The 115,343-nt window shown below is 59.8% G+C and carries 106 protein-coding genes and 1 tRNA gene (1 of these 107 running past the window's edge); 66 read left to right on the plus strand and 41 right to left on the minus strand.

The features are described from left to right. Window positions 1-78: 78 nt before the first annotated feature. The gene (gene arsB, locus ABRP66_RS01345; RefSeq protein ID WP_349838279.1) at window positions 79-999 is read left to right on the plus strand and encodes an ACR3 family arsenite efflux transporter; all 921 of its coding nucleotides are present in this window, start codon (window positions 79-81) and stop codon (window positions 997-999) included. Here the strand turns inward: arsB and ABRP66_RS01350 are convergent. After that, entirely contained in the window at window positions 996-1,763 is a 768-nt protein-coding gene (locus tag ABRP66_RS01350) for a hypothetical protein (RefSeq protein WP_349838218.1), read from the minus strand. The two genes, arsB and ABRP66_RS01350, sit on opposite strands and share 4 nt — an antisense overlap. Window positions 1,764-1,987: 224 nt before the next feature. On the opposite strand from ABRP66_RS01350, the gene ABRP66_RS01355 reads away from it, so the two are divergent. The 7 genes from ABRP66_RS01355 to ABRP66_RS01385 all read left to right on the plus strand — a co-directional run bounded on the left by ABRP66_RS01355 (window position 1,988) and on the right by ABRP66_RS01385 (window position 11,573). Next, the gene (locus tag ABRP66_RS01355; protein ID WP_349838219.1) at window positions 1,988-5,845 is read left to right on the plus strand and encodes a translation initiation factor IF-2 N-terminal domain-containing protein; all 3,858 of its coding nucleotides are present in this window, start codon (window positions 1,988-1,990) and stop codon (window positions 5,843-5,845) included. A gap of 224 nt (window positions 5,846-6,069) precedes the next feature. Continuing rightward, window positions 6,070-6,375, plus strand: coding sequence for a 50S ribosomal protein L21 (rplU, locus tag ABRP66_RS01360; protein WP_023023542.1), 306 nt, complete (start codon window positions 6,070-6,072; stop codon window positions 6,373-6,375). Window positions 6,376-6,418: 43 nt separating this feature from the next. Next, complete coding sequence (gene rpmA / locus ABRP66_RS01365; protein WP_005277951.1) at window positions 6,419-6,697, plus strand: 50S ribosomal protein L27; 279 nt, start codon at window positions 6,419-6,421, stop codon at window positions 6,695-6,697. Between the two features lie 172 nt (window positions 6,698-6,869). Beyond that, window positions 6,870-8,402, plus strand: coding sequence for a GTPase ObgE (gene obgE / locus ABRP66_RS01370; protein WP_023023539.1), 1,533 nt, complete (start codon window positions 6,870-6,872; stop codon window positions 8,400-8,402). Between the two features lie 140 nt (window positions 8,403-8,542). Then, complete coding sequence (gene proB / locus ABRP66_RS01375; protein ID WP_284770221.1) at window positions 8,543-9,775, plus strand: glutamate 5-kinase; 1,233 nt, start codon at window positions 8,543-8,545, stop codon at window positions 9,773-9,775. Between the two features lie 22 nt (window positions 9,776-9,797). After that, window positions 9,798-10,727 (plus strand): D-isomer specific 2-hydroxyacid dehydrogenase family protein, encoded by a 930-nt coding sequence (locus ABRP66_RS01380; RefSeq protein ID WP_284770222.1) that lies wholly within the window; start codon window positions 9,798-9,800, stop codon window positions 10,725-10,727. Between the two features lie 171 nt (window positions 10,728-10,898). Continuing rightward, window positions 10,899-11,573, plus strand: coding sequence for a metal-dependent transcriptional regulator (locus ABRP66_RS01385; RefSeq protein ID WP_349838220.1), 675 nt, complete (start codon window positions 10,899-10,901; stop codon window positions 11,571-11,573). A 48-nt stretch (window positions 11,574-11,621) separates the two neighbouring features. Here the strand turns inward: ABRP66_RS01385 and ABRP66_RS01390 are convergent, their stop codons facing one another. From ABRP66_RS01390 to ABRP66_RS01405, 4 genes are read right to left on the minus strand one after another with little or no spacing between them, the layout of a single operon-like run. Next, window positions 11,622-12,419, minus strand: a complete 798-nt coding sequence (locus ABRP66_RS01390) for a metal ABC transporter permease (RefSeq protein ID WP_349838222.1) — start codon at window positions 12,417-12,419, stop codon at window positions 11,622-11,624. After that, entirely contained in the window at window positions 12,407-13,231 is an 825-nt protein-coding gene (locus ABRP66_RS01395) for a metal ABC transporter permease (RefSeq protein ID WP_349838223.1), read from the minus strand. Before ABRP66_RS01395 ends, ABRP66_RS01390 begins: the two co-directional genes overlap by 13 nt. Further along, a complete protein-coding gene (locus ABRP66_RS01400) occupies window positions 13,228-13,926 on the minus strand; it encodes a metal ABC transporter ATP-binding protein (RefSeq protein ID WP_284853590.1) in 699 nt (232 codons plus the stop codon). Before ABRP66_RS01400 ends, ABRP66_RS01395 begins: the two co-directional genes overlap by 4 nt. After that, a complete protein-coding gene (locus tag ABRP66_RS01405; protein WP_284853589.1) occupies window positions 13,923-15,002 on the minus strand; it encodes a metal ABC transporter substrate-binding protein in 1,080 nt (359 codons plus the stop codon). Before ABRP66_RS01405 ends, ABRP66_RS01400 begins: the two co-directional genes overlap by 4 nt. Window positions 15,003-15,225: 223 nt before the next feature. On the opposite strand from ABRP66_RS01405, the gene ABRP66_RS01410 reads away from it, so the two are divergent. From ABRP66_RS01410 to ABRP66_RS01460, 11 genes are all read left to right on the plus strand, one after another. After that, window positions 15,226-16,494, plus strand: coding sequence for a glutamate-5-semialdehyde dehydrogenase (locus ABRP66_RS01410; protein WP_284853588.1), 1,269 nt, complete (start codon window positions 15,226-15,228; stop codon window positions 16,492-16,494). A 4-nt stretch (window positions 16,495-16,498) separates the two neighbouring features. Continuing rightward, window positions 16,499-17,425 (plus strand): cutinase family protein, encoded by a 927-nt coding sequence (locus ABRP66_RS01415; RefSeq protein WP_349838224.1) that lies wholly within the window; start codon window positions 16,499-16,501, stop codon window positions 17,423-17,425. A gap of 18 nt (window positions 17,426-17,443) precedes the next feature. Continuing rightward, entirely contained in the window at window positions 17,444-18,061 is a 618-nt protein-coding gene (gene nadD / locus ABRP66_RS01420; protein WP_284782299.1) for a nicotinate-nucleotide adenylyltransferase, read from the plus strand. A gap of 117 nt (window positions 18,062-18,178) precedes the next feature. After that, window positions 18,179-18,622, plus strand: coding sequence for a ribosome silencing factor (rsfS, locus tag ABRP66_RS01425; RefSeq protein ID WP_284770301.1), 444 nt, complete (start codon window positions 18,179-18,181; stop codon window positions 18,620-18,622). Window positions 18,623-18,629: 7 nt separating this feature from the next. Beyond that, window positions 18,630-19,328: a histidine phosphatase family protein gene (locus tag ABRP66_RS01430; protein ID WP_284782302.1), complete on the plus strand. Its 699-nt coding sequence runs from the start codon at window positions 18,630-18,632 to the stop codon at window positions 19,326-19,328. Continuing rightward, window positions 19,328-20,125, plus strand: a complete 798-nt coding sequence (locus tag ABRP66_RS01435) for a DegV family protein (protein ID WP_284782303.1) — start codon at window positions 19,328-19,330, stop codon at window positions 20,123-20,125. The genes ABRP66_RS01430 and ABRP66_RS01435 overlap by 1 nt, the downstream gene beginning before the upstream one ends. A gap of 158 nt (window positions 20,126-20,283) precedes the next feature. Next, window positions 20,284-20,961 carry a ComEA family DNA-binding protein gene (locus ABRP66_RS01440; protein WP_284770233.1) on the plus strand — a complete coding sequence of 226 codons (678 nt, stop codon included), beginning with the start codon at window positions 20,284-20,286 and terminating at the stop codon, window positions 20,959-20,961. A gap of 20 nt (window positions 20,962-20,981) precedes the next feature. Beyond that, window positions 20,982-22,385, plus strand: coding sequence for a ComEC/Rec2 family competence protein (locus tag ABRP66_RS01445; protein WP_349838225.1), 1,404 nt, complete (start codon window positions 20,982-20,984; stop codon window positions 22,383-22,385). 7 nt (window positions 22,386-22,392) lie between these two features. Then, a complete protein-coding gene (holA, locus tag ABRP66_RS01450) occupies window positions 22,393-23,361 on the plus strand; it encodes a DNA polymerase III subunit delta (RefSeq protein ID WP_284782308.1) in 969 nt (322 codons plus the stop codon). Between the two features lie 10 nt (window positions 23,362-23,371). Continuing rightward, window positions 23,372-23,761: an ankyrin repeat domain-containing protein gene (locus ABRP66_RS01455; RefSeq protein WP_284770236.1), complete on the plus strand. Its 390-nt coding sequence runs from the start codon at window positions 23,372-23,374 to the stop codon at window positions 23,759-23,761. Continuing rightward, window positions 23,758-24,405, plus strand: coding sequence for a LysE family translocator (locus ABRP66_RS01460; RefSeq protein WP_284770237.1), 648 nt, complete (start codon window positions 23,758-23,760; stop codon window positions 24,403-24,405). The genes ABRP66_RS01455 and ABRP66_RS01460 overlap by 4 nt, the downstream gene beginning before the upstream one ends. On the opposite strand, the gene ABRP66_RS01465 is transcribed toward ABRP66_RS01460, so the two are convergent. Then, a complete protein-coding gene (locus ABRP66_RS01465) occupies window positions 24,402-25,763 on the minus strand; it encodes a type II restriction enzyme (protein WP_284850058.1) in 1,362 nt (453 codons plus the stop codon). The two genes, ABRP66_RS01460 and ABRP66_RS01465, sit on opposite strands and share 4 nt — an antisense overlap. Continuing rightward, the gene (locus ABRP66_RS01470) at window positions 25,756-26,598 is read right to left on the minus strand and encodes a DNA adenine methylase (protein ID WP_284770239.1); all 843 of its coding nucleotides are present in this window, start codon (window positions 26,596-26,598) and stop codon (window positions 25,756-25,758) included. Before ABRP66_RS01470 ends, ABRP66_RS01465 begins: the two co-directional genes overlap by 8 nt. Before the next feature lie 341 nt (window positions 26,599-26,939). Between ABRP66_RS01470 and ABRP66_RS01475 the strand changes: the two genes are divergently transcribed. Then, window positions 26,940-27,518 (plus strand): TetR/AcrR family transcriptional regulator, encoded by a 579-nt coding sequence (locus tag ABRP66_RS01475; RefSeq protein ID WP_284770240.1) that lies wholly within the window; start codon window positions 26,940-26,942, stop codon window positions 27,516-27,518. 98 nt (window positions 27,519-27,616) lie between these two features. Here the strand turns inward: ABRP66_RS01475 and rpsT are convergent, their stop codons facing one another. Further along, window positions 27,617-27,880, minus strand: a complete 264-nt coding sequence (gene rpsT, locus ABRP66_RS01480; protein WP_023023493.1) for a 30S ribosomal protein S20 — start codon at window positions 27,878-27,880, stop codon at window positions 27,617-27,619. A 222-nt stretch (window positions 27,881-28,102) separates the two neighbouring features. Further along, window positions 28,103-28,639: a type II toxin-antitoxin system PemK/MazF family toxin gene (locus tag ABRP66_RS01485; RefSeq protein ID WP_284782310.1), complete on the minus strand. Its 537-nt coding sequence runs from the start codon at window positions 28,637-28,639 to the stop codon at window positions 28,103-28,105. An 18-nt stretch (window positions 28,640-28,657) separates the two neighbouring features. Here ABRP66_RS01485 and lepA point away from each other — a divergent pair, with 18 nt between their 5' ends. The 5 genes from lepA (at window position 28,658) to efeB (ending at window position 35,012) form a co-directional block, all read left to right on the plus strand. Continuing rightward, window positions 28,658-30,508 carry a translation elongation factor 4 gene (gene lepA, locus ABRP66_RS01490; protein ID WP_349838226.1) on the plus strand — a complete coding sequence of 617 codons (1,851 nt, stop codon included), beginning with the start codon at window positions 28,658-28,660 and terminating at the stop codon, window positions 30,506-30,508. Between the two features lie 250 nt (window positions 30,509-30,758). Continuing rightward, a complete protein-coding gene (locus ABRP66_RS01495) occupies window positions 30,759-31,496 on the plus strand; it encodes an alkaline phosphatase family protein (RefSeq protein ID WP_349838227.1) in 738 nt (245 codons plus the stop codon). Beyond that, on the plus strand, window positions 31,411-32,658 hold the full coding sequence (locus ABRP66_RS01500; RefSeq protein WP_349838228.1) for a phospholipase C: 1,248 nt from the start codon (window positions 31,411-31,413) through the stop codon (window positions 32,656-32,658). Before ABRP66_RS01495 ends, ABRP66_RS01500 begins: the two co-directional genes overlap by 86 nt. A 3-nt stretch (window positions 32,659-32,661) precedes the next feature. Then, window positions 32,662-33,783, plus strand: coding sequence for an EfeM/EfeO family lipoprotein (locus ABRP66_RS01505; protein ID WP_284770244.1), 1,122 nt, complete (start codon window positions 32,662-32,664; stop codon window positions 33,781-33,783). Further along, window positions 33,783-35,012, plus strand: coding sequence for an iron uptake transporter deferrochelatase/peroxidase subunit (efeB, locus tag ABRP66_RS01510; RefSeq protein ID WP_284770245.1), 1,230 nt, complete (start codon window positions 33,783-33,785; stop codon window positions 35,010-35,012). Before ABRP66_RS01505 ends, efeB begins: the two co-directional genes overlap by 1 nt. Before the next feature lie 286 nt (window positions 35,013-35,298). Here efeB and ABRP66_RS01515 read toward each other — a convergent pair whose 3' ends face one another. Next, window positions 35,299-36,288 carry an HNH endonuclease signature motif containing protein gene (locus tag ABRP66_RS01515; protein WP_410755785.1) on the minus strand — a complete coding sequence of 330 codons (990 nt, stop codon included), beginning with the start codon at window positions 36,286-36,288 and terminating at the stop codon, window positions 35,299-35,301. A 157-nt stretch (window positions 36,289-36,445) separates the two neighbouring features. Between ABRP66_RS01515 and ABRP66_RS01520 the strand changes: the two genes are divergently transcribed. Continuing rightward, window positions 36,446-37,822, plus strand: a complete 1,377-nt coding sequence (locus ABRP66_RS01520) for a M20 metallopeptidase family protein (protein WP_284782313.1) — start codon at window positions 36,446-36,448, stop codon at window positions 37,820-37,822. A gap of 127 nt (window positions 37,823-37,949) precedes the next feature. On the opposite strand, the gene ABRP66_RS01525 is transcribed toward ABRP66_RS01520, so the two are convergent. The 11 genes from ABRP66_RS01525 to ABRP66_RS01575 form a co-directional block, all read right to left on the minus strand. After that, on the minus strand, window positions 37,950-38,330 hold the full coding sequence (locus ABRP66_RS01525; protein WP_284782315.1) for a hypothetical protein: 381 nt from the start codon (window positions 38,328-38,330) through the stop codon (window positions 37,950-37,952). Then, window positions 38,330-40,132, minus strand: coding sequence for a BCCT family transporter (locus ABRP66_RS01530; protein WP_349838280.1), 1,803 nt, complete (start codon window positions 40,130-40,132; stop codon window positions 38,330-38,332). Before ABRP66_RS01530 ends, ABRP66_RS01525 begins: the two co-directional genes overlap by 1 nt. A gap of 145 nt (window positions 40,133-40,277) precedes the next feature. Then, on the minus strand, window positions 40,278-41,969 hold the full coding sequence (locus ABRP66_RS01535) for an FUSC family protein (RefSeq protein WP_284782317.1): 1,692 nt from the start codon (window positions 41,967-41,969) through the stop codon (window positions 40,278-40,280). Between the two features lie 60 nt (window positions 41,970-42,029). Next, window positions 42,030-43,478 carry an ATP-binding cassette domain-containing protein gene (locus ABRP66_RS01540; protein ID WP_349838229.1) on the minus strand — a complete coding sequence of 483 codons (1,449 nt, stop codon included), beginning with the start codon at window positions 43,476-43,478 and terminating at the stop codon, window positions 42,030-42,032. Further along, window positions 43,475-44,296 carry an ABC transporter permease gene (locus ABRP66_RS01545; RefSeq protein WP_349838230.1) on the minus strand — a complete coding sequence of 274 codons (822 nt, stop codon included), beginning with the start codon at window positions 44,294-44,296 and terminating at the stop codon, window positions 43,475-43,477. The genes ABRP66_RS01540 and ABRP66_RS01545 overlap by 4 nt, the downstream gene beginning before the upstream one ends. Continuing rightward, window positions 44,293-45,258, minus strand: a complete 966-nt coding sequence (locus ABRP66_RS01550) for an ABC transporter permease (protein WP_349838231.1) — start codon at window positions 45,256-45,258, stop codon at window positions 44,293-44,295. Before ABRP66_RS01550 ends, ABRP66_RS01545 begins: the two co-directional genes overlap by 4 nt. Continuing rightward, window positions 45,255-46,775, minus strand: a complete 1,521-nt coding sequence (locus ABRP66_RS01555) for an ABC transporter substrate-binding protein (protein WP_349838232.1) — start codon at window positions 46,773-46,775, stop codon at window positions 45,255-45,257. Before ABRP66_RS01555 ends, ABRP66_RS01550 begins: the two co-directional genes overlap by 4 nt. 188 nt (window positions 46,776-46,963) lie before the next feature. Further along, complete coding sequence (locus ABRP66_RS01560) at window positions 46,964-47,983, minus strand: LLM class flavin-dependent oxidoreductase (RefSeq protein WP_284784790.1); 1,020 nt, start codon at window positions 47,981-47,983, stop codon at window positions 46,964-46,966. Between the two features lie 187 nt (window positions 47,984-48,170). Then, window positions 48,171-49,598, minus strand: coding sequence for a branched-chain amino acid transport system II carrier protein (brnQ, locus tag ABRP66_RS01565; RefSeq protein ID WP_284770255.1), 1,428 nt, complete (start codon window positions 49,596-49,598; stop codon window positions 48,171-48,173). 213 nt (window positions 49,599-49,811) lie between these two features. After that, entirely contained in the window at window positions 49,812-50,942 is a 1,131-nt protein-coding gene (locus tag ABRP66_RS01570; protein WP_284770256.1) for a MalY/PatB family protein, read from the minus strand. A gap of 42 nt (window positions 50,943-50,984) precedes the next feature. After that, a complete protein-coding gene (locus ABRP66_RS01575) occupies window positions 50,985-52,871 on the minus strand; it encodes an ABC transporter ATP-binding protein (RefSeq protein ID WP_284782327.1) in 1,887 nt (628 codons plus the stop codon). Between the two features lie 168 nt (window positions 52,872-53,039). Between ABRP66_RS01575 and ABRP66_RS01580 the strand changes: the two genes are divergently transcribed. Further along, on the plus strand, window positions 53,040-53,588 hold the full coding sequence (locus tag ABRP66_RS01580) for a hypothetical protein (RefSeq protein WP_284782328.1): 549 nt from the start codon (window positions 53,040-53,042) through the stop codon (window positions 53,586-53,588). Continuing rightward, on the plus strand, window positions 53,585-54,127 hold the full coding sequence (gene idi, locus ABRP66_RS01585) for an isopentenyl-diphosphate Delta-isomerase (RefSeq protein ID WP_284782329.1): 543 nt from the start codon (window positions 53,585-53,587) through the stop codon (window positions 54,125-54,127). Before ABRP66_RS01580 ends, idi begins: the two co-directional genes overlap by 4 nt. A 12-nt stretch (window positions 54,128-54,139) precedes the next feature. Here the strand turns inward: idi and ABRP66_RS01590 are convergent, their stop codons facing one another. Then, window positions 54,140-55,402 carry a carboxylesterase family protein gene (locus ABRP66_RS01590; protein ID WP_349838233.1) on the minus strand — a complete coding sequence of 421 codons (1,263 nt, stop codon included), beginning with the start codon at window positions 55,400-55,402 and terminating at the stop codon, window positions 54,140-54,142. 56 nt (window positions 55,403-55,458) lie between these two features. Between ABRP66_RS01590 and ABRP66_RS01595 the strand changes: the two genes are divergently transcribed. From ABRP66_RS01595 to ABRP66_RS01610, 4 genes are all read left to right on the plus strand, one after another. Further along, a complete protein-coding gene (locus tag ABRP66_RS01595) occupies window positions 55,459-55,644 on the plus strand; it encodes a hypothetical protein (protein ID WP_284782333.1) in 186 nt (61 codons plus the stop codon). After that, a complete protein-coding gene (locus ABRP66_RS01600; protein WP_284782336.1) occupies window positions 55,637-55,912 on the plus strand; it encodes a hypothetical protein in 276 nt (91 codons plus the stop codon). The genes ABRP66_RS01595 and ABRP66_RS01600 overlap by 8 nt, the downstream gene beginning before the upstream one ends. 151 nt (window positions 55,913-56,063) lie before the next feature. Further along, the gene (locus ABRP66_RS01605) at window positions 56,064-57,896 is read left to right on the plus strand and encodes an AMP-dependent synthetase/ligase (RefSeq protein ID WP_284782337.1); all 1,833 of its coding nucleotides are present in this window, start codon (window positions 56,064-56,066) and stop codon (window positions 57,894-57,896) included. Between the two features lie 224 nt (window positions 57,897-58,120). Beyond that, on the plus strand, window positions 58,121-58,801 hold the full coding sequence (locus ABRP66_RS01610) for a hypothetical protein (protein WP_005284226.1): 681 nt from the start codon (window positions 58,121-58,123) through the stop codon (window positions 58,799-58,801). 131 nt (window positions 58,802-58,932) lie between these two features. Here ABRP66_RS01610 and ABRP66_RS01615 read toward each other — a convergent pair whose 3' ends face one another. The 4 genes from ABRP66_RS01615 to ABRP66_RS01630 form a co-directional block, all read right to left on the minus strand. Next, window positions 58,933-59,898, minus strand: a complete 966-nt coding sequence (locus ABRP66_RS01615) for a hypothetical protein (protein WP_284782339.1) — start codon at window positions 59,896-59,898, stop codon at window positions 58,933-58,935. A 165-nt stretch (window positions 59,899-60,063) separates the two neighbouring features. Beyond that, window positions 60,064-61,218 (minus strand): ATP-binding protein, encoded by a 1,155-nt coding sequence (locus ABRP66_RS01620; protein WP_284782340.1) that lies wholly within the window; start codon window positions 61,216-61,218, stop codon window positions 60,064-60,066. A gap of 110 nt (window positions 61,219-61,328) precedes the next feature. Continuing rightward, the gene (locus tag ABRP66_RS01625; protein ID WP_284851397.1) at window positions 61,329-62,387 is read right to left on the minus strand and encodes a CNNM domain-containing protein; all 1,059 of its coding nucleotides are present in this window, start codon (window positions 62,385-62,387) and stop codon (window positions 61,329-61,331) included. Next, a complete protein-coding gene (locus ABRP66_RS01630; protein WP_284782343.1) occupies window positions 62,387-63,775 on the minus strand; it encodes a hemolysin family protein in 1,389 nt (462 codons plus the stop codon). The genes ABRP66_RS01625 and ABRP66_RS01630 overlap by 1 nt, the downstream gene beginning before the upstream one ends. 149 nt (window positions 63,776-63,924) lie before the next feature. On the opposite strand from ABRP66_RS01630, the gene hemW reads away from it, so the two are divergent. The 12 genes from hemW to ABRP66_RS01690 all read left to right on the plus strand — a co-directional run bounded on the left by hemW (window position 63,925) and on the right by ABRP66_RS01690 (window position 75,339). Continuing rightward, a complete protein-coding gene (gene hemW, locus ABRP66_RS01635; protein WP_284851399.1) occupies window positions 63,925-65,064 on the plus strand; it encodes a radical SAM family heme chaperone HemW in 1,140 nt (379 codons plus the stop codon). A 164-nt stretch (window positions 65,065-65,228) separates the two neighbouring features. Continuing rightward, the gene (gene hrcA / locus ABRP66_RS01640; protein WP_284850048.1) at window positions 65,229-66,269 is read left to right on the plus strand and encodes a heat-inducible transcriptional repressor HrcA; all 1,041 of its coding nucleotides are present in this window, start codon (window positions 65,229-65,231) and stop codon (window positions 66,267-66,269) included. Window positions 66,270-66,350: 81 nt separating this feature from the next. Beyond that, window positions 66,351-67,511, plus strand: coding sequence for a molecular chaperone DnaJ (gene dnaJ / locus ABRP66_RS01645; protein WP_023023431.1), 1,161 nt, complete (start codon window positions 66,351-66,353; stop codon window positions 67,509-67,511). Beyond that, a complete protein-coding gene (locus ABRP66_RS01650) occupies window positions 67,511-68,254 on the plus strand; it encodes a 16S rRNA (uracil(1498)-N(3))-methyltransferase (protein ID WP_284819278.1) in 744 nt (247 codons plus the stop codon). The genes dnaJ and ABRP66_RS01650 overlap by 1 nt, the downstream gene beginning before the upstream one ends. A gap of 10 nt (window positions 68,255-68,264) precedes the next feature. Further along, window positions 68,265-69,242: a PhoH family protein gene (locus ABRP66_RS01655; RefSeq protein ID WP_284770271.1), complete on the plus strand. Its 978-nt coding sequence runs from the start codon at window positions 68,265-68,267 to the stop codon at window positions 69,240-69,242. Beyond that, the gene (gene ybeY, locus ABRP66_RS01660) at window positions 69,243-69,863 is read left to right on the plus strand and encodes an rRNA maturation RNase YbeY (RefSeq protein WP_284796387.1); all 621 of its coding nucleotides are present in this window, start codon (window positions 69,243-69,245) and stop codon (window positions 69,861-69,863) included. Between the two features lie 51 nt (window positions 69,864-69,914). Continuing rightward, window positions 69,915-70,763 carry a pyridoxal kinase PdxY gene (pdxY, locus tag ABRP66_RS01665; protein WP_284850047.1) on the plus strand — a complete coding sequence of 283 codons (849 nt, stop codon included), beginning with the start codon at window positions 69,915-69,917 and terminating at the stop codon, window positions 70,761-70,763. Window positions 70,764-70,888: 125 nt separating this feature from the next. Next, entirely contained in the window at window positions 70,889-71,908 is a 1,020-nt protein-coding gene (locus ABRP66_RS01670; protein WP_005284191.1) for a formamidase, read from the plus strand. A 599-nt stretch (window positions 71,909-72,507) separates the two neighbouring features. After that, window positions 72,508-72,750, plus strand: coding sequence for a hypothetical protein (locus ABRP66_RS01675; RefSeq protein WP_284770275.1), 243 nt, complete (start codon window positions 72,508-72,510; stop codon window positions 72,748-72,750). Window positions 72,751-72,815: 65 nt separating this feature from the next. Next, window positions 72,816-73,853: a GTPase Era gene (gene era / locus ABRP66_RS01680; RefSeq protein ID WP_284850045.1), complete on the plus strand. Its 1,038-nt coding sequence runs from the start codon at window positions 72,816-72,818 to the stop codon at window positions 73,851-73,853. 6 nt (window positions 73,854-73,859) lie between these two features. Beyond that, window positions 73,860-74,576: a DNA repair protein RecO gene (gene recO, locus ABRP66_RS01685; RefSeq protein ID WP_284770277.1), complete on the plus strand. Its 717-nt coding sequence runs from the start codon at window positions 73,860-73,862 to the stop codon at window positions 74,574-74,576. Window positions 74,577-74,586: 10 nt separating this feature from the next. Next, the gene (locus tag ABRP66_RS01690) at window positions 74,587-75,339 is read left to right on the plus strand and encodes an isoprenyl transferase (RefSeq protein WP_284782357.1); all 753 of its coding nucleotides are present in this window, start codon (window positions 74,587-74,589) and stop codon (window positions 75,337-75,339) included. A 44-nt stretch (window positions 75,340-75,383) separates the two neighbouring features. On the opposite strand, the gene ABRP66_RS01695 is transcribed toward ABRP66_RS01690, so the two are convergent. Together ABRP66_RS01695 and ABRP66_RS01700 are read right to left on the minus strand one after the other, a co-directional pair. Next, entirely contained in the window at window positions 75,384-75,803 is a 420-nt protein-coding gene (locus ABRP66_RS01695) for a Fur family transcriptional regulator (RefSeq protein WP_034658244.1), read from the minus strand. 68 nt (window positions 75,804-75,871) lie between these two features. Beyond that, window positions 75,872-76,162, minus strand: a complete 291-nt coding sequence (locus ABRP66_RS01700; protein WP_005278104.1) for an ArsR/SmtB family transcription factor — start codon at window positions 76,160-76,162, stop codon at window positions 75,872-75,874. A 188-nt stretch (window positions 76,163-76,350) separates the two neighbouring features. Between ABRP66_RS01700 and ABRP66_RS01705 the strand changes: the two genes are divergently transcribed. From ABRP66_RS01705 to ABRP66_RS01715, 3 genes are read left to right on the plus strand one after another with little or no spacing between them, the layout of a single operon-like run. Continuing rightward, entirely contained in the window at window positions 76,351-77,730 is a 1,380-nt protein-coding gene (locus ABRP66_RS01705) for a glycine--tRNA ligase (RefSeq protein WP_284796377.1), read from the plus strand. A gap of 4 nt (window positions 77,731-77,734) precedes the next feature. Next, on the plus strand, window positions 77,735-78,244 hold the full coding sequence (locus ABRP66_RS01710) for a hypothetical protein (RefSeq protein ID WP_284770280.1): 510 nt from the start codon (window positions 77,735-77,737) through the stop codon (window positions 78,242-78,244). Next, entirely contained in the window at window positions 78,244-78,780 is a 537-nt protein-coding gene (locus ABRP66_RS01715; protein ID WP_349838235.1) for a hypothetical protein, read from the plus strand. The genes ABRP66_RS01710 and ABRP66_RS01715 overlap by 1 nt, the downstream gene beginning before the upstream one ends. Window positions 78,781-78,843: 63 nt before the next feature. Here the strand turns inward: ABRP66_RS01715 and ABRP66_RS01720 are convergent, their stop codons facing one another. Continuing rightward, window positions 78,844-80,862, minus strand: coding sequence for a TPM domain-containing protein (locus ABRP66_RS01720; protein WP_349838236.1), 2,019 nt, complete (start codon window positions 80,860-80,862; stop codon window positions 78,844-78,846). A gap of 71 nt (window positions 80,863-80,933) precedes the next feature. Here ABRP66_RS01720 and ABRP66_RS01725 point away from each other — a divergent pair, with 71 nt between their 5' ends. Together ABRP66_RS01725 and ABRP66_RS01730 are read left to right on the plus strand one after the other, a co-directional pair. Further along, window positions 80,934-81,521 (plus strand): YdcF family protein, encoded by a 588-nt coding sequence (locus ABRP66_RS01725; protein ID WP_296087311.1) that lies wholly within the window; start codon window positions 80,934-80,936, stop codon window positions 81,519-81,521. 11 nt (window positions 81,522-81,532) lie between these two features. Further along, entirely contained in the window at window positions 81,533-82,825 is a 1,293-nt protein-coding gene (locus ABRP66_RS01730) for a deoxyguanosinetriphosphate triphosphohydrolase (protein ID WP_284852241.1), read from the plus strand. A gap of 190 nt (window positions 82,826-83,015) precedes the next feature. On the opposite strand, the gene ABRP66_RS01735 is transcribed toward ABRP66_RS01730, so the two are convergent. Together ABRP66_RS01735 and ABRP66_RS01740 are read right to left on the minus strand one after the other, a co-directional pair. Continuing rightward, window positions 83,016-83,249 carry a hypothetical protein gene (locus ABRP66_RS01735; RefSeq protein ID WP_284782361.1) on the minus strand — a complete coding sequence of 78 codons (234 nt, stop codon included), beginning with the start codon at window positions 83,247-83,249 and terminating at the stop codon, window positions 83,016-83,018. A 2-nt stretch (window positions 83,250-83,251) separates the two neighbouring features. Then, window positions 83,252-83,674 carry a guanyl-specific ribonuclease gene (locus ABRP66_RS01740; RefSeq protein WP_284770286.1) on the minus strand — a complete coding sequence of 141 codons (423 nt, stop codon included), beginning with the start codon at window positions 83,672-83,674 and terminating at the stop codon, window positions 83,252-83,254. A 225-nt stretch (window positions 83,675-83,899) separates the two neighbouring features. On the opposite strand from ABRP66_RS01740, the gene dnaG reads away from it, so the two are divergent. Beyond that, window positions 83,900-85,819: a DNA primase gene (dnaG, locus tag ABRP66_RS01745; RefSeq protein ID WP_284796375.1), complete on the plus strand. Its 1,920-nt coding sequence runs from the start codon at window positions 83,900-83,902 to the stop codon at window positions 85,817-85,819. 65 nt (window positions 85,820-85,884) lie between these two features. Here the strand turns inward: dnaG and ABRP66_RS01750 are convergent, their stop codons facing one another. Further along, window positions 85,885-86,166, minus strand: a complete 282-nt coding sequence (locus ABRP66_RS01750) for a hypothetical protein (RefSeq protein WP_023023385.1) — start codon at window positions 86,164-86,166, stop codon at window positions 85,885-85,887. Between the two features lie 138 nt (window positions 86,167-86,304). Between ABRP66_RS01750 and ABRP66_RS01755 the strand changes: the two genes are divergently transcribed. Continuing rightward, entirely contained in the window at window positions 86,305-86,448 is a 144-nt protein-coding gene (locus tag ABRP66_RS01755; RefSeq protein WP_284796373.1) for a hypothetical protein, read from the plus strand. A 125-nt stretch (window positions 86,449-86,573) separates the two neighbouring features. Further along, window positions 86,574-87,860, plus strand: a complete 1,287-nt coding sequence (locus ABRP66_RS01760; protein WP_284784837.1) for an acid phosphatase — start codon at window positions 86,574-86,576, stop codon at window positions 87,858-87,860. A 45-nt stretch (window positions 87,861-87,905) separates the two neighbouring features. Here ABRP66_RS01760 and ABRP66_RS01765 read toward each other — a convergent pair whose 3' ends face one another. Beyond that, a complete protein-coding gene (locus tag ABRP66_RS01765; RefSeq protein ID WP_296087323.1) occupies window positions 87,906-89,123 on the minus strand; it encodes an acetyl-CoA C-acetyltransferase in 1,218 nt (405 codons plus the stop codon). Window positions 89,124-89,132: 9 nt separating this feature from the next. Next, window positions 89,133-89,906, minus strand: coding sequence for an IclR family transcriptional regulator domain-containing protein (locus ABRP66_RS01770; RefSeq protein ID WP_349838237.1), 774 nt, complete (start codon window positions 89,904-89,906; stop codon window positions 89,133-89,135). A 115-nt stretch (window positions 89,907-90,021) separates the two neighbouring features. Here ABRP66_RS01770 and ABRP66_RS01775 point away from each other — a divergent pair, with 115 nt between their 5' ends. Next, window positions 90,022-90,765 carry a CoA transferase subunit A gene (locus tag ABRP66_RS01775; RefSeq protein WP_284770292.1) on the plus strand — a complete coding sequence of 248 codons (744 nt, stop codon included), beginning with the start codon at window positions 90,022-90,024 and terminating at the stop codon, window positions 90,763-90,765. After that, window positions 90,765-91,406: a 3-oxoacid CoA-transferase subunit B gene (locus ABRP66_RS01780; protein WP_005278126.1), complete on the plus strand. Its 642-nt coding sequence runs from the start codon at window positions 90,765-90,767 to the stop codon at window positions 91,404-91,406. Before ABRP66_RS01775 ends, ABRP66_RS01780 begins: the two co-directional genes overlap by 1 nt. A 73-nt stretch (window positions 91,407-91,479) precedes the next feature. On the opposite strand, the gene ABRP66_RS01785 is transcribed toward ABRP66_RS01780, so the two are convergent. Next, a complete protein-coding gene (locus ABRP66_RS01785) occupies window positions 91,480-92,826 on the minus strand; it encodes an MFS transporter (protein WP_349838238.1) in 1,347 nt (448 codons plus the stop codon). 425 nt (window positions 92,827-93,251) lie between these two features. Between ABRP66_RS01785 and ABRP66_RS01790 the strand changes: the two genes are divergently transcribed. The 4 genes from ABRP66_RS01790 to ABRP66_RS01805 all read left to right on the plus strand — a co-directional run bounded on the left by ABRP66_RS01790 (window position 93,252) and on the right by ABRP66_RS01805 (window position 97,825). Next, window positions 93,252-94,808: a hydroxymethylglutaryl-CoA lyase-like TIM-barrel protein gene (locus ABRP66_RS01790; protein WP_284796367.1), complete on the plus strand. Its 1,557-nt coding sequence runs from the start codon at window positions 93,252-93,254 to the stop codon at window positions 94,806-94,808. A 2-nt stretch (window positions 94,809-94,810) separates the two neighbouring features. Further along, window positions 94,811-95,362 (plus strand): acetyl-CoA carboxylase biotin carboxyl carrier protein, encoded by a 552-nt coding sequence (gene accB, locus ABRP66_RS01795; RefSeq protein ID WP_349838239.1) that lies wholly within the window; start codon window positions 94,811-94,813, stop codon window positions 95,360-95,362. A gap of 17 nt (window positions 95,363-95,379) precedes the next feature. Then, window positions 95,380-96,756, plus strand: coding sequence for an acetyl-CoA carboxylase biotin carboxylase subunit (accC, locus tag ABRP66_RS01800; RefSeq protein WP_349838240.1), 1,377 nt, complete (start codon window positions 95,380-95,382; stop codon window positions 96,754-96,756). Window positions 96,757-96,901: 145 nt separating this feature from the next. Beyond that, window positions 96,902-97,825 carry a DMT family transporter gene (locus ABRP66_RS01805; RefSeq protein ID WP_284850034.1) on the plus strand — a complete coding sequence of 308 codons (924 nt, stop codon included), beginning with the start codon at window positions 96,902-96,904 and terminating at the stop codon, window positions 97,823-97,825. Between the two features lie 75 nt (window positions 97,826-97,900). Here the strand turns inward: ABRP66_RS01805 and ABRP66_RS01810 are convergent, their stop codons facing one another. Beyond that, entirely contained in the window at window positions 97,901-98,953 is a 1,053-nt protein-coding gene (locus ABRP66_RS01810; protein ID WP_284851403.1) for a PDR/VanB family oxidoreductase, read from the minus strand. A 404-nt stretch (window positions 98,954-99,357) separates the two neighbouring features. On the opposite strand from ABRP66_RS01810, the gene ABRP66_RS01815 reads away from it, so the two are divergent. The 5 genes from ABRP66_RS01815 to ABRP66_RS01835 all read left to right on the plus strand — a co-directional run bounded on the left by ABRP66_RS01815 (window position 99,358) and on the right by ABRP66_RS01835 (window position 105,481). Beyond that, on the plus strand, window positions 99,358-100,716 hold the full coding sequence (locus ABRP66_RS01815) for an oxygenase MpaB family protein (protein WP_349838242.1): 1,359 nt from the start codon (window positions 99,358-99,360) through the stop codon (window positions 100,714-100,716). A 57-nt stretch (window positions 100,717-100,773) separates the two neighbouring features. Further along, a complete protein-coding gene (locus ABRP66_RS01820) occupies window positions 100,774-102,150 on the plus strand; it encodes an oxygenase MpaB family protein (RefSeq protein ID WP_296087340.1) in 1,377 nt (458 codons plus the stop codon). Window positions 102,151-102,185: 35 nt separating this feature from the next. After that, a complete protein-coding gene (locus tag ABRP66_RS01825; protein WP_349838243.1) occupies window positions 102,186-103,391 on the plus strand; it encodes an oxygenase MpaB family protein in 1,206 nt (401 codons plus the stop codon). A gap of 124 nt (window positions 103,392-103,515) precedes the next feature. Then, a complete protein-coding gene (locus ABRP66_RS01830; RefSeq protein WP_284850029.1) occupies window positions 103,516-104,889 on the plus strand; it encodes an NAD-dependent succinate-semialdehyde dehydrogenase in 1,374 nt (457 codons plus the stop codon). 265 nt (window positions 104,890-105,154) lie between these two features. Beyond that, window positions 105,155-105,481, plus strand: a complete 327-nt coding sequence (locus ABRP66_RS01835) for a hypothetical protein (protein ID WP_284850028.1) — start codon at window positions 105,155-105,157, stop codon at window positions 105,479-105,481. Window positions 105,482-105,844: 363 nt separating this feature from the next. Here the strand turns inward: ABRP66_RS01835 and ABRP66_RS01840 are convergent. Further along, a tRNA-Asn gene (locus ABRP66_RS01840) sits at window positions 105,845-105,917 on the minus strand. Between the two features lie 248 nt (window positions 105,918-106,165). On the opposite strand from ABRP66_RS01840, the gene ABRP66_RS01845 reads away from it, so the two are divergent. The 3 genes from ABRP66_RS01845 to ABRP66_RS01855 all read left to right on the plus strand — a co-directional run bounded on the left by ABRP66_RS01845 (window position 106,166) and on the right by ABRP66_RS01855 (window position 108,490). Beyond that, window positions 106,166-106,882: a 6-carboxyhexanoate--CoA ligase gene (locus ABRP66_RS01845; protein WP_284850104.1), complete on the plus strand. Its 717-nt coding sequence runs from the start codon at window positions 106,166-106,168 to the stop codon at window positions 106,880-106,882. Between the two features lie 92 nt (window positions 106,883-106,974). Further along, a complete protein-coding gene (locus ABRP66_RS01850; RefSeq protein WP_284852229.1) occupies window positions 106,975-108,048 on the plus strand; it encodes an aminotransferase class I/II-fold pyridoxal phosphate-dependent enzyme in 1,074 nt (357 codons plus the stop codon). Between the two features lie 61 nt (window positions 108,049-108,109). Then, on the plus strand, window positions 108,110-108,490 hold the full coding sequence (locus ABRP66_RS01855; protein WP_284852228.1) for a hypothetical protein: 381 nt from the start codon (window positions 108,110-108,112) through the stop codon (window positions 108,488-108,490). A 336-nt stretch (window positions 108,491-108,826) separates the two neighbouring features. On the opposite strand, the gene ABRP66_RS01860 is transcribed toward ABRP66_RS01855, so the two are convergent. The 4 genes in view from ABRP66_RS01860 to ABRP66_RS01875 are tightly spaced (each overlapping or abutting the next) and all read right to left on the minus strand, a layout consistent with a single transcriptional unit that may run on beyond the window. Next, window positions 108,827-109,960, minus strand: a complete 1,134-nt coding sequence (locus ABRP66_RS01860) for a DUF3322 domain-containing protein (RefSeq protein ID WP_349838245.1) — start codon at window positions 109,958-109,960, stop codon at window positions 108,827-108,829. Further along, entirely contained in the window at window positions 109,947-113,318 is a 3,372-nt protein-coding gene (locus tag ABRP66_RS01865; protein ID WP_349838246.1) for an ATP-binding protein, read from the minus strand. The genes ABRP66_RS01860 and ABRP66_RS01865 overlap by 14 nt, the downstream gene beginning before the upstream one ends. Continuing rightward, window positions 113,311-113,961, minus strand: coding sequence for a DUF4194 domain-containing protein (locus ABRP66_RS01870; protein WP_023017165.1), 651 nt, complete (start codon window positions 113,959-113,961; stop codon window positions 113,311-113,313). The genes ABRP66_RS01865 and ABRP66_RS01870 overlap by 8 nt, the downstream gene beginning before the upstream one ends. Further along, on the minus strand, window positions 113,961-115,343 hold the 3' portion of the coding sequence (locus ABRP66_RS01875; RefSeq protein WP_284852225.1) for a DUF3375 domain-containing protein. 87 nt of this gene lie beyond the right edge of the window; 1,383 of the gene's 1,470 nt are visible here — the last part of the coding sequence; the start codon falls outside the window, past its right edge; it ends in the stop codon at window positions 113,961-113,963. The genes ABRP66_RS01870 and ABRP66_RS01875 overlap by 1 nt, the downstream gene beginning before the upstream one ends.

Consider the following 115,343-nt stretch of genomic DNA (forward strand, 5'->3'; position numbering starts at 1 on the left):
AGCACGTGCTGGCCCCTGACACCATCACACTGCATGCTCTATCGAAAGGTAGAAACACCACTCAAACGGACTTGACCTATTTCCCTTCCAATCGCTTTAGGGCTGCTGGTGATGATGTATCCACCACTTGCTAAAGTGCGCTATGAAAAGACCCGGGAGATTGCCACTGACAGACGGCTGATGACCGTGTCAATCGTTTTGAATTGGCTTGTAGGGCCAGCATTCATGTTCGCACTGGCCTGGCTATTCTTGGCGGATCAACCCGAGTTGCGCACGGGTCTTATTATTGTCGGTCTTGCCCGTTGCATCGCCATGGTCTTGGTGTGGTCAGACCTATCCTGCGGTGACCGAGAAGCCACGGCAGTATTAGTAGCAATCAACTCCGTTTTCCAAGTTGCGATGTTCGGAGTCCTGGGGTGGTTCTACCTGCAGATACTGCCGGGATGGCTGGGCCTTGATACCACCTCTGTCGAATTTTCTTTCTGGTCCATTGTTACTTCGGTGCTCGTATTCTTAGGAATTCCGCTTTTGCTCGGGGTTATCTCCCGAGTATGGGCCGAGAAAACTAAGGGCCGTGAGTGGTTTGAAAACCGTTACCTTCCCGCTGTGTCTCCTTTAGCAATGATCGGTTTGCTGTACACAATCGTCTTACTGTTCTCCCTGCAGGGAGAACAGCTCGTGGAGCAGCCGATAGCGGTGGTTAGGGTAGCGGTGCCTCTGATGCTGTACTTTGTCGGGATGTTCTTTCTGGCTTTGGGCGTAGCTAAAGCTGCCGGAATGAATTATGCACAGTCTGCCTCAGTGGCCTTTACCGCAGCGGGAAATAATTTTGAGTTAGCCATCGCGGTGTCCATCGGTACCTTTGGTGCCACCTCTGCTCAAGCGTTAGCCGGTACCATTGGGCCTCTTGTTGAAATTCCGGTTTTGGTTGGCTTGGTATACGTAATGCTCTGGATTGGTCCCAAGTTATTTCCAGGAGACCCGAGTCTGCCGAATTAGCGTCTGCCAAGTTGATACAGGCACCGCACTCCAGTAGGGGTGAGGGTGATGCGCCAGCTTTCTATTTTCGAGCGCAGGCCAATATTTTCTACCTTCACTAGCCCATGCTTTTTTAGTTCCTGGAGCGCATCGGACAGGGGATCTAGCTCCACCTGCATCAGGCGGGACAAAGCCTTAGTGGTGGTCGTATTGCCCTGGACGGCCCCGGCGGTGACGAGGGCGGTGAGGATATCGAGGTGGGCATCGGCAAGCTGCATGGCACTATCCGTGACCCCTTCTAAGGGATCTTCAGCCACGATGCGCTGCATGCGGCGGCGGCCAATGCGGAAGGACTGGGAAAACATGGCCCACAAGCCCAGCGGGAGTGCGAACGCCGACACCGCGCCGGTTAAGATACCTTCCACGGGTGGGGCCAGGGAAATGTCCGGCAACCAGCCAGCCGCGGATAGCGGGGCCATGGCCAGCGGTAGGGCAAGTGGAATTACTGGCGCCCAATAAGCAATGGCAGGGTAATCGCCCTCGAGGTAGACATCCTGACTAGCTCCAATAGAGCGGGGATAATGGCGGATGAGGTGGACCAATCCAATGACCGCAAAGACCGCAAAAACGCCTGCGCCCATCAGCATGTAGCTGGCCCCCGTTTGGGCAAAACCGAGGGCAAAGCCGGCCGGAACGCCGAATAAGCACGCCTCTTTCGGCGTAATCTCATTGCGCTGCCGGTACTGCGATAATGTCCGGGCGGGACGTGGTGCCAGTTCTGCCATAATTTCAAACGTATCATCGCCCACAGCCTGCTCGCTCCGCCAGGATTCTGTGACACAATGGAACTCACGCGCAGCGCGCGCATAATTTCATAACCCCACAAGCTTTAACGCAGTGCGTTTATCGTGGCTATTCGTGCGGCAGCGGCACAGTTCCTCTAGGGGCTGTGCCTGCGCCCGAGTAGCTGGCGCACCATACAATCGAAGTACAGGAGTAAGCCCAACTAATGGCGGCACAGAACTCTCAAGAAACAACTGAAAACCTACAGGCAGCTGCGGCTTTGGCCCAGCGAATAGATCCGAGCGAGCTCAAAGATAAAACCCGCGTGTATGCCTTGGCCAAAAAGCTCGGCCTATCATCACGCCAGCTGGTGGCTCAGCTGAAGGACATGGGCCTGAATAAGACCGCGCAGAGCTCCATTACCTGCGCGGAAGCCGGCGACCTCTTTGCGGCTTTGGCGCGCCACGCCGGCGCTGCGGAGGCGGGACAGTCGGCAGCCGCGGACGAGAACCCAGAGGACGCAAAGCCCGAGGTCAAGGCCAAAACCACCAAGCGGGCTCGGCGCGCCCGCAAGGCCACGAAGAAGTCCGCACCCGCGGCAAAGAAGGAACCGGCGCGGGCCGATGCCGCGGTGGGAGATAGCGCTCCGGCTGAAAGCACTGCTGCCGATGGGGAAGGAGAAAAGAACCTGCGCTACCGCGTGCGCAAGAACGTGGACAATGAAATCTCCCAGATTGAGGAAAAGGTCGATGCTTCGCTGGTAAAGAGCGCACTGCCGGATGTAAAGCAGGCGCCGGATCGTCTGCCGGATCCTGAGCCGTCGAACGCGCCCGCGCGCGCTGAAGATGATGCCGATGCTAATGCCACCGACGCTGCCGCTGCCGGAGCTGGCGAAGCGACTGGGACCGTGGATCCGGCCAAGCTGCATGAGGTGCTGGCAGAGGCCGGCGAGGACTTCGACGATGATTACTATGCCCCGCGCATAGTCCCGCGCGCGGAGACGGACGACGATTCCGCTGCGTATGACTTCGCGCCGCTGTTTATGCCGCCGCAGCAGCAGGACGCCGCCGAGCTTGGTGAGGATGAGGCCGCGGACATGGCGGCGATCGCTGAAGCCGCTGATGCGGCGGAACCTGGCGACGACGCAGAGCCGGACGAGGCCGAGGTAGACAATAAGGCGTCGCGCGGGGGTTCTGACAAGCGTCGCCGCGGCCGCCGTGGTACCTCCCGTGGGCGCGGCGTGCACGAGAACGCCAAGAAGGATGTGGCGGATAAGGAGCCGGAGCTTATCGATGAGCCCAAGGCCATCCGTGGCTCCACCCGCATCGAGGCACAGAAGCGCCGCCGCGCAGAATTGCGCGAAAAGGGCCGCGAGCGCCAGCACATCGTGTCCCAGGCGGAATTTTTGGCGCGGCGCGAGGCCGTGAAACGCACCATGGTGGTGCGCGATAAGCAGCGCGAGGACGGCGCGGGCATCGTCACGCAGGTGGGCGTGCTTGAAGATGACCTCTTGGTCGAGCACTTCGTTACCACCGAGGCCCAAGCCTCCCTCATTGGCAATATTTACTTAGGCCGCGTGCAAAACGTCTTGCCATCCATGGAGGCGGCATTCGTGGACATCGGCCAGGGCCGCAATGGTGTGCTTTATGCTGGCGAGATTGACTGGCGCAAGACCAAATTGCACGGGCGGTCCCGCAAGGTTGAAAATACCCTGAAATCCGGCGATCAAATCTTGGTGCAGGTGGCAAAGGACCCGATTGGCCACAAGGGTGCGCGCCTGACCACCCGGATTTCCTTGGCCGGGCGCTACCTCGTCTACGTACCAGGCGGCCGCAGTGCTGGAATTTCGCGCAAGCTGCCGGCACCGGAGCGCAAGCGCTTAAAGGACATCTTGGGCCGCGTGGTGCCAGGCGATGGCGGAGCCATCATCCGTACCGCTGCCGAAAACGTTCCCGAGGAGGCCATTGCAGCAGATGTGCAGCGCCTGCATAACCGGTGGGAAGATATTTCCACCCAAGCTAAGAAGGAAAAATCCTCCAAGGGTGCTAAGCCGGTCACGCTCTATGAAGAGCCGAATATGCTCATCAAGGTCGTCCGGGATCTCTTCAACGAAGACTTCCATCGCCTGATCGTGGACGGGAAGCGTTCCTTTAATACGGTCAATGCCTACGTGGAATCCATGGCCCCGGACCTTGCAGACCGCGTGGTGCGCTATAAGCCCAAGGACCACGGCGGCCAGGATGCCTTTGCCGCCTACCGCATTGATGAGCAGCTGCATAAGGCGCTCTCGCGCAAGGTATGGCTGCCATCTGGCGGCACCTTGGTCATCGATCGTACCGAGGCCATGACCGTCATCGATGTCAACACCGGCAAGTTCACCGGCTCCGGCGGCAACCTGGAAGAGACCGTGACCCGCAATAACCTGGAGGCGGCCGAAGAAATCGTGCGCCAGATGCGCCTGCGCGATCTGGGCGGCATGATCGTGGTGGACTTTATTGACATGGTCTTGCCGGAAAACCAGGACCTGGTTTTGCGCCGCCTGAAGGAGGCCCTGGGTCGCGACCGCACGCGCCACCAGGTATCCGAGGTTACCTCCCTGGGCTTGGTGCAAATGACGCGCAAGCGCTTGGGCACCGGCCTGGTAGAGACCTTTTCTACCGAGTGTGAGCACTGCCATGGCCGCGGCATCATCATCCACGAGTACCCGGTCGATGAAGCTGAAGACAACCACTCCGGCCAGCATTCGCACGGTTCCTCCAAGTCGCACAAGAAGCCAGACCACGATCCCCAGCAGCACCCGGCTGCCGTGGCCATGCACGAGCATGACGATGAAGACGAGCGCGCGGAGAAGAAGGGCCAGAAGCACCACAAGGGGCATAAGGCCGCTAACCAGCCGCAGAAGTACCAAAAGACCAACGCTCCCCTCTACAGCAGCGAGGACGAGCAGTCACCGTCGCTGGAGGAGCTCGTGGCCAATGTCGTCGTAGACGATGAGACCGCCGACTCCACACAGAAGGCCCCACAGAAGCGAGCCGACAACGCCCGCGGACACCGTGACGAGCGCAGCCGTGGCCGCAGCGAAGACAAGCAGAAGAAGCGCCGCCGAGTGCAGAAGAAGTCTGAGGTCTCTGAAATCGAGGCCATCGCCTATGCTGCGGCAGAAAACGCTGCCGAAAGCGATGAGGTACAGGAATTTAATTCCTATGTGTCCGATGGCCAAGAATCACCGGCGAAGGAGAAGAAGCGCACCCAGCGGGGCAAGAAGCCGCGCCGGGCAACGAGGACCTCGCCCGCTTCCCGCCGCGTGCAGGAGCAGCAGAAACAGCGCCAGCAGGCGGCTGAAGAGAAGAAGGCGGTAGCTACCGATGCCCCGGAGAAGACCTACGAGGAGGCAGTAGCCGAGTTTGAGGCTTCTCCGCGCCGGAAGCGGCGCACGCGCGGAAATTCGCGTTCCGATAATCGCCCGCGCCCAGAGGCTTTTGCCCAGCTACAAAAAGAGGAATCCACGGGTTCCGCCGAGAAGTCACGCGGTGACGGTGCGGCACAGCAGGACGCCGAGCAGCAAAAGCCTCGCAGCAAGTCACGCGGGCGTGGTCGGCGTCGCAGCGTTCGCACCCAGCCAAATTCCCGCCGGGCAAATGTGCGGGCCTCGCACCGGGCAAACGCGCAGGATGTAAAGCAGGACGACAAGCGCGGGGACACCTCGCGAACTGCGGAGCAGCGTCACGAGAATATCAGTGGCGGGAAGAATAAATCCTCGGTACAGGGAGGCCGTCGCGGCAAGCGCCGGGTGGTGCGTACGAACCCGAGGGATAAGGCCACCTCGCACAATGCGGGTGGCCCAACGGCTACACCTGTTCAAGGGGAGAAGGATTCCCAGAAGGCTAGTGCTCCGCAGACTGAAACCAAGGTCATTCGCCGCGGGAAGAAGCGCGCGGTGAAAAAGACCGGGGCGCCGGCAGCGGCCGCGCGGCAGGAACGTACTGGGGAAAAGGCGTCCACTAACGCGCCGGAGACCCCGCAGACTGGTGCTAAGGACGCGGGCCGGCGGCGGCGCCGCGTAGCACGGCGAGCTACTTCCTAGGGCATCGCCACGCGGGTGCGAAGTGCGTGGTTTGTATTTTGTACCCGCGGCGGGGTAGTCTTTGACAGTCGCTGTTTAGAACTCTCGGCGCTGGATCAGCCCACAATTGCCGCCCGGTGATTGCGGACATGTTCGCGCGGGGTCTGAACGCAATATGTAAGTGTCCATTCGGATAACGGCCTGGATGCCGTGTCCGAGCGAGTTTAGATAAGGGGTAACCCTCTATGTACGCGATCGTCAAGACCGGCGGCAAGCAGTACAAGGTTGCTGAAGGTGACCTCGTCAAGGTCGAGAAGATCGAGGGTGAGCCAGGCTCTGCCGTGGCTCTCACCCCGGTTCTGCTCGTCGATGGCGCCGCTGTGAAGTCCAAGGCTTCCGACTTGGAGAAGGTTTCCGTTGCTGCGGAAATCGTTGAACAGGGTAAAGGTCCAAAGATTGATATCTTGAAGTACAAGAACAAGACTGGTTACAAGAGGCGTTTGGGTCACCGCCAGCCTCAGACCACCTTGAAGATCACCGGTATCAAGTAAGCCTTAACCGGGCTGCAAATCATCCCCGAAGGAGGGAAACGACATGGCACACAAGAAGGGTGCTTCCAGCTCCAGCAACGGTCGCGATTCCGAGTCCAAGCGCCTCGGCGTCAAGCGCTTCGGTGGTCAGCAGGTTAACGCCGGCGAGATCATCGTGCGTCAGCGCGGCACCAAGTTCCACCCAGGTGAGAACGTTGGTCGCGGCGGCGATGACACCTTGTTCGCACTTGCTGCTGGCTCCGTGAAGTTCGGCATCAAGCGCGGCCGTCGGATGGTCAACATCATCCCGGCTGAAGAGGTTGCTGCAGAAGCTACTGCTTAAGCACGACCGCAGCAGTCAATCCTCGGGCAGCTTTCACTACGGGTGAGGGCAGCTCGAGGATTTTCTCGTTTTACCTCCCACTGTGCTGGCAGGGCATGGGTTGGAGTCCGAGCTTGGCTACGCATTACACTGGCTAAGACAATAGATTTAAATAAGAAGGGTGTGGCACATCATGGCACGATTTATTGACCGCGTCGTCTTGCACTTACAGGCTGGCGACGGTGGGCATGGCTGTGTGTCTGTCCACCGCGAGAAATTCAAGCCATTGGGCGGACCGGATGGCGGCAATGGCGGCCACGGTGGCGACATTGTTTTGGAGGTCTCAGAGCAGATCCATACCTTGATGGACTTCCACTACCGCCCGCATATTAAGGCCGAGCGCGGTGGTAACGGTGCCGGCGATATGCGCAATGGCGCGCGCGGTGAGGACCTGATTCTGGAGGTTCCCGCAGGTACGGTTGTGCGCACGGAAAAGGGTGAGACCTTGGCGGATCTTACTGTGCCGGGCACGCGTTTCGTCGCGGCCGAGGGCGGTTTTGGCGGCTTGGGCAACGCGGCGTTGGCGTCTAAGAACCGCAAGGCACCGGGCTTTGCGCTGCAGGGCGAGCCGGGCCAAGCTCATGATTTGGTGCTCGAGCTGAAATCCATGGCGGATGTGGGGCTTGTGGGATTTCCTTCGGCGGGCAAGTCCTCGTTGATCTCTGTGCTGTCTGCAGCCAAGCCGAAGATTGGTGACTACCCGTTTACCACCCTGCAGCCCAACTTGGGTGTGGTGGATATGGGCGATAGCTCCTTTACCATTGCAGATGTCCCTGGTCTTATCCCTGGCGCCGCCGATGGCAAAGGCTTGGGGCTAGACTTCTTGCGCCACATCGAGCGCACGGCCGTGCTGGCCCACGTCGTTGATACCGCATCCATCGAGCCGGGCCGCGACCCGGAATCCGATATTGAGGCGCTGGAAAATGAGCTGGCCAAATACCAGGAAGCGCTAGAAAGCGATACCGGCTTGGGTGACCTGCGCGAGCGCCCGCGCGTTATCATTTTGAATAAGGCCGATGTGCCGGAAGCAGAAGAGCTTGCGGAGTTCGTCAAGGATGACCTGAAGGAAAAGTTTGGCTGGCCGGTGTTTATCATTTCTGCGGCAGCGCGTAAGGGTTTGGACCCGCTGAAATTCAAGCTCATGGAAATGGTCACCGAGCACCACAAGGCACAGCCTAAGCCGAAGCGGGATCCTTCCCATACCGTTATTCACCCCAAGGCCCAAGCGCATAAGAAAAACACCGGCAGCTTCGCAGACTTTAGCGTGCGACCGGATCCAGAAGTGCAGGGCGGATTCATCGTGGAAGGCGAAAAGATCGAGCGCTGGATCACCCAGACCGACTTTGAAAACGATGAGGCCGTGGGCTACTTGGCGGACCGCCTGGCCAAGGCCGGTGTGGAAGACGAGCTGCACAAGCAGGGCGCGGTGGAAGGCTGTCCCGTTACCATCGGCGGCATTACCTTCGAATGGGAGCCGATGACCGGCGGCGATCCCACTATGGCCAGCCGCGGCGAGGATGCCCGCCTCAAAGGCACTAATCGCGTGTCGGCTGCGGAGCGCAAGCGTGCTTCCCAAGCCCGGCGTGGCTTGGTTGATGAGCTCGACTACGGAGACGAGGAAGAGATCACCCGTGAAGGCGCTAACCGTGACCGGTGGCAGGGTTAGTCGTTAACTTCCAGTGAAGGGAAGTGGGGGCAATTCCACCGGATGATTGCCCCCAGTTCAGACGCATTATGCTGCGCACATGGGGGAAATGTGCCCCAATGAAGGGGGCGGGCGGCATAAGCTTTGTACACTATTGAGTTATGTCTGCTGATCAACAGAAAGAGCCCATTCTTCCGCTCCCCGTAGAGCCGTTTGATGGCCCTACCGCTGATACTCCGTTCCCCGAAGCCCTTGATGAAAACCCGATAGCCTCCGGGTTTGAATCCGAATTGCGCAACTCTATCGCTGAGGCCAAGCGCGTCGTTGTAAAGATTGGTTCCTCGTCGCTGACGGATGAGAATTTCCGCGTGGCGCAGGAAAAGATCGATCACATCGTTGATGCTGTCCACGCACGCATGGGACGCTCCGATGTCATCATCGTTTCCTCCGGTGCGGTTGCTGCCGGTATGGGCCCGCTCGGCCTGCACCAGCGCCCCACCGACCTCGCTACGAAGCAGGCCTCGGCGTCTGTGGGCCAGGTTCACCTAGCCTATGAGTGGGGCCGTTCCTTTGCGCGCTACCAGCGCACCATCGGTCAGGTGCTGCTTACGGCGTCCGATGCCGGGCACCGCGACCGCGCCCGCAACGCGCAGCGCACCATTGATCGCCTGCGCCAGCTGCGCACCATTCCCATCGTGAACGAAAACGACGCCGTTGCTACCTCGGAGATGCACTTTGGCGATAACGACCGCCTATCGGCCTTGGTCGCAAATTTGGTGGGCGCAGACGCGCTCTTCCTGTTCTCTGACGTTGATGGCCTCTATGACAAGAACCCGGCCGAGCCGGATGCGAAGTTCATCGACGAGGTGCGCACCGGTAAGGATCTTAAGGGCGTTGTTGCAGGCGATGGCGGCAAGGTTGGCACCGGCGGTATGGCCACGAAGGTCTCGGCCGCCCGCCTGGCCACCCGCGGCGGCATTCCAGTGCTGTTGACCTCCACCGATAATATTGGCCCCGCGCTTTCCGATGCCTCCGTGGGCACCGTCTTCCACACCCGCGAGGAACGCCAGCTTTCGGCCTGGAAGTTCTGGGCACTCTACTGCGCCGATACCGGCGGAGCCGTGCGCCTGGATGAGGGTGCGAAGGAAGCCGTGACCAAGGGCGGTACCTCCTTGCTTGCCGTGGGTATTACCGATGTCCGCGGTGAATTCAACAAGGGCGAGATCATCGATATCTTGGGCCCGAAGGGCGAGGTTATCGGCCGCGGTGAGGTCCGCTTCGATTCCGAGGAATTGAACGCGATCAAGGGCATGCAGATGAGCGAGCTGCCAGAAGATAAGCGCCGCTCCGTCGTGCACGCGGATTACCTTTCCAACTTCGCCTCGCGCATCTAGCCGCGTGCCGTACGCTGGTCCCATGAAGTATTTTATGGGACCAGAAACCTGGCAGCCGATGGTCGATGACTTAAGCGCTGCCGGCCACGAACGCGTAGAAAACCTCGAAGACGCAGAGGTCTATGTCAATAACACACCCAGCCCGCGCCGCATCCCAGAGATGCCGGACAATATTCGCTGGGTGCAGCATTGTTTTACCGGTGTAAACCAACTCATTGATGCTGGATTGATTACCTCTGAGGGATTGCCGTGGTGCAATTCCGCCGGTGCCTTTGCCAAGCCGGTGGCTGAATGCGCCTTGGGCCTCCTGCTCTCCCAGGCCCACCAGCACAAGGCCTTTACACAGGCCGGCACCTGGTCGGTGGCTAAGGAACTGGATGAGGCGCAGGAGTGGATCTATGACCAGCAGGGGCCGAAGAAGGTAGCGATTTTGGGTGCTGGGGGCATCGGCAAGCAACTCATTGCCCTGCTCAAGCCCTTCAGGGTCCACATCACCGCCGTGAATCGCTCTGGGCGCCCCGTGGAGGGCGCCGATGAGGTGGTGGCCATGGCTGATGCCGCGCACGTGTGGGGCGAGGCCGATGTTATTTTCTGCATCCTGCCCGCCACGCAGGAAACGGAGGGGCTAATCGATGCCGCGAAGTTCCGCGCCATGAAACCGTCCGCGCTGTTTATCAACGTCGGGCGCGGCAGCACCGTGGTTACCGATGATCTGGTGGATGCCCTGCGCGAGGGCGAAATTGCAGGCGCTGGCTTGGAAGTCGTGGACCCAGAGCCGCTTCCTGATGGCCACCCGCTGCTCTCCCTGCCCAATTGCACCATGACCCCGCACATCGGGGCGACAAAGCACGTGGCGCAGTACCACATGGGCGATATTTTCAATGCGAATGCCGCCGCGTGGGAGAAGGGAGAGTCCATGCCCACCCAGGTAGATCCGGAGGCGGGATACTAGAAAAATCAAAAGCCACGGACAGCGAAGGCTGAGTGCGTCGTGTGTGTACCGAAGAAAGGACGTACCGCCCACTGTCCGTGGCAAGTGAAATTAAAAGTTCAACGTGTTGAACTACTATTAATTTAACACTTATCCCAGGACGACACAAGCACGATTACTAAGATGGTGGACATGCACCTAGAAGAACTCCCTACCCGTAGCCAGGACTACCTCAAGGTTCTGTGGGACTTATCGGAGCATTCCGGGGGTGCCCCAGTGGCGCTGAAGGATGTGGCGGGCCGCCTGGAACAAAAGGTGCCCACTGCCTCCGAGGCGATTAGAAAGCTCGCCGCCCAAGGTCTGGTGGAGCATGAGCGCTATCAGGGCGTCTCATTGAGCCCTGCGGGCCGCGAGCTGGCGATGCAGATGGTGCGCCGCCACCGGCTTTTAGAAACCTTCTTGGTAGAGACCCTGGATTATTCCTGGGACGAGGTGCACGAGGACGCTGACCGCCTCGAGCACGCCTGCTCCGATCGTTTTATTGGCCGCATCGATGCGCTGCTGGGGTCCCCTGACCGCGATCCACACGGCGATCCCATTCCCGATGTCGGCGGTGGCATCGAGGATCTCGGCACGCTCACGCTCGCCAGCGCCCCGCTCGATGCGCCCGTGACCGTGGAGCGCGTCTGCGATGAGGATCCAGGCCTGTTGCGCTACCTCGACCGCTTTGGTGTGGAGCTGGGCAATAAGCTGTGCGTCAGCGATAGCGTGGCTGGCCTGTTGACGGTGCAGACCGAAGGCGGCGAGATGTCGCTGGCGGAGGTGGCCGCCCGCGAGATCACAGTCCGCCTTGCTTCGAACAATTAACGCGCGGCGCAGAATGGCGCCGCGCGCTAGGAAACCGCCTTATAGGCGCTAGGAAACCGCCTTATAGGCCGCCATGCTGGTGAGGTAAAAGACGCCCGCCACAATGGCGATGGTGCCGCCGGCCGAAAGGCTTAAGTGAGCGGCGAGAAAAAGCCCGGCGACCGCGGTGGTGATGCCAATGATGCCAGCCCCGATAAGCAGCACCTCCGGCCGCGATACCCACGGGCGCAGGCCCGCGGCTGGGGCCACGAGCAAAGCGATGGACAAGATGGTGCCGACGGCGGGGATGACGACGGCCATCGTCAAGCAGATAAGGCCGAACGTCAGGGCATCGTAAAGCCCGCTATGTGGGGACGTGGTGGGGTCGAAATACGCCTGGAAGAGGCGGCGCCGGCAGGCCAATACCGCCAATAAACTGACAACGACTAAGCCGGCCGCGACGGCGACATCGCGGTGGTTAACCGTAGTAAGCGAGCCCACCAGGAAGCTATCGACGTGCAGCGGCAACGGCTGAAACCAACGTAGCAGCAAAATGCCCAGCGCAAAGCCCAGAGTGAGCGTGGTGCCCGCCGCAGCGGTAGAGGATACGCCATGCACCCTGCCCAGGTAATGCATGAAAATCGCCAGCGGAATGCAGACCGCCACGGAGCCGAGCATGAGCCCATCGCTCAAGTTGGCGCCCAGCGCATTGGCTACGACGACGCCGATAACCGCGCCGGGAAAAGTGCCGTGAGAAAGGCTCTCTGCAAAAAAGACGCGGTTGCCCAGCACCATGAGCGTGCCCACCAGCCCGGAAAGGCAGCCCACCGCGATGGCTTCGAGGAATGGCAATGTTAAGACCCCCATATGCGCCTGCCTAAAAGTGCGAGCGGAACGGTTAGGGACAGCGACAGCGCGACGATGGCCTGCGGGGAAATCTGGTGGGAGGTTACCGAAAGCATGAGCCACAGGCCCACGCATACGGCTAGCACCGCGCCGACCAATGCCCACAGGAGCATCTGCACCGGGGTGCTGGCTAAGACGCGCCCGACCAGGCCTGGTACCACGACGAAACCCAAGACGAGCAACACGCCAATGGCGGAGCTCGCGGCGACGACGATTAGGCCCACCGCTACGTTGGCAGTGACATCGATTAGCCCCACGCGGATGCCGGTGGCGCGCGCGGATTGGCGGTCAAAGGCGACGGCTACTTGCGAGCGCCAGGTGGCCAGGATGAGCAGGGCGGCAACCACGCACAAGATGATCGAGGGGATCATGCGGTCAGTGGTGATATCGAGCAAGCGGCCAAACATAAGGGCCTCTAGCTGGCCGGAACGATCCCCTACGGCGAGGCTGATGACCACGCCGATGCCATACATCAAGGTCAGCACCACGGCGGTGCCGGATTCATGATCGTGGCCATCGCTGCCGGAATTAAGGCGCGCCAAAATGAGCACTGCGACGCCAGCAGCTATGGCGGCGCCGGGCAAGATGCCGGGAAAGCCCGCCACGGCCAGGCCAATGACGATGCCCGGGAATACCGAGTGGACCAGCGCCTCAACGCTAAATTCCATGCGGCGCAGGTTGACCACCACGCTGATCACCGCGCCGGTCAGGGCTACGCACAGCAAAAACAGGGCCGCGCGCTGCATAAAGGGAGCAGTAAGCAGAAGCGTCACATGTCCCCCTGAAATACCGACGTGGCCTCCAGGTAGCGCTCGACTGCATCCTCGGTATCAAGGACCTCGCTGTGACCGTCCACGATGAGCATTCCGGCATCGCAGGCGCGCTGCGCCAAAATGGGATCGTGGGTGGAAATGAGCAGGGCAACCCCGCTTTCCTTAAGCTTGGCGATGATCCCTAAAAGCACCTGCCTGCTATCTTGATCCAGGCCATTGAAGGGCTCGTCCATGAGTACGAGGTCTGGGTGTGCGGCGAGCGCGCGGGCGATAAATATGCGTTGGCGCTGCCCGCCCGAGAGCTTGTCCCAGCGCGTCTTCGCCTTTTCCGCCATGCCGACGAGCTCTAGCGCTTGGGTGATCTGCGGGCGCAGGCGGCGCATGCTGCCCATACGCTCCCACCACGAGGCCTTGTTGAGTAAGCCCATTTCCACGACCCGGCAGGCGGTGACGGGGAAGGTGGGATCGCAGGTGTGGTGCTGGGGAACATATCCCAGCGTCGCCGTGCGCTCGTGCTCGCCGCGCAGGGTGGCAAGGCCAGCGATGGCCTTTAAGAGCGTGGACTTACCAGCACCATTAGCCCCCAGCAGCGCGATGGCCTCACCTTCGTGGATGGACAAGGAGACATCGTCCACGATAGTGGTGGTGCCATAGCCGCAGGAGGCGTGGGAAAGCTTTAAAAGCGGTACACTCATTGCGCGTTATCCAGGCCTTCTGGCAGATCGGCCACTTCACCGTCCCAGGCATCTACCAGGGTGGTGACGTTGTGGATGATGGAGCCGATGTAGGTTGCACCGTCGCTATTTGGCACGCCCAAGGAATCGCCGTACAGGGCGTCTTCATCCGTAATGGCCTTGACCCCAGCGGCGCGGGCGATGGCCTCGATGGACTTAGAGTTATTGGAGTTTTCCGCGAAAATAGCCTTGGCGCCGGAATCGCGGACCTCCTTGGCTGCGTCCTCGATGTGCGAGGAAGTAGCGTCCTGCTGGTTATTGAAGTCCGTGAGCGCGGATCCGATGAATTCCACGTCATAGTCGTTGGAGAAGTAGCCGAAGGCATCGTGCGATGAAAAGAGCACGCGTTCCTGCTCAGGGACGGTCTCCAGGGACTCGGTGACCCATTTATCCAGCTCGTCGAGCTGCTTGGTGTACTTTTCGCCGACTTCCTTTACGGATGGCTCCTTATCGGCCAAGGCATCCACGATGTTTTCTACCTGGATCTTGGCGTTCTTGGGGGAGGTCCATACGTGCGGGTCGTGGGTGAATTCTGGTTCCTCGCCGTCCTCACCGGGGAAAGGCCACTCGCGCAGGTCTACCTTGTGCTTGGAATTGTCATCGCCTGCGGTGACAATGGTCTCGCCGTCAAAACCGGAGGACTCCACGGCGTTATCGAGGAAGTGCTCGAGATCGACGCCGTTTTTAAAGAGGAAGTCCGCATCCGCCATGGCACTCATCTGCTGCGGGGTCATCTCGTGCTCGTGCGCGCTGGCATTCGGCGCCAACAGGCAGGTGAGATCGAGGGTGGTATCGCCATCGCCCTCGGTGGTTTCCTTGCCGCTGGAATCCACCTTGTGCAGCGTCATGCCACCCTGGGCAATCTGGGTAAGGTAATCGCAGATCTGCGTGGTGGTGGCAACGGCCTTGATGGTCTGATCGTCGCCCGAACCGGAGCCCGCGTCGGAACCGTTGCCGCCGTCATTCGTGCTGCAGGCGGTGAGAGCGAGCCCGCTCAGAGTCAGCATCAGGCCCAGCTTGGCCACGTTCTTTTTCATAAATGCTCCTTTTTGCAGTGAAACCTATCAAGCAAAGAATAAACATACCCAAGTACCATTTTCAAGGTAATAAACATTAGGGTTTGAATTTGTGAGCTTTACTGCAGTTTCGGGCGAGGGAGGGGGAGGAGATTTCACTGCGTAGCCCGCACAATTGAGGAAAAGTGTGAGGTAAAAGACGGGCGGCTGAAAAACTCGGGCAGGTACGTTACTCTGGTATGACATGAGCAACACTGAACGCGAAGAAGTTCTGTCCAAAGCCCGTGCTGCTAAGGACGTTGCGCCCGTCGTGGCGCAGCTGTCCACGCCGCGCAAGAATGAAATCTTGCAGCGCGCAGCCGAAAATCTTATTGCCCACACCGATGACATCCTTGCTGCCAACCAGCAAGATATTGAGGCAGGCCGCGAGCGCGGCATGTCCGATTCCCTCATTGACCGCCTGACCCTGGACGCTGCCCGCGTCGGGGGCATTGCAGATGGCCTGCGTCAGGTCGCTGGCCTGCAAGACCCAGTAGGCGAGATCCTGCAGGGCCGCACCATGGATAACGGCATCCAGATGAAGCAGGTGCGCGTCCCGCTCGGCGTGATGGGCATGGTCTACGAGGCTCGCCCGAACGTCACCGTGGATGCTTTCGGCCTCGCCCTGAAGTCCGGTAATGTGCCGCTGCTGCGCGGTTCCAAGTCCGCGCGCAACTCCAATACCAAGCTGGTGGAGCTTCTGCAGGACACCCTTGCAGAGTTTGATTTGCCACGCGAGGTAGTCCAGCTACTGCCGTGTGAGACCCACGACTCCGTCCAAGACTTGATTACCGCCCGCGGCCTGGTGGATTTGGTTATCCCCCGCGGCGGCGCCAAGCTCATCGAGGCCGTGGTTACCGGCGCTACTGTTCCGGCCATCGAGACCGGTACCGGCAACTGCCACTTCTACATCGATGCCTCGGCCGATATGGACAAGGCCATCGACATGGTCATCAACGGCAAGACCCGCCGCACCTCGGTCTGCAACTCCACCGAGTGCGTGCTTATTGATGCCGCGCTTGATGATGCCACCAAGCTGCGCATCGTCCGCGCCCTCCAAGATGCAGACGTCACCGTCCATGGTGACGTAGACGAGCTCGAGGGCTTCGGTGCCACGGACGTTGTCCAGGCCACCGAAGAGGACTGGCGCGAAGAGTCGCTGTCCATGGATATCTGCGCCAAGGTGGTGGATGGCGTCGACGCTGCCATCGCGCACATCGCGGAATTTACCACCGGCCACACCGAGGGCATCGCGGCCCAGGATGCGGACGTCTTGGTTAAGTTCGGCAACGAGGTCGATGCCGCGGCCGTCATGCTCAACGCCTCCACTGCCTTTACCGATGGCGAGGTCTATGGCATGGGTGCAGAAATCGGTATTTCCACCCAGAAGCTGCACGCTCGTGGCCCAATGGCCCTGCCGGAGCTGACCTCTTCCAAGTGGGTCCTCCAAGGCACCGGTCACGTGCGCCCATAAGAATATGCGACTTTTCTCTTGCTCTCGCGCCGCCGCTGGTGTCGTCACCATTGCCGCCACGGCGGCGCTTGGCGCGTCTATGCTCGCCCCTATCGCGGCGGCGGGTCAGCCCCACCCACAGGCCGAAACCTGTCCCGATTACGTTTTCCTTGCCGCGCGCGGCTCGGACCAAAACGAGGAACACGGTGAGTACTTCGGCCCGCAGCGCTACTCGGAACAGGGCGCGGAATCCAATGGTTATGAAGGTCCCAACCTCGCAGCGCTCTTCCACCTGGTAGAACAACGTCACCCCGGCACCATGGATAATGCCTACGTGCTGGCGTTGGATGCAGATGCATATCCAGCCTCGATGAACCTGCCGCCGCTGGCCCAAGAAGGCGAAAACCTGGGCCCGCTGCAGCTGATGCGCCGCCTGGGCGGAGTGCTGCTGGAACACCCCTTACACGAGCTGATTTATCAGGTCACCGTTGGCTTTGTGCAGAGCCTGCGCAGCGGCATGAACAACGCGCCGCGCGTGGTGGAGCAGTACGAAGAGGAAACGGGATGCAGCCCGCGCTATATCACCGCTGGGTATTCGCAAGGAGCCATTATCGCCACAAGCGCGGAACGCTACCTCGCGTCCAAGGACAAGCTCGCCGGGGCGATCTACCTGGGCAATCCCTTGCGGCGTCCCGGCGGCATGGCCGGCCCGATTCCGCGATATCTCATTCCTCACAGTGCCGCACTGCCGGCCGATCGCCGTATCGACTACTGCCTTGCCGGCGACTTCGTTTGTGATCTCAATCTGCGCAATGCCAAAGACGCCCTGGCCACCAAGGCCGCCCACCACGCCTCGTACTTCGGCGATAGCGAGGGCGATGCGGCAGTGGAACAGGACAAGGCCCGCGTGGCCGATACCGTGGCTGGCTGGCTTAACTCCCCAGCAGGGTAGCGGCTATACTCTCCAGCCATGACCAATTCCCAGCGCATTGGGATCATGGGCGGCACCTTTGATCCAATCCACAATGGCCACTTGGTCGCCGCCAGCGAGGCGGCGCACCGCTTTGCCCTCGATACCGTAGTCTTTGTACCCACCGGCCAACCGTGGCAGAAGGCCTCCCGCGAGGTCACCGCCGCGGAGCACCGGTATTTGATGACCATGGTGGCAACGGCCTCCAACCCGCGTTTTACCGTCTCCCGCGTGGATATTGACCGCAAGGGCCCTACCTATACCATCGATACCCTGCGCGATCTGCGTGACCTTTTTCCGGGTGCCGAATTTTACTTCATCACCGGTGCGGATTCCCTGCAGTCCATCATGAGCTGGCATAACTGGGAAGAGATGTTGGAAATGGCGCACTTCGTGGGCGTTACGCGCCCGGGCTACGAGCTGAGTACGGACATGCTGCCGGCCGGCTCGCGGGAAGATATCAACCTCATCGATATCCCCGCCATGGCCATTTCTTCCACGGATTGCCGCGAGCGGGCCGCGCAAAACCGGCCGGTGTGGTACCTGGTTCCGGATGGAGTGGTGCAATACATCACCAAAAATAATCTCTACTCGGCGCAGCCGGATAAACCTTTATAGTTCAAGTTTGGGCACAATTGTGCCGAACGTGCAAGAATAGACAGCTAAAAGACACTTCCTCACCAGACGCGAAAAGGGAATTTTTATACATTGTCTATTTCTGATCTCGCCCGCCGCATGGCGGCAACCGCGGCACATGCCGCACAGGACAAGTTAGCTAGCAATATCGCAGCAATCGATGTCTCCGATGTCCTCGCCATCACCGAGGTTTTTGTGCTGGCTTCTGCCGATAATGAGCGCCAGGTCGGCTCCATCGTGGATGAGGTGGAGGACCAAATGACGGCCGAGGGCTTCGAGCCACAGCGCCGCGAGGGCAACCGCGAAAACCGCTGGGTGCTGTTGGACTATGGCAATATCGTCATCCACGTGCAGCGCACCGATCAGCGCGAGCACTACGGGCTTGACCGCCTCTACCACGATTGCCCATTGGTGGACATTGAGGGCATTGAGTCACCCGAGCGCCCCGGCGATTGGACTAATGGCGTTAACCCGCGCACCGTGGATTCCATTGATGAGCTGCCATTGGCGCAAAAGGCCCCTGGCGAGGACGAGGAGCTTTAACCCCACCATGAGCCGCCGCCTGATTCTGATCCGCCACGGACAAACCACCTACAATGCCTCCGGCCGCATGCAGGGCCACTTGGACACTGAGCTTTCCGATGTCGGATATGAACAGGCCCGCGCCGCCGCGCGCCTGCTCCGGGATCAGGACGTGGTAAAAATCGTCGCCTCCGATTTGCAGCGCGCTCGGGAAACCGCGCGGGTAGTGGCAGAATCACTCGGCTTGGACTTTTCTACGGACCCTCGCCTGCGCGAGACCAACCTGGGGCAGTGGCAGGGCAAAAGCTCTGCCGAGGTGGATGCGGAATTTCCCGGCGCCCGCGCCATCTGGCGCCATGACCCTACCTGGGCCCCGCCGGAGGGCGAGTCCCGCGTGGACGTGGCGCGGCGGGCTCGTCCGGTCATCGACGAGCTCATGCAAGAATTTTCTGGCTGGGGTGACGGTGCTGTGCTCATTGTCGCCCACGGTGGCGCAATTTCCGCGCTCACCTGCCACCTGTTGGGCTTGGATCACGGCCAGTACGGCATTTTATCCGGCCTGAAAAATACCCACTGGTCGCAGCTGACCGCCCGCCCGGATTTCAACCCGGAAACCCCCGTAACCTCCCTGGAATTCACGCCAGAGACGGTGGCGAGCGCACAGTGGTACTTCGACGGCTGGAATATGGGTGGCGAGGTCACCGGTGATGGAGGGGCAGATACCTAGTGACCGTTCGCGTCATTACTGACTCCGCGGCCAGCCTGCCCCCAGAGATCGCTGAAGAACTCGATATCACCGTCATTGACCTGCACGTGATGGATAGCGAGGATAAGGGCGGAAAGCTTCGCACCACTTCGGGCCTGTCTTCCCTCGAATTGGCCGCCGCCTACGGCCGGGAAATGGAAAAGGCGCAGGATGATGGCGTGATCGCCATCCACCTGTCCAAGGAGCTTTCGTCCACGTGGTCGGCGGCGGTGGCCGCGGCAGGGGTTTTCCCCGATACAGTGCGCGTTATCGATTCCGGCTCGGCCGGCATGGTCATGGGCGCGGCGGCGATGGCGGCTGCCACTAAGGCGGCACACGGCGCGGCGCTGGAAGAATGCCACGCGGCGGCGCTAGACAGCATCGAGCGGGCGGCTACCTGGGTGTACCTGCATTCCACCGAGGATATGCGCCGCTCGGGCCGCATGTCTGCCGCCACCGCCATGTTGTCCACCGCGCTTCTAGCCACCAAGCCGATTATGTCCATCGTGGACGGCAAGCTGGAACTGGTGGGAAAAACCCGCACGCAAACCAAGGCCTTTACCAAGGTGGTAGAGATCATCGCCGCCCGCGCCGCCGGCGAGCCCGCCTTCATCGCCATTCAGCACAACCAGGCCGGCGAAGCGGCGGACAAGCTGCAGGGCCTCTTGCGCGATACTCTGCCAGAAGGCACGTCCTTTATCACCACGCCCTTAACCGAGGTGCTCGCCGTGCACGCTGGGCTCTCCGCCATTGGGGTATCTGCGGTATTTAGCTCCTAGGCCCTCGCACGCACGGGCGAAGCCCTACGGCCTGTGCGCCCCTGATTGTGGATAACTATCCCGCCAGGACCCGTTTGGTTGCCTCCTACAACGACTTATCCACAGCGCCTCTGCCCACGTTCTCGCACCGCACGCGGCGGCTTCCTAGCCTGTGGGCTATGGCGGCACCCAAGATCAGCGAACGACTCCGCGAATATACTCAACCCACCGGCGAGGAAGAACTCCTCCAGGTCGATTACCCGCGCCCGCGAGTGCGCATCAGCCGCTGGCAAGCCTGCGCGGTAGCCATCATCGTGGTGGTGGGCGTCATTATCTGGCTGGGCCTGAGCTCCCGCAATTCGGATGAGTCCGGCATGCCCGAACCCGCGGCGATGGGCAGTACCACCGCCGAGCCCAGCGCGGAGGCTAGCGAAATCGTCGTATCCGTCGTCGGCGAGGTTGCAGCACCTGGCCTGAAGACCCTCGAGCCCGGTGCCCGCGTCGCTGATGCCCTCGCGGCCGCCACGCCTTTGCCGGAGGCGGAGACCATGACGCTTAACCAAGCGCAGCGGCTTGCCGATGGCCAGCAGCTCCACATCCTGCCCCAAGGTGCTCCGCCCGACCCCGCGCTTGCCGATGCCCCCATCGCAGCACCCGCCGGCGGCGATAAAGTCAGCCTTAATTCCGCGACCGCCGCCGATCTCATGGATCTCAACGGAGTAGGGGAGGTCACCGCGGAAGCCATCGTCTCCTTCCGTGAAGAGCGCGGGGGATTTAAGGACGTCGAGGAACTCCTCGAGGTCAGCGGGATTGGTCCCGCCAAGTTTGCCAAGCTCAAAGATAACGTGCAGCTGTAGGCAGAAGAGGCCACGCCGCGATGAAAGAACTCCGTCTGCTGCCCGGCGCCCTGACCGCATGGGTGGCGGTCATCGCGGTGCTGGTTTTCGGGCAGGGGTGGGCCGTGGCGTGCATCGGCAGTGTCGTAGGAATATGCCTGCTCGCCCGGCACTGGGGCCAAGCCATCTTTTGCGGCGTGCTCGCCAGCGCCGCCGCCTTCGTAGCAGGCGTGCGACAGGCGCGTGCGGCCGCCTTTGACTTTGGCCGCGAGATTACCGGCCGCGTGGTCACCGCGCCGACCCAAACGAGCACCGGCGGCTGGCTCATCCGGCTCGATGTCCCGGGCTACCCCGCGCAGCTTCCGGTCTTTAGCCCCGAGCCACTGAGCGTCCCTGCCGGAACGCAAGTCACGGCAGCGGTACAGCTTTCCGAGTCCGACCAACCCGGAGTCGGGAACGTGATAGCCAACGCCTCCCACTTGAGCATCGCCGCGCCACCTTCGGGCCTAGCCGGCTGGGCCGCACGGGTGGCCGATAACTTCCGCGCGGTCGTACTAGAGGCGGTAGGCCCGAGCAGCCAGGGGCTCATCCCAGGCATGGTGCTTGGCGATACCTCCCTGCAAAGTCACGCCGAGCGCGAACTCTACATCGATACCGGGCTATCGCACCTCAGCGCTGTATCCGGTGCCAATGTGGCCATCGTCTGTTCCTTCGCCGCCATCGTTTGCGCCGCGTGCGCCGCCGGACCGCGCACCAGGGTGGTGGTGTCCTTGGCCGCGCTAGCCACCTATGTCGTCTTGGTGGGACTTGAACCGTCGGTGCAGCGCGCGGCTGTCGCCGGGGTAGTAGGCCTGCTCGCGGTGCTGCACTCTTCCACCATGGAACCCATCCACGCGCTCAGCCTCGGCATCCTCACCCTCCTTTTCGTGGATTCGGACCTCGCGGTGCATTTTGGCTTCGCGCTATCGTGCGCGGCGACCTTCGGCATCGTCATGCTAAGCCCGCTTATCTATTCGCAGCTCGCGGTCACCGGCTGGCCCGCCATCTTCCTGCGCGCTATTGCCGTGGCGATTGCCGCCGATATCCTCACCCTGCCGCTTATCGCCCTCATGTCCGGTGAGGTATCCGTCGTCTCGGTCCTCGCCAATGTTTTGGTAGCACCCGCCACCGCACCCATTACCGTGGTAGGGCTGCTCGCGGCCATCGCCGCGCAGCTAGGCCCCTTGAGCATCGTCGCCGCGGGATTATTAAAACTCATCGAACCCGCAGCGTGGTGGATCAATACCATCGCCCACGGCGTGGCTAGCCTGCCCGTGGTCACCATCACCGCCCACCCGCTATTTACGCTCCTCGCGTACGGATGGGTCATCGCAGGGCTGCTGTATTACCGGCCATGGCTGACCTTGGCGGGGGTTATCGCTTGTCTGGGTCTGTTTGCCGCCTAGCGCTAAAATGATGGACATGCCTCCCGTACACCTCATTCTCGGCGACGATGAATTCCTCACCGAACGCGCCCGCCACACCATTCACAAGGCCGCGGCCGAAGGCGAGGCCAATCGTCCCGAATTGATGACGCTCAAGGCCTCCGAGGTTTCCGAGGGCGAAATCCTGGAGGCCACCAGCCCGTCGCTGTTTGGCGATAACCGCGTCATCGTTATCACGGACTGCGAACGCGCCGGGAAAGAGGTAGTCGATATCATCCTGCGCGCCTGCGTTAATCCTGCGCCGGGCATGACCATGGTGGTGGTCTATTCCGTGGCCGCGAAAACGCTGAAGAAAAAGAAGAAGGCGCCCGAGCTAGTGGCGAAGCTGCGCAAGATTGCGGAGGTGCACGAGGTCTTTTCGCTCTATCCCAATGAGCTGGGGCAGTGGGCCACCCGCGAGTTTGCCTCCCACGGCGTTCGCCCCACCCCGGACGTCGTGCACGCGGTACTCGACGGCGTCGGCTCCGACCTCCGCGAGCTTGCCTCCGCCATCTCCCAGCTCGTGGCCGATACCGGTGGCAACGTGACGCAGGAAGCGGTACGCAATTATTACGTCGGCGTGGCCGAGGTTGCCAACTGGGACATTGCCGATGCCGCCGTCGCCGGCCGCGTCGAGGCCGCCGTCTCCACCTGCAGGCGCGCCCTCCAGCTCGGCGCCAGCCCCGTTGCCATCGCTGCGGCCTTGGCCAATAAGGTCGGCGCCATCGCGCGCCTGTATTCCGCCCGCGGGGACCAGTACACACTTGCCAGCCAAACTGGGCTTGCCCCGTATGTGGTGAAAATGACCCAACCGGTAGCTAGGCGCTGGACCGCCGATGACATCACCGCCGCCGTCATCCTCGTCTCCGAACTGGACGCCGCCGTTAAAGGCCAAGGTGGTGAGCCCGAATTCGCCGTTGAGGCGGCCGTAAAACGAGTCGCGGAATTGGCACGTTAAGCTAGAGCCCATGTCTGAGGAACAAGTGCAAGAATTCGCCGGTCGGCTCTTTGACATGGCGCGGGAGGGAAACCCCGATCTCCTGAACTATATTGACCAGGGCGTCAATATCAATCTGGTCAACCAAGACGGCCAGTCTTTTCTCATGCTTGCCGCCTACCACGGCCACGCGGATCTCGTTACCGCGCTGGCGGGCGCCGGTGCCGACGTGAACTTGCTCAATGATCGCGGCCAATCGCCCCTGGCAGGTGCGATCTTCAAAAAAGAAGACGCGGTTATCGATGCCCTCCTAAACGCCGGCGCCTCCGCTACCGCCGGCCAGCCAACCGCCATTGATTCGGCCCGCATGTTTGGCCGCGAGGATCTGCTCGGTCGCCTGGAAGGCGAGTCCGCGCAGTGAGCTGGACTTCCTTTTTCACCATTCTCCTGATGAACCTGGTGGGCGTGGCCTCGCCAGGCCCAGATATCATCCTGGTCACCCGCTATGCCACCAAGTCGCGCCGCCACGCCATCGCTGCGGCCGCGGGCATTCAAATCGGCGTGTTGTTCTGGTGCGGTGCCACGGTCTTTGGCGCGGCCGCCCTTCTGACCGCCTTCCCCGGAATCTTAGGGGCGGTCCAGGCAATCGGCGGTAGCTTCCTCGTTTTCATGGGATGGCGGGCGCTGCGCAGCGGCCTCGAACAGCGCACCAACCCGCCCGTTGATTTGGAGGACGCCGAGGCCAAACTGGGCCGGCTGCGCCATTCCTTCAAGATGGGGCTGGCAACGAACCTGTCCAATCCGAAGATCGTGTTGTTCCTCGCCGCCATGATCGCCCCGCAGCTGCCGGCATCCCCACCGTTGTGGTTGGCCATCGCCTTAACCCTGGCGCTGGCGCTATCGGCCTTCGCCTTCTTCCTCGTGGTGGCCACGGTGATTTCCACGAATGCGGTGCGCCGCAAGCTCATCGCTGCCGGTCCGTGGATCGATATCGGATCGGGCCTGTTCTTCATCATCGCCGGCGTCGCGCTCGTGGTCGCTGGTGTACAACAGCTCGTGGCTTAAAGCCCCGGCAAAGTCTCAGGTTCGCCCTCTGCCACCACATCCAGCGCCCACTGGATCCACCGCGCCACCGTCGAGGCCCTCCGCCTCGCCGTGCCAGCGCCCAGGCCGAGTCCTTCTATCGACGCCGCAATCTCGTGCGTCTCGGCCACCTTCCCGCGCCGCAGGCTCATCTCCAGCGCCTGCCGGAAAACCCGCCGTGCCGCCAACGCGCGCAGCAGGGCAGCGTTGCGCCCATCGCGTCGGGGCTGTGTGATGGCCTTTTCGCCGCGAGGGGTGAGCTGATAGTGGCCATCGGCAAGCGCCAGCAGCCCGAGATAGCAGGCCGCATTGGCGTAATAGTCTGCCTGGCGCAGATGGAAGTCGTACTGCTCCGCAATTTCCTCCTTGCTCATCGGCTGCTGCGCAATGAGCTCCACCAGGTTGACCACGCGCTCGAAGCTATTGGCCTGCGGGAAGGGAATCCCCGCCGGCTCCGGCTCAGCCTCGACGGAGCCAATAATGCCCAGCGCATCATCCACACTGAGGTGCGAAGCGCTAAGCGCGTAGCGGGCGTGGTCTACCAGCGCGATGCTGCGGAAATCCGCGGGAGCACTGAAATCGTACCGATACAGGTGGAAAATCCCATTCGAGTAGACCAAAAACACGGGCACCACTGCCTTAGATAGCCACTGCTGGAAGCGTCGGTACGGAAAATACAATTGCCGGATATTGAAATCTTCGGAGATGTGATTTTTCGCCTCCACCAGCACCAAATGCTCGAGCGATTCGAAGCCGCCGTCGATTTCCATCTGCGCGCGGTCGACCTTGACTTCCAGCCCCAGATCCGGCACTGGAATCGTCATTTCCAGCGACGACATGCGCCCGGCGACGGTGGCCTGCAATGGTTCGCATCCCAAGAAGTGCTCAAGCATGCCGCTTGCCGATGCCACATTTAACGCCATCGATTCCGAGTTCACGCTCTCGATGTCAAGGGTGTCAAGGCCGGCTGGCATGTCCAACGTGCGCACAGAACTCGGCCCGGCGTGGGTCGGTTCCGGGAACCGTTCGTACAGGTCCAACGGCCCGACGAAGTATTCGCTGCGGCTAACCGGGAGAATACCCAAACCCAGTTCTTTGAAAATCCACGGGCGCGAGGTAGAAAAATCGTGCTTGGCCATCAGCCGCGGTTCCCGGCCGGAAAGCTCTTTTAGCTCTTTGGCCGTGAGGTAGAAGTATCCGTTTTCTTCCAGCTCCTCGCCACGCCCTGCGGCCATGATGCGCAGCCATCCCCAATCATCGAGGCCAAGCTTTTCGCCCTCTGGGACTCCGAAAAGCGCGCGAAGCTCCCGCTGCTCCTGGGTGCTCGGTGCTTTACTCATGGCCCACCTCGTAATTGCGCACGAGCACTTCATCTACCTTGCCGCGGCGTGATCCCACGGAATTGATGGCGCGGGTGGCCGCAACGGTGTCGATGGAATAATCTGCGTAGAGGTCGCGGATGAACTCCGTGGCGGAATTGGACAGGAGGAATTTCACGCCGCGGGCATTGAGGTCATCGCACACCGCCTTCAAGCGCTCTTGCTCCGCGCGGTCAAAACCGCCCTTTTGATAACCGGTAAAGGAGCTGGTGACGTTGACCGGGTCATAAGGCGGATCGAAATAGACAAAGTCACCTTCACCGGCATCTGCTACCGCCGCAGCGAAATCGCCCTGCGTGAAGGTGATGTCATTGTCCCAAAAATACTGGTGGACCCCGCGCAGCGTATCCGCATCACAGATGGTGGGGTTCTTATAACGGCCAAAAGGCGCATTGAATTGCCCCGCGGAATTTACCCGGTACAGGCCGTTATAGCAGGTCTTATTCAGATACAGCGTCCGCGCGGCGCGCTCTGTAGCAGATAGCGCCGCGAACCGTTCTGCATCGCGGTCTACCGCGCGCAGCTGATAGAAAAAATCCGCGTCGTTCGGGTAGGTCGATACCAGGCTAATGAGTTCTTCGACGCCTTCGCGCACTACCTCATATAAATTGATGAGCTCCGAGTTGAGGTCATTGACCCGCGCTGCGGCCGGAGTGAGCGAAAATAAAACCGCGCCACCGCCGATGAAGGGTTCATAATAACGCCGCGGTGTCCCAGCGGGCAGGGCGGCGTGAATATGCGGCAAGAGCTGGCGTTTCCCGCCGGCCCATTTCACCAGAGGCTTGACGTTGTTCATTGGTCACCTATCTTAGCCGCCCCCGCAGACACGAACACCATCACCCTTTCGAACATACAAGCCCATAAACTAAGTGTTGCAGCGCAAAATATCACGGTGATCAAGCACCTGCTCCAGCGCCTGCTTTAGTGCTTGATTCGGCGTCTGGTTCGCCGTCGTGGGTTGGGAACGCCGCGTTGACATGCTGTAACTTCGGCGATTTAAGGAGGTTAGGGAAGCCTACCAAGGGTCGGTTTTCTTGGTGGGCAGAAAGACTATAAAGTGAAGAAAAATACCATATTTATGGGGTTGAATTGTTGGGTTTCCACGGGTTGAATATCGTGAGGAAGAGGGGAGAGAGTATGCCGCGCATTTCAGAGATCCGCGTCGCAGCGCTGCGGCTTGTCATTGACCACGGGTATGACGGGTTCACCATGGAAGAGCTTGCGCACGACGTCGGGATATCTCGGCGCACCCTCTTTAACTACGTCAAGGACAAGGAGTCAGCGGTACTCGGCCCGGAAGTTTCGGAAAAGTTCGACCAACAATTGCAAAACTTCGCCGCTGGCCTGCCCACCGGCAGCTTGCGGGAGGATTCTGCAATCATGGCAAACGCGGAATTCGAGCACGCTGTGGGCAACGATCATTTCCCAGAAATCTCCCAATTGACCGCCCGAGCACTCTCCCAGGATGGGAAATTATTGTCCATGTACTGGCGCCGAAACGAGCGCGTCATGATGCACATCCGCCGAGCATTGCAAGCCCGCGAGGGGTGGAAGGCCTCGGATTCTCGGCTCATCCCGGCGGTCAATATCATCCACACGCAGTTTCAAACCGCCATCCAGACTTTTGTGGAAACCCATGGCCGGACATCATTGTCGGTGGCCTATGCAGATGCAGGCAAGATCTTCGAGGCCTACTTTGCCGATGATCTAGCCTAGGCTCATCACGAGCAATGAAAACGGCGCAATAAAAATCCCCCGAACAAGCCGCTGCACGCAGGCAGCGCTTTGTTCGGGGGAGACAAGAAGGCTAGTTACTAGTCCATCTTGTTGAAGGCGGTAGCCAAACCGGACTTCTTGTTAGCAGCAGCATTGCGGTGGAAGACGCCCTTGGAAACGGACTTATCCAGCGCACGGGAAGCAACGCGCAGCTGCTTTTCAGCTGCAGCCTTGTCACCAGTCTCTACGGCTGCGTGGAACTTGCGGATCTCGGTGCGAACCGCGGAACGCACGCTCTTGTTGCGCTGACGAGACTTCTCGTTGGTCAGAACGCGCTTCTGCTTGGACTTGATATTAGCCATGAAAAATACCTCTTGATAATCGAAGATGATTGATTCAGAAACAAACCCGCCGGACGTGTCCCGCGATCCCCGCCAAGGGCGGGAAACCGCTCGGCGTTGGTATTCGAAGAGCGAACCCAAGGTCCTGCCCGCCCCGACCAACGCGCCCGGAAAGTAAGTAACTTGCAAATAATAGCAGCGCAACCGCGCACGAGCCAAGTCTGCGGGCGCCGCGCCGCAGAACTACGCCCAGTGATAGCGCGAGCGCAAGCGGTTGGCAATCCTTTCGAACCTGCGTTCTGGAAAAAGGATGCCCTGCCGGCGCACCTGCTCCTCGGAAACCTCCAATAAACGGTCCAAGCGCACCCAACAATTGCGCCCGGAGGCGTCCCATTCGCCGCAGCCGATTTCCAGCCAGGCATCGTCAAGCGCATGCTCTGGGTTGGCGGAAATGAGCAGGCCGGTCACGGTGGTGCGGGTGCGCCCGACCACCAAGATAGCGCGCTCGCGGGGAGGGGACTGCTTGCCTTCCGAAGGCGTCCACACCCACACGACCTCGCCAGAATCGGCCTGGCCGTCCATATCGGGGGAGAAGAAGATGGAACGGGGGTGCGCCGCAGTGGCCTCGACCTGGATGGAGGCGGCCTTGCGCGGCTCGTGGCTTTGGGCGGATCTGTCCAGCCCTAACTGGGAGTTGATGCGGTTGAGGCCGGAGTCCACGGGCTCGCGCTCGCTGATTCCGAGCGCCTCGCGCAGACGGGTGAGCATGCCGGAATTCATGTCGACTATTGTAGACGTATGTCTGAAAACTTTGCGGCCACGACGTTTACGGATCCCTCCCGGATCCGTAACTTCTGCATTATTGCTCACATCGACCACGGAAAGTCGACGCTGGCAGACCGCATCCTGCAGCTATCTAAGGTGGTTGCGGAGCGCGATATGCGTGACCAGTTCCTCGATAATATGGATATCGAGCGCGAACGCGGCATTACGATTAAGGCGCAGAACGTGCGCCTGCCGTGGGCGCCGCAATCGGGGGCATCGACAGGCGAGCAGATCGTCATGCAGATGATCGATACTCCCGGCCACGTGGACTTTACCTACGAGGTCTCCCGCGCGCTCGAGGCGTGTGAGGGAGCCATCCTGCTTGTCGATGCCGCCCAGGGCATCGAAGCCCAAACCCTCGCCAACCTGTACCTGGCGATGGAAAATGACCTGGAAATCATCCCAGTGCTCAATAAGATCGACCTGCCCGCGGCGGATCCGGATAAGTACGCGCTGGAAATCGCGAATATCATCGGCTGCGAGCCCGAGGAAGTGTTGAAGGTATCGGGCAAGACCGGCGAAGGCGTGGTTGAGCTGCTCGATAAGGTCTGCGAGCTGGTTCCGCCGCCTTCCTCGGAGCACGCGCCCGATGCGCCCGCGCGCGCGATGATTTTTGACTCCGTCTATGACACCTACCGCGGCGTGGTGACCTATATCCGCATGGTGGACGGCAAGCTCACCCCGCGCCAGAAGGTGACGATGATGTCCACCAACGCCAACCACGAGCTGCTGGAAATCGGCATCGTCTCGCCCACGATGCAAAAGTGCGAGGGATTGGGCCCCGGCGAGGTGGGTTACCTGATTACCGGCGTGAAGGACGTGCGCGAGACCAAGGTGGGCGATACCGTCACCTGGTCCCACGGCGGCGCCGAGACCCCGCTGAAAGGCTACAAGGATCCTGACCCGATGGTTTATTCCGGGCTTTTCCCCATCTCCCAGGCCGATTTCCCCGACCTGCGCGATGCGCTGGAAAAACTGCAGCTTAACGATGCCTCCTTGACCTTCGAGCCCGAGACCTCCGTCGCCCTTGGCTTTGGCTTCCGCTGCGGCTTCTTGGGCCTGCTGCACATGGAAATCACCCGCGACCGCCTGGAGCGCGAGTTCGGCCTCGACCTGATTTCTACCGCCCCGTCCGTGACCTACCGCGTGGTGGCAGAAGACGGCGAGGAAAGCTGGGTTCACAACCCTTCAGATTGGCCGGAAGGCAAGCTCAACGAGGTCTACGAGCCCATTGTCTCCATGACCGTCATCGTGCCCGAGCAGTTCGTCGGCCCGACCATGGAGCTCTGCCAAACCAAGCGTGGCCAGATGTGCGGGATGGATTACCTGTCCGAAGACCGCGTGGAGCTGCGCTACACCATGCCCTTGGGCGAAATCATCTTTGATTTCTTCGACATGTTGAAATCCCGCACCAAGGGCTACGCCTCGCTCAACTATGAGGAGGCCGGCGAGCAACAATCTGACCTCGTCAAGGTGGATATCCTCCTCAACGGCGACCCAGTCGATGCCTTCTCCGCCATCATCCACCGCGATTCCGCCCAGTGGTATGGCAATAAGATGACTAAGAAGCTCAAGGAGCTCATCCCGCGCCAGCAATTCGAGGTCCCAGTCCAGGCGGCCATTGGTACCAAAGTCATCGCCCGCGAAAACATCCGCGCCATGCGCAAGGACGTGCTGGCCAAGTGCTACGGCGGCGATATCTCGCGTAAGCGCAAGCTGCTGGAAAAGCAGAAGGCGGGTAAAAAGCGCATGAAGACCTTGGGCTCCGTGTCGGTGCCGCAGGAGGCCTTCGTGGCGGCGCTGTCGACGGACGCGGACGACTAAGCACTGGAAAGCGCAGCGTAATAGTACTTTAACTTTCAGTTAACAATCTCCGCGGTGGCTGCCGCCTAAAAGCGAGGCTGAGCAGCACCCATAGGGCATTCCTGAGACTGGGAATGCCCTTTTTGAGTGTTTGCGGTTTATGGTTTCACGGCGTTTAATTTCGATTCGAAAGCGACCGGTGACTCTTCGGCGAGCCACAGCCACTTTCTCCCTCTTTGTTTCACTCGTTTAACTTAAGGCGGAAAATAAGATGAAGCTTCGCTCTCGCGCTGTGGCAGTGTGCGCCGCAGCCGCTGCTACGACCTCCTTGGTCCCCGGTATCGCACAGGCAGAAACCAAGACCCCCATCGATCACGTCGTGGTCATTTACTCCGAAAACATTTCCTTCGACCACTACTTCGGCACCTACCCGAATGCACTCAATGACGAGACCGAAAAGCTGCAGGGAAGCGAGAAACCTGCCCCTAAGTTCACCGCCAAGGCCGACACCCCTAAAGCGGATAATCTCGAAAACAGCGGCAAGCTGAAGGACAATCCGAATTCCATCGATCCTTTTCGCATCTCGCCTGAACACTCCGTGACCACGGACCAGAACCACCACTACGCCGATGAGCAGGAAGCCTACAACGGCGGCAAGATGGACAAGTTCCCGGAGACTGTGTCCACGGACATCGATAAGAGCAATGAGGGTGCCTACGCCACCCCGGGCATGACCATGGGATACTACGACGGCAATACCGTGACCGGTATGTGGAACTACGCGCAGAACTTCGCGCTGAATGACAACAGCTTCTCCACCATCTTCGGTCCCTCCACCCCGGGCGCGCTGAACCTGATTTCCGGCACCGTTGCGGATGCCACCATGCACGACCCAGCCACGGGCGACCAGCAGAAAATCGAGGATGGCAAGAACCACGCCCTGGCCGGCGTATCCGAGGACGGGGTCTACCGCCACCGTGGTGGGCGACCCAGACCCGCTTTTCGATGACTGCTCCAATAAGTCCTCCGCCGGTACCAACCAGGTCACCGCTATGCACTCCAAGAACATTGGTGACCAGCTCAACGATAAGGACGTCACTTGGGGCTGGTTCCAAGGCGGATTCCGCCCCACCGATGAGGCAACGAAGGACTCCCGCGCCCGCTGCGGTTCTTCGCACACCACACTGACCGGCCAGAACCAGACGGACTACAACCCGCACCACGAGCCGTTCCAGTACTACGCCTCTACCGCCAACCCACACCACCTGGCCCCGTCCAGCGATGACATGATTGGCAAGACCGACCAGGCAAACCACCAGTACGACCTCGCGGACTTCGATACCGCCATCGAGCAGGGCAATCTGCCTTCCGTCTCCTTCCTCAAGGCCGCCAACTACCAGGATGGCCACGCTGGCTACTCCAATCCGCTGGATGAGCAAGCGTTTATCACCCACTACATCAACGAGCTGCAAAACTCCCCGGAGTGGGATTCCACCGCAGTCGTCATCGCCTACGACGATTCCGATGGCTGGTACGACCACAAGGCACCGGAAATCCTCAACGGCTCCACTGATCCGCACCAGGACAAGGAAATCTGCACCGCCGCTGCCGCGAAGGTAGGCATCAAGGGTGATAAAAACGGCCAGTGCGGCCCCGGTACTCGCCAGCCGCTGTTGGTGGTATCTCCCTATGCCAAGACCAACCACATCGATTCCACCTATACCGAGCAGACCTCGGTGACCAAGTTCATCCAGGACAACTGGGGCCTCGGCCGCTTGGGCGGCGATTCCTTCGATGACCGCGCGGGTGAGCTCACCGGCATGTTCGACTTCGCGGTTGCGGAGAAGGCCCCGAAGCTCTTCCTCAATGAAACCGATGGCACTGTGGCGCAGGATTATGACTCCGTAGAGCGCGTGGATGACACCTCGCGCGCTGGCACCAACCTGAAGCCGGTTGTCGATGGCATGAATGACACCAAGGTCACCGAGCAGGGCGTTCCTGCCGTGACCACGCTGGATAAGGCCCAGCAGCCGGATACTAACCACGCCGCTTCCGGTTCCTCCAAGGTAGGCATCATCGGCATCCTCGCCGCACTGGGCGTAGCCGCCGGCATCATCGGCTGGCTCATGAGTGGTCACCCCGGCCTGGATTTGAAGAACCTGCCTTTCTAATTTATGAAGATTTCCCGTTTCGCCACCGCATTCGCGCTCGCCGTTGGGCTCTCCATCCCGCAAACGGGTACCCAGGCCACGCTCAGTGGGCAGGGCAGCGAGCAGCCCACACGCGAGCTCGCCGTGCGCGATGTGTATTCCTGCCCGGCGCCTGAGGATGTGCAGGGTGAGGCGAAATGGAAGATTAATAACACCACCGGGCTTGCCCTCACGGTCTACGTTTCCGATGACAAGGGCAATGCCTACCAGGTTCTCGAGCGCATCGGCACCCCTGCCGTTCGCGAGTGGAACCCGCAGCTGGAGGACGGAACCTACCACCTGACCTGCGTCTTCCACAACGATTCCGCCGTGGAGTCCGACGTTTTCACGGTGACGGGGTCCACCGTTACGAATGCGCCCAAGATGGTCCCCATTACGGATCACGAGGTCGCCGCGGTGTCCATCAAGCAGGCTGAAAACCAGAAAAAGCGCGTGCCTGAGTTGCAAAAGCGCGCGCATGCGCTTGCCGATGCCACTTCTTCCTCCCGCCCCGCCGCCCAAGCCGCCTACCTGGACTACCTGGAGTATTATCGCTCCTTCGACGATTCCAGCGCGGAGTGGCCCGGCCCGGATTTGGAGGGCTACGAAGACATCGAGCGCATCCTGTGGTCCAATCGCCCGCCGAGCGATGCTACCCAGCCCGCCGCCGCGCTTGCCGATGCCACCGACCAGACCGCCCACGCCCTCGACACCTCCCATTTTGCCATTCCCGCCCCGGATTATGGGCTGCGCGCGCATGAGGTGATGGAGGAGTTCGAGCGTTTTGACCTGCGCGGCGAGCGCGATTTCGGCGCCCACGCCCTGCCTACCGCCCTGCGCGGAATCATTACATCGACGCGGCAAACGCTGGATCCCGTGCGCGCTTTGGTCGAGGATCGCGGTTTAGACACCGCTCCCATCTACGACCAGCTCGCGGATTTGGACTCCCTTGCTGAGGAATTCGACGATAAATACGGTGGTGCTTCTAGCGTGGCTTTCGCCAACTGGACACAGGAGGACCGATTGCGCTTACAGGCGGGCGTCGCCAAGGCGAATGAGCTGCTCGCCCCAGTTGCCACCATGACCGTTATCCGGAGGATGAACTAGTGCCGTGCCCGTTTAACTTTTCCCGCCGCTCTTTTCTGTCTGGCCTCGCCGCCTCCGCGGCCGCAGGCGCAGCTGCCCCGGGAGCAGAAGCGCAGTCCACGTCGCTTCCGCTCGAAACCACCGATTCCGTGGATCAGCCGGGCGCGCTGGATTTTCACGGCGAACACCAGCAAGGCATCATAAATCCCCCACAGAAATACTCGGAAATAGTGGCGTTGGACGTGCAGGTCAAGACAAAGGCCCGTTTGGACAAGCTCCTGCGCACGCTAAGTGAAAGGGCACGCATCTTAACCGCTGGTGGCACTCCCGCGCCCGATGGCATTGCTTACCCGGCAATGGATTCGGGCGAGCTGGGCCCTGAGCTTCCGGCCGATCACTTATCTATCACCCTCGCTGTGGGCGATTCGCTTTTCGATGCCCGCTTCGGCCTCGCCGCCTACAAGCCCGCCCACCTGCGCGCGATGGAAGCGTTTGCTGATGACACCCTGCAAGAAGAAAAATGTCACGGTGACCTTGCTTTACAGATTTGCGCCGATGAACGCGATACTGTTCTCCACGCGCTGCGCGATATTTTGCGCCATACCCGCGGCGATGTGGCAGTGCGCTGGCGGCAGAACGGTTATATGAATTCCCCGCGGCCGTCGGGTACGCAGCGCAATCATTTGGGGTTTAAGGATGGCATCGTCAATCCCGGCCCTGATGACTACGATTCGCTCGTGTGGGCCGGTTCGGATGAGCCCGATTGGGCTGCGGGCGGTAGCTATATGGCGGTGCGGCTTATTGCCATGTACACCGAGTTTTGGGATCGCATTTCCATCGCCGAGCAGGAGCAAATCTTTGGCCGCGACCGCGTAACCGGCGGCCCACTATCGGGCGGCGACGAGCACGCCGAACCAGATTACCTCGATGATGCCACCGGCGATGTGATTCCCACCGATGCCCACATCCGTCTGGCCAATCCTCGCACCCCAGACACCGCTGACCAGTTGATGCTGCGCCGCGCTTATAACTATGACAATGGCGTGCGCGATAATGGCACCCTCGACGTGGGCCTGGTGTTTATCTCCTTCCAGCAGGACTTGAAGCGACAGTTCATCACGGTGCAAAAACGCCTCGAAGGCGAACCGCTGGCGGACTATATCCGCCCCTACGGCGGCGGCTATTTCTACGCACTTCCCGGCGTTGCCGATGATTCCGATTATTTCGGCCGCAGCCTCCTCGAAGCCTAAAATCCCGCTGCCCAGCTAATCTCTGGCCAACCACGCATTTGCTTCCACCACAGTGCAAAGGGCGTGGCATTGCCTCGATCTTGCGAGAAGGCACACCAAAACGCACCGCCAGCACACAGGGCCCACGACACGCCGAAACGTACCCTGCTCGCGGCGCCCCAGACCACACCGCAGGTTCACAGGTCTTACGGCGCGCCAAACTGGCAACCGCTGGACCAGTGATTGCTAAAAGTGGTGGCAAGTTGAAGAGCGACAGCAGGCGGAGCGCCGCTTTCCAGGGGAGCACCTAGCTGGGCGGCGAGGCCCAAGGCGGGAGCCATTCGATGCGGCCGCGATGGCGATGCAGGCGGCCGCGCACCGGCGGGGCGTGCGGGTCATCGTCGTTGACTCCGTTGTGATAGGGGCAAGCAATGGTCAGGTTGTCCATATTCGTCTCGCCGCCGTGCTTCCACGCCTGGAGATGGTGGACCTGGCATTTATCGGCCGGATAATTGCATTCTGCCCACGGGCAGGAGGGGTTTTCGGCGGCGGCCATCAGCCGCTGCTTTTCGGAAGCGAACCTGGAAGTCCTATAGAGGTTGACTGGGCCCTCGAAGGGATGGATGAGGGTGACAAGGCCGACCTCGGCAAGCTTTTTCTCCACCAACTTGGCCCCGGAAATTTCGGCACCGTTGGTCATCTGCAGCGTGACCTCTTCGCCGCCGCCGCTTAAGATTTGATCCAGTTCATCGAGGTGGATGACGATATTGGTGCTAGCCACCGGGCGGGTGGCACCACCGCGGAAGAAGATGCGGTCGACAGCCTCGAGTGGGGAGTCCTCCCCAATGGTGGAGTGCAGGTCAGCGATGAAATCGGAATCGCCGGTAATCGACAGCGTGGAGGGCCCGTCCTTTCGCCGGGTCATGCGCACCCCACGCTGGGGCTGGCGGGGAGGATACATCTCCTTGAGCCGAGTGCGCGCCAGCTTGTCGATGTCCCCCGAAGTCCCACACAACTCCGCCCGCAGCGCCCAAGCATCCCGCTTAGTCTTGGTGCGGGAGACGTATTTTTCAATCAGCTTGAGTGTGGTTAAGCAGTGCTTGGTCGCCCGGCACGTGCGCTGGCGGCGGGTGAAGGAGGTGGGGCCGAAGTAGGCATCGGCAAGCAGCAGCAATTCGCGCGATTCCTGCCGGGAAATACCGAGCCGCCGCAGATCCGCCTCGGCAAGGCCGAATACCTCGCCGAGAAGCTCCATCGGCGAGGTTAATTGGCGGGCGTAGTCCTGCAAGCGGGTCATGCCTGCGAGGCTAAGCCACCGTACACCCGCGCGAAAGCCCGCTCCGTCCCGCCTGTGGATAACTCGCCCCACGCGTCACACCTGGCGTCTCGCCGTCCATTCACCCTGTGGATAACCTGCGGTATTGTCGAATATGACAGCGAGTAAAGGAGCCCATATGACTGATCCCACGAAAATTATCCGCCCCAACCACCCCGGCCGTAAGTCCGTCCCGCGCCAAGCGCAGGAGCTGCCGCCGCTGCCGGTAACTAGGGCGCGCATCGGCAAGCAGCCGGCGACGGAGATTTTTCAGGACATGGGCGAAAACATGGTGAAGGACCTGCAGGAAATCCGGCGTGATTTGCACCGCCACCCGGAAATCGGGCTGCATCTGCCGCGCACCCAGCAAAAGGTTCTTGAAGCGCTCGAGGGACTGCCACTCGAGATCCATGTGGGGCAGGATCTTAGCTCTGTGGTGGCGGTGCTGCGCGGCGGCAAGCGCGGCGAGCGGCCGGTATCGGTGCTGCTACGCGCGGATATGGACGCGCTGGAGGTGCATGAGCAGACCGGCAGCCCCTTTGCGTCGATCAACGAATACATGCACGCCTGCGGCCATGACCTGCATACCGCGGGGCTGATTGGGACTGCACGCATGCTGTGCGAGCACCGCGAGGAGCTGCATGGCGATGTCACCTTTATGTTCCAGCCCGGCGAGGAAGGCCCGGGCGGTGCGCAACCGATGATCGAGGAGGGTGTGCTCGATGCCGCTGGCCGACGCCCAATCGCCGCCTACGGCCTGCACGTCGGCCCGCAAGACCGAGGCACGTTCCACTATGTTCCAGGTCCAATGATGGCAAGCTCGTCCAACCTGACCATTACGGTGCTGGGCAAGGGCGGGCACGGGTCCCGCCCGCACGATGCCATTGACCCCGTCGCGGCGCTGGCGGAAATCCAGATGGCGCTGCAGACCGCGCTGACGCGTCGCTTCGACGCGCTGGAGCCCATCGTTATCACCGTGACTAACCTGTGGGCAGGCAATGGTGCGTATAACGCGATTCCAGATCGCGCGGCGCTGGGGGCGACGGTGCGCGTGCTTCGCGATGAAAAGATCGACGCCGTCCGCCAAATGATCACCGAGGTCTCCAGCTCGGTGGCCGCCTCGCACCGTTGCACCGCGCAGGTGGATTTCGAGGTGTTGTATCCCACGACGAAGACGAACCCGCGGGAGAATCAATTCGCCGCCACGCTGTGGGGACAGATGTTTGGCGCAGAAAACATGCAGCCCTTCGAAGCCCCGATGATGGCCTCCGAGGACTTCGGCTATGTTCTTTCCCAAGTGCCGGGCACGTTTATGTGGATGGGTACGGCCAACCCCTCGACGCCTGAGAACCAGCGCGAGTGGAACCACTCGCCGATGATGCGTTTTGATGACTCCGTGCTCGGCATGCAGGCGGCAGCGCTCGCCGCCGTGGCTTTCGAGCGACTGGCCACCGAAAACGAGCACCCTTCCGCGCAGACCAAGGCCATGCGCGAGGCCGCCGGCGTGCAGAAATAATGATGTGTGCGAGCGCCTGGGTGGTGGCAGGCACAAGCCAGTTGACGGCCCGAGGGCTGAGCAGCGTTTCTTTCGCCCCGCCGACGTGAATACGCGCATTTCACATCGCGATTGCGGTGCTCGGAGGTTAAGGCCGTCGGATAATGGCAGAGGCCAAGCCGATGAGCGCGATGACGCCGACAATGATGGAGGCCACCGGCCAGTATTGCGGGAAGTACTTGAGCGTATAGCCAAAGACCTGACCGTCATCGAAGTGCCGCGCCAAGGCGAAGGGCATCCACCACAGCTTACTTACTGCGAGCACCGCGCCCAATACACCGGCGATGACCCGCCCGCGCCCGCGTAGAAATAAACTGGCGGCCACGAGTACGATGCCGGCGATGGTGAGCGCGAAGAGCAGGGGAGTGTTCGTGCTCAGCGGCGAGCCGCGCAATAAGAATTCGTGGTCAATCTCGTGCTGCTCGATAAGGGTGTAGCCATCGAGGACAACTTCGCTGGGAAGACCCATTACTTCACCTCATCCTCTGGGGCGTAGCCATCGGACCATTCGCCGGTTTCGAAGTCATAATCGACGTTTTCGCCTTCTTCATCCGTGCGCTGGTACCACTCTGTATAACGGTCCGCGGTGGAATCGAAGTCATGGCCGGCCCCGCGGCCGTCTTCGGCATGCTGGACGGAGAACTCGAATTCATCGCCATGCTCTGCGATGCCCCGCATGACCGCATTATCCATCGCCGAACGGGCATAGGTGCGGCGGATGAACATCGGATCAGAGCGCAAATCCTTGATGAACGCCACCATCATGGTCAGCAGCACGAGGCAGAAGGGCAGGGCGGCCAGAATGGTGAGGTTTTGCAAGCCGGTGAGCACGTCCTCGCCGCCGGTTAGCAGCATGACGATGGCGATGCCCATCATGCACAGGCCCCAAAAGATGACGATGAGCTTATTCGGGGTTGGGTCGCCCTTGGAGGACATGGTGCCCATGACCACGGAGGCAGAGTCAGCCGAGGTGACAAAGAAGACCGCGAGGATGACCAAAAGGATAAACGGGGTGATGGTGCCAAGGGGAAGATCCTGGAACATCGAAAAGAGCACCTGTTCATTGGAGGATTCCCCGTCGAAGCCCTCTACGCTGTCTTGGTTGAAGGAAATGGCGGTGCCACCAAAGATGGTAAAGGCCAACGCCAAAATGGCGGTGGGCGCGAAGATAGTCACGGCGGCGAATTCGCGAATGGTGCGGCCGCGGGAGATGCGGGCGACGAACATGCCCACAAACGGCGTCCATGCAATCCACCAGGCCCAGTAGAACGCCGTCCAGTAGGACTGGAATTCAATTGTCTCATCGCCCCACGACAGCCCCTTGGCCATCATGGGCAGGAATTGATCGATATAGACCACGATGCCCGAAGGAATCAGGTTCAGCAGCAATAGGGTGGGTCCGACCAAGAATACGAAGGCAATAAGCCCCAAGGTCAAGGTGATATTGAAATTGGACAGGTAGCGCACGCCGCGCGCGACGCCAGAGACCGCGGAGATGATAAACGCGCAGCCTAAGACGGCGATGACGATGATGAGCGCGGAATTGGTCATGGGTCCTGCGCCGCGAATGATGCTGACGCCTTGGCCGATTTGAATAGCAGAAAGCCCCAGGGTAGCGGCGGTGCCGAAGAGGGTGGCGATAAGCGCCATGACATCGATAAGCTTGCCCAGCGGGCCGTCCGTGGCGCGGGAGCCGAAGAGCGGCTGGAAGATGGAAGAGATGAGGGGAACGCGGCCGCGCCGGTAGGACGAATAGGCAATCGCCGCGCCAACCAAAGCATAGGCCGCCCACGGGGAAATGCCCCAGTGGAAGTGCGACTGGGCCATGGCTTGGTGCAATGCCTCGACGGAGTTACCGTTATCCACGGTGTGCGGAGGAGGGCTGAGGTAGTGCGATAGCGGCTCGGAGGGGCCGTAGAAGAAGATGCCGACGCCGATGCCGGCGCCAAACATCATCGCTACCCAGCTGAAGTAGCTGAATTCGGGCGTTTCCGTATCCGTGCCGAGCTTAATGCGGCCGAGGCGGGAGAACCCGATATAGGCCATGGTCACGGTGGCCAGCAGCATCGTGATGTTCAGCAGCCATCCGGTATTGGTGATGGCCCAGTTAAAGGCGGTGGAGGAGGCGGCGGCCAGGTTATCGGGCATGGTAATGCCCCAAATGATGAAGGCCACGATGAGGACAGCGGCGATGGAAAATAACGATTTATCCAGTCCGAAGCGATTGCGTTGGTCCTCAACGCTGATGCCGGGCACCAGCCCGGGGTGCATATTGTGCGGGTAGAGCCCGACGGCGCTGCCCTTATCGTGTGGTTCGAGAGAGCGCTTATAGGCGCGGGAGGAAGAAGTCACGGTGTCCTTAGCTCGGCGAGGGGTAGTGGTCTCAATTGTTCAGCACCGCGACGTAATTCACAAGCTAGCGCTGTTGGGCATGCGCGGCGTGAATCTGCTTGACGATGCCATCTAGTTCCTCCCTGCTCGCCATCCTGAACGGGTGCGTGGAGCAATAGTCGAGCAAGAAATAGCCCGCGTGCTGGATAGCGATGTGCCGCTGCCACAATTCGCGGGCGGTGGCGGGGCTATCGGCGGCGAGGGATTGCATGGCGCGGCGCTCGGATAGCAGCTCGTATTGCAGATCGCGGCGGCTGGCAAGGACCTCTTCGGGAGTATTGATAAACAGCAGCCCGAGCAGGGTGGACATGGATTCCATGGCGCGGGTTTGCAGGCGGTGCTGGTTGCGGATGGGCGCGGAGCGCTGCCAGAACCACAGCACGATGGTGGCCACGATGATGGAGATGAGGACCTCGCTGATGCGCGCCTGGATGGTGGGCCAGAGGGGGCGCTGCGCGGAATTGCCCATCAGCAGCGCGAGCGGGGTGGAAAAGATGACGCAGATGGCATAGTTCTTGGCTACAAAAATCTCTGCGCAGAATTGGCAGGCGGCGAGGGCGAAGAGCAAGCTCCACCCGGACACTCCGAAGTAATGGAAGACCGAAAACAGCATGACGCCGACGATGGATCCGAGCATGCGGTGGATGCCGCGGACGGTGCCGGCGACGTGGTCCGGTCCCCACTGCAGCATGAGGAAGGCGGAGACCACGCCCCAGTCCGGGCGGTCAAAACCTAAGGACAAGCTGACCACCGTGGTAATAGCGGCGGACAACACGATCTTCTGCGTGGTCACCATGGCATGCGAGTCCCGCACCGCGGCGCGGTAGATGCGGTAGCGGCCGGTGGGGCGGGTGTGCGGGATGGCGGTGCGGTGCGGATCCACATCGGTGGCGTGATCGGTCAGCAGATCCGAAGAAGATCCCAAATCCAGCGCGCGGTTATGCGCGACGATGCGCCCTTGGGCCTGCAAGGTGCGATCCACTAAGCCTGCGGCGGCGGTATTGATGATGCGGCCGCCGCGGATGATGCCGGCATCGGCAAGCGCTTGCCACGCCGTCGACAGCGCCGTTTGGGCCTGGTGGTGGCGGGCGAGGGAATCATCCTCGCCGGAGACAAACGCAGCGGTGGCCTTTTCCAAGGCGGCGACGGCGCGGCGTTCGGGGCCGTGCACATCAATGAGCGCGGGCGCCATGCCCAAAAGCAGGCTGGCCAGCACACCGGTCAGGGACCACAGGAACAGCTGGCTAACGCTCGTATCCGTCCGCGCCAACATCACCGAACCGCCGCCGACCAAGACGAGGAAGAAGGCGCCCGGCGGCGGCAGGCGCAGCGCGTTCTGGGTAAAGCCGCAAAGCGCGGCGAGCAGGAGGGAATAAAGACCGGCGAGCAGCAGCCACCAGTGCCCGTGCCCGGGGACGAAAATGAGGTGGCCGACCAGCACACCCACGGTCGCCACGGTGGTCAGGGCCAAGCCTGCGGTGAGGATGACGCGGGGCCGGGTGCGAAAGGGGTGTCCCTCGCCGAAAATCACGGCGAAGGCACCGGTGGCCAGCAGCAGGATGGCGTAGTCGTGGCCGGTGAGCATGGCGAAGGCGCCGGGAATCAGCAGCGCCAAGGCCGCGCGCAGGGCACCGGGCCAGCGCACGGAGGCGGTATTAAAGGCGGTCAGCAGTTGGGTGGTGCTGGGGCGTTGCGGGATAGGGTGGTCGGTGCTCACGAGCCTGCGGGACTCCTTTCGCTAGAAATGTTTACCGCAACCACCCTACGCCGCGCGAGTCTATTGCCCTGCGGCGGCGATGAGTCGGCGGGTGTAGTCGCTCTTGGGCTTCGACCACACGCGCTCGGTGGGGCCGTGTTCTACCAGTTCGCCGCGGTTGAGCACGGCGACCCTATCGCAGAGCCCGCGCACCACGGAGAGATCGTGGGTGACAAATAGCAGGGTCAGCCCGCGGTCCTCGATGAGGCGGGCGAGCAATTCCAGCACCTGGGCTTGCACGGACATGTCGAGGGCGGAGACGGCTTCATCGGCAAGCAGGATATCCGGTTCGCCGCACAGCGCGCGGGCGATGGAGATGCGTTGGCGCTGCCCGCCGGAAAACTCGTGGGGATAGCGGTCGAGCGCCTCGCCGGAAATGCCTACCTCTTCCAGCGCGGCGGCGGCGCGCTCGCGCTGCTCGGCCTTGGACAGGCGCCCGGGAATGGCTTCGGCGATGGATTTCCAGATCTTCAGCCGCGGGTTCAGAGAACCTTGCGGGTCTTGGAAGACCATCTGCACGCGCCCATCCACGGTGCTGGTTCCAGAGGTCGGGGCATCCAGCTCCGCCACAATCTTCAGCAGGCTGGTCTTGCCGGAACCGGAGCCGCCGACGATACCGAGCCGCTCGCCGCGGCGCACGCGGAGATCGATCCCCGCCAGTGCGGCTTGGGAGCCATGCTGCTTGCTGATGCCCTCCAGCACCACCACATCCTTCCCCTCACCCGCCGGGGTGAGGGCGAAGTCCGCCGGCTGCGAGGCCGAGACCAGCTCTTGGGTATAGGCGTGGCGCGGCTGAGTGAGCACCCGCTCGGTGCGGCCTTCTTCCACGATTTCGCCATCGCGCATGACCAGCACCCGCGGGCACATGCGCTGGATGACGTTGAGGTCGTGGGTGATAAAAAGCAGGGCGGTGCCGCGTTGCTCGGTCACGCGCTCGATGACGCGGAGGACCCCGTCCTGCGTGGTGGCATCGAGGGCGGTGGTGGGCTCGTCGCAGATGAGCACGTCGGGGCTTCCCGCCATGGCCATGGCGAGGAGCACGCGCTGGCGCTGCCCGCCGGATAGCTGGTGGGGAAAGCGGGAGGCGAGAGCGGCGTCGAGGTCGACCTCTTCTAGGGCCGCGGCGATATCGCGCGCACCGGCATGGGTGAGCTGGGCGCTAATGCGCATTAGGGGATCCAGCGCGCTCATGGGTTCTTGGAAGACCATGGCCATGGTCTTGCCGCGCAGCGGGCGGATGGCGGAATCCCGCGCGCCGATGATCTGATGATCGGCCACGGTGACCTCGCCGGTGGCGGAAATCCCCGTGGGCAGCAGGCCCATGATGGACAGCGCGGTCAGTGATTTACCGGAGCCGGATTCGCCTATGATGCCGAGCTTTTCGCCCGCCTCGAGCTCGAAGCTAATAGGGCCGACGAGGGAGGATTCGGAGGCGCTGAGGCTGAGATCGCGCACGCTTAAAAGGCTCATCGCGTGGCTCCTTTCATGCGGGGGTCGAGGGCGTCACGGAGGGCATCGCCAAGCAGGTTAAAGCCCAAGACCGTGGCGGCGATGGCAAGGCCTGGCCAGAGGGCCTGGAGGGGATCTGTGCTCAGCAGCGATTGGGAATCCTGCAGCATGCGGCCCCACGAGGCGGCCGGGGGAGGGGTGCCCAAACCGAGGTAGGACAGGCCCGCCTCCGCGAGGATGGCGAGGGCAAAATACACCGACGCCTGGACGATGATAAGGCCCGCGATATTCGGGAGGACATGGCGCACCGCCACCTTCCATCCCGGCACGGCGGAGATGCGGGCGGAGGCGATATAGTCCTGCGTGACCACCTGCAGCGTGCCTGAACGCGCCACGCGGGCAAAGGACGGGATGCCGGAAATACCGATGGCGATCATGGCCGTGAGCGTAGATGGGCCCCAGACCGCGCCGGCGATAATGGCGAGCAAGAGCGCGGGGAAGGCGATGATGACGTCGGCGCCGCGCATGACCACCGCTTCTACCCAGGTGCCGCGGCGCATGCCCGCGAGAATCCCCAGCGGGATGCCGATAAGCCCTGCGATGCCGACGGCGATAAGGCCCACGAAGACCGTGATTTTCGCGCCCGCCATGATGCGCGAGGCGGTATCGCGCCCGAAGCGATCCGTGCCCAGGATGTGATCCGCGGTGGGGCCAGACAGCCGGCTACCCGGCTGCGCGAGGGTGGGATCGTACGGCGTCCACACCAGCGATACGAGGGCGATTACGACGACCGTGCCGACGAGCACGGCGCCTAGCCAACCAGAAAAACGCATTTTCATCGCGCGTCACCTGCCTTGATTCGGGGGTCGATGAGGCGGTAGGCGACATCGGTAAGCATGTTTACTGCCAGCGCGAAGGTGACCAGCAGCATGACGAGGGTCTGCACCGTGGTCAGATCGCGCACGGAGACCGCATCAAGCAGCATGGAACCCACGCCGGGAATGACGAAGACGGATTCAATGACCACGGCGCCTACCACCATCGAGGTCAATTGCAGGCCAGAGACCGTCAGCACCGGCAGCGCGGCATTGCGCAGCCCGTGGCGGTGCAGGGCCTCCCGCGGGGAATCGCCCAGGGCGCGCGCGGTACGGATATAGTCCTGGTCCATAACGTCGAGCACCGAGGAGCGCATATAGCGCGTGAGCATTGCACCCTGGACCAGGGCCAAGGCGATGACCGGCAGGATGAGGTGGCGCAGGAAATCGCCCACGCCGCGATTCGGCGGAACCCAACCATTGGCCGGCAGCCAGCCCAGGTGGACTGCAAAGATGGCCACCAAGATGATGCCGACCAAGAAGCTTGGCACGGCGATGCCCAACTGCGTTCCCGCGGAAACCAGGCCGGCAACCCGCGAATTGCGGTTATGCGCCAGCCACATGCCGATGGGAATCGCGCAGGCCAGCGCCAAGGCCATGGCCAGGACGATGAGGATGAGCGTGACCTGCAGGCGGTCCACAACCAGCGGGGTGATGTCCTGTTGCGAGGACAGTGACTTGCCAAAATCGCCGGTGGCAAGGCCCTTTACCCACTCGCCGTACTGCGTGAACAGCGGACGATCGAGGCCGAGTTCCGCGCTGAGCTCGGCGATGGCGTCATCAGTGGCATTGACCCCCAACGCGACGCGCGCCGGGTTGCCGGGCACGGCGCGCATGAGCGCGAAGATGATGAGGGAGGCGAGAAAAAGCGTGAGCACGAAGCGCAGCAGCGGCCGGATTATGGCCTGTGCCCGAGAACTACTCATTGGTCCTCCTTTTTGTCGGTGAGATCGCGCAATACGATCGCGTCGGTGACTTGATCGGTGTGCAAGCCGCTGATGCCGTGGCGCGTTAGAACGACATTCGGCATATTCATTACGGTCAGCGCGCCGGCATCGGCCATGATCTGGTCCACGACCTGCGTCATGCGGTGGGGATAGTCTTCAGGCGCTGCGGTATCGGCCTTTTCGAGCAGCTCGCGCGTGCGGGCGGAATCGTAATTCAGGTAGTAATCCGGGTTGCCAAAAAGCGCCGGGATATCGCGGGCCTCCACGTGGGAGATAATCGACATCTGGTAGTCCTTGGCACCGTGGACCTGGCCCAGCCACACGGCGGGGAACTCGGCGGTTTCGAGGGTGACATCGAAGCCGACATCGGAAAGCTGCGAATACAGCAGCTCGGAGATGGCCTGGGCATAGTAGAGCGTGGGCACGGTGATGGTAAGTGGGGTGCCTTCGGCGCCGGCATCGGCAAGCAGCGAGCGGGCCTTATCCGGGTTGAAGTCGTAATAGTTCTTGCCCTCGAACCAAGGATCGGTAGGCGGCATGGGCGCGCCGCCGGTATCGGTGGCCATGCCGGACCACACGATGTCATTGGCGGCCTTGCGGTCGACGGCGTAGGCCACGGCCTGCCGCACGCGCGGATCGTCGAAGGGGGCGCGGTCATTATTCATCGATAGCAGGACCTCACCATTGGTGGTGCCTACGTTGGTATCGATGGAATCATCCAGGGAATCGAGGATTTCGGGATTACCCACGCCCCAGACGACGTCCACTCCGCCCGAACGCAGCGCGGTGACCGAGGAAATGGCATCGGGGAAGTAGCGCACCGTGACATCGTGCTCAGACGGTGTGCCCCAGTAATCATCGCGCTTGTGCAAGGAGACGAATTCTGAGGGGGAAAATCCCGCCACCTCGTAGGGGCCGGTGCCGATAGGCTTCGCTGCAAGGTCATCCATGCCCTTAGGTGACATCATCGCGCCGATGGTGGTGCCCATGGACCACAGCCAGCGGTTAGAGGGCTTTTCCAGGCGCACCTTGAGGGTGTGGTCATCTACCGCGGTGGCGCTATCGACGGGATCCATGGCGGAGGAAATGCCGTTGGCCCAGTCATTTTTTACGTAATTAATGGAAAAGGCGGCGGTCTGCGCGGTGAAGGGATCGCCGTTGGAAAAAGTTACGTCATCGCGCAGGTGGAAAGTATAGGTCTTCGAATCTTCACTGATGTCCCAGTCCTTGGCTAAGCCTGGGGTGATGGAGCCATCTTCATCGATGCGTACCAAGGTCTCATAGACGTTATCCATCAACACCGAGGGCGCGGCGGCCCCACTGGTAGTGGTGAAGTCGAGCGAGGTGGCTCCCGAACTAGACGCCACCGTTAGGGCGGCGTCATTTCCGGAGGTATCTACCACCGCCGTATGGCCCGCTGAACAAGCTGTTACTGTACCCAGCGCTGTCGCCATCGCGAGACAGCCCAGCGCTGAGCGCGCACGCAAAATTTTCATAGATGAAGAATAACTTGTGTGTTACTCAACACATAAACGCCCTAAAACCATTCGGGGGGAGGCATATATTGCCATTAATTAGGGCCATCTCAGCGGGTTGTTTTGCGGCGGGTTCGGTAGCGCTGCGCGGCCAGCGTTGAGGTCGAGGGCGGCCCAACGCGGCGCTGTGTAGCGCAGCGAGGCGGGGTTTAGCGCGGGGTGCCCGCTACGTTGGCTGGATCGAGCTGCCAGCCCTCAGCAAGCACGTGCATGTTCTTGATGACGTTTTCGTGCGAGCTGGACTGCAGGGAAATCATCAGCTCATCGGCCTTGGCGTGCTCTTGGAACTTCTCCAAGTATTCGGTGACTTCCTTGGTGGTACCGACCGCGGAGTAGCGCAGCATGTCCAGGATTTGCTGGCCTTGGTAGGACTCGATGATTTGCTCTACCTGCTGGTCGGTCAAGTACTTGCCGCGGCCGGCGAAAGACTTCACGCGGTTGAAGCACACGCGCTCGTACTCGGCTTCTGCCTCTTGCATAGTATCGGCGGCAGTGACGTTTACTCCGGCGATGACGTAGGGCTCGCTAAACCGCTCGGAAGGCTGGAAGTTTTCCCGGTAGTAGGTGGTTGCTTCCTCGAGGTGCTGCGGGGCGAAGTGGGAGGCAAAGGCATAGGGCAGGCCGAGTTTTGCCGCGAGCGAAGCGCCGAACATGGACGAGCCTAGAATATAGATAGGAACGTTCGTATTAGCACCGGGAATCGCGCTGACCCCGGGGATATAGGCCTTGCCCTCGAGGTACGCATTGAGCTCTTTGACGTCTTCTGGGAAGCGCTCGGCGGATTGCCCATCGCGGCGCAGCGCACGGCCCAAGGTATTCATGTCCGTGCCGGGGGCACGGCCGACGCCTAGGTCAATGCGGTCCGGGTACATCTCTTCCAGGGTGCCGAACTGTTCGGCGATGACGTACGGCGAGTGGTTGGGCAGCATCACGCCGCCAGAGCCCAACCGGATGCGTTCCGTCTTAGCGCCGATGTGTGCGATGAGGACGGCAGGCGCGGAGGACATAATGGACTTCATATTGTGGTGCTCGGTGTACCACATGCGGGAATACCCCAGTTTTTCGGCTTCTTGGGCTAATTCCACCGACCGGTTAATGGATTGGGCAGGGGTTTCACCGTCATAGATGGTGCAAAAGTCCAATACGGAAAGTGGCGCGTGATCAGTCATGGGAAAATAATCCTTTTTCTCGCGGGGATAGTACCTATAGTGCAACGGTACGCGGGGCGGGGCTATTCCGTCCTTTTTCACGCGACCATGCGCATCCCGGCGACCCAAGCTGAGTTGAACCGCAGACAGAAACCCGCCGCGGAACCCGAGGAATGCGGGCCCGCGGCGGGGAGTGGAAGGAGAGAGCTTAGCTCTTTGGCGATGCCGCTGCATCGAGCGGCGAGTCAACGACGGCATCGCCGTCAGCATCGGCCGCCGCGGTCACGGAGTTGGAGTGCTTCTCGCCAGCCTTGGTGGAGATATCCACAATCAGGCCAATGATTGCCGCGATGACGGTAGGTGCAATCCAGCCGAGATCCACCGCTTGGCCCGGCGCCAGCGACAAGATGGGATCCAGGGCGGCGGTGCCCCAACCCTGCGCGGAAATGACGGTCAGGGCGGACCAGATGACCGATACCCACAGGGCAAGGCGGTAGGTCCAGTAGAACACGACGGACCTCTTTACCGCCGGCTGGATAAGCGTGAGCAGGATAAGGGAGATAGCCGGTGGGTACAGGAAGGTGATAAACGGCACCGCGATGGACAGCACAGTGTCGAGGCCTTGGAAGGCGAAGAGGATGGACATCGCGGTAAAGATGCAGGCCCACAAGTGGTAATTCGTCTTCGGCACCAGCATCTCGAAGAACGCGGAGGTGGCGGTGATAAGGCCCACCGCGGTGGTCAGGCAGGCGAGGACGACGATGGCGGAGAAGAGGGCCTGGCCGAAGGTGCCCATGGTGAGATTGGCGGCCTCGGCAAGCAGCGGCGCACCGGATTCATAAGACTGGCCATCGGGCAAGGTCTGGCCCACCCAGGCAAGGCCCAGGTAGATGGCGGCAAGCAGGATACCGGCGACCAGCGCTGCGGTAATGGTGCCCTTCACCAGGGATTTTTGGGTTTTAAAGCCCTTAGAGCGCAGGGAACCCACGATGACGATGGAAAAGGCCAAGCCAGCGATGGCGTCCATGGTGTTATAGCCCTCGAAAAGGCCGGTGACCATGGGGGAAGAGACGTAATCTTCGGTGGGCATCTGGGGATCGCGCGGGTGATTCAGCGCCGCCAAAGTAATGAGGACGACCAGCAGCGCAACCAGGGCCGGGGTGAGGAATTTGCCCAGGGTATCGATGATGGAATTGGGTTTCCACGCCAGGCCCAGCGCGATAAGGAAGAAGACGGTATTGAATGCACCGCTGGCCATGGTGCCTTCCCAGCCCAACAGGGGAGTAATCGCCGTTTCCATGGATACCGCGCCGGTACGCGGGAGCGCGTAGAAAGCACCGATAGAAAGATAGGACAGGGCGGAAAAGACGACGCCGAAGATCGCGCCGCCATTTGCGCCTAAGTCACGGACGGAACGGCCGGAAATCGCGACCGCGATAATGGCCAGGACGGGCAAGAGCACGCCGGCGGCGAGGAAGCCCAGCACGGCGGGCCAGAAGTTGGTGCCGGCGGAAACGCCCACCATCGGTGGGAAAATGAGGTTGCCGGCGCCGAAGAACATCGAAAAGAGCATGAGCGAGGCAATGACAACGGTGGCCTTGCTCTTGGGGGTGCCTGAGGCAGTGGTGGTAGCCATCCTGGCTCCTTAACATTGCGTACTAAAACCATCAGCCGCGCCGAGAGCCGAGGTGGCGAGGGCGCGACCAGGAATGTGAATTCTGTAGCCCTATAGGGGCTATTCATGTAATGAGATATTACTGCCCACCTGTTGAGAAATCAAAGCATGGTGAAAATACAATAAATGCCCCATCGCGTGTGCGATGGGGCGAGGAGAAAGGGTGGCTGGGAACTAGTCGAGCTCGGCGAAGGCCTTTTCCATGCGGTCGAGTGCCTCGCTCAAGATTTCGCGGGAAGTGGCGAAGTTCAACCGCGCATGACCTGGGCCACCGGTGCCGAAGGTATCGCCCTCGTTGAGGGCCACGCGGGCGTTTTCGCGCAGCCACTTGGCAGGTTGCGGATTGCCGGCGATGGCGGTATCGGAAAAGTCCAGCCACAACAGGTAAGTGGCTTGGGGCTGCGTAGTCTTCAGTCCAGGGATGCGCTGTGGCAATTCTTCTACCAGCCAGTCGCGGGTCTCGCGCAGGTACTCGATTTCCTCGTCCAAGAAGCCCCCGCCGTGGCGGTAGGCGGCCTCGGCGGCAAGCACGCCCAAGGTGCCGGTGCCGTCTTTGGCCACGCCGGTAAGCCCGTTCCACTTCTGGGCATCGGCGGCATTGGAAAAGATAATCTGCGCGCACTTGAGGCCCGCGGTATTAAAGGCCTTGGAGGTGGCGGTGACCGTAATGGTGCGCTGCGCTGCTTCCTCGCTTAGCGATGCCACCGGAATATGCTTTCCTTCATAAACCAGCGGGGCATGGATCTCATCGGCCAAGATGCGGCCATCGTATTTCTCCGCCAACTCCACCAACCCGCGGAGGTAGTCCTCCGACAAGACGTGGCCGTGCGGGTTATAGGGGTTGGCCAAGAGAATTGAACCGGCGCCGTCTTTGAAGGCTTGCTCGATTTCATCTAGCTCGAGGCTGGTTTCGATCTTCTCGCGCCCCGCCGTGCGGGGGAGTTCGAGCAGCGGTGGGTAGGAAGGTACGGGCACGATGACGGGGGAATCATCGCGGGTAAAGTACTGCACGCCGAGCAAGAGGCCGCGGACGACATCGCCTATCCAGAAGATGTGATCGGCATTGGGGCGCCAGTCGTAGCGCTCCGCATAGAAATCGGCGACTGCCTCGCGCAGCCCCGAGGCCTTGGGGGAGGGGGTATAGCCGAAGGTTTCATTATCCACCATCTCCTGCAGCGCCTTTTTGACGGCGGGGGCGGTGGGGAAATCGGACTCCGCGATCCACAGCGGGAGGATGTCCTCATCAAAGACTGTCCACTTGCGGGTACCGCGGGCTTGCAACTCTTCTAGGCTAGGAAACTGCATGCACACAAGCTTAACGCTTTAAGCGCAGCAGTCCCAGTGGATTTATTCACTTTCTTCGCCGTGCTGGCTGTGGGAGTTGGTGCCGGTGACAAAGCCGTACTTTTTCAGCCGACGGCGGTCCGCGGCGGAGCTGGATTGGGTGAGTTTGAGCAGCTCGGCATAAATGCCGCCGGATTGCGCGAGTTCGGCAGGCGAGCCCATTTCATCGATCCGCCCTGCCTCGAGGGTGATGATGGTATCGACATCCGCGATGGTGGATAGGCGGTGCGCGATAATCAGCGTGGTCCGGTCTTTCATCAGCTCATCCAGGCCGGCTTGGACGGCGCGTTCGGCCTTGGTATCAAGCGCGGAGGTGGCCTCATCGAGCACTAAGATAGGGGCATCTTTCAGCATGGCGCGCGCAACGGAAACGCGCTGTTTCTGCCCGCCGGAAAGTTTTAGCCCGCGCTCACCGATTACCGTGTCATAACCATCCGGGAAGGCCTCAATGAAGTCATGGGCATTGGCGCGCTTGGCGACGTCTACGATTTCTTCCTCCGTGGCCCCAGGCTTGCCATAGGCAATATTGTCGCGGATGGTGCCCGAAAAGAGGTAAGACTCTTGGAAAACCACGCCAACAGAGGCGCGCAAGCGAGACGCAGTGAGGTCATCGACGCGGTGGCCTAGTACATCGAGGTGGCCGGCCGAGGGGTGATAAAGGCCCAGCAGCAGGTTGACCAGGGTGGATTTACCGCCGCCCGATTCGCCCACGAGCGCGACCTTCTGGCCCTCGTGGGCGGTAAAGGAGATGTTGATGACGACGGGCTTTCCTTCTTCATAAGCAAAGGAGACGTCATCAAAGGCAAAGACCGGCGCGCCGGGGGTTGGCTCTAATGGGGTGATGGGGGTGAGGTTGAGCTCGGGGGTGCCGGAATCCGTGATGGCGGCGACCAGCTCGCGTGGGGCGGTGGGCTCCAAGTCTTCTTCCATGACCTTGAAATAGTCGCGTGAGCCGGCGATAGCGCGCTGGGCCGTATCGATCATCCAGCTCATCATGAATACGGGCTGTTTGGCCATGGTGACCATTTGCAAGAGCATGACCATATCGCCGATGGAAAAGTGGCCTTCGAGGGTGCGCCAGAAAATGACCGCATAGATGCCCAAAAAGATTATGGCCATGGCGATGCCGCGGAAGGTATCCATCATGTGCCACCAGCGGGACTGCGGCCGCGTGGTGTCAACAACGGTGCCATAGCGCTGGGCAAAATGGTCCAGCTCGCGGGATTCGGCGACGAAGGATTTGGTGACCTTGACCTGGCCTATGACCTCAGCAAAGCGGCCATTGGCCTGGTCGATGTTTTCGTTTTTAATGGCCTCAAATTTTTGCCAGCGCTTCGAAGTTAGCGCGGTTAGCCACATATAAATGGGGAAAAGCAGCGCCAATAGAATGGTCAGGGGCCAGTAATACCAAGCGGTAATGGCTAATACCGCGATGGTCTGGATGATCATCGTGAAAAAGTTATTGGCAAAGGACTGGATAAACTGCGTGATATTCGCGATAGAGCGATCCAGCCGGGCAATGATTGTGCCGGTGACCTGATTATCGTAATAACCCTGCGGCAGCGCCAAGAGCTTGGCAAAGTAGCGATTGGATAAAATTTGTCGCAAGCGCGAGACCATGACATCGCCGATATAGCTGCCGACATTCCGAAATAAAGCATTGGCGGCATCGGCCAGGAAAAGGGCGAGGGCTAGGAAAAGGACGGCCCGCAGGGCATCGCCAAGCGGCTCGTTTGTTTGTAGCGCCTCAACGATAATGTCGGTGGCTTCCCTGGTAAGGAAGGGTGAAATCAACGCAAGGACGGCAGTGACCGTCGCTGCGAGCAACACGCCGAGATAATAGGGCCACAGGGCAGAAGCGCTGCGGGTAATGCGTACGAGGGATTTCATGAAGGGATGCTCAATTCAAAGACGCGTGGAGGGAGAGTACCTAAAAGAGACATTCCAGTATGCCACACGCCACGGCGCGCAGCCCAGATGCATACCTTGGGCCGGCTTTCGGCTAAAGTATCTGTGCAGAAATAAACTTAATCTTCGCGTGCAAAGGATCCATCCACGGTGAAAATTTCTCACACTTTAGGCGCAGGCGTGGTCAGCCTTCTCGCCGTGACCCTGGCCGGATGCAGCATTCTCCAGCCGGAAGAGACCGGGTTGGGGGACAATATCACCGTCTCCAGCTCGGAAGAAGCGCCTTATCAAGCGGAAGACACCGACGATAAGGAAGTTACTTCCAACCTGGCGAGCCCGGTGAAAGATGCCGGCCTCGGCGTCAGCTGGGAGCTGCAGGGGGTTTATACGGATAGTAATTCCGGCGGTTCCGTGGTGACCATTTTGCTCAAGAACGAAAACGAAATGGCCCTGCCCGCCGATGCTTTCGACGACCCCGTCCTCGAGCGCGCCGACGGAAATGGCGGCTGGTCTAAGGTAAAAGCCCTGCCGTATGACGAGAACTCCGCGCCTGGCGTGGAACCCCCGGGCCTCGATCACCCGCTGGGCGCGGGTGCCGCGGTTAACCTGCAATATCGTTACGATGTCGCACCGGGCAATCTCTGGAATGCCCGCCTACACATTGGAAACGTCACCTGGGTGGGGGATCTGAACCTATGACGGAACGGGTAGTCCTGGCGGGTGCTGATGGAAAAGCCATTGGTACTGCCCTCAAATCCGAGGTGCATACCACCGACACTGCCTTGCACTTTGCCTTTTCCGCGTGGGTTACCTGCCAAGGAAAAGTACTCATCACCCGTCGGGCGCTGAGCAAACAAACCTGGCCCGGCGTGTGGACCAATTCCTTCTGCGGGCATCCTGGTCCGGGGGAGTCGACTGCCGATGCCGTCATTCGCCGCGCCGAATTCGAGTTAGGGATTCCGGCAGACGCGCTGTCCAACCTGCGCGAGGTGTTGCCCACCTTTTCCTACCGCGCGGTAGACTCCTCCGGCCTTGTGGAAAATGAAATCTGCCCCGTCTACTGCATAGAGCTCGATTCCCAGGCGCAGTGGCAGCCGAACCCGGACGAGGTCGACTCCTGGGAATGGGTCGAGCCAACCCGCCTCATCGCCGCAGCCGATGCCGTGTCGGCGGTATTTAGCCCGTGGATGTGCGAGGAACTGGCGGAAGCTGAGTTGCGCACGGCGCTTCAGGCGTAGGCACAGCAGCAGTTAGTCTTCCTCATAAAACGCCGCGGCCACGTAATCCAGGGTGGCATAGGCAATGCGCCGATCCCCGGTATCCAAATCAAATTCGAGCACGCGGTGGTCGCTGCCATAGCGGGGGAAACCCGCCTCCCCTGTGGTGGCGAAGTGGCAGAGCCACTCATTTAGCTCGCAGTCGGTGCCGAAGAGCGGGTAGAGCTCATCGCAGTGCAGCGCCGGCTTAAGCTTCCTCGTAAACTCCATCATCCAGGTAGGCCCCGGAGCGCCGGAGGCTACCTGCGCCGTCCAGCGGCGAACGAGGGAATCGCCTATCATCCGGCCCATGAGGCGGTCCGGGTCCACGTACTGCGCGAGCTGGCGCCATTGCGTGTAGCGCCCGTGTGGGAAGCCGAAGCGCTGGGAAAGGTAGTTACAAATAAACTTGCCCAGGGCCATATTATCGATGCGCTTGCCGGCTGGAAGATCGTAAAACTCATCCCGGGTGGAGCTCACCACGATGGGGATATCCGCCAATTCAGATGCCTGCATTGGTGCCGGGCCGAGGGCCAAGTCATAGCGGTGCTTCTTGCGGAACTTTTTATAGCCCTTTTCTAGTGCCTCGGGCGACAGCGATTCCAGGGCATTGGGCTCGATGGGTACCGACAGGCACCTGTGCAATCCCGCCACGCGGTGCTCAAAGGTATCGCGGGGATAGGCAGGCGATAGGGCGAGGACGCGCCGAAAAGCACCGCGGTAGTGATCGCGCCGGGCAAGCCACAGGCTAATCGCCGCACCGGCGGATTGGCCTACCAGGGTGATATTCGTTTTATCCCCGCCAAAGGATTCGATATTGTCCTGTAACCACTCCAAAGCCAGCATGCAGTCATCGATGCCGCGGTAGCGGTCCGCTTCATCGTCAGCAAAGCGAGCAAAACCGGCCAGGCCCACGCGGTAGCCCACCCGGACTTGGATGATGCCCTTGCGGGCCGTCACCGTGCCTGGCACCCGCTCGTCCTCATGCGAGCCGCCTTCAAAGCTTCCCCCGTGGATATAGACCACCACGGGGCAATCCGCAGCGTTGTCGGGGGCGGTGATGCTGAGTGCTACCTCATCCGGTTGCGGTGTGCGTGCATCCTGGTCGAGGGGTTTTTCCAGCGGCCGCGCTGGGGCAAAGCGGCTAGGTATTTCGCAAAAGCGCAGCGAATGAAAATAGGAGAGGCCATCGCGGCTAAAGCCGGTGATACGTCCAGATGGGGTGGCAATGGTGACGGGTATCTGTGCGCTCGACATACCTGCCAGATTACCGTGGGGCAGTAATATAAGAACCCATGGAGTGGTTGACTGACGTGAGCAGCGCATTTTCGCAGTTCTTGGTGCAGGCGGCCGTGTGGGTACAGATGATCATCGTGGTAATCATCGTGGTTCCCATCATGATTGGGCTGGCCTGGTGCCTGATGTGGGCCGTAGACCGCAGCGCCGGCCTAATTTCCCAGTTTCGCAATCGCGGCACTACAGTAAAAGACCATGGCTGATCAACATTCGGAGGGCACGGGCGATAACGCAGCGAGCGGCGACGTACCCGGCGCCAGCTCGGATAGGATCCAGCCGGTAGATCCCCGCGAAGGCCTGTGGGATCCAGAGCGCAAAAAAGATGAGCGCGCCGCAACTACGCCGGTTGTCGGCACCTCCCAGCCCGTTCGCCGCAAACGCTCTCTGCCTAAATCCCGGGTCTCGCTCACGCTGTGGTCCATGATTGCGTTGGTTCTCATCGTTGCGCTAATCGGTAGCCTGTGGCCCTAGGGCAAATTGGTGGATTACTCCAATAAATGGACCGCTCTGATGCTATAAGCCCTGAATAATTACCACTTCGATCGTGGGTGAAACGCGTTGATTCGCCATCCGGTTGGTACAGTAGGCACAGATTATTATTAGCTGTGCGAAAGGACATCGCGTGACCCTGCAACAAGTGCACACTCCGGCGGAATTTACCATTGAGCCGGGGGAAACCTGCCTCACCGCCCTGATGGATACCGCGAAGAAGCGCCCGCACGGCGTGATGTTTACGCGCCCAGCTAATTACGAGTGGGTTAATGTCACCGGAAAAGAATTTATTGATGAGGTCTTTGAAGTAGCTCAAGGCTTAATCGCGCTAGGCGTGAAGCAGGGCGATCGCATTGCCCTCATTTCTGCTACCCGTTACGAATGGTCCCTGCTGGACTACGCCATTTGGGCAGCCGGCGCGGCATCGGTTCCGGTCTATCCTTCCTCCTCTGCCTCCCAGGTGCGTTGGATTATCGAGGATTCCGGGGCGGTACTTGCGATTACCGAAACCCGCGAGCACTCCGAATTGGTAGAAAACCTGGTCCTACAAGACGACGGGGAACCAAACCTAAAAGGCTCGCCGTCGCGGCTGCGGCGCGTATTGGAGATTAACTCCTCCGCCATCGATACCTTGAAATTCGAAGGCCGCAGCGTTGGCACCGACGAGGTGTCTGCTCGCATTGCCGCCACCAATACCGATGATCTTGCCTCCTTGGTTTATACCTCCGGCACCACCGGTCGGCCGAAGGGTTGCATCCTGACGCACCGGAATTGGCTCTCGGAAGCTAGGGCGCTGACCACCAATCCCATCGGCGTATTCGCCGTGCCGGGTAGCCATACCCTGACATTTTTGCCCTTGGCCCACGTTTTTTCCCGTGCCGTATCGATTGCCGTGGCTATTCGCGGTGCTTCGCAGAATCACTGGTCCGATTTTTCCACCATCTCCATCGAGTTTGCCCGCTCTCGCCCCAACGTGATTTTGGGCGTGCCGCGCGTATTTGAAAAGGTCCGCAACTCTGCGGCCTCTAAGGCAGCGGATTCTGGCATCAAGAGCTTCCTTTTTGAGCAGTCCGAAAAGATCGCCATCGAATACTCCAAGGCACTCGATACGCAGGAAGGCCCAGACCGCCTGCTGAAAATTAAACACAAGCTCTTTGACAAGCTGGTCTATTCCACCATCCGCCAGGGCGTGGGCGGCAATGTTCGGTACTGCATTACCGGCGGCTCCGCGATGGGCCACGATTTATTGCACTGGTTCCGCGGCATCGGAGTTCCCGTTTATGAAGGCTATGGCCTGACCGAGACCGCTGCGGCCGCGGCCGTGGACTACTTGGACCAATCCATTGGTACCGTCGGACCGCCGCTGGGCGGGGTGACCATGCGTATTAACGATGACGGCGAAGTCTGCATCAAGGGCGGCATGGTCTTCCAAGGGTATTGGAATAACCCCGAGGCCACGGAGGAAGCCTTCGAGGATGGCTGGTACAACACCGGTGACTTGGGGGAAATCGACGATGATGGCAAGCTCACCATCACCGGCCGCAAGAAGGACTTGATTGTCACCGCGGGCGGCAAGAATGTATCGCCTGGCCCGATGGAGGATATTCTGCGCGGCCACCCCCTGATTTCGCAGGCCATGGTCGTAGGCGATGGCAAGCCGTTCGTGGGAGCGCTAATCACCTTGGACCCGGATATTCTCAAGCGGTGGAAATTGGACCACAATATCCCAGAAAACCGCTCCATGAGCGATATCGCTACCGACGCCACCCTGCGCGCCGAGGTGCAAGACGCCGTCAACAAGGTGAACTCCACGGTCTCCCACGCGGAGGGCATCAAGAAGTTCTACATCCTAGAAAGCGACCTTACTGAGGATGAAAATGAGCTCACCCCAACGATGAAGGTCAAGCGCAACGTGGTGGCCCAACGCTATGCCAGCGCTATTGAGCACATTTACAAGCGCTAGAAAGAGCCCAAACGGGTACACCCGGGGATTTTATTCCCCGGGTGTTTTCCTTCTTGCAGGTCACAATGGCGCAAGCGCGAACCTGCCATAAACCTGTTAAACGCTTCGGAGTGTCGCGCTCTCGCGGTGGGCGATCTGGCATAGAGTCATGAGTCGTCGCCGAAAACCTCAACCTCTACTAGAGGTTGGAAAATGAAAACCGCGGAAGGAGTGGCTCGAAGCCTATGCAGAAGATCGCCGCCGAGCTGCGTCACCGCGAGCTCACCCAGGAGATTTATAATATCGGCGACGAAGTCGCGGAATACCTCGAGCACCTTATTGAAGCAATCGAGGATTGGGATGAGGAACTATCCATGGATTGCCTGGCAGAACTCGGCGATATCGTCGACGATGCCCGCGTGGACTCGGGGCGCTGCGTGGGTGAGCTAATTGGGCTTCGCCAAGCGCTAGTGTCCGGCGTGCGTTCGGGAACCATTTCTGCTGCTCCCTCCGGCGCGAATGATGCGGAGGAGCCGGAGCAGCTCACCCCGCGCCTATTGGATGAGCGCTATCCCATTGCCAAGCCCATCGTCGTGCACGAACTGGCAGAGGCGCTGCGCCAGCGCACACAGGCGGTAGCAGATTACCTCCGCGAGGTCGTGGAATACGTGCTGGCGCAAACCGATGCCGTCGCCCGCAACCTCGACATGGTCTCCCTGCCGCACCTGTATAAGTGCACCGGGGAATCAGCTCTTATCGCCGTGCAGGCGTGGAAGCACACCGTGCTCGATACGCACCCGGCATATGTGCGCTCCATGCGCGGGCATAATCCGCCGCAATTCCTAGAAGAACGCGCCCGCATTGCCGCGGTCGTAGAAAAAGTCCGCGCTAAGCGCGAGGCGGCACGCAGGGCCACAACTGCATAAATCCTTTAGACTTCCTTGCTTAAAGCAAGGGGATTTTAGCGGCCACCGAGATTCCCTCTCTCGGTGGCCGTTTCATTTGTAAATGACCATTCCGCGAATCTGTTGATAGCTCGGGCGGCACCGGCAATAACTTAGTGGCAGGATCGCTGGGTGCGTACCGCGTTCTGGCGCGCAGAGATAGTGGCAGTGACCTCAGAGATGAAGCGTCCCGGGTGCTGTACTAACTGCCGCGGGGAAAATCGTATGACGGTAAAACCCGCATCGTGCAGGCGCTTTTCGCGGGATTGGCCGGTTTGGTCCCGCGGCTTCGTTGGCATCGTGGTGGCCGCGGCGTCGTCTGGCCTCCCGACCGCTGTGGAAGAAGCCCCGGCCGTATGGTCATCGTTCGGTTCAGTGATGTCGATGATGTAGGTCTTATTGATACACAACTCCGCGGTAATGCCGGGAAGGGCAGTGTACTGAACCTCGAAAAACATTGGCCACGGAAAATCCGCCTGGATGAGCAGGGCGCGGGCAAAGGAAGCAAGGGGAGACGGGGAGGCGGCGCAGCTGTGGTGGATCACGTCCCGGACGACCGCGCTATTGCGCACCCTGCCCATCCGCGCGAACTCCTGCCTGAGTTTCTTCTTCGTTATCCCTGCCCGCAAGGCAGAGTCGGCGGCAATGAGGCCTTCGCGAAAACCGTGGAATCGGGCGATATCGATCACAGCTCGGGCTGGCGAAACGGTGCGGGAGCCATGCACCAGCATCGGTTCGGGTAATTTCGTTTTGCGGTACATGCGTTCTGGATGGCGCCGGTCCTTATTTGGCAAAGAGTTATGGGGAAGGGCCATTTCCACCTTTTCTTCCGCGGAGGCAAGCACCCATAGCCCGTGGACGCGGGCGGCGGACTTAGAGATGAGCACCGCGGTATAAGCGCTGCGGGCGGCGGCGATGGCGCGCAGGCGCAGCTGGGAGGATAGGCTCAAACCGTGGTAATGGTCGCGGTGTACCGCGATGCGGGGTGCGAGCTTGAGGTAGGTGCCGTTATCGAGGTCGCGGCCGAAGGTGGGATGGTTGTGCCGGATGGAAGGAATATTAGTTAGTGCTTTGCTCATGACCCCGAGCACATATGAGGCGCACGATGCCTGCTACCCGAATGCGCGCGAGGCTGTGGAGTTCTCGTTGAATCTTCACTAAGTGTGAACCGTGGTGCTCGAGTGGCGCCACGAGCTTAAGTTATCCACACCCGCGCTATGGGTGGGTTGCGCGACTGAGCTCGATTAGTACGAATCGATTACCAAGCTAGCGGCATGCTCGCGCAAATAATCTCGAAGGTAGGGCAGGGCAAAGTCTACTTGGCCACTGGCTGGTATCTCGATTAATTCCGAGTCAAGCAAGCGGCGGCGGTAATTGGATGCATATTGCGAGCTTTTTCCTAGGCGGGCCGTGATATCACTCATGGATGAGGGGCCATTGTCTTGCGCCATATGGAGCAGGAATGTCCGATCGATGGGGGAAAGCTCCGCTAGGGCGGGCTCATGGACTAGCTGCCCTAGCTTTCGTCGTGCTTTGGAAATGCCTTCCTGCGCAGCGTCCACCGAAATCGTATTGTCTGTTCGGTGGCGGAAAGCCCATAGGCCGACGAGCTGAATCATAAAGGGGTATCCCTGGCAAGCGGATACGGCAGAATTCAGCGCGTCCTTGTCCCAATTAACCTCTGTTTCTTCTACGGGAGCCTTGAGTGCCTTCCGGACGTCCGTATCCGCCACTCGGTCCAATTCAATACGGTTCGCACGGCGGAGAAAAGTGACAGGATTAGAGTCATCCTGGCTGGCTAAAAGCGGTTTAATCGAGGAAGGGATCCCTGCCATGACTACAGCAATATTTTCCCCTTCTCGCACGAGGTGCTGGATGGTAGCGCCAAAATCGATGACCTCATCACTGCGCTGGTGGTGCATTTCATCCAACGTAATGAGCACCCCGGTGGGCTCGCCGTGGGAAATCCGGTCGAGTTCGCGCTGCGCATGGAGAAGGTCTTTTAAAGCCCTTCTTAAGGGATAAGATTCCGCGGATAATGTCCTTGGATCCCATTCCATCCCGATGCCTAATTGAAAAAGGTGCAGGTTGAAACCTTTTAGCGCTGTGCGGTTGAGTTGAAGGGTATTAATAATTTCAGCTCGGAGCCGCTCTGCAAAACCGGCAGATGCCGTGTCATTAAGGATGCGCCAACCGCGATCTGACGCGGTGTCTTCGAAAGCATTGAGCAACACCGTCTTGCCGATACCGCGTGGACCCACGACGAGAGAAATACGTTCATGGGATCCGGGGCCATCGTCCAAGGCATAAGCGAACTCCTCAATGGAGTCTTTACGGCCAGCTAGGTAGGGAGGCGTGGCTCCAAGCGTGGCGGTAAACGGATTCTTCCGGTGGGTCATAGCCCAAGTGTAAAACACCGCGCTTGTGTACGCTTGTTTATCTTTTGAATTTTGTTTATAAAACTATTAGGTGCCGAAACCAACGGGACTGGTTGGTTTCGGTGAGGACGCTATACCGCAGGGGGAGGGGTGACCTTGTCCAGCTGCTCGGTAATCTGCGGCCACAGCTGGCCCATGATGTCATCCCAGGTAAGGATCCACACGGCCTTGTCTTTGTCCGCTTTGCCTACGACCACGAGCTGCTCATTGCGGGAGCGCATGTGATCGAGAGTCTTTTGCGCGGTGGTAGCAGAAGAGACGGAAATCGGGTCGCGGGAAAACTCGAGGACTGGGGTATCGGGATTGGCCAAGAGGGTATCGCGCACGTGCACCACGCGGGGCACGCGGGAATCCTTGGGGAAGACGAGCACGCGCATAATGTTTTTGCGCAGGACGAGCTCTTGGAGCTGTTCCACCGTGGCATCGGAAGGCAGCGGCACTACCTCTGAGCCGTGGGCGCGCGCCATGGCGCCTACCGTGGAGTTCTCGAGCTCGATGACATCGGAAATCTGATTGGCGGAATTATCGTCAAGCGCGCCGGTCTCGCGGGAGTGCTCGACCAAGGTGCGCAGCGTCTCGGCATCGTAGCCGGCAGCACCGGCGCGATCGACCGGTCTCTCACCCGTCATGGCCACCAATTTATTGGCCATCGTGTTAATCCACTTCAACAGCGGGCGGAAGACCCACACGAATCCGCGGGCGGGGATGGCAATGACCTGCAGGGCGGATTCTGGGTGCGCAATGGCCCAAGACTTGGGTGCCATTTCACCCAGCACCAAGTGCAGGAAGGTGACGATGAACAGGGCGAGGATGAAGCTGGCGACATCGGCAATGCCCAGCGGCAGGCCAAGGGCCTCCAGCGGGGCCATCAAAAGGTGATGGACCCAGGGCTTGGTCACGGCACCGAGCACGAAGGTGGCGGCGGTAATGCCCAATTGCGCGCCCGCCAGCATGATGGTGAGCTCATTGAGCGAGCGCAGGCCGGCGCGGGCAGTACGAGAGGATTCCGCGTTTTCTTCAAGCCGGTTGCGGCGCGAGCCCATGAGGGAAAACTCGATGACCACGAAGAAGCCGGAAGCCGCAATAATGAGCAGCGTGACGATGAGGTTGAACCACCACGTATCGGTCATTATGCCTCCTCCTCTTCTTCGTCGCTGTCATGAACGTAGTCCTCAATAAGCTCGATGGCCAGGGAGGATGGCACGTGGCGGTCTACGTCATCCACGCGCATGCGAATGGAGCGAGTCGGTGCTTCGTCCTGATCCACCCAGTCGTCCGGCTCGGCCTCTAGGTCGATGGTGTGGACCTCGCCTACCTCTGGCAGGGCGCCGGCATGTGCGATGAGCAGGCCGGCGATGGTTTCAAAATCGCCCTCCGGAAGATCGTGGCCAATGGCGCGCTCGATTTCATCCAGCGGCGTATCGCCATCCACCAGCCAGTGGGATTCGTCCTGCTCGGTGATTTCTTCGGTTTCCTCGATATCGTGCTCATCGGTGACATCGCCCAAGATCTCTTCGGCCAAGTCCTCCATGGTGACGATGCCGACAAATCCGCCGTACTCATCGATGACGCAGGCCAGCTTTTGTTCCTCGCCGCGCAATTCATCGACGACATCGGGAAGCGGCATAAGCTCCGGAACTACCAAGGGCTCGCGCATGATGGCAGTAGCGCTAGTGGCGGCGGGGAGATCGGAGCCCAAGACATCGAAAAGATGCACCACGCCGATGGGATTGTGCTCATCATCGATGACGGGGTAGCGCGTGTGGTTTTCAGACATCAATTCGCGCACCTCGCCCAAGGTGGTGCCTGGGTCGATCACGTCCACGCGGGAGCGGGGGATCATGGCGTGCTCGACGTCGTGCTCTGGAAAGTCGAGCAAACGGTCCAAGACCATATAAGTATCCTCATCCAAAACGCCGGTTTCGTGCGAGGAATCGACGATGGATTCGAGGTCATCGGCTGTTGCGGAAGAATCGACGTCTTCTACCGGCTCGATGCGAAATAGCTTCAAAATCGCGTTGGAAGAGTACTCGAAAAAGCGGATGAGCCAGCCGAAAATGCGCAGATACCACTGCGTGGACGCGGCCAAGCGCAGCGCCGTTTTCATGGGCGCGGCGATGGTATAGTTCTTAGGGAAAAGCTCCGCAAAGAGCATCGTGGCGATGGTGGAAATAAACAGCGCCGCGATGGTGCCGATAGCCACGGATACGCCGGTGGGAATGCCTACGCCGCCGAGCAGCACGCCAAGGCCCTGGCCCACTAGGGGCTCTGCCACATAACCAATGAGCAGGCCGGTAATGGTAATGCCGAGCTGCGCACCGGAAAGCATGAAGGAGGTGCGCTTGGTGATGTCGAGTGCGCGCTGGGCGGATTTATCACCTTCAGCGGCCATGGACCGCAATTGGGTGCGGTCCACAGACATGAATGAAAACTCTTGCGCCACGAAGTAAGCGTTCGCGACGATGATGATGCCGATGACCACAAAGCCTGCCAGGATCATCAAAATAGCCGATAACATGAGTTACTCCCCACCGCCTATAAGGTGGCGGGGACATCGACTGGGAGGCTCCACTGAAGGTACCTTTCTATACGCGGGAAGTTGGCAATATACTACATGTTTAACACCCATTTCGGCCATTTTGTTCCCTGCCTATTAGGGTTTGATTCATGACTGAACCATTCGGGCTGTATATCCACGTTCCCTTTTGCGCCACCCGCTGCGGCTATTGCGATTTCAATACTTATACCCCCGGCGAGTTGGGCAGCCCGCGCGATCTCACCGGCCCTTACCTCGATGCCTTGGACAAGGAGCTGGAGATGGCGGCGGGCCGCGTGGGGCGCACCGCGGATACGGTCTTCATCGGCGGCGGCACGCCCTCGCTCCTGGGGGGTCAGGGCCTGAGCCGCATTCTGGATACGGTGCGCTCTACCTTTGGGCTTAGCCCAGACGCCGAGGTCACCACCGAGTCCAACCCGGAGTCCACCTCGCCGGAGTACTTTGCCGCGCTTGCCGATGCCGGCTTTAACCGCATCAGCCTCGGCATGCAGTCCGCCTCGCACAGCGTGCTCCAGGTGCTCGAGCGCGCCCACACCCCGGGACGCGCTTTCGCCGCCGCGCGCGAGGCCCGTGCGGCCGGCTTCCAGCACGTCAACCTCGACATGATTTACGGCACGCCCACCGAAACCGACGATAACGTCCGCGGGACCTTGGACCGCGTACTCGAGACCGGCGTCGACCACGTCAGCGCGTACTCGCTCATCGTAGAAGACGGCACGCGCATGGCCCGCAAGGTCAATAAGGGTCTGCTTCCCGCCCCCGATGAAGACGTGCTGGCCCGGCGCTACGAAATGATTTCTTCCACCCTCGAAGACGCCAGCTTCGAGTGGTACGAGGTCTCCAATTGGTCGCTGCCCGGCGGCGAATGCGAGCACAATCGCATTTACTGGGTGGACGGCAACTGGTGGGGCGCAGGTCCCGGTGCGCACTCCCACCTAGGCGACGAGCGTTTTTATAACGTCAAGCACCCCAATCGCTATATCCAAACGATAGGAAACGGTGAGCTGGCCATCAAAGACAGTGAAACCCTAACGGAGGCAGATCGCCACATGGAAAAGGTGATGCTCGGCCTGCGCCTGCGCGAGGGCATCCCAGAATCCTGGCTCGATGCCCACGCAGCCCCTGCGTTGGAGGGCTTCATCGACCGCGGCCTGCTCGAGCGCGCCGGCCAGCGCGTGCGCGTGACCAAGCGCGGGCGCCTGCTTGCCGATGGCATCGTCTCCGATCTCCTCATCGCCGAAGAGTCCTAGCCGCCGTCAGAAATTCCTTATATGTGCCCCTGAACCACCAAAACCCCTTATTCGGGCTTATTCTTGTTAGACTTTTAAGATTGGCACTGGATTTACGCTGTATTTATAGAGAGACGCCGGTACATCGACTTAAACTAACCCGCAGAGAATAGGAGCGCTGAGAAGTGTCCACCTCAACTGATGCCCGCCGCAAGGAGGTCCTGCGGGCCATCGTTGCGGATTACATTGCCTCCCAGGAACCCGTGGGCTCCAAAACGCTGGTAGAGCGCTATCGTCTGGGCGTTTCTTCCGCGACCATCCGCAATGATATGGCCGTGCTGGAATCGCAGGGGCTGATTTCGCAGCAGCATGCTAGTTCCGGGCGCGTTCCCACGCAGCAGGGGTACCGGCAGTTCGTTGATTCTCTGCACGAGGTCAAGCCGCTTTCTACCCCAGAGCGCAAAGCGATGCTGAGCTTCTTGGAAGGCGGGGTAGACCTCGAAGATGTGCTGCGCCGCTCCGTGCAGCTGTTGGCTCAGGTCACTGAGCAGGCGGCCGTGGTGCAGCTGCCCAATTTGAAGATCTCGCGCGTTAAGCACTGCGAGGTCGTCACGCTATCTCCGGTGCGGGTGCTGCTGGTGCTGATTACGGATAATGGCCGCGTGGATCAGCGCAACGTGGAACTAGATGAGGTCATTGACCAAGACCAGACGTATCGCCTGCGGGACATCGTCAATAATGCGCTAGTGGGCAAGACGCTTACTGATGCCTCCGTGGAGCTCGCCCACCTCGTCGATGACGCCCCTCTAGATATCCGCCACCACGTGCTCAAAGTGGCGACCACGCTCATTGAAACCTTGGTGGAACAGCCTTCTGATCGCTTGATTATGGCGGGGACCTCGAATCTCACCCGCGTCGCGCGCGAATTTCCGGAGGGGCTGCCCAAAATTATCGAGGCTTTGGAAGAACAGGTCGTCGTGTTGAAATTGCTGGCGCGCGTACCGGACCTGGGCAATGTATCCGTGGTGATCGGGGACGAAAACGAAGAGGATCAACTGCGCGATGCCTCCGTCGTTGCCGCCGGATATGGCTTTGGAACCGGGGGACAGGCGGCGACGCTTGGCGGCCTTGGTGTGGTGGGACCGACGTTTATGGACTATTCGGGAACAATCTCTAAGGTCTCTGCTGTTGCACAATACGTGAGTGAAATTTTGGCCGGCGAGTAGTGCGAGTAGACTAGCCGGTCGCTACATAAATTTTTGCAAGGTAATACCAACAAAACGATCGAGTAAGGAATATCTCTAACAGTGGCTCGTGACTATTACGGCATCCTAGGTGTTGATAAGGACGCAACGGACCAGGAAATTAAGAAGGCGTACCGCAAACTGGCCCGCAAGTATCATCCGGATGTGAACCCGGATGATGAGGCAGCGGCGGAGAAATTTCGCGAGGCTTCGGTTGCCCAAGAAGTTTTGCTGGATCCGCAAAAGCGCCAGATCGTCGATATGGGCGGCGATCCCATGGAGCAAGGCGGCGGTGGCGCTGGCGCCGGTGCCGGCGGATTTAGCGGCTTCGGCGGCGGTGGCTTGGGCGATATCTTCGCCGAGTTCTTCGGCGGTGGCGCCGGCGGCGGATCCCGTGGGCCTAAGTCGCGCGTGCAGCCCGGCAACGACGCCCTCCTGCGCACTCGGATTACCCTGGAAGAGGCCTATACGGGCCTGAAGAAGAAGGTCACCGTCGATACCGCGGTGCTGTGTGATTCCTGCGGTGGCACCGGCTCAAACTCCAAGTCCAAGCCCGTCACCTGCGATAATTGCAACGGCATGGGTGAAATCCAGGAGATGCAGCGCAGCTTCTTGGGCAACGTGATGACCACCCGCCCGTGCCCGAAGTGCCAGGGCTTTGGCGAGATCATTGAGGATCCCTGCAACCAGTGCGCCGGCGATGGCCGCGTGAAAAAGCGCCGCGACCTTACGGTGTCCATCCCGGCGGGCATCAACGATGGCATGCGCATCCGCATGGCTTCCCAGGGCGAGGTCGGCCACGGCGGTGGCCCTGCAGGTGACCTTTACGTGGAGGTGCACACCCAGGAACACGAGGTCTTCCAGCGCAATGCAGATGACCTGAACGTCACCGTGCACGTGCCGATGATCGATGCTGCGTTGGGCACCAACTTCACCATCGATCAGCTCAATGGCGAAGAGCTCACCATCGATATCGAGCCGGGCACCCAGCCAGGCGAGTCCATCAAGGTCGAAGGCGCGGGCATGCCACGCCTGCGCACCGACGGTTACGGTAGCCTTTTTGCCCACGTGGACGTGGTCGTTCCCAAGGACTTGGACCGCAAGAGCCGCGAGGCGCTGGAAAAGATCCGCAATACCCGCGATGAGGGCGCTCGCGTGCGCACCGCCAGCGACGGGCAGGAAGACTCCTTCTTTACCCGCCTGCGCGATAAGTTCCGCCGCTAATGTCGCTGCCCGTCTTCATTCACCCGGATCTCTCCGCCGCCGAGGCCGGAGACAGCATCACGCTGTCGGGGCCCGAGGCGCGCCATGCCGTGACGGTCAAGCGGATGCAACAGGGGGAGAAGCTAGCGCTTATCGATGGCACCGGTATCCGCCTCACCCTCTCCGTCACCGAGACCTCTGGCAAGGACCGCTTAGCCGGCACCGTCGAGTCCGTTACCCACATCCCCGAGCCAAATCCGCGGGTAACGGTGGTGCAGGCGATCCCTAAATCCGAGCGCGCTGAGCTGGCCGTTGACCTGGCTACCCAAGCTGGGGCGGATGAGATCATCGCCTGGCAGGCGGATCGCTGCGTGGCTAAGTGGGATGGGAAGAAGGCTCCGAAGGCCGTCGCCAAATGGCAGGCCGCCGCTGAAGCAGCCGCAAAGCAATCCCGGCGAGACCGCATCCCGCAGGTTCGCGGTCCGCTGACCACCCGCCAACTGGTTGCGGAACTGGCAGAGCGCGCAGAATCCGCGAGCGTGCTAGTCCTGCACGAGGAAGCCACCGAATCCATCCGCGAGGTGGACCTGCGCGGCGAGGTCTTCCTCTTGGTCGGCCCCGAGGGCGGCATCGGGGAAAAAGAGCTGACAACACTGTGCGAGGCCGGGGCCGTTCCCATCAAATTGGGCCCAGAGGTTTTGCGCACCGCCAGCGCGGCGATGGTGGCTTTGGCGGCTATCGGCATGCGGACTGAGCGCTGGTAGCCTATTAGACGTGCCTATCATCACCAAGAAATGTGAGATCGATTCCGCGTATGTCAGCAGCGTATTGGGCAGCGCGGACGATAACCTCCGCGTGCTCAATGACCGCCTCGATGCGGACCTTTTTGCCCGGGGCAATATTGTCACCGTCACCGGCCCCGATTACGAGGTAGCCCGCGCGGCGAAGATCCTCGACGAGCTCGAGGCCATCGCCAGGCGCGGCCATGCCGTATCCACCGATACGGTAAAGCACACCATGGACATGGTGGCCGTGGAGGCGCCGCAGTCGGTAGCGGCGGCGATGGCGGCGGACATCGTCAAGCGCCGAGGCAAGTCGATCCGTCCCAAGACGGTGGGGCAATCCGAATATGTGCAGGCCATCGACAATAATACGGTGGTCTTTGGCATTGGCCCGGCCGGTTCAGGAAAGACCTATCTGGCGGTGGCGAAGGCCGTGCAGGCCCTGCAAAATAAGCAGGTCTCGCGCATTATTCTTACCCGTCCGGCGGTTGAGGCGGGCGAAAACCTGGGCTTTTTGCCGGGTACGCTCAATGACAAGATTGACCCGTATCTGCGCCCGCTTTATGACGCGCTGCGAGACATGCTCGATCCAGAGATGATCCCCAAGCTTATGGATGCCGGCATCATCGAGGTCGCCCCGCTGGCGTATATGCGCGGGCGCACGCTCAATGATGCATTTGTCATCCTTGATGAGGCGCAAAACACCACGCCGGCGCAAATGAAGATGTTTTTGACCCGCCTGGGCTTTGGTTCCACCATCGTGGTCACCGGCGATATCTCCCAGGTGGATCTCCCGCGCGGCCAGATTTCCGGTCTGCGTATCGTGCGGCGGATCCTCAATAACGTGGATGATATCCACTTTGCGGATCTCAGCGCCCAAGACGTGGTGCGTCACCAGCTGGTGGGCCGCATCGTGGATGCTTATGATTCCTTTGATAATAAAAAGGCTGCGGAATACGAAGGGGAATAAGTGAGTATCGAATTTCTCAATGAGTCGGGTTTTGATGGCGTCAACGAGGAGATGCTGATCGATGTCGCCTCCTATGCCTTCGGCGCCATGGATATCAACCCCGATGCGGAATGCACCATTACCTGCGTGGACCTGAAATCCATCGAGGATCTGCACATCCGTTGGATGGACTTGGAAGGCCCTACCGATGTGATGAGTTTTCCCATGGATGAGCTCACCCCCGGCGCCACTTCTGGTGGCGGGCGCCCCGATGCCGCCGATCCGGGACCTGCCATGCTTGGCGATATCGTATTGTGCCCCGAGTTTGCCCTCCGCCAGGCCGATGCCGCCGGGCATTCGCTCGGGCACGAGCTCGCGCTTTTGACGGTGCACGGCTGCCTGCACTTGCTGGGCTACGATCACGCCACCGCGGCGGAGGAAAAGGAAATGTTTGCCCGGCAGAATGAGCTGCTGGCGGATTGGTACGATGACCTCACCGCACGCGGGAAGAGCTACCAGCCAAAGCCCTCGGGCCCGAAGGCCTTTCCTGATGCTGCCGAGCGAGCCCGCCTCGATGAACAGGTGCCCGGTGGCGGTATTCCGGCCATCGGGGAGCCAAAGGACGAGGAACCCCACGAATAATTTCGCCCCTTCCTTTGTCTCTGTGCACCGGCAGTAGCACAATGGATAGCTATGACTATCCTTTCCATCCAGTCTCATGTCACCTACGGCCACGTGGGAAATTCCGCGGCCGTATTTCCCCTCCAGCGCGCCGGCCACGAAGTGTGGCCCGTGCACACGGTGAACTTCTCCAACCACACCGGATACGGTGACTGGGGCGGACCGATGATTCCGGCTAGTGATGTCACGTCGATCATCGATGGCATCGAAAAGCGCGGTGCTTTTGAAAATATCGACGCCATCCTTTCCGGCTACCAAGGCGGCTCCGACATTGCCGATGCCATCGTGGACACCGTTCGCCGCATCAAGGCCGTCAACCCCAAGGCGCTCTATGCTTGCGACCCCGTGATGGGCAATGCGAAGTCGGGTTGCTTCGTTTCCGATGACATTCCGCCACTGCTGCGTGACCGCGTGGTGCCCGTGGCCGATATCATCACCCCGAACCAATTTGAGCTGGGCTATCTGACCGATACCGAGGTCAGCACCTTGGACGAGACCTTGGCGGCGGTGAAGAAGGCGCAGGAAATGGGTCCGAAGACGGTATTGGTTACCTCCGTAAAGCGCCCGGAAACCCCTGCGGATCAGATCGAGATGCTGGCCGTTGATGGTGAGCGTGCTTTCTTGCTCTCGACCCCGCTGTTGCCGGTTAAGCGCAACGGCTCTGGTGACGTGACCGCGGCGCTGTTTACTGGCCACTACGTTGAAACCCATGACGTTAAAGAGGCGCTGCGCCGCACCGCATCTTCTGTCTACGAGCTTCTGCGTACGACGTATGAAGCGGAATCCACCGAGCTGCAGCTCATTCAGGCCCAGGATGCTTTTGCTCACCCAAGCATGCAATTCCAGGCGGAGGAGCTCTAAGGCTGCCCCAAGAGGGATGCGGTCTGTAATTTGAGACAAGCACGTCGCTTTTCAGGTGAATACGTGAGGTTCGTCATATAGAGTGATAGGTGTAACTTAATCAACGACGCGATTGGAGTCCCGTCTTGTCCAGCACCGGAAGCATCAGCGCATCCCCCGACGGCCTGTTGATGGCCCTCATCCAGTACCCAGTTCCCGTAGTCAATACCCCAGAAGACGTTCAAGCAAACGTCGATGAAATCTGCCGCATGGTGGCCTCGACCAAGGCGGGCTACCCAGACTTGGATCTCATCGTCTTTCCGGAGTATTCCTCTTCGGGACTGAACACCAAGATTTGGTCCTACGATGAATTCCTCATTGGGCTCGATGACCCCAAGGTGGACCAGTACAAGCAGGCTTGTAAGGATAACGACGTCTGGGGCGTCTTCTCCATCATGGAACCCAACCATGAGGAAGGAAAACCCCCGTTCAACACGGCGATTATCATCAACTCCGACGGTGAGATTGCACTGCACTACCGTAAGCTGCAGCCATGGACCCCCATCGAGCCGTGGTACCCAGGTGACCTGGGCATGCCGGTGTGCGATGGCCCCAAGGGCTCCAAGCTTGCAGTCAATATCTGCCACGATGGCATGTTCCCAGAGCTCGCCCGCGAAGCGGCGTATAAGGGTGCCAATGTCTACATCCGCATCTCGGGTTATTCCACTCAGACCCAAGACCAGTGGATCATGACCAATAAGACCAATGCCTTCCAGAACCTGATGTATACGGCATCGGTGAACTTGGCGGGCTATGACCAGGTCTTTTACTACTTCGGTGAAGGAAATGTCTGCAACTACGATGGCCACATGATTTCTGAGGGTCACCGCAACCCGGGCGAAATCGTCACCGCAGAGGTATTCCCAGCGTTGGCTGATAAGGCGCGCATCAACTGGGGCCTAGAAAACAACATCTTCAACCTGGGCAACCGCGGCTATGTCGGTTACCCAGGCGGAAAGACCGAAAACTACCTCACCTGGGTCGAAGACCTTGCCAAGGGCGAGTACAAACTGCCATGGTCCGATGATGTTCGTATCAAGGACGGCTGGAAGTACTACCCGGACGGACCGCAGCTTGGCCCACTGCCGGATGAATTCAAGAAATAGACTCACGGCTATTAGCTCCTGAAGGCCCCGCACCCTCGTTTATTTTGAGGGCGCGGGGCCTTCGGGCTGGTGTTGACCTGATAGGAACATCAAAAGGTCAACGTCCTCAGGTATATCTGAGCGCGATTTGCTACATTTCAGGCGCGAATATGCTCAGTTATTGCAGTGGACCTATAGCATCTGCGAAAAGAACGGCGCGGTACAGTTTCGGGGCTCCGCTCTAAAGGCCTTCCCCTTGTGTTTCCAAGGGCGTTCCCGCGAGAGAACCTTCGTCATAGAATTCTGGTGACGCTCCACCCTGCGGCGGTCCCGAATATGGAGCGCCGCCGTTGCAAAGCTCTGGCCATTCGTCTGGATAAAGCAAGTGCCCATTAAGGCCACCGCATACTCCTTCCGCGCGTACGGAACGCTGGAGTGCAGGGGTATTGCACAGTTCGGTTTGGTGCGAAGAGCCATCAGAAAATCTCCCGAATGCGCCAAGGCCGATTTCGCAGTACAGCAGCTCAGGCTCCGTCGCGGCCGCTTGCGGTTGTGCGCCTGACTTCTCAGTTGCTACTTGGGTTTCTGGTTCTGCTGGGGTTTCGGAGGTCGGCTCTTGCGTGGTGGATTGTGCAACGCTGCTCGAAGAGGACGCACTCGATGAGCTGGATGCTGAACTGGAAGAAGTACTGGTGGATTCCTCTTCGGAAGGCGAAGTACCAGCAACAGGGGATGAACAGGCACTAAGGGAAATGGTGAGAAGAGCGCCCAGGAGCAGTAGGGGAGACTTGGTTGGCATGGCGGAGTGCCTTTCAGGAAGCGGTGAGAAATACACCGAGGAGGAGAGAACGGTCTTAGCTTAGCCTGCAGATTTGTTAGTGCGTGAAACAATCGGAGATTTTGGTGCTGTGGGCTATCATTGCAGGTAATGAGTTCTGATATTGATGCACAGTTTGATGCGGCATTCGAGGGCCTGCCAGATGACCCCGATGATGCAGCTCCGGAAGCCGCCGGGGAGAAGGCAGCTCCGTTAGATTATTCGCAGTACACGGATACCCCAGAAGGATTCCACTCTGGATTCGTATCCTTTGTGGGCCGCCCGAATACGGGTAAATCCACGCTGACTAACGCGCTGGTGGGCCAAAAGATTGCCATTACCGCGGACCAGCCGGAAACGACCCGCCACACCATCCGCGGTCTGGTTCACCGCGAGGATGCACAGGTCGTCGTGGTGGATACACCGGGTCTGCACCGCCCCCGCACCTTGTTGGGCGAGCGGCTTAATGAAGTGGTCAAAGAAACGTATGCGGATGTGGATGTCATCGGATTGACCATTCCGGCAGATGAAAAGATTGGTCCGGGTGACCGGTGGATCTTGGACAATGTGCGCTCGATTGCGCCGAAGACCCCCATCATCGGCATCGTGACCAAGCTGGATAAAGCCTCCAAGGACCAGGTGGGTGCGCAGCTTTTGGCCTTGCACGAGCTCTTGTCGCAAGAGGATCCGGAGGCTGTGGTGATTCCGGTGTCTAGTAAAAAGGGCGTGCAGTTGGATGACTTGGTGCAGGTCATCGTGGAGCACTTGCCGGAGGGCCCGAAGTTCTATCCGGATGATCACATCACGGATGAGCGGCAAGAAAAGCGCATTGAAGAACTTATCCGTGAGGCCGCACTATCTGGCCTGAAGGCGGAGCTGCCACACTCGGTTGCGGTGCAGATCGATGAAATGCTGCCCTCGCGCACGCGTGAGGGAGTGCTGGACATTCACGCCATCATGTACTTGGAGCGCCAGGGGCAAAAGCGCATCATCGAAGGTAAAGATGGTCTGCGTTTCCGCCGCATCGTGGGCAATGCCCGCAAGGAAATCATGGAGCTATTGGGACAGAACGTTTACCTGGACCTGCGCATCAAGGTGCTGAAGAATTGGCAATCAGACGCCAAGTCGCTGGGCAGGCTTGGGTTTTAAAAGGCCATGCGCGAAAATTATCGCGACCGCGCCGTGGTCATTCGCTCCTATGATTTTGGGGAAGCCGACCGCGTAATCGTACTTCTTACCCAAAACCATGGGTTGGTGCGTGCGGTGGCCAAGGGCGTGCGCCGAGCAAAGTCCCGTTTTGGATCGCGGCTGCAGCTATTCGTCAATCTGGACGTACAGTTGTACGTGGGAAAGAACCTGGCCACGATTTCCCAGGCGGATACGGTAAATTATTTTGGCGCGCGCCTCATTGAAGACTACGAGCGCTATACGGCCGCCTGCGCGGTCTTGGAATCGGCGGAGCGGCTCATCTACGCGGATGGCGACGGCGACCCGTACCTCTACAACGCAGTCGTAGCTACGCTCGAGCAATTGCAAACCGAGGAGCCGACGCAAACGCTTGATGCGTTCTTATTGCAGGCCATGGCGCATGCCGGATGGGCGCCGAGCCTTTTTGATTGCGCCCAGTGCCAGCGCCCCGGCCCGCACCACGCCTTTCACCCGGCCGTCGGCGGCGCCGCCTGCCACGAATGCCGGCCGCCAGGTGCTGCAGAGGTGGATCCGGAAACCCTCCACCATTTGTGGCTTTTGGCACATGGCTACCCGACGAATCCGACGAATGCGCAGCGGCAGGAGGGGCATCGGCTAGCGCGGGCGCACCTGCAGTGGCACATGGAGCGAAATGTGTCCGCATTACAGGTGATGGAACAGTAAACTGTAGTCCGTGATTACCCCAGATCCTTCTCGTCGCCTGACCCCGCCGAATATCCCGGAAGAGCTGCTGCCGCGCCATATTGCGTTGGTGATGGACGGCAATGGCCGCTGGGCCCAGGAAAAGGGCATGAAACGGACGGAAGGCCACCGCAGGGGAGAGGCGGTGCTTCTCGATGTCGTCGATGCCTGCCTCGCCGCCGGTGTCCCGTACCTTTCGGCCTATGCATTTTCCACTGAAAACTGGCGGCGCAGCCCTGAAGAGGTGCGCTTTTTGATGGGCTTTAATCGCGACGTGCTGCGCCGGCAGCGAGAGTGGCTCAATGAGCGCGGTGTCCGCGTGGTGTGGGTGGGGCGTCGTCCGCGCCTGTGGCGCTCGGTGATTAAGGAACTCGAAACCGCCGAAGAATTGACCAAGAATAATACAAAAATGACGCTGGCCATGTGCGTTAATTACGGCGGCCGGGCGGAAATGGTCGATGGCGTGCGCCAGATTGCGGAAAAGGTCGCCGCTGGTGAAATTCGCCCGCGCGATATTAAAGAAAGCACCATCGCAGAGCATCTCTATGATCCCGGGATGCCGGACGTGGACCTATTCTTGCGGCCTTCCGGTGAGAAGCGCACCTCGAACTTCCTGCTGTGGCAGTCCGCCTATGCCGAGATGATTTATCAGGACAAGCTATTTCCTGATTTCACCCCGGAGGACCTCTTCGCCGCCATTGAGGAATATGCCCGCCGGGATCGCCGCTTCGGTGCTGTGAAGTAGGGAAGTAGCAGCTAAGTAAGGCGCGCGAGACTACCGTGCGGTGACTACTGTGCGGCCGCGCACTGCGAACAGACGCCGAAGATCTCCGCGTCGTGGCCGGTAAGCTCGAAGTTGTACTCGGCGGCTACGGCCGAAGCCCACTTTTCAATGGGTCCACCATCGATTTCTTCGGTGCGGCCGCATTTGGTGCATACCAAGTGGTGGTGGTGCGCATCGGTTTCGCAATGGCGGTACAGGGTCTCGCCATTGGGCATGTGTAGTGCATCTACGGCATCAATATCGGAAAGAGATTGTAGGGTGCGGTAGACAGTGGTGAGACCGACTTTTTCTTGCCGCTCTTGGAGCTGGTGATAAATTTCCTTGGCGGAGGCGAACTTGTCGATGTCCCGCAGGACCTCAACAACCGCGGTTCGCTGTTTAGTATTGCGCGAGCCGAGCTTGGGGATACTCTCATGAATGGACATGGCATTCATATTATCAACTCTTTTTCAACAAGCGCTATGATAAATCGTCTTTATATGCAGACCGGTTATTAAGAGGCGATTTTCGCGGCGTCTTCCAAAAGGGTTAAAACCTCCGGTGCGACCAGAGAGTAGGTCACCTCGCGCCCATTGCGCTCGGAGCTGACAATGCCTGCCTGCTTAAGAACTCGCAGGTGCTGGCTAATCAGCGGCTGGGACTTGCCGGTGGCTTTAACCAGCTCGTGTACGTAATGGTCGCGCTCCGCCAGGCGGGTAATGATGGAAATGCGCAGCGGGGAATCGAGGGCCGCGATAACGCTTGCGGCCGCAGAGTTATTAAATGCTAATTGAACGGTCGTCATAGGGAGTGGGCACCTTCAATACGGTATCTATTATCTGTCGACCACTACTATATTACCTCAAGTTGGTCATTACCTGTACATTAACCGATTTAAATTTGCACCCCCTGATCTCACTACTGATGGGGGATAAGGGTTAGACTGAATGGGATTGTCACGACTGTCCCCTACCAGAGGAGTCCTTTACAACCATGGCATCCCTTATCGATACCGTTGTTAATCTGTGTAAACGCCGCGGCTTGGTCTACCAGGCGGGTGAGATTTACGGCGGTTCCCGCTCCGCTTGGGACTATGGTCCTCTTGGTGTGGAGTTGAAGGAAAACATTAAGCGCCAGTGGTGGCGCCACATGGTCCAATCCCGCCCCGACGTCGTGGGTGTGGATACCTCCGTCATCCAGCCGCGCCAGGTGTGGGTCTCCTCCGGCCACGTGGAGGTCTTTACTGATCCTCTAGTGGAATCCCGCCACACCGGTAAGCGCTACCGCGCCGACCACTTGCTCGAGGCCTACGAAGAAAAGCACGGCCACGAGCCAGAAAATGGCCTGGCTGATATCAACGACCCGGAAACCGGCCAGCCAGGTGACTGGACCGAGCCGAAGGCCTTTTCTGGCCTGCTGAAGACCTTCTTGGGTCCGGTCGATGACGAGCAGGGTCTGCACTACCTGCGTCCCGAGACCGCACAGGGTATCTTCATCAACTTCAAGAACGTGATGACCTCCTCGCGCATGAAGCCGCCATTCGGCATTGCCAATATTGGTAAGTCCTTCCGCAACGAGATCACCCCGGGTAACTTCATCTTCCGTACCCGCGAGTTCGAGCAGATGGAGATGGAGTTCTTCGTCAAGCCTGGCGAGGACGAAGAGTGGCACCAGTACTGGATTGATGACCGCTACAAGTGGTACACCGACCTGGGCATCAAGGAAGAAAACCTACGCCTGTACGAGCACCCCAAGGAAAAGCTGTCGCACTACTCCAAGCGCACCGTGGACGTGGAGTACGCCTTCGGCTTCAAGGGCTCCAAGTGGGGCGAATTGGAAGGTGTGGCCAACCGCACCGACTATGACCTTTCCGTCCACGACAAGGGCTCTGGCGAGGACCTGTCCTACTATGACCAGGCCAATGATGAGCGCTGGATTCCCTACGTCATCGAGCCAGCCGCTGGTCTGGGCCGTTCCATGATGGCCTTCCTGGTAGATGCCTACGACGAGGAAGAAGCGCCGAACGCTAAGGGCGGCACCGACAAGCGCGTGGTTCTGCGCTTGGACCGCCGCTTGGCGCCCATCAAGGTTGCCGTCCTGCCGTTGTCCAAGAAGGAAGAGCTCTCCACTCCGGCCCGCGAGCTGGCGGATAAGCTGCGCGCCTACTGGAACGTGGACTTCGACGTTTCTGGTGCCATCGGCCGACGCTACCGCCGCCAAGATGAGGTGGGTACGCCCTTCTGCGTCACCTTCGACTTCGATTCGCTCGAGGATGACGCCGTGACCGTGCGCGAGCGCGACACCATGGAGCAAGAGCGCGTAAAGATTGAGGATCTTGAGTCCTACCTCGCAGCGCGCCTGATTGGGTGCTAAGCAGATGCACTACACCAGCTGGGATCGCTCCGAGCGCGACAAGCCCGTCCTCCTCGTTGAGGAGGGCCCGGAGCGCCTAGGCGTCTTTGCGGAACATTCCGCGGAGGTGGATGGCAACTTTTGGCGCGTCGAGGTCAGCGATTTGGGGGCTTCGGCCACGCTTGATGATGGCTCCGTCTACCGCCTCGCCGGCCGTCTCGGCCGCGACAAGCGCCTTGAAGCCTCGCTCAATGGCCGCACCTTTCATTACGTCAATGAAAACAGTGGCGATTGGATCATCGATGACGTCGATGACAATAAAGTGGCGCAGTTTTCCGCTAAGAACTCCGGTGTGCGCAAGGCCATTTTGGAATTCGAGGAGGATGCGAAAGGCTTGAGCACCGCCGAGATCGCCGGTCTCAGCTGGTTTACCCGCGCCATTTTGGAAAAGAACACCAAAAACTCCGCGTGGGTATGGATCATCACGCTGGTATTGGCTTCCATCGTCGCCTTGCTGGCGGTGTTCATTTTCTAATGGCGGAAACGATGCCGTGGCGGTGGAACGGTACTACGCTGCGCGATGCGCGCGGAACCGATATCGCTTGGGTGCGGGACGGGGTACTGACCATTGCTGGCGCGCTCTCTGGGGATCCCACACAACCAGATACGCTTTTTGACGTGGCGACCTCGCTAGACGGGACAACCGCCTCCCCGCGCTTTTTCCTGCGGGCCCAGCCGCGTGCCAGCCGCAGCGCGGACTCCGGCACCGCAAAGCAATGTGAAGTCTCGCAAGCGGGATTGACCGTCACGCGTTTGCGCGCTACCTGCGGAGATGCCCACTACCTTTTGGAGCGGTCCGCTATCTTTGGCAAGCAGCGCCGCATACTCGCCCTTGACGGACAACAAGGTAATGCGGAGGGCACCGAAGTTGCCCGTCTTACCCCGCGGGGCAGTGGCCTGGAAGTATCGGCCTCCAATTCCAGCGGGCACGGCTTGCCGGACGTGGATGCGGTGGTGCTGAGTTATGGCTGCCTGCTTGTCGATGCCACACCACGCATCGTGCGCGGTTAAGTACCGACCAAGCCGGTCTTCTAAGCCGGCGGTCTAGAAGGAGCCACTCTGGAAGGCGCCGCTCTAGAACGAGCCGCCGCGGAAACCGCCTCCGCCACCGCCGCCGGAGAACCCTCCTCCACCGCCACCGAAGCTACCGCCGCCTCCGCTGAAACCGCCGCCGAAGCCGCGGCCACCGCCACCAAGGATTTGGCCTAAGACCATTCCGGTGATGATATTTCCGGCAGCGGAACTCGTCTGCTGGCGTTGTTGCTGGCGGCGATACTCGTCAGAATCATCCTTGGCCCGTTGCAAGGCGGTTTGCGCTGCGGCAACGGCTTCGCGGGAGGATTGCAACGCGCCGCGGATATCGCTGCGTTGGGTGTGCAGGGCTTGGGCGTGGAGACGCTTGGCATCGGCAAGCGCGGTGCGGGCGCCGGAACCAACGATGCGCCCGCGCGAGGAAATGAGATCCTCAGCGGCCTGAATATTGGATTCTGCCACCGACATTTGCTGGTGGAAAAGCTCGAGCTGGCGCGCGTGGGTGGAAGTCTTTTCCCGCACGCGGTCGAGGCCCTCATCAAGCTCGGTATCGATGCTCATAAGGGCGGTGTGCTGGCCCAAGGGATCCGTATCGCCCTGCTGCTTGGCGTCAGTGACCGCAGCAGAGGCGCGCTGCAGAAGCTCCTCGAGGGCCTCCCAATCCGCCTGGGTGCCCTGGGATTTGCCCTGGCGCTCCAGCTCGCGGGCTTCCTCTATTTCGTCCTCGACCTCAGTGATGAGCGCGCCCAAATTGCGGCGCGCGGAGGAGATATTCTCCTCGGCGTGCTCTACACCGGTCAGGAGCCTATCGGTGACCTCCGTGGCGTGCTCGATATCGCGGATAAGGCCCACGAGTGAACCCTGCTTCCCAGCCGGCTGGCCCTGCACCTTGCGGGCTTGGTCCAGGAGCTTTTCCGCCTCATCGAGGGAGGCACTCGCCAATTCAGGGTTATCCGCAATGGAGGATAGGACCTCTGCGGAGTAGTCCTCTTGGAGCTTTGTGAGGGTACCTTCGGCGCCCGGCAAGCGAGTGCGCAGCCCGACGGTGCGCTGGGTGAGCTCGTCCAACTTGGAGTCACTTTGTAGCAGCAGGTCGCGCATCTGGGCGAACTCTTCTGCCTGGCTATCTAGGGCATCATCGGCCTGGCCGCAGGTAGAGACGATTTCTACTAGCATTTGCCGGCGCTCGGCTTGGGATTCTGGTACCGCATCATCGAGGCGCTGGCGAATCTTGAAGGCTTTTTGCAGGGTAGAGGTGGAATGATTCATCGCCTTGGTAAACGGGCGGGTGCGCTCCGGTCCGAACTCAGATAAAGCGATATTGAGCTCTTCCTTGCCGCGGCGGATGGATTCATCCGTGGAGACCAATTCTTCCTGGGCCAACTTATCCAGGGTATCTAGCGGCAGCCGGTTTAATTGGTCGGTATCTTCTGGCGCAATCTCGCGGGCAGACTCTAAAGTCTTAGCCTGATTCTTTTTTGTATTGCGGCGAGAGTAGTACCAGACGCCACCGCCTGCAGCGATGATGGCGGCGGCGCCACCGCCCAGCCAGGCTATGCCGGAAGAATCGGAGGAGCTGGAGGTGCCAAGGGCGGCACCGGCAAGCGCGATCGCGGAAGCGCCGTATTCCTCTGCGGATAGCTTGCTGTAGGCGGCATCATACATCTGATCCAGGCGGCCCTCGGGCCATTGATCGCCGGTCTGCACGCCCACCTGGCGCTCATTGACGCCAACGACATAGGCCGCGGAATTCGGGCCCTTTTCGTTGACGATGCTGCGCGCATAGCTTTCTGGATCAGTGCCAAGATCGTTTGCGAAGACAACAAAGATAATGAGCGACTGGTCTTTTTGCAGCTGGGTGATCTTCTCATTGATCTCCCTAATTTCCTCGGTGCTTAAGACCCCTGCCTCATCATTTACCCTGTCTGTCACCGCCGCCGTATCCGGGGCTTGGGCGATGGTAGTGGTCTCCGCGGCTAGGGCCTGGCCTGCGCCAATGGAGGTGCAGCCGAGCAAAAATGCCGCGATGGTAGCGCGGCCGATTCGTGCACTAAGATTCATGCCCACAACCATACCTGCCCGAACGCCCAATCCGGAGAACCTCCTTCGCAGGCAGTAGGGTGGGAAGCATTGTGAAATACGTCGTTGTTTTAGGCACCGCGCAATACGATGGCCGCCCCTCCCGCATCCTGGCCGGGCGCCTGCGCCATGCCGGGGAGCTGGCCATTTCCCGCGGCCTGCCAGTGATTACCGTGGGCGGCCAGCTGCCCGGGGATCGGTTTACCGAGGCCGGGGTAGCTCGCGATTACTTGCGCGAGCACTTCCCTGAGCTGCAGGTTTCTGTTGTGGAAAAAGGCCTCGATACGCGCGAGTCCTTAGCTGCGGTTATCGATGCCCACGGCATTGCCGATGCCATCATCGTCACCGATCCCTTGCACAGGTTGCGCACGTGGGTCATCGCCAAGCAGGAAGGGCTCGATGCCTCGGTTTCGGGCACGCCTTATTATCCCGCCCGGCGCTTTTCCAAGCCTTGGTGGCGCTACCTCGCACACGAATGCGGCGGGCTGTTTTATATTGGGCTCGCCAGCATTGTTTCTCCCCAGTGCGCGCGGGCCTGGAAAAGGCGCCTGTACCGCATGGAGCTGATTCTGCGGCCGAATCAGAAGCTGCGGCACGAAACGATGCAAAATAAAGACGCAGAGCGCACGCTGGGGGAATAGACTAAAACGCCGTGTCTTATTCTTATGCTGCAGCTGATTTTGCCCGGCTGGCCGAAGAACGGCCTAAGGGGTCCACGATTAGCGATATCGAAGAACACCGCGGGGTATTCTCCCGCGACCGCGCTCGCGTCTTGCACTCGGCTGCGCTGCGGCGATTGGCGGATAAAACCCAGGTCGTAGGCCCACGTGATGGCGATACCCCGCGCACCCGGCTTACCCACTCGCTCGAAGTTGGCCAGATTGCCCGCGGCATCGGGGCCGGCCTCGGCCTCGATCCGGATCTCTGTGACATGGCCGGGCTCACCCACGATATCGGCCACCCGCCCTATGGCCACAACGGCGAAAATGCGCTCAATGAGGTCGCGCAAGGCGGTTTCGAGGGAAATGCGCAAACGCTGCGCATCCTCACCCGGCTCGAGCCCAAAGTCTTAGCCGAGGACGCCGATGGCACCGCCCACAGCTTTGGTCTCAACCTCACCCGTGCCGCGCTCGATGGGGCCTGCAAATATCCTTGGACCAAGACCAATCCGGATGGCACCATCAACCGCAAATACGGCGCTTATGATGAGGACGCTGACCTTTTAGCGTGGCTGCGCGAAGGCCATAGCGATACGCGAAAGTGCATCGAAGCCCAGGTCATGGACTGGTCCGATGATATTGCCTATTCCGTGCACGACGTGGAAGACGGCATCATCTCCCAGCGCATTTCCTTGAACGTGTTGTGGGATTTGGTGGAACTAGCCCACCTTGCAGAAAAGGGCGCTGAGGCCTTTGGCGGAACTGCCGATGAACTCTTGGAAGCCGCCGATAGCCTGCGCAACCTCGATGTCATCAACGCCCTTGGTAATTTCGACTACACCCTGCGCGATTATGCCAAGCTGAAAAAGATGACCTCTGAGCTGGTGGGACGCTATGTGGGCGCCACCATCGGTGCCACCTCGGAGGCGAATGCCGAGCTCATCAGCGCCAATAAGCTCGGCCGCATGCACGGTGACCTGCGCGTTCCCCCCTTGGCGCAGGCAGAGGTCAAGCTTTTAAAGACGATCGCCGTGCTTTATGTAATGGATGAACCAGCGCACTTAGCGCGCCAAGACCGCCAGCGCGAGCGCATTTACCGCGTCTACGATTACCTCGTGGCCGGTGCGCCCGGTTCGCTCGATGCCACCTTCCGCCTGTGGTGGGAGCAGGCCGATACCGACGCCGCCCGCGACCGTGCCATCGTTGACCAGATCGCCTCCATGACCGAATCCCGCCTCGAGCGGCTTGCCCGCCGGAGCGCTGACCTTTCGGGGTTCTTGGGCTAGTAGCTATACGGGCCGTGGGCTCGGTCAGATGGTTCCGGCAGCGGCCTTTCTCTAAAAGTGCAACCTCCGCTGCTATTTTTGAAGCGGAAAAGTGATAACTGAGGGCGCGCGATGCTCAGTTATAGCAGAGGACCTATAGCATCCGCGGAATGCCAGCATCTGCGGAGTAACAGCATCCGCGGACTAGCTATTAGCGTGCGAGCCTAACGCCTTCATCTTGGACAACGGCCGCGATGGCCGCGAAGTCATCCAATTCCATTTCCATATTGGCAGCCACGATGGTGGATACTTCATTCTTACGCAGGAAGTTAGCTAGATCCTCTAGGCTGCGCGGGCCACAATCCACACATCCATGGGTGCGTCCTAAGGCATTGAAGAAATCCGTACGGGTACGGATGGGTTCCGTAATTAAAATGCGGTGCACTATTAATCCTCTGCGTCCGGGATAGAACAGAATGTTTGGTAATGGTCGTCGGTGTAGTACCACACATCGGGGTCGACTTCGGTGCCGCCGCCGGTGACGATGCGCCTCGATCCGCGATGATTACTGCCAGGGGTTTCTACCGTGTACTCGCGGTAATAGTCCTGCGCCTGCTGGGGGAGGACGCCTTCATAATTGCCAAAATGGGAATTGTCTTTGTCGGGATAGTCATAAGGGCCGCCGGCGAGAATATCGTCTGCGGTTTCTTCGGCCTCGCTGGGAAGGGAAGAAATTGCGCAGGTCTCGTCCGTTGACGTTGCATCCTCGTTACCGCCGAGGTCGAAGCCAAAATAACTAGCGCCTGCGACGATGGCGAGTCCACCAAGGGCCACTGGAAGCGATTTCTTAGACGCTTTGGACTTGGACATGCTCCTTATTGTTGCAGGAAATATCTCCAAAACATAAACGTCCACTGCGTCAAGAGCAATATCCAAAATTGCCCCGTCCCGGGGGTGGGAATACTCGGCGAAAGGCTGCCCCACATGTGGGTAAAACACGGTGATTCTGTGTACTTGTTGAGCGGGACAACCCAATGCGACCATCCTGGCTTTGGCGGTTGAGCATTCGATAAATGGGCGGGGTAGTCTGTAGCCATGGCAAAGGGCAGAATTCCGGACAGTGATATCCAAGCTATCCGTGAACGCGCGCCTTTAGAAGAAATCGTGGGCGAATACGTGCAGCTCAAACCTGCCGGGCATGATTCTTTGAAGGGGTTGAGCCCTTTCAAGGATGAAAAGACGCCGTCCTTCCACGTCCGCCCGCAGCGCGGTTATTATCACTGCTTTTCCACCGGTAAGGGTGGCGATGTATTCAGCTTCCTGATGGAGATGGAACAGGTCTCTTTTCCGGAGGCCGTGGAAGCTGTGGCGCAGAAGATTGGCTACCACATTAATTACCAGGGTGGCTCGACCGGTGCCCGCAATGAGAAGCCGGGTACGAGGCAGCGGCTAATCGCGGCGAATAAAGCGGTGCACGAGTTTTACCGGAAGCAGCTGGAAACCCCAGAGGCGGCAACGGCGCGCAATTTCTTGCTGGACCGCGGGTTTAGCCGTGAGGTTATTTATGATTTCGAGTGCGGGTACGCTCCGGAAGGTTGGGACACCGCCACAAAGCACCTATTGCGCATGGGTTTTTCCTTTGAAGAGCTAGAGGCAGCCGGCATTTCCAAGATGGGAAAGCGCGGTCCCATTGACCGTTTCCACCGCCGGTTGCTGTGGCCTATTAAGGATCTTTCCGGCAACGTCATTGGCTTTGGTGCGCGCAAGCTCTTTGATGATGACAAGCTGGGCAAGTACATGAATACGCCCGAGACCATGCTTTATCACAAGTCCAAGGTGCTCTTTGGGTTGGATTTGGCCAAGCGCAATATCGCAGAAGGCCACCAAGCTGTGGTGGTGGAAGGCTATACGGATGTGATGGCCATGTACGCGGCAGGCATTAAGACTGCCGTGGCCTCGTGCGGTACGGCCTTCGGTGGGGAGCACCTGCAGGTGCTGCGTCGGCTCATGCTGGATGATTCCTATTTCCACGGCGAGCTCATCTACACCTTTGATGGTGATGAGGCGGGACAGAAGGCCGCGATGCGTGCCTTTGACGGAGAGCAGAAATTTACCGGACAATCCTTCGTCTCAGTAGCCCCAGACGGCATGGACCCGTGCGATCTGCGCCTTGAAAAGGGCGATGCCGCGGTGCGCGATCTGGTGGCAGACCGCATCCCCATGTTTGAGTTCGTCATTCAGTCAGTAATTGCTGATTTCCGGATCGATACGGCCGAAGGCCGCTTGCAGGCTTTGCGGCGGGCGGTGCCCATCGTCGCACAGATCCGTGACCAGCCCCTGCAGCGCGAGTACGCCCGCCGGCTTGCCGGCTGGGTGGGTTGGAATGATCCGGAAGAGGTGCTGCGCCAAGTGCGCGCGGAGGCAAAGAAGCCGAAGAAGGTGGACAAGCCGACGATTCGCCGCTTTGATAATGCACAGCCGCAGCCGGCGCAGCAGGATGTGCCCATGATCCATCCGCCAAGCCCAAAGGAGACCCACCTGTGGCCGCAGCGGGAGGCGCTGAAATTGGCCTTGCAGATGCCAGAGGTCGTTGGCTCATATTTTGATGGCATTACTGCCGATGCCTACACCAACGACGCCTACCGCATCGTCCGCCAAGCGATTTCCGCCGTGGGCGGCGCAGAAAAAGGTGCCACCATGTCCGGGGTGGATTGGATTGCCGCCGTTGCCGGGGAAATGCAGGATCTTACGGGAAGGAATTTCGTCTCCGAGCTGGCAGTCGAGGCCATCCTGCCCACGGACGTGGGCGCAGAAAAATATGCGGATTCCGTACTCTCGCGGCTGCAGGAAACCGTCGTGGGTGATCAGATTGCGCAGCTGAAAGCCCAATTGGGCCGAATGCGGCCAACCGATGATGAGGCAGGCTATAACTCCGTATTCGCAGACCTCATTGCCTTGGAGCAGGCTCGCCGCGAGCTCAATGATCGCGCCTTTCGCGGTACCCCAGGTATATAAAACCCCGGGCAAGCACTCGAGCGCTAGTTCAGGCGCTGCCCGGGGAGGGGTTTGCGGGGAAGGCTTTAGTCCTCATCGGGTTCATAAATCCGGTCGGCCTGTGGAGCCTGGTTCCCGCGAGCCTTGCCTTTGCCACGGCGCTTTTCGGAAAGGTCGTGGATTTCGCGCATGCGTGGCTCTGGATCCAGGCGGTTGGCTACCATCTTGCGCGCGGAACGCACCGCAGATTTGGTGGCGGGGGAGTTGACGGTCTTTTGATAGGCGCTTTTCATTTGGTGGTAGCGCTTGCGGCCCGCCTTGGTGCCAAATACGTACCCTGCGGCGGCGCCGAAGACGAATTGGATCATTATTGACTAATTCCCCTTTATTCTATGCGAGCAAAAGTTCTTCTCTAGCTTACCGCGTATGTACGCTTTCGCGCCGAAATCGCCCGCTGGAATCGCCCTCCTGTTTTCATTGGCACCTATTCGCGCTAGGTTGAGTTAATGAGTCTTCATCAGCAGCGAGATTCGGCCATGGCCGCCGAAGTGGCATTTGCCGCGCTCGCCACGGCTGGCTTGTCCGCGCCTGGTGCTGAACCGTCCGAGGAAACACGGTTCTGGGTGGAGCAGGCTGGGGACATCGATTAGCTTGAGCGGTCATATAACTATTTGTTTAAAAAAGCGCTGAATAAGGTTAGTGCGCAGTTCATACTTCCTTAACGTTAGCTGGTTAGTGTGCAGAGGAAATCACTTCTAGCTGAAAGTTGCGATATATGACCCGTATTTTCAATCGTGGTGTTTCGCGTCGAGTACTTGCTCTCGGAGCGGCCGCCAGCTTCACCGTTGCTTCCTTTGCACCCGCTGCGCAGGCGGGTGAGCTTTCGTCCAAGGTGCCGCAGGTACAGGGTTCTAGCAGTGGATCCAGCATTGGCCCTTCTCCTGTGCAGCACCCAGGCGCGCCGGTTCCTCAGCCCTTTGGTGCGGACTATCTTGTGGGCTTTGAATCCGATATTTCGTCTTACCAATTTGGCAACTATTGGCAGGTTGTCCGCGGTTTTGACCAGATTAAGCACCAGCCAGAGGTCCTTGAAGAAAACATGGATAAGGTAGTGGCCATTAACAATGCGGCTGCCGATGACCCTGAGCTGATCGCCCGAGCACAATCCGATGCCAAGGCAAGCTCCGGTGGGATGCTAGAAGCCATTTCGGACTCCATGGGGGAGAGCCTGGGCGGTGCATTCCGCGAAGCCTTGGCAGAGCATCGACTGCCAAAAACACAGTACCTGCTGGGCAATGGCTACGCCGCCCGTGCAGGTGGACTGGCTAGCTCCACCTTCGCAGAAAAGTACTACTTCCGTTATGACCGCCCATTCGTGCAGGCACCCGATGCTATTAACCGCTACGAAGATGAGTCGAAGGATCTCTATTCCACCTCGCCGGCTTTCCCCTCCGGGCACACTAACCAGGCAACGTGGATCACCACTTTGATGGCCTCTATGCTTCCAGAGGTAGGCCCGCAATTAATGCTGCGCGGCGCCGAAGCAGGAAACCACCGCGTCGTTCTGGGTGTGCACTACCCCTTGGACGTCATTGGTGGCCGCATGACTGGTCAAGCTGCGGCGGCGGATCGTTTGAACGATGACCGCATGCGCGATGCATTGCAGCAGGCTGCGCAGGAAATTCGTGAAGAGATTCAGTGGCGTACGGGCAAATCTGTAGAAGAACTCGTCGCACAGGATAGGGCCGATGGCAAGGAATACCGGTCCACTACAGATGCTGTAGACGAATACACGGATTTCTTGGATTATGATTTTACTCCAAGCAATCCGACGGATGCGCCGATGGTCGTTCCGCAGGCCGCCCCGGTACTACTCGCAGCTTCCCACCCGAACCTGACACCGGAACAGCGCGCCGAGGTGCTACGCCAGACCGCACGTCCTGCCGGCAATCCATTGGATTGGCAAGGCAAGGACGGCTCCTGGCAGCGTCTTAACGTGGCGCGCGCCATGGCGGCGCAAGTCAACGTTAATGCAGATGGCAGCGTGAGCGTCCAAGGCTAGCTTGGTCGCCCGCCCCCGATACCGCCTAGGCCCTCACTGCGAGGACTAGGCGGTTTCGATTATGGCGGCAAGGCCCTGGCCGCCGCCGATGCACATCGTGACTAGCGCGCGCTTGCCGCCGGTGCGGCGCAGGTGGTGCGCGGCGGTAACCACGATGCGGGCACCGGTCGCGCCCACCGGGTGGCCCAGCGAGATGCCGGAACCGTTGGGGTTGAAGCGAGGATCTTCGGGGGAGATGCCCCACTGATCTAGTACCGCGAGGGCTTGGGCGGCAAAGGCCTCATTGAGCTCGATGAGGTCGAGGTCATCGAAGGTGAGATCGAGGCGGTCCATGACCTTTCGGGTGGCCTCAACTGGGGCGATGCCCATGCGCTCTGGTTCTACACCGGCCAGCGCCCAGCCCTTCACGGTCACCATTGGCTCGAGGCCGAGCTCGTCGGCTTTTTCACGGGTGGTCACGAGCACGGCGGCGGCGCCGTCGTTCTGGCCGGAGGCGTTACCCGCGGTCACCGTGGCCTCGTCGTCCTGCTTGCCCATCACTGGGCGCAGCTTGGACAGCTTTTCCACGCTAGAATCAGCGCGCACGTGTTCATCCTTGTCCACGATGATGGGATCCCCCTTGCGCTGGGGGACGGAGACGGGGACGATTTCGGCATCGAAAAGCGCCTGCTCTTGCGCACGTGCGGCGTTGTGGTGGGAACGCACCGCAAGCTCATCTTGGTCCTCGCGCGACAGGGAACGCTCGCGGCGGAGGTTTTCGGCAGTTTCGATCATGCCGCTGGGGATGGGGTGGTTTTTGCCACCGGCGGTTTCGCGGGCCTCCTGGAGGCGATCGCGAAAGACCATGTTTCCGCCCTTAGCGCCCCAGCGAATGTCACTGTCCACGGTGTATTCGGTGCGCGACATGGATTCGGCGCCGCCTGCGATGACCACCTCGGCTGCGCCGGTGGCGACGTGGGCGGCGGCGGTGACGATGGCTTGCAGGCCGGAGCCGCAGCGGCGGTCGAGCTGCATGCCGGTCACGGAGACTGGCAGGCCGGCATCGAGTGCGGCGACGCGGCCGAGGGCAGGCGCAGCCCCGTTGGGGGAGGCTTGGCCGAGGATAACGTCATCGATGATGTTCGGGTCGATGCCGGATTCTTCCACGATGGTGGATACCACCAGGCTGGCCAGATCCTGGACGGGGACGGATTTCAGCGCGCCGCCGTAGCGGCCGACCGGGGTGCGCTTGGGGTAGCACAGGACTACGTCTTGGGTTTGCATGGATTCTCCTTAGGAAATTTCGGTAGTAGTGAGATCGTGGGAAATAGCCGCGCACGTAGTGAGGAGCTCCGGGAGGATCTGCGCGGTGAGATCTTGGGTGGAATACACGGAGGTCTGGGTGGAAATGTTGATGGCCGCCACTGCGCGTCCGGTGCGATCCCGGATGGGAACGGCAATGGAGCGCAGGCCGATTTCTAGCTCTTGATCCACGATGACCCAGCCGCGCCGCCGCACCTCGCCGAGGCGGGCTCGCAGCGCGTCCTGGGATACCAGGGTGTGCGGGGTGACCTGCTCGAGCGGAGCGGTGGTGGCGAAATACTCATCCAGCTCTGCCGGCGTTAAATCAGCGAGTAGCACCTGGCCCATGGAGGTGGCGTGCGCCGGGAAGCGCGTACCGATGGTGATATTGGTGGACATGATGCGGTGCGCTGCGGCGCGGGCGATATAGACCACGGTGTCGCGGTCGAGCACGCTCACGGAGCAGGACTCATCGAGTTTGGTGGATAACTCCCTCAAATGGGGCTGGGAAATATCCAGCAGGCCCAAGCTCGAAAGGTACGAATAGCCCAGTTCCAAAACGCGTGGGGTGAGCCAAAAATCTGAGCCATCGGTGCGGGCATAACCTTCTGCGACCAGCGTGTGTAAAAAGCGACGTGCGGTGGCGCGCGCTAAGCCTGTGACCTCGGCAACCTGGGCCAGTGTTTGCCGCCGGCGTTCGCCATTGAACGAGTGAATGACGTTGAGTCCGCGGGCTAGTGACTGTACTACGGGGGTGTCTGCCACGGTGTGTCCTCCAAGCTATTTTCAGGGTTAAGTGGCCCAGGTCTCTTTAGTGTACCCGATAATGTTCGCATTCTGAACCCTTGTGCTGTCTGTGAACCACACGTAGTCTAAGGCCATGTTGAATAAAGTCATAGCCTCAGTAGAGGAGGCCGTCGCGGATATCCCGGACGGTTCCTCCATCGCGGTGGGCGGTTTCGGCCTTGTGGGTATCCCGGCGCAACTTATTGCTGCGCTGCGTTCCCAGGGCGCGAGCGAGCTCACCATCATTTCCAATAACCTTGGTACGGATGATTTCGGCCTGGGCCTGCTGCTCAAGGATCACCGTATCGCCCGCTCCATCGGTTCCTACCTGGGAACCAATAAGGAATATGCGCGTCAGTACCTCGAGGGGGAGCTCACTGTCGAGTTCACCCCGCAGGGTACCTTGGCAGAGCGCATGCGCGCCGGTGGTGCGGGCATTCCAGCCTTCTATACCAAGGCTGGCGTGGGCACGCCGCTTGCCGATGGCGATATCCCCACCCGCTACAACCCCGACGGCACCATTGCGGAGACCTCCGCACCGAAGGAAACCCGCGAGTTTAACGGCGAGCTCTACGTCATGGAAGAAGCCCTCACCCCAGACTTTGCCTTCGTCCACGCCGCTCGCGCGGATCGCTTTGGCAACCTCGCCTTTAATAAGACCGCCCAGAACTTCAACCCCGATGCGGCTAAATCCGCCGATATCACCATCGTGCAAGCGGAGCAGCTGGTCGAGGCCGTTCCGTCCGCTGAGGTGGATGTGCCCGGAATCTACGTAGACCGCGTAGTGGAAGTGGGTAAGCAAGAAACCGGAATCGAATTCAGGACGGTGAGCAAGTAATGACCTGGTCACGCGAAGAAATGGCGGCACGCGCCGCACAAGAACTGGACAATGGTGACTACGTCAACCTGGGCATCGGCATGCCGACGCTCATCCCCGGCTACCTGCCGGAGGGCCGCGAGGTGGTCCTGCACTCTGAGAACGGAATCTTGGGCGTTGGTGCCTACCCTGAAGAGGACAAGGTGGATCCGGAGCTTATCAATGCCGGTAAAGAAACCATTACCGAAGCCCCTGGTGCATCCTTCTTCTCCTCGTCCGAGTCCTTTGCCATGATCCGCTCCCGCGCCATCGATGTTGCGGTGCTCGGCGCCATGGAGGTATCCCAGTTCGGCGACCTGGCCAACTGGATGATTCCCGGCAAGATGGTGAAGGGCATGGGCGGTGCGATGGACCTAGTGCATGGAGCCAAGCGCATCGTGGTGATGATGCAGCACGTATCCAAGCACGGCGATTCCAAGATTCTGGCGGAGTGCCAGCTGCCGCTGACTGGCGCTCGCTGTGTGGATCTGATTATCACGGACCGCGCCGTATTCACCGTGGACGAGCTGGAGGGCCTGACACTTATCGAGGTCGCCGAGGGCGAAACCGAGGAGTCCATCCGCGAGGTCACGGACGCACCCTTTAAGGTAGCGCTCGACTAATTAGTTGTGGACGTGAAAAATCGCCGCTTCCCGGGAAGGCTGGGAAGCGGCGATTTAGTGTTCCGTGAGTGGATTAGACATCGCGCAGGTCCACGCCCTTGGTTTCAGGCAGGATGTACATGCTGATAAGCGTCAGGATGCACAGTGCGACGACGTAGAAGCCGGAAGCCCAAGTAAGGCCGTGGGCCACGAACCACTGGTAGATATACGGTGCGGTACCGCCGAAGACGGCGACAGACAGCGAGTAGGCCAGGCCGATGCTGCGGGTGCGCTGAGCGGTGGGGAAGACCTCGGACATGATGGAGGACAACAGCGCGCCGCCGGCAGCAACGATGACTACGCCGATGGTGGAGGCCACCAGCAGGGTCCAGGGGCGATCATCGATGAAGTTCATCAGTGGAATCTGCAGGATGGCTAGGCCAATGGCACAGATATAAATGACGGGTTTGCGGCCGATCTTATCGGACAGGCTGCCCCACAGCGGGAGGGCGATGAGACCAGCGGTCTGTGCGGCCACGGTGACCCAATAAGCACCCTGAGTGGACATGCCCTCGTGGCTAATGGCGTAGGTGGAAACATAGGAGGTCCACGTGTAGTGCGAGGCTGTAACGCCGGAGACCATACCCACGACGAGCAAGATATTCTGCCATGCCGGGCGGGCAACCGAAGCCGGCTTTTCCGAGTTCACGGACTTCTTGGTGCGCTTCGGAGCCTCAACGGTGGGCTCGGCGCTATCGATTTCCTGGAAGTGATCCGATTCCTTCATGTGGCGGCGCAGGTACAACGCGATCAGCGCTGCGACGGCACCCAAGAGGAACGGAATGCGCCAGCCCCAAGCACCAATCTGCTCGTCCGTCAGGACCAGCGAAATGCCGCCGCCCAAGACGTAGGCGATGACCGAACCGCCGAAGATGGAGACATAGACCATGGAACCCCAGCGGCCGCGGTGGGCGTTTGGAGCGATCTCGGGGATGTAGCTATTGGCGGCTGCGGATTCACCGCCGTGTGCAAAGCCCTGCAGCACGCGGATGAAGAGCAGGCCGACAGAAGCCCAGATGCCAATGGATTCGTAGGTGGGTAGCAAGCCGATGAGGACGGAGGCGCTGGCCATCATGATGATGGTGGTCATCAAGACGTTCTTGCGGCCGCGCTGGTCAGCGATGCGGCCAAAGATGATGCCGCCCAGCGGGCGGACCAAGAAGCCAACGGCGAAAACACCGAAGGTGGCAAGCAGTGCGGAAGCAGGATCGCTCTTGTCGAACATCGCCGCGGCGATAAATGGGGCGAAAACCGCATAGGAGCTCCACTCGTACCATTCAAGGACCTGGCCGGTCAGGCTGGCTGCGAGGGATTTGCGGTCCGTTTTGGTTGAGCCCGATGGCGAAGTGGGTGTGGGGCTCGGCGGGGCGGTAGAAGTCAATGTTCCTCCTAGGGATAGGTCCGAAATATTGAAGAAGATATTACGCACATCACACTTCGATTAGTCCGCGATGTGGACCACGAAAATCCCGGCACTATCGAGGTGGATTTGGTTACTGACTAGAAACTGCATGTCTTCCACCACTTTTTAGGGGAGGAGGCCGAAAAAACTACGCGTTCGCCAGGTGAACAGTAGTGCGCACTGTGACCCCGTATAGGGGTATTTGGGCAAATTCTTTGCCGTGACGAGCTTGGAATTCGCAGGAAAAGGACATTTCTGGCCGGATTTCCAGCACCGAGAATTTAGGTGTGGTGTAGCGTGTGAGCCACGACACGGAAGGTTTTCGAAGAGTCTTGAACCACCAAAGTGAACCATCACTGTGAACCAACCGAGTCTTTCCGGAGCCACACCCTAAGGAGGGATTTATGACTGCTCTTAGTCCCGAGGAACTAAGCACAGAAGGCCTCGCCGAAATCATGGCCGCGGGCGGACGCCCAGCCGATAGCGAGCGCAAGATCAACATCATCGATACCACTCTGCGTGATGCGCACCAGAGCATCTGGGCCACCCGCATGACCACGAGCCACATCCTGTCGCTGTTGGATGACATCACCAACGCTGGTTTCGAGCACGTGGACTTGGTAGCGCCCATCCAGTTCGACGTCTCCGTGCGCTACCTCAAGGAAGACCCGTGGGAGCGCGTTCGCCTCGTGCACGAGAACGCCGCGCCGGGCACCAAGTTTCGCGCCCTCATTCGTTCCAAGAACCTGGCTTCCTTCGACTTCCTGCCGGATGACGCCATCTTGAACTGGACCGAGCGCCTCTACGCCAATGGCTTCCGTGTGATCGGCTCCTTCGATGGCTTGAATGACATCGACAACATCGACCAGGGCCTCAAACTGGCCAAGGAACTCGGTGCCGAAACCTTCGGCGCATTGTCCTACTGCTTGAGCCCAGTGCACACCGATGACCTGTACAAGCGGAAGGCCACGGAGCTGCTCGAGCGCACCGATGTAGACCGCATCATGCTGAAGGACGCCGGCGGCCTGCTTACTCCGGACCGTTTGAAGACTCTCATTCCGGCGATCCGCAGCTCCATCGGTGACGTACCGCTCGAGGTTCACACCCACTCGCTGACCGGACTGTCGCCGCTTTCCTACCTCTTCGCGGCGGAATTGGGTGTGGATTCCATCCACACCTCCATCGCTCCTCTGGCTAATGGCCCGGGACAGCCGGCCACCCAGGCCTTGGTGCGCGACCTTCGTGCACTGGGGTACACGGTGGACGTCGACGATGAGCGCATCGATTCTGCCAGCGAGCGCATTCAGGAAATTGCCGATACGGAAGATAAGCCAGTAGGCGTTCCGCGCGCATTCGATGGCCTGCACTACATGCACCAGCTACCCGGCGGCATGCTTACCAACTTCGAATCCCAGCTGGAAACCGCTGGGTTGGGTGACCGCTTCGAAGAGCTGCTGTACGAGGTAGCTCGCGTCCGTGAAGAGCTCGCATACCCCATCATGATTACGCCGTTTGCCCAGTTCGTGGGTACCCAGGCCGTCATGAATGTGATGACGGGTGACCGTTACTCCGTGGTCCCGAACGAGATTAAGAAGTACGCCTTGGGTTACTACGGCGAGCCGCTCGCCCCGCTGGACCCAGACGTGCTGGAGAAGATCATGGCCAACGGTTCCTCCGAAATCACGGAGGAAATCCCAGAACTCAAGCCGGTTCTGCCGGACCTGAAGAAGGCTCACCCGGACGAGGACATCGACACCCTGCTGCTTCGCGTGATGTTCGCCGGCAGCCAGGTCGATGAGATGAAGCGCTTTGTGGCCGAAGGCCGCGGCGGCGAGGGCGAAGGCGTCAAGGGCGGCGTCCTTACCTCCCTGGTACAGCAAATCTACGACTCTTCCGATACCACCGACTTCCACCTCAAGACTTCCGACTTGGAAATCAACCTCACCAAAGGAGAAAAGTAATCATGACTGATTCCACCAACTTGCACGACCTGAAGTCCCTGCTGAAGTGGGCCAACCTTTCTGATGACATCCAAGAGCTGCAGATTAAGTACGGCGATGTCGAGCTCTCGATGTCCCGCACCCCGGGCGGCCTGAACCGTCCGGCGCCGGCTCCGGAAGCCGCTCCGGCCGCAGCTCCAGTAGCAGCACCAGCACAGGAAGCCGCACCGGCTTCCGCGCCTGCCGCTGAGCCTGAGTCCAAGCCTGCTCCTGCACAAGAGGAAGCACCGAAGGAAGAGCCACAGGCTTCCGGCTCCGGTGAGCCGTCCGCAGAGGGCGAGACCGTTAAGGCTCCCATGGTCGGTACCTTCTACGCTGCTCCGAAGCCGGGCGCAGATCCGTTCGTCAAGGTCGGCGACGAGGTCGAGGTTGGCCAGGTGCTGTGCATCGTCGAGGTTATGAAGCTGATGAACAACATCGAGTCCAAGGTTGCCGGCACCGTGAAGGAGATTCTCGTTGATAACGAGGACGCCGTGGAGCACGGCCAGCCCATCATGGTCATCCAGCCGAAGTAATCGACCTGGAGGAAAATATGTCAGATCTATTAGGTAGCGTGCTCATTGCTAACCGCGGTGAGATTGCGCTTCGCATCATTCGCGCCTGCAAGGAATTGGGCATCAAGTCCATCCTTACTTATTCCGAAGGCGATAAGGACTCCTTGCCGGTAAAGCTCGCCGATCAAGCAGTCTGCATCGGCCCAGCGAATGTTTCCAAGAGCTACAACAGCCCCGAGCTGGTTATTTCTGCCGCTATGGCGTACAAAGCGGATGCCATTCACCCTGGCTACGGCTTCTTGTCCGAAAAGCCGGACTTTGTCCGCATGGTGGAAGAAGAAGAGATCGGCTTTGTTGGCCCTTCGGCTGAGCACATCGGCTTGATGGGTGACAAGATCGCAGCTAAGCGCATCGCTAAGTCCGCCGGTGTTCCCACCGTACCGGGCTCCGACGGCGTGGTCACCGAGTTCGATGAGGCCCTGGAGGTTGCCCGCGAGACCGGCTTCCCGCTGCTGATTAAGGCTGCCGCCGGTGGTGGTGGACGCGGTATGCGCGTCGTGGAATCCGAGGACACGCTGGAAAAGGACCTCAACGAGATCATGAACGAGGCTGAGTCCGCGTTCAATGACCCGTCGGTCTATATCGAGCGCTTCTTGACGGATATCCGCCACATCGAGATTCAGGTGCTGGCAGATGGCGAAAATGCCGTCGCCCTAGGCGAGCGCGACTGCACCTCGCAGCGCCGCAACCAGAAGCTCATTGAGGAAGGCCCTTCGCCGGTGCTGACTGATGAGCTGCGCCAGGAAATGCAGGAAGCCGCGATTAACCTGTGTAAAGAGGTGAAGTACAAGAACGCCGGAACTATCGAGTTCGTCTTCGATAACACCGAAGATAAGTTCTACTTCATCGAGATGAACACCCGCATCCAGGTGGAGCACCCGGTTACGGAGATGATCACCGGTGTGGACCTCATCAAGGAGCAGTTGCGCATTGCCTCCGGGCAGAAGTTGTCCATTACCCAGGATGATGTGGAGATTCGTGGCCACGCCATCGAGTGCCGCATCAACGCCGAGGATCCGAACCAGAACTTCGCGCCGCGGCCGGGCAAGATCGAACACTACCGCGTGCCAGGTGGTTTCGGTGTGCGCATGGATACCCATATCGAAACTGGCTACACCATTCCGCCGTTCTATGACTCCATGGTGGGCAAGCTCATCGTATGGGCAGAAGACCGCGATGAGGCCATTACCCGTATGCTGCGCGCCATCGACGAGCTGCAGGTAGAAGGCGTTGTCACCACGGCGCCATTCCAGGCCATGCTGTTGGACAGTGAAAAGTTCCGCAGCGGCGAGTTCAACACTGGTTATGTTGCCAAGCTGCTGGAAGGTACCGACTCCATCCCTACGGATGACTAAACCCGGCTCCTTCTAGCGAGAGAGTGCAGGTTCCGCTTTGTGCCGGCCTGCACTCTTTTGCATTTTAAGTCTCTAAAATTACATCTCTATGTCACGCCTAGTCCCAGGCTTTGCTTAGACCCAAACCTGTGGGGAAGGAAAAACAATGCTGGTTATCGCCGCCATGCTGGTCGGCGCCATCGTCCCGGCGCAAACGGCCATTAATACGCGTCTGCGCGAGTCCGTGGGCTCGCCCATCGCCGCCGGGTTCTTCTCCTTCATTATCGGCTTTGCCGTCTCCGCCATCCTCGCGCTCATTGTCACCGGTGATGCGATACCGGACCTAGCGCTGGCGGCTGCGCAACCGTGGTGGGTGTGGCTCGGCGGCTTTATGGGCGTGGCCTTCATCGTGGGAAATATCCTGCTCTTCCCGCGCATCGGCAGCGTAGAGACCGTCATTCTTCCCATCTTGGGCCAGGTAACGATGGGCCTAATTTATGACCTGACCGGCCTCTTTGAATCGCCGTTGGTGCCGGTCGGCCCGCTGCGCGTCCTCGGCGCGCTTATCGTTGTAGGCGGCATCGCCTTGGTATTAGAAATAGGCCGGGGTGCCGTCACCACGCGCGCGCAAGCCACCGGGATTTCGCTGTGGCTGTGGCGTGTCTTCGGTGTGCTCATCGGCATGGGCTCCGCCACCCAAACCGCCGTCAACGGTTACCTGGGAGGTGCGTTGCATAGCCCCATGCCCGCCAGCGTCATTTCCCTGGGCGTTGGAGTGATTCTATTGGCCCTGCTCACCCTGGGGTGGAAGGCTCCCCGTCGTGCCCTTTTGAGCGGTATCGCACCCGGGCCTTGGTGGATGTGGCTCGGCGGTGTGCTCGGCGCGCTCTTTGTGGTGGGAGGCGCGACGCTGTCGCCCATGATCGGCACCGGCACGACGGTTATCGGCTCGCTAGTGGGCTCAATCATTTGCGGCCAGGTCATTGAGTCGTTGGGCTGGGGCAATGCCGAGCGTGGCCTGCCGCCGGTGCACCGCATCATCGGCTTGGTCTTGGTCATCATCGGTGTGATTATGGTGCGCGCCCTATAGGGAGGTGCTGCGCTTGCCGATGCCCCAATTTTCCCAGCCCAGCTTCCTCGCTCGAGCAGCGTATGGGAGCTGGGTTTATTGCCGCCAGCGCTCCAAGGTGAGCTTGGGGCTTAGCGCGCGGGAGACGCACGGGGCGAAGGCCCCATCGGCATACATTTGCGCGTCATAGACGGAATCGCGGTGATCTGGTTCGCCGTCGACCACGCGCATGATGCAGGTGCTGCACGTGCCTTCCAGGCAGCGCGATTTTACGGGTAGATCGAGTTCCTCAAGGACCTCTAGGACCGTCTTATTCTCTGGGATTTCTACTGTCTCGCCGCAAAATTCTACTTCGAACGGGCCGTCGCCGGCTCCGGCGTTTTTCTCACCGGACAGTGCTTTTAGATCGGGGTGGAAGTTCTCCCAGTGAAAAGCGTGCTCGGGTAAATACTCGAGCGCGACTTCTTTCGCGGAATCCATGAAACCTTGCGGGCCGCAGACATAAAAGGCCGTCTCCTTCGGCGCTTGGCCCAGCAGATGCCGGTAGATATCTGCCTGCTTTTCGCGTGATCGGCCAAAGACCTCAATGAGCTTATCGCCGCAGGTTTCGCGCAATTGCTCGAGCAGCACCGCATGGTGTTCATCGCGTGCGAAAAAGAGCACGATATACGGCTTGTTCTCGCGCTCGAGGGATTGGGCCATCGAGAGCATGGGGGTAATGCCCACGCCGGCGCCTACCAAGACGTAGTAGCCGGCGTGTGCCACGAGCTCGAAGTTATTAAATGCCTGCGAAATTTCAAAGCTATCCCCGCAGCGCAGTTTGAGCATCGCAATCGATCCACCCGTGGAGTTTTCCTCCCGCTTTACCGCGACGCCGTACGTTGGCCGTTTTTGTTGGCCAGCGGCAGGAGTAGAGGAATCGGTCAGCTCAAAAACCGAGTATTGCCGGGTAAGTATCTCACCATTTGCTCCCGGGAGGGTGATGTCGACGTGGCAACCGGGGGAGTATTCAGCAAGCGGAGCATCACCGTCCAGCGAAAATTCGATGACCGCAAGGTCATCGGCTACGGCGGTGACGTTTTGCACCGTGGCGGTGGTGGAGGGGGCATCGGCAAGCTGGGGTGCAGGTTGGGAAGGAGAACTAGGCATAGGGGTGAATAGACCTCGCTTTCGTGGCTGTGGTTCATTGCCAATTCACTGTATGTAATGCACGTCATGGTACAGCCTAAAGGGAGATACAGGTTACAAAAGCGTTCGCATAGCGGACACGTGTGCGCTTAGTACACCTATATGGGGTGAGCAGGCAAAAGGTTTGCAAAATCTGCCAAGGTTGCCATTTTTACTATTTGCGCAGGAGAGGATAGGTGCTGCGAAGGCGGGTGTAGCGGCGGTTCTGACGCCCGGTAATTTCCCGGAAAATTGGATACAAAATTCATTGCAGTGGAGGGCAATGTCTCTATAGGCTTACGGGCACAGCTAAATGGTGAACTAGACCACATAATCAGGAAATGTGTGTGGTGTAGGACCAAGATTGGAAAGGTTGTTCACTCCCCATGACTGCTCCTACCGAAACTCGGACGGAACCAAAGGTTCTGCCCATGTCCGATAATCCCTATGAGGATTTCCGCTACTTCTACCGCGATGGCATGGATCTCCGCCCATCGCCGAAGCGCCGCGTGGACAAGCCCGGCTGGTCCACCTTGCGCCACAATATCTTTGACCACTGGCACACCGTCCACGATGAGTGGGAAGGTTACGACACCCCGCAAACGCGTTTGCTCGATGATCACATGTGGCAAACCGATGAGCAGGGTGCCGCTTTGGCGGAGTCCTTCCGCCGCGATGGCGCAAAGGAATCGCGCGCCAAATTTGAGCAGGCGCTGAATGAAGGAATCGAGACCGTTGAGGATCCATCACCGGAATTGGTGGCCTTCTTCGAACAAGTCGATAATATCCCAGACTGGATCGACCTCGAAGCCGCTGAGCGCGGGCGCGTAGCCTATTACAACGCCACCCCGGGCGCGGACCTTCTCACCTTCAACTTTGGCTACTGGGCCACCACCATGGAAGACCGTACCTCTGCGGCAACGGGTGAGACCGGGATGTTCGAGTTTAAGGCGATGCAACGTGCACTGGAGACCTCCAAGTTCTTCGTGGACTTGGGTAAACAGGACGTCTTCGACCGCTTTGGGGAAGGCCGCAAGTCCGCAGTCCACGTCCGCCTACTGCATGCCCAGGCAAACCGCGGTTTGGAAAAGCTTTGGGGCGAGGAGCACTATAACGAATTTGGTCGCCCCATCGGTTCTAGCTTCTTGGTCTCCGGCGAAGGTTGGTTCGCGCTCATGCCGTTGGCCATCGACGAGCTTTTCGGACGCCCCCACTCCGGCCAGGACTGGGACGACGTCGCCCAGTACTGGGCATATGTGCTGTACATGATGGGCGGGGAAGAGCGCATCATCCCCAAGACCGGCGATGAGATGCGTAAGATGACTGACTTCATCTACGCAAACGGCGGGCGTTCTTCGACGTACCACCAGCGGGTGGCTACGGCACTGATGTCCATCGTGGAACAGATGAATCCGGACCTTCCACTAGAAATGTTGGGCTCGCTGGCCACGCTGGTGGGAGAAGAGGACACCAAGTTCATGGTGGAAGGAACTCGCTGGGCCGATATGGACTTTTCCCAGGCGGCCAAAGACTTCGAAGCCAAGGCGCGCGCGGAGGCAAAGGAAGCCCGCGAAGCCGATGAAAAACCCGGTGCGGAGGAATACAAGAAGCACAACGCCGCGCAAGGTCGCCCGCTGTGGATCAATGCGTTGGAAGAAGTGCAAGAGCACATCAATAACCATGAGCCAGACGTCAAGGCGGAGTGGACCCTGCACGATGACTCCAAGGAAGCCCGCCGGAACTAGCCTCTGCGCTTGCTGCTAGTTACCAAGGCCTAATAATAAGGAAGGGAATAAAACACAATGACTGCTCCCACAGATACTTCTGACGTTGCCAACACGTCGCAGGCGGAACCAAAGGTTCTGCCCATGTCCGATAATCCCTATGAGGATTTCCGCTACTTTTACCGCGATGGCATGGACCTGCGCCCGGCGCCGAAGCGTCGCACCGCGACGCCAGGCTGGTCGGAGCTTCGGCACAATGTCTTTGACTCCTGGCACACGGTAGAAGATGAGTGGGCAGGCTACGATAGCCTGCAAACCAAGCTTCTCGATGACCACATGTGGCAGACCGACGAGACCGGCGAAAAGCTGGCGGAGGCCTTCCGCCGCGACGGTGCCAAGGAATCGCGCGCCAAGTTTGAGCAGGCGCTCAACCACGGCATCGAGACGGTAGAGGACCCGGCCCCGGAACTGGTGGACTTCTTTAAAGAGGTAGACCGCATTCCGGAGTGGCTGGATCTCGAGGCCGCAGAGCGCGGCCGCGTGGCCTACTACAACGTCACACGCACCTCAGAGGTTCTGGCTATTGCCTTCGCGTACTGGGCCACCACGATGGAGGACCGCACGTCGGCGGCCACGGGTGAGACCGGGATGTTCGAGTTCAAGGCCATGCAGCGCTCTATTGAAACTGCGCAATTCTTCACGGACTTGGGCAAGAAGGACGTCTTTGACCGCTTCGGTGAAGGCCGCAAGGCTGCCGTGCGCGTGCGCCTGCTGCATTCCCAGGCCAATCGTGGCCTAGAAAAGATGTGGGGCAAGGAGCACTACAACGAATTCGGCCGGCCGATTGGCTCTAGCTTCTTGGTCTCCGGTGAGGGCTGGTTCGGGATGATGCCGCTGGCCATCGACGAGCGCTTTGGCCGCCCGCACTCCGGCCAGGACTGGGACGATGTGGCCCAGTACTGGGGATACATCCTTTATATGATGGGTGCCGAAGAGCGCCTCATCCCCAAGACCGGCGATGAAATGCGCAAGATGACCGATTTCATCTATGCCAATGGCGGATATTCCTCCACTTACCACGAGCGCGTGGCCACCGCCTTGATGAGCATCCTAGAAACCATCCACCCGCTGGTCCCCAAGATGGCGCTCGGTGCGCTGACCACCATTTGCGGCGTGGAAGATACCAAGTTCATGGTCAAGGGCACGCGCTGGGAAAAGGTGAACTACAAGCCGTGGGCCATCCTGTATCGGGGTGCCGCGCGGGCAGAAGCCAAGGTTGCCCGCCTGCGGGACAAGCTGCCGGGTGCGCAAAAGGCAAAGATTAAGCGCGCTAATAAGAATAAGCCGCCATGGTCCGATGTCACTGCGGTGATTAAGGCGCACATCGCGAAAAACGAGCCCGAAACCAAGTCCGATTACACGCTGCACGATGACTCCAAAGAGGCCCGCAGCTAACCCCATCCCCCATAACATTCTCAGAGGAGACAACCATGACTACTAATATGTCCCTAGGCACCGTCGGCGAGTGGCCTGCCGGGCGCGGCGATAAGGAAGAATTCATCGCCACCTTTGGCCAAGAGCGCGCAGACCGCTACCACGAGGCTTTCTGGAAGATGGACCCGGTGGCCGATGCGCTGTTTACCAGCGGACACACCGTCAAGGAAATCATGCCTAACCTGCGCGATGCCCTCGCGCGCGGTACAGCCAACGACGAGACTTTCCCAGAGGTTGCTGCCCTCATCGAGGACATGACCAAGGCCCTCGACGGCATCGATGCAGAGAAGTTGGAGCGCGGGCGCCGCGTCTACTTGTCCATTCCGCCGCTCAGCCACGGCCTGGCGCTGGGCCCGGGCTCGCTGGTCCACACCTATTCCACCCCGGCGATCGCGGACCTGCTGGTCAACACCGGTGAGCTTACCGATGGTGCCGTCAAGCGCCTTGCCTACACCACCAACTGGACCTATTCGCTCTACCTGCCGGATGCGCTGCAGCCCGGCGGCGAAGGCTTCATCCATACCGGTATGGTGCGCGCCATCCACGCCCACGTGCGGCGCGTGCACACCCGCAAGGAGCTGGACTACTCCCACTACGGCGCGCCGATCAGCGAGTTCGATATGCTGCGCACCTGGTTCGATTTCACCTACATTCCGTACGCCGGCCTGCGCAACATGGGCTGGAAGCTCACGGCAGAGGAAGAGAAGGACGCGTTCTACCTGTGGAAGATTGCCGGGCGCATGCTGGGGATTTCTACGGACCTTTTCGAAGGCGAAGATGGGGTAGAGGCTTCCCAGGAGACCATGGACGCCATCCATACCGTCGACGGCGAGATCAATGAATCGGCCCGCAAGCTTGTCGATGCCCTCATGGACGGCTTCGTCGTCAACGCCAAGGAGCTCACGGGCATGCCCGATGACACCCTAGCGGACTGGACCGCCGCGCACGTGCGCATCATTCACGGCGATGAGGTCGCCGATGCCTGCGGCGTGGCCGACTCCGTCATGCGTCCCATCCTGCAAATGGAGGCGCCACTGGTGCAGGAGCGCTTTGACCTCCTCCGCCAAGACTCGGAGGCGCTCGAGGCGGAAATTCAGAAGAACGAGGAGGCGGTGCGCCAGATGCTCACTCGCGATGCCACCTATATGAAGCAGGATGAGGGCATCAAGATGAAGGATGGCTCGGTCGTCGCGGCCTCCTAAAACAAATTACCCACTTTCATGGGTGACACGTCACTAGAACTTTAAGTACTCTTGTGGCAGGCGCATACAGATTGTGTTCGCCGCCACATTAATTCCAAGAATCCATTTAGAAAGGGATCCAATAATGTCCAAGGATTTTGCGGTAACTAACCCCGCTACCAATGAAGTAGTAGAAAAATTCGACACCTTTAGCGATGAGCAGATCCAAGAGGTTCTGGCTAAGTCCAACGAGGCTTTCCAGACCTGGCGCGAGACCCCAATTGAGGAGCGCGCCAAGATTGTGTCCCGCGCAGCGGAACTGCTCAAGGAGCGCAAGGGCGAGCTGGCCAAGATTGCCGCACAGGAGATGGGTAAGTCCACCCCAGAAGGCGAGTGGGAAATTAACTTTTCCGGCGACATCCTGCAGTTCTACGCAGACAACGCCCCAGAGCACAACAAGGACCAGCCGGTTGACGTGCCAGGCGGCAAGGCCACCCTCCGCCGCCTGCCCATTGGTACCCTGCTGGGCATCATGCCGTGGAACTACCCCTTCTACCAGGTCGCCCGCTTCGCTGGTCCGAACCTGATGAACGGCAACTGCATCATCTTGAAGCACGCCGAAATTACCCCGAAGTCCGCTGCAGCCATCGAGGAGATCTTCCGCGAGGCTGGCCTGCCAGAGGGCGTGTACATCAACGTATACGCCGACCACAAGCAGATTGAAGAGATCATCGGAGACAAGCGCGTTCAGGGCGTATCCCTGACCGGTTCCGAGCGCGCCGGTGCCGCCGTGGCCGAGATCGCCGGCCGCAACCTGAAGAAGGTTGTGCTGGAGCTTGGCAGCACCGACCCCTACATCATCCTGGATGCAGCCGATGTCACCAAGGCTGCCGAGGAAGCTTGGGTCAAGCGCATCGAGAACGTTGGCCAGGCTTGCACCTCCAACAAGCGCATCATCGTCATGGAAGACATCTACGACGAGTTCGTCGATGAAATGGTCCGCATTGCTGAGGGTATGAAGCAGGCTGACCCAACCCAGCCGGGCGAGAACCAGTACTACCCAATGTCCTCCCGCGAAGCCGCAGAGAACTTGGACAAGCAGGTCAAGACCGCTGTGGACAACGGCGCTAAGGTTCGCACTGGCGGCAACCTGCACGAGACCGCTGCGTACTACGAGCCGACCGTGCTTACCGATGTCCCCGTTGGTTCCGACTCCTACTACGAAGAGTTCTTCGGCCCAGTAGCAGAGATCTACAAGGTTTCCTCCGAGAAGGAAGCCGTAGAGCTGGCCAACAACTCCAACTACGGCCTGGGCGGTGCCGTCTTCTCCGATGACACCGAGCGCGCCACCAAGGTTGCTGACCAGATCGAGACCGGCATGATTCACGTCAACTTGGGCCAGTACTTCTCCCCAGTACTGCCATTCGGTGGCGTTAAGAACTCCGGCTTCGGCCGCGAGCTCTCCGTCTTTGCACTGGACGAGTTCGTGAACAAGCAGTACCTCTACATCAACGACTAATTACTCGTTGACGCTCACTCAGCGCTCCCTGAGCCTGCGGCGAGTGCATAGAGTGCAGTAGGGAAGGGGCCTAGCCTTGATGGGCTAGGCCCCTTTTCCTGTCCCCGTTGTGCTTAACCCGCATCTTCCGCAACCCTCTGAACTCAAGCTGTGTGGCGCATGCGAAAAATCCCGCTCAGCGCGATGCTGGGCGGGATGTACTGTGCTCCTCCAACCGGGTTCGAACAAGTTACAGTGATAAGCCAACAAGAGGTGGTGAGGCGTCGTGTCGACTAGTGCAGGAATTACTACCGATGCTCCCGTTGGTCGGGTGCTGACGATTTTGTCTGATATTGATAGGGTGCGTGAACTCGCTTATGACAATGATCGGGACTGCTACCGATTCGTTATGGATGGCGGGGCTTCGGCTACGTTGTCCGAAGAACTAAAAATCTTCGACGATGAAATCGAGACTTGTTTCGCCATTTATGAGTCAGAGGATTTAAGTGCACAGCGTTTTTTGTTTGATGTTCTTTCTAGCTTGTTGAACTTTCGGGTAACCATGTTCGCACCTGATTCTGATGAAGTGGTGGCGGAGTCAAACGGCTACTAACGAAAAGCCTCCGCTAATCTAATCTGAATCTTTTGGGATTGCCCGCAAATCGTGGACACGTAGTGGAGCTACCTAGTGGTTAGGCGGCTATTTCTTTTCTGCTGGTGGTTGGGCCTGACTCCCGACGTGTCCACTTTCTGGGGGTCAGGCCTCTTAGGCCGCACCCGATTACCAGCAGCCCGCAATCCGCAGGGCGCGCCCATCGACAGGCCCCAAATGCCGAGCCGCCACCGGCAAAACGATCATGCAATTCCACGACATGCACGACAGGAAACCGCCCTAAACCACCCGAAACTGCCCAGTAAACGAAAATGATGAAACCCCTCCCACCGGCGTTTTGCAGGTAAAAGGGGGCTAAGAAAGCTCCTCCAACTGGGCTCGAACCAGTGACCCTTCGATTAACAGTCGAATGCTCTGCCAACTGAGCTATGGAGGAATATTCATGTTGTACTTCGAACGTGTCGTTCTCTGTGCAACGAGAATTAACTATATAGCCTAACGCCGTTTTCACACAAATCGCCTGGTTAGCAGGAAAAATAGGGCTGTGGAACGTGGGGTGAGGAGACATCGGCAAGCGCATTGCTTGTGCGTTCCTATGTTGGAACCAAGACCTGGAGTTTGGCCGAGTCCCGCTAATTTTCCCTTTTCCTGAACACCGTTCAATACGTCCGGTACCCTCAGATTATGACTTATTTCTCAGTGCGAATGCGGTCTGATTCCGCAGGCCAGCACATTTCGGGAGCAGAGCGAATTGTCAGGGAACACGAGGTTCCGGCGGTCTGTGCGGCGTTATCCGAGCGTGCTTTGGCGCACCCGAAGGGAATGGCGGAAAGTACCTTCATCACCGTGGAGGCTTTGACTGAGTCCGATATTCTGCACGTCCCTTCCGTAGGAGTAAAAGAAGAAGCGGTGCAATCGCCCTCGCAGGCTAGGGACGTCATCGAGGAACTATTGCGCCCCATGACCGCTCATTCCCAGGTAGTCATTGAAGAGACGTTTACCGCTAGGAATATGCGCGGTGCGATGCTGATTGCAGCCGATACAGGTAAGCGCTGCGAGCCAGACGCACAGCGCGGCGTCCGCGTGAGCCACATGGACGCGCACAATGCTCAAGACGCGGCTTTCAAAGGCAAGGACGCGGCCCGTGAGGCCATCGTTCTTGCGAGCAAGGTAGCCGCGCACCCCGATGTTCTAGCAGAGGTCTGTGTGTCTGATGACCCGGCCTATACCACCGGTTACGTCTGCATAGATGACACGTACCACCGCCTTCCACGCATTAAAGAGCCTGGATCGGATGAGGGAGCGCGGGCCTTCATCATCAAACCAGGCGCCGATATTGAAGCGTTGATTGATTATCTGGAAAACCGCGCCGTACTCGTGGATTTTGGGGCAGAAAAGTGAACGAGAGCCTAGAACAAGTCGCATCTGCGCGCCTGGACAAGTGGCGAGAAGACGGCCTGTGGCGCAGCCCTTCGGTTTTTGGAAGTGGACAAGTGCCGGAAAGCTCCTTGCGGACGGCCGCCGGGAAGACAGCCAAAGACGCGGTGCTCTTTAGCTCGTCGAATTACCTGGGCCTGGCAGAGCATCCGGAGATTAAAAGCGCCGTAAAGGACAGCGTTGATCACTACGGCGCAGGTTCAGGCGGCTCGCGACTGACCACCGGTACGTCTGAATTACACGTTGCGGTAGAGGCTGCTGCGGCCCGGCTGACTGGGTATCCAGACTCGGTGTTCTTTGCCACCGGGTATCAGGCCAATCTATCGACGTTGCAGGCGTTGGCCTCGCCCGAGCTCACCATTATTTCCGATGCGCGCAACCACGCCAGCATCATCGATGGCTGCCGGCTCGCAAAGGCGAGTGGCTCCTCCCTCTTCGTTACGGCGCACCGCGATACCTGCGCTGTGGAAGATGCCTTGGCTAACAGGACCACCAAGTATGCCTTGGTTATTACCGATGGCCTCTTTTCCATGGACGGGGTGCTTGCACCCTTGCCTGAGCTATCGCGGGTGGCGCGCAAATACGGCGCCTGGCTTATGGTCGATGATGCTCATTCATTCGGCACCGTCGGTGACCGCGGCTTTGGCCTCCCAGAATATTTCGGCGTCCAGCCCGATATCCAACTTATTACCGCTAGCAAGGCGCTTGGTGCTGAAGGCGGGCTCGTTGCAACGAGTAAGCCGGTGGCGCAGCTCTTGCGGCAACAAGCCCGGTCCTTCGTGTTTTCGACCTCGCCCACGCCAGCCACCTCTGCCGCTGTGCTTGCGGCGCTAAAACTCATTGAGTCTGATCCCAGCCTGGTTAGCCAACTGCAGGAGAATATTGCTTATTGGCACAACACACGCGGTACTACGCCAAAGCAAGGGCCGATTATCCCTGTGCACGTGGGCGATGAGGCCGCCGCGATGGACGCTAGCGCCGCACTGCTGGGGCACGGATTTATCGTCCCTGCAATCCGGTGGCCAACTGTTGCGCGAAGCGCTGCGATACTCCGCGTCACCCTCATGGCAACCCATACGCGGGCGCAAATCGATGCTCTCTGTACCGAACTTAAACAGCTGAGTTTATAAGCAAAACTCACAGTGAGTGCGTTCAGAGAGTGGGCTCTCGTCGCATACACTGGCAGGCATTATGAGCAGCTTCATCATTGCCTATTCGTGGCTCCACGAGCTAGTGCTGTACGGGCGTGACGCCGAGCTGTCCGCTGCGATTACCGGCAACTGGGACATTATTGAAGCCATATGGGACTTGGAGGAAAAGTACGCCTTAAATGATTCCGGTTTCTTTGGCGGCGATAATTGGGTTGCGCGCTTTGAGTCGGGCCTCGATGATGGTGGCCCGTTGGATGTGGAGCTATTGGACGAAGAAGATACTTCAGTGATACTCGAGCTCTCCGTTACTGGTGACGATGAAGAGACAATGGAGCACGCGCTTATCGATGCCACCGAGACCATCACCTGCCACTTCACCGACTGGGGCTTCGAGGACATTGAGTGGACCGCGATGCCTTGAGAAAAGGAGACGGCACCAGATCGAACGGAGATACTCGTGACGGTGGTAGACCGTTGGTGTAAAACCCAGGCGATGCGGCATTTTCTCCATTAAAACGTGTCATCGAAACCAGTTAAGCTAACACTACGACGAGCCGGATACCGGAACGTTGTCGCCTGGAGCCGCATAGGCTCCAGAGCTTTATTTGGGGCTTCCACGTGTGCTCATGAACTAGTGGTGGGGCCGAGGCTTTTACTGGCGGAGGAGCTCAAATAGGTTTGGCCGATTAGCGGGAAACCACGAAACGGGGGTTCGCAATGGGTTGCGTCCTCTGATGAGATTTCCCCAACCTAGAACCTAGCGTTGAAACGTAGATTGAATCACGTCAGTGGCATGCGCGAACGGAATCCGTTCTTGTTCAATGCGTAGCTTGCCCTCGGTGAAGAGGAGGCGGTAGGCGCGCTGCTCTTCGGTGGTCAAGTGGCTAAGTATGGCGGAGCCGTCGCCGGGATCGGGGACCGCGAGGTGGCGGAACGCGGTGACGGTGGTGGTATCCATAAGGAGAGACTTCGTGTGGGGAAAGTGGGCGCGCACGCCGTTGAGGATGCTGAAGCCGGCGGCGTCAAGGTCGCCCCAGTAGGTGATTTCGGCATCGTGGAGCCAGGCAAGGGCGTGAAGTTGGCGGGCGGCATTGCCGGAACCGAGGATGGCGATGGTGGGTGGGGCGGCATCGGAAAGCAGGGGCAGGGCTAGGAAGGTCTGCTTGTTTTCTACGATGAGAACGCGCGGGGGCGCGGTGGGAAAGAGCTGTGCAGCCTGGGAAAGGGGAACCTCGATATCGGACAGCGCAGGGGCGTGGTTGAGGTAGCGCAGACGCAGGCGGGCGTCGGTGCGGCGCAGTCCCAAATCCGTGATGCCGAAGGGCGAAAGCAGGGCGAGCAGCAGGCGGCGGTGGGTGCCTATCCACTTGCCATCCACAGCTTCGACCGGAACGGCGCGCTCCCACTCGCCGGAGTCCGGGTGGGCGCGCAGCCAGGTCAAGCATGGTGCCAAGCAGCGCAGATCGTATGTGTCAAGGTCTTTCCACTGGGCATAGGTGCGGTACACGGCGTCGGCGAATGCAGGGGAGTCGGGGAAGATCCCGGCGATGTCGTGTGCGCGCTGTAGCGCGCGGGAGTATTCGGCGCTGAGGCCTGCGGCCGCGGCGATGCGGGGAGCACCGGTAAGGACCGCGCGGGTGGGAACGGAATTGGTGCCTAGGCCCGTGCGGGACCAATTGCGCTGTTCGTAGTGGATCTCTTCTTGGTGCGGCCAGTGCTGCCAGGCGCGGATGAACTCCTGGGTGGCGGGGACATCGCGCGCGGCGGTGGCGGCCGTAGGCGGGTGCAGCGGCCAGTCGATGCTCAGCGAATCGGGAGTCGACAAAGCCTCCGCAAAGTGGTTGCGCAGGTATTTTTCCGCATGTGTGTGCAGGTCACTAGGCATCCGCATTGGGGGACTCCGGGGATTCCTGGGGGTAGGAGGTGGCATCGATAAGCGAATAGCCCGTACGCGCCTGCGGGCGTCCCTGGATAATGGGCTCGTCGTAATTGACCACGATGGTGCCATCCACGTACGGCGATAGCGTCTGGATGAGTTTGAATGGCGTTGCCAAAATCATGTGGAAACCAAAGGACGCAAACACGGACATGGCGGTGCGCGTAAAGGCCGGGTCGGCGCGATCAAAGGCCTCATCCAAAATGATGGAACCGTAGGTGGGAACGTCCTGATCCGGCTCCGCCAGGCGGAAGCGCAGCGCCGCAGCCAAGCAGAAGAACACCAGCTTTTGGGCCTGGCCGCCGGAAAGAGAGGCGGAATCCTGATAAGTATTGGCGGTCGTGCCATTGGGATAGCACTCGCGGCCGATGAAGCTGACATGCTTGCGGGTATCGAGGACCAGGTTGCGCCACCGAATATCCTCTGGCTCAGACGAGCCCAAGCGGCTGAGAATCTTGTCCAGGGCGTGGTAGCGCGCTACCGCAGCTTCGGGCTCATCGGCGCTAATCTCCGCCAAACTATGGGACGTTGCGGCATCGAGATCCCGCTGGAAATCTTGCACGACCTGGCCCCTGGCATCCTTCACATCAATGCGCAGGGTGCGGTCCCCATTGAAGGGCGTGCGCTCCAGTGACTTATTAATAAACTCCATGCGCTGTTCGATATCGCTACGGGCATGGCGAAGCGAAGAGGCGAGGTGCGATAGGTTTTGCACCGTCGTGCCATTGAGCAGCTCCAAGAACTGAGCGCGAAAATCCGCCAAGCGGTCCGCGCGCAGGAATTTCAACTTTTCCATACCCTCGCCGGCGAAGCTCGCCTGTGGCTCCAAATCCGCCGCTTCCGCCGGCCACTGCGATAGGTATTTGTGGAGGACGGAGACAATCTTGACATTCGTCTCCTCGATGCAGCGCGCGGCCCTGCGCGTGGTTTCTTGCAGGCTGGCCTGCACCTCATCGCGCCGGGCATCGATGTCATCGATGGTGAGTTTTCTTCTGCCCTTGTGCAGGGCCTCTTCGACCGCCTTGGCGATACCCTGATCCGCCACCGTGGGCACTGTTCCGATGCTTTGGCGCCGCTGGGTGGAGCGGTTCAGCTCGCCTTCCACGTTGCCGAGGTGTTTTTGTGCTTCGTTCAGTTGGGCGCGGGCGGCGGTGAGTTTTTCCTTTGCCTGTTCGTGTGCTGTGGCTAAGGCCTGCGCTTCTGGGGAGGAAGCTAAAGAATCATACTGTTCTTGCAAATCGCGTTTGCGCGCCTCAGCGGAAGCGGTATCAATATCCTGGAATTTAGTCTCCAGTACGCGCTGCGCTTTATCGCGCTGCGTGCGCAGGATATCCATCTTCCGGTTGAGCTCGTGGACCTGTTTGGCCATGGCACGAGCAGTGGCTTTCGCTTCATTCAATTGGGAACGCAGGAGCTCAATCTTGGCGGTATTGGTGGAACCTACTCGGTACCACCGCGTGCCTTTATAACGCGTGCGATCATCCTTGATAAAAAGCGTCGAGCCATCTTTATCCTTGGGCCGGCTTTCCAAGCCATCGCGCGTGACGGCCGGGGTCTTGGTTACTTGTTCGAGTGCGGCCACCGAGCTGACGCATTCGTAGTTAAAACGGCTCGAAATATGGTGGCGCACCCACGGCGTCATGGGGTGATCCTGGAACTCCAATTTGTGGATGAGCTGTTGCGGGCTGCGCGCGGGCGCGGGCGCCGGTGCAAACTCCGGGATAGTGCGGTACTCGAGCCGGGTGCCCACATTGCGAGAATTGACCCACTGGTTAATGGCTTCCCGCGCGGTTTCCGGAACGAGCAGGGTGGCGGCGAATCCGTGTAACAATTTTTGGATCACCGGCTCCCACTCCGCCTGCTGCGGGGCAATATCCAGTAGCTCGCCAGCGAAGGGAAGCTCCGATTCGGCGTAGCCAGTATCTTGCGCGAGTTGGGTGCGCAGCTCTACGAGGGCCTTATCAATATTGGTGCGCCGCGAGCTAAATGAGTGCAGCTCACTTTCTAAGGACGCGGATGCTGTCGCGGCATCGCGGGCGGCCACGCCGGCTTCTTGCTGCTGCTCAGTAAGCTGGGCCGAGTCAGCCTCGAAGTCCGCGATGCGCAGGCGGGCATTTGCTTGCAGCTCGGCGAAGCCGTGCGGGCTGAGCTCAAAGTGATCGGTCCACTGGTCGGCGGCAGCGGCAAGGTGGTGGAACTCCTTGGAGCGGTGCTCAATTTCCTTCTCCGCGGTTTCAATTTTGGCTTCTAGGGCGGCCAGCTCGCCGGCACTGAGTTGGGAGACGGCTACGGCGGCGCGGCGCTCGGCATCGTCAAGGTGCGTGACCTCCGCTTCGAGCGCCTCGGCCGCAGAGTGCGCCTCTGCCTGCTGGGCGGTCAGCACGCGGATGCGATAGTCCAGTTCTTCTGCCACCAAGCGGGCGCGCACCGCCGGCAGCGCCTCATTCATCGCCTCGGCCTTGTGCTTATCAGCCTCTGCGGTGGTGCGTTGGGAGTGCAATTGGGGCAGGGGTGCCAGCGTCTCAATCTGGGCCTTGACGTCCTCTACCCGCAGGTATGCCTGGCGCAAATCTTCGAATTGCTCCACCGACTCCTCCGCCCGCTCGAAGGTAGACGGCGTATCGAGCATATAGTCCCGGAAGAGCTGGTCCAGGCTGGAGAGAGACTTGGCAGACTGCGTGCGGTGCAGCAGAACCTGCCCCTGCTCGCTCTTGATGCCCAGGCGTTTGCGGAAGCGATCCGCAAACGTGGTGTACGTCGGCGTAAATGACGCTCCCGGCCCCTTGTACATGGCCTTAATCTTGCGGGTATCCAGGCTGCGGGTGAGTAGGGGGCTGAGCTTATCGATGTCCTCATCTCCCTGCACCACCCCATAGAGCCTTTTAATCTGGCTCACCGAATTTTCACCGCCGTTGAGGCGGAAGATGGCGATGAGGGTGTGCTGCGTGCCAGACCCATTATCGTAGGTCAACGCCACCACCGAGTTTGTTGCGCCCTCACGCAAATACTCCGGGGCGATTTCACCCGTGTGCGCATTTTCTTGCTGCCGCCACGCCCCGCGAATATAGGAGACGAGGTTGCGCCCATTATGCCGACCGAGGTCCTGCTGCGATGCCGCGTTGAACTTGAGGTCCTTCTGCGGCACCAATACTGCCGACATCGCATCAAGCAGCGTGGACTTGCCCGAACCGGATCCGCCGGTGATGAGGAAGCCCTTGCGGGCTACCGGGATGGAAAAATAGCCGTGAAAAGTACCCCAGTTAATGAGCTGGATACGGCTGATGCGGAATTGGCCTGGATACAGGTTAGTCATCGGAAGCCTCCTCCTGGTCGCTCTCGGCTTCTGCGAGGCGGGCGTATTCATCCCGGATGGCGGTGACCGTGGCGGCATCGAAAAGCTGGCGCAAGACGGGTGAAACCTCGTAGCGCCCCTCTGTCTCGGTGGCGCTGAGCAGAGAGTATTCATTGCGGATGCGTTTAATCGCCGCATTGAAGCGGTTATTGAACCCGGCTTCATCGCGGTTATCAACCGCGCGTACGTAACCAATTCCCTCCCGGAGGTCTTCTACATCCACAATCACGCGTTCACCGGGCAGCGCTAAACCAAGTTCCTGGCGCAGGTTCAGCAGGATGGCGGTATCGATGTGCTTGAGCTTATCCGTGCGCAGCACCTGCGGAATGGGCAGCGTTTCCTCTTCTACCATCCGGGTAAACGCAAACCCTTCTGCTTCATCGACGACCAGCTCGAGGAATACCTCATGCAGGCGGGCGCGCAGGTTGTCTTCGTCCGAGATGATGGCGGACCATAAGACAGGTTCCTTGTGCGCACGCACGAGCGGCCCCTTCAACAGCTGCACCAACGCGCGGCGCGAGTTATAGGTCAGCGATCCTTTATCGCTTTCCCACAGCGGGGGCTCATGCGCCGAATCGACGCGGTGATTATCAGTAGCGCTCACTACAACTCCTCAACGGTGGTGCTATCGAAATACATAGTAGGGATATACGCCGCGCGAATGGTCCCATCTTCTTCGGTCCAGGTGACCTTCTCGTGCGCATCATGCAGCGCCGGTAGTGGGTGCTGGTCCGCAATGTGTACCAATCCCACGACGCTGGCCAGGCCCTGCGTGGGCGGGTACGCCTGCAATACTTGGCCAATCGTGCACGGACCCGCCTTGCCGACGGCCCCGCGAATCGCCCCATGCAATTCCTCAAAATCAATTTCTGATTCGCGCACCAGCTCATACAACGCCTCCGCATTCTCCTGTCCCGGCTGGAAGGCTTCCGGTGCTTCCTCCACGACCTCCCGACCCGGGTTGGCCAAGTGGATGCGCGATACGGAATGAATGGACATGCCGATGCGCTGCAGGGGTGTTTCCATGCGGTGAAAGGCTTTCAGCTCCGATGCCTGCGCTGCATCAATGGCCATGCCTCGCGCCTCACGCAGTAGCTCAATCATGCGCCGGTCTTCTGCAAATTGTTCCGAAGAGACATAGTTGCGCAAGCTGCGTGCCAGGCCAGTCATCGTTTGATTGACCTCGAAGCTCGTTTCTTCCATATCGCGGAAGAGATTCCGCAGATGACGACGGTTTTCTGGCGCTAGCTCTTGGCCGACCTCGCTTTCTAAAACTTGGCTAATCCACTGGTCCAGCCACGCGCTGCGTTCTCTATCCATGAGGTAGGAATAGAATCCGCGGAAGCTGCGCCCCGCGTCCGATTCCGCGATGTGGTCTACACCGCTGAAGATTTCCTCGAGCACTTCGCCGCGGTAACCTTCTGGATCCAAAAGCTGGCGACGCAACCGGTGATTGAGGGCTTCAAGCTCATGGCGCACCCTGGCGAAATCGCTTGGCACCGCCATGGCCATGTTCAGCACGTCTTGGACGCGCTCCTGCGTCTCTGCCGCAGTCAGCCTTTCAAACTGCCCTAAATGTGCCTTTTCAATTTCGCGGTCAATGCGGTCTCGCTCCGCCTCTAAGCTGGCGACGCGGCTCGAAATATCCTCATTTGTATCTCGCGCCAAGCGCTGCAGAGCCGAGCCGATAGATTCCACGCGCGATGCCGTGACCGTAGTAACCGGCGTTTCCCAACGCTCAACGGCCTCGAGCGCGGACAGCGCTTCCTCGCTTGGCTCCAAGGTTTCCCCGCGTGAGCTCCTGCCAGATTTGCGGACTAGCCAACCAGCTTTTACCCAATCATTGCAATAGCTTTGCGGTGTGCGCGGCATTGAGAATTCACTGGCGAGCACCTCGAAATCGGTGACCATCAGCTCATATACTTCTGCCGCCGGCCGCGCCCGAGTGCCGCGGGGAAAATACTCAGCAATAAGTGCCAGAATCAC

It is taken from the genome of Corynebacterium sp. KPL2680 (assembly GCF_040225675.1).
Lineage (GTDB): Bacteria > Actinomycetota > Actinomycetes > Mycobacteriales > Mycobacteriaceae > Corynebacterium > Corynebacterium rhinophilum.

Coding starts and splice junctions, on each gene's coding strand:
- ABRP66_RS01710 (WP_284770280.1), top strand. CDS start 77,735: ATGCACTACACCAGCTGGGATCGCTCCGAGCGCGACAAGCCCGTCCTC.
- recO (WP_284770277.1), top strand. CDS start 73,860: ATGCGCGAAAATTATCGCGACCGCGCCGTGGTCATTCGCTCCTATGAT.
- ABRP66_RS01860 (WP_349838245.1), bottom strand. CDS start 109,960: ATGCGGATGCCTAGTGACCTGCACACACATGCGGAAAAATACCTGCGC.
- ABRP66_RS01825 (WP_349838243.1), top strand. CDS start 102,186: ATGACTACTAATATGTCCCTAGGCACCGTCGGCGAGTGGCCTGCCGGG.
- ABRP66_RS01495 (WP_349838227.1), top strand. CDS start 30,759: ATGAAGCTTCGCTCTCGCGCTGTGGCAGTGTGCGCCGCAGCCGCTGCT.
- ABRP66_RS01555 (WP_349838232.1), bottom strand. CDS start 46,775: ATGAAAATTTTGCGTGCGCGCTCAGCGCTGGGCTGTCTCGCGATGGCG.
- ABRP66_RS01475 (WP_284770240.1), top strand. CDS start 26,940: ATGCCGCGCATTTCAGAGATCCGCGTCGCAGCGCTGCGGCTTGTCATT.
- ABRP66_RS01830 (WP_284850029.1), top strand. CDS start 103,516: ATGTCCAAGGATTTTGCGGTAACTAACCCCGCTACCAATGAAGTAGTA.
- accB (WP_349838239.1), top strand. CDS start 94,811: ATGACTGATTCCACCAACTTGCACGACCTGAAGTCCCTGCTGAAGTGG.
- pdxY (WP_284850047.1), top strand. CDS start 69,915: ATGACTATCCTTTCCATCCAGTCTCATGTCACCTACGGCCACGTGGGA.
- ABRP66_RS01815 (WP_349838242.1), top strand. CDS start 99,358: ATGACTGCTCCTACCGAAACTCGGACGGAACCAAAGGTTCTGCCCATG.
- ABRP66_RS01705 (WP_284796377.1), top strand. CDS start 76,351: ATGGCATCCCTTATCGATACCGTTGTTAATCTGTGTAAACGCCGCGGC.
- ABRP66_RS01760 (WP_284784837.1), top strand. CDS start 86,574: ATGACCCGTATTTTCAATCGTGGTGTTTCGCGTCGAGTACTTGCTCTC.
- ABRP66_RS01530 (WP_349838280.1), bottom strand. CDS start 40,132: ATGCACCCCGGGCTGGTGCCCGGCATCAGCGTTGAGGACCAACGCAAT.
- idi (WP_284782329.1), top strand. CDS start 53,585: ATGACGGAACGGGTAGTCCTGGCGGGTGCTGATGGAAAAGCCATTGGT.
- holA (WP_284782308.1), top strand. CDS start 22,393: ATGATGGACATGCCTCCCGTACACCTCATTCTCGGCGACGATGAATTC.
- ABRP66_RS01610 (WP_005284226.1), top strand. CDS start 58,121: ATGCAGAAGATCGCCGCCGAGCTGCGTCACCGCGAGCTCACCCAGGAG.
- ABRP66_RS01445 (WP_349838225.1), top strand. CDS start 20,982: ATGAAAGAACTCCGTCTGCTGCCCGGCGCCCTGACCGCATGGGTGGCG.
- accC (WP_349838240.1), top strand. CDS start 95,380: ATGTCAGATCTATTAGGTAGCGTGCTCATTGCTAACCGCGGTGAGATT.
- ABRP66_RS01720 (WP_349838236.1), bottom strand. CDS start 80,862: ATGAATCTTAGTGCACGAATCGGCCGCGCTACCATCGCGGCATTTTTG.
- ABRP66_RS01805 (WP_284850034.1), top strand. CDS start 96,902: ATGCTGGTTATCGCCGCCATGCTGGTCGGCGCCATCGTCCCGGCGCAA.
- ABRP66_RS01455 (WP_284770236.1), top strand. CDS start 23,372: ATGTCTGAGGAACAAGTGCAAGAATTCGCCGGTCGGCTCTTTGACATG.
- ABRP66_RS01625 (WP_284851397.1), bottom strand. CDS start 62,387: ATGACCGATACGTGGTGGTTCAACCTCATCGTCACGCTGCTCATTATT.
- ABRP66_RS01750 (WP_023023385.1), bottom strand. CDS start 86,166: ATGATCCAATTCGTCTTCGGCGCCGCCGCAGGGTACGTATTTGGCACC.
- ABRP66_RS01775 (WP_284770292.1), top strand. CDS start 90,022: ATGTTGAATAAAGTCATAGCCTCAGTAGAGGAGGCCGTCGCGGATATC.
- lepA (WP_349838226.1), top strand. CDS start 28,658: ATGTCTGAAAACTTTGCGGCCACGACGTTTACGGATCCCTCCCGGATC.
- hemW (WP_284851399.1), top strand. CDS start 63,925: ATGACTGAACCATTCGGGCTGTATATCCACGTTCCCTTTTGCGCCACC.
- ABRP66_RS01430 (WP_284782302.1), top strand. CDS start 18,630: ATGAGCCGCCGCCTGATTCTGATCCGCCACGGACAAACCACCTACAAT.
- ABRP66_RS01765 (WP_296087323.1), bottom strand. CDS start 89,123: ATGCAAACCCAAGACGTAGTCCTGTGCTACCCCAAGCGCACCCCGGTC.
- ABRP66_RS01590 (WP_349838233.1), bottom strand. CDS start 55,402: ATGTCGAGCGCACAGATACCCGTCACCATTGCCACCCCATCTGGACGT.
- ABRP66_RS01615 (WP_284782339.1), bottom strand. CDS start 59,898: ATGAGCAAAGCACTAACTAATATTCCTTCCATCCGGCACAACCATCCC.
- ABRP66_RS01470 (WP_284770239.1), bottom strand. CDS start 26,598: ATGAACAACGTCAAGCCTCTGGTGAAATGGGCCGGCGGGAAACGCCAG.
- dnaG (WP_284796375.1), top strand. CDS start 83,900: ATGGCAAAGGGCAGAATTCCGGACAGTGATATCCAAGCTATCCGTGAA.
- ABRP66_RS01630 (WP_284782343.1), bottom strand. CDS start 63,775: ATGTTATCGGCTATTTTGATGATCCTGGCAGGCTTTGTGGTCATCGGC.
- ABRP66_RS01620 (WP_284782340.1), bottom strand. CDS start 61,218: ATGACCCACCGGAAGAATCCGTTTACCGCCACGCTTGGAGCCACGCCT.
- ABRP66_RS01715 (WP_349838235.1), top strand. CDS start 78,244: ATGGCGGAAACGATGCCGTGGCGGTGGAACGGTACTACGCTGCGCGAT.
- ABRP66_RS01845 (WP_284850104.1), top strand. CDS start 106,166: ATGACTTATTTCTCAGTGCGAATGCGGTCTGATTCCGCAGGCCAGCAC.
- ABRP66_RS01550 (WP_349838231.1), bottom strand. CDS start 45,258: ATGAGTAGTTCTCGGGCACAGGCCATAATCCGGCCGCTGCTGCGCTTC.
- ABRP66_RS01400 (WP_284853590.1), bottom strand. CDS start 13,926: ATGAGTGTACCGCTTTTAAAGCTTTCCCACGCCTCCTGCGGCTATGGC.
- ABRP66_RS01500 (WP_349838228.1), top strand. CDS start 31,411: ATGGCAAGAACCACGCCCTGGCCGGCGTATCCGAGGACGGGGTCTACC.
- ABRP66_RS01865 (WP_349838246.1), bottom strand. CDS start 113,318: ATGACTAACCTGTATCCAGGCCAATTCCGCATCAGCCGTATCCAGCTC.
- ABRP66_RS01465 (WP_284850058.1), bottom strand. CDS start 25,763: ATGAGTAAAGCACCGAGCACCCAGGAGCAGCGGGAGCTTCGCGCGCTT.
- ABRP66_RS01780 (WP_005278126.1), top strand. CDS start 90,765: ATGACCTGGTCACGCGAAGAAATGGCGGCACGCGCCGCACAAGAACTG.
- ABRP66_RS01540 (WP_349838229.1), bottom strand. CDS start 43,478: ATGAGCCTTTTAAGCGTGCGCGATCTCAGCCTCAGCGCCTCCGAATCC.
- ABRP66_RS01405 (WP_284853589.1), bottom strand. CDS start 15,002: ATGAAAAAGAACGTGGCCAAGCTGGGCCTGATGCTGACTCTGAGCGGG.
- proB (WP_284770221.1), top strand. CDS start 8,543: ATGTCTGCTGATCAACAGAAAGAGCCCATTCTTCCGCTCCCCGTAGAG.
- ABRP66_RS01410 (WP_284853588.1), top strand. CDS start 15,226: ATGAGCAACACTGAACGCGAAGAAGTTCTGTCCAAAGCCCGTGCTGCT.
- ABRP66_RS01570 (WP_284770256.1), bottom strand. CDS start 50,942: ATGCAGTTTCCTAGCCTAGAAGAGTTGCAAGCCCGCGGTACCCGCAAG.
- ABRP66_RS01560 (WP_284784790.1), bottom strand. CDS start 47,983: ATGACTGATCACGCGCCACTTTCCGTATTGGACTTTTGCACCATCTAT.
- ABRP66_RS01350 (WP_349838218.1), bottom strand. CDS start 1,763: ATGGCAGAACTGGCACCACGTCCCGCCCGGACATTATCGCAGTACCGG.
- ABRP66_RS01575 (WP_284782327.1), bottom strand. CDS start 52,871: ATGAAATCCCTCGTACGCATTACCCGCAGCGCTTCTGCCCTGTGGCCC.
- ABRP66_RS01740 (WP_284770286.1), bottom strand. CDS start 83,674: ATGTCCAAGTCCAAAGCGTCTAAGAAATCGCTTCCAGTGGCCCTTGGT.
- ABRP66_RS01440 (WP_284770233.1), top strand. CDS start 20,284: ATGGCGGCACCCAAGATCAGCGAACGACTCCGCGAATATACTCAACCC.
- ABRP66_RS01390 (WP_349838222.1), bottom strand. CDS start 12,419: ATGGGGGTCTTAACATTGCCATTCCTCGAAGCCATCGCGGTGGGCTGC.
- ABRP66_RS01505 (WP_284770244.1), top strand. CDS start 32,662: ATGAAGATTTCCCGTTTCGCCACCGCATTCGCGCTCGCCGTTGGGCTC.
- ABRP66_RS01695 (WP_034658244.1), bottom strand. CDS start 75,803: ATGTCCATTCATGAGAGTATCCCCAAGCTCGGCTCGCGCAATACTAAA.
- ABRP66_RS01810 (WP_284851403.1), bottom strand. CDS start 98,953: ATGCCTAGTTCTCCTTCCCAACCTGCACCCCAGCTTGCCGATGCCCCC.
- rpmA (WP_005277951.1), top strand. CDS start 6,419: ATGGCACACAAGAAGGGTGCTTCCAGCTCCAGCAACGGTCGCGATTCC.
- ABRP66_RS01600 (WP_284782336.1), top strand. CDS start 55,637: ATGGCTGATCAACATTCGGAGGGCACGGGCGATAACGCAGCGAGCGGC.
- brnQ (WP_284770255.1), bottom strand. CDS start 49,598: ATGGCTACCACCACTGCCTCAGGCACCCCCAAGAGCAAGGCCACCGTT.
- ABRP66_RS01355 (WP_349838219.1), top strand. CDS start 1,988: ATGGCGGCACAGAACTCTCAAGAAACAACTGAAAACCTACAGGCAGCT.
- ABRP66_RS01755 (WP_284796373.1), top strand. CDS start 86,305: ATGAGTCTTCATCAGCAGCGAGATTCGGCCATGGCCGCCGAAGTGGCA.
- ABRP66_RS01700 (WP_005278104.1), bottom strand. CDS start 76,162: ATGACGACCGTTCAATTAGCATTTAATAACTCTGCGGCCGCAAGCGTT.
- ABRP66_RS01485 (WP_284782310.1), bottom strand. CDS start 28,639: ATGAATTCCGGCATGCTCACCCGTCTGCGCGAGGCGCTCGGAATCAGC.
- ABRP66_RS01525 (WP_284782315.1), bottom strand. CDS start 38,330: ATGGGTCTTCCCAGCGAAGTTGTCCTCGATGGCTACACCCTTATCGAG.
- ABRP66_RS01545 (WP_349838230.1), bottom strand. CDS start 44,296: ATGAAAATGCGTTTTTCTGGTTGGCTAGGCGCCGTGCTCGTCGGCACG.
- ABRP66_RS01520 (WP_284782313.1), top strand. CDS start 36,446: ATGACTGATCCCACGAAAATTATCCGCCCCAACCACCCCGGCCGTAAG.
- nadD (WP_284782299.1), top strand. CDS start 17,444: ATGACCAATTCCCAGCGCATTGGGATCATGGGCGGCACCTTTGATCCA.
- ABRP66_RS01855 (WP_284852228.1), top strand. CDS start 108,110: ATGAGCAGCTTCATCATTGCCTATTCGTGGCTCCACGAGCTAGTGCTG.
- rplU (WP_023023542.1), top strand. CDS start 6,070: ATGTACGCGATCGTCAAGACCGGCGGCAAGCAGTACAAGGTTGCTGAA.
- rsfS (WP_284770301.1), top strand. CDS start 18,179: ATGGCGGCAACCGCGGCACATGCCGCACAGGACAAGTTAGCTAGCAAT.
- rpsT (WP_023023493.1), bottom strand. CDS start 27,880: ATGGCTAATATCAAGTCCAAGCAGAAGCGCGTTCTGACCAACGAGAAG.
- ABRP66_RS01415 (WP_349838224.1), top strand. CDS start 16,499: ATGCGACTTTTCTCTTGCTCTCGCGCCGCCGCTGGTGTCGTCACCATT.
- ABRP66_RS01515 (WP_410755785.1), bottom strand. CDS start 36,288: ATGACCCGCTTGCAGGACTACGCCCGCCAATTAACCTCGCCGATGGAG.
- ABRP66_RS01650 (WP_284819278.1), top strand. CDS start 67,511: ATGTCGCTGCCCGTCTTCATTCACCCGGATCTCTCCGCCGCCGAGGCC.
- era (WP_284850045.1), top strand. CDS start 72,816: ATGAGTTCTGATATTGATGCACAGTTTGATGCGGCATTCGAGGGCCTG.
- ABRP66_RS01820 (WP_296087340.1), top strand. CDS start 100,774: ATGACTGCTCCCACAGATACTTCTGACGTTGCCAACACGTCGCAGGCG.
- obgE (WP_023023539.1), top strand. CDS start 6,870: ATGGCACGATTTATTGACCGCGTCGTCTTGCACTTACAGGCTGGCGAC.
- ABRP66_RS01380 (WP_284770222.1), top strand. CDS start 9,798: ATGAAGTATTTTATGGGACCAGAAACCTGGCAGCCGATGGTCGATGAC.
- ABRP66_RS01385 (WP_349838220.1), top strand. CDS start 10,899: ATGCACCTAGAAGAACTCCCTACCCGTAGCCAGGACTACCTCAAGGTT.
- ABRP66_RS01790 (WP_284796367.1), top strand. CDS start 93,252: ATGACTGCTCTTAGTCCCGAGGAACTAAGCACAGAAGGCCTCGCCGAA.